This window comes from Ralstonia sp. PBBBR1, assembly GCF_002256165.1.
Lineage (GTDB): Bacteria > Pseudomonadota > Gammaproteobacteria > Burkholderiales > Burkholderiaceae > Ralstonia > Ralstonia thomasii.
Map to the genome: position 1 here is coordinate 1 of NZ_NKIL01000007.1, position 114,197 is coordinate 114,197.

Below are 114,197 nucleotides of genomic sequence, written 5' to 3' on the forward strand. Positions count from 1 at the left end.
ACCTGCTCAACCACTGCCAACTTAAAAGCCAGCGTGTAGTCCCTCTGCGTTCGCTTCTTCTGCCCTTCCATCTTGACCCTCACTCCCTGGCGGGGAAAAAGTGTCAACCTTATTCAGGACGGGTCACGGGCAACAAAAAAGCGCACCGAAGTGCGCTTTTTTTCATGGTTCGGCCGGCGGCTTACTTGCCTTCGCTGTTCGGCGTCTGGGCGGGCCCGCCTTGTTCGCTCATCGCTTCCTTGCGCTTGGCGCGAGCTTCCTTCTTCTCGGCCTTGCGGTTAGCCTTGGCAGCCTTCTTTTCTTCCTTGTAGGCAGCCTTGGCGTCGGACTTGCGAGCCTTGTATTCGTCGCTCGCGGCCTTGTCGTCAATGCGCTTCTGAACCAGCGGGTCAGACGACGAAGTGGCCGGCCCGTCTTGCGGGGCGGTCTGCACGGTGCCGGTGGTCTGCGGTGAAGTCTGCGGTGCCGGCGTCATCTGTGCGAAAGCAGCCGACGCAGCAAACGTGGCGGCAACGGCAAGGGCGGTTTTCAGGCGCAGTTCAATCATGGTTGAGCTCCTTCTTTTACAAAAACACGGAATGGACGGACCACATAAGCGGCGCGCGAAGCACCCGAAGTGATCTCGGCGTACATCAACGGCGCACGCCGGGCGTTGCAAATCACAACACCCATCCCTTCGCAAGAAGCGCTCCCGGCCCATCGACTACACTGCGCGCTCTCTCTTCCCTCACTACGCCGTGTCCGATTACGCCCCCGATTTCGTCCTGCTCGATCCACCCGCCGACGCCCTGCCGTTGGACGCGGACGCCGCCGCCCTTCATGTCGCGACCGTGCAGCGCTGGCTGGAAGACGCCGTCATCGGCCTGAACCTCTGCCCGTTCGCCAAGGCCGTCCACGTCAAGCGGCAGGTCCGATACGCCGTCAGCCGCGCCACGATGGACGGCGACGTGCTCGACCACCTGCGTGCCGAAGCCGATCTGCTGCACACCACCCCCGCCGCACAGATCGACACCACGCTGCTGATCGTCCCCGCCCTGGCCGATTTCCTCGATTTCCACTCGCTTACGGAGCGCGCCGAATCGCTGCTCGCCAAGGCCGGCTACGAAGGCGAGCTGCAACTGGCCAGCTTCCACCCCGATTTCGTCTTCGCCGACGCCGAGCCGGACGACATCGCCAACGCCACCAACCGCGCGCCGGCCCCGATCCTGCACCTGCTGCGCGAAGACAGCATCGCCCGCGCCGCCGCAGCCGTCCCCGACGCAGCGGACATCTACGAGCGAAATATCGAGACGATGGAAAAGCTGGGCCCCGAAGGCTGGGCAGAAATGGCAAAGAAGTTCGGCAAGACACCGCCCCGCGATTAGCCAACAGCAGCGACGGTGTGGCCGTCCCCTGCCCTAGATGGCGCCTTGAATTTCTGTTGCAGGGAGGAAAAAGAAGGGAGGCCTGTCTGAGCGCAGCGAGTTTGCCTCCCTTCCCTCCCTGCGACATAAATTCAAGGAATCTTTCGTCATCTCGGGCGCGCCTTCTTTGCTTACTTTCTTTGGCAAGACAAAGAAAGTGAGTCGCCCCCGGCAGGGGGTGAAACAAGAGATGCACCACCCGCATCAATCAAGCAAGCCAAAGAATCAAACCGCCCGATCCACCGGCGGCGTCCACTGATACGCCCAAGTCTCAGAAAGCAACCGCTCCCCCGACTGCAACGTCAGCAACAACTCAATCGGCGCATTGCCCGCGTCCGGGACCACATCAAACATCGCCCGGACACCATCGATGCTCGCCAGCGGCCGCGCCGACGCAATCTCCACCCGCCCGCGCGAGGCGCGTATGACAGGCTCCACAGTCGACCCCGCCGTGCTGCGCCCCAGCCGCGACAGCTCACCGCCGGCAAAGTCCACGACAAACCGCCACGAGAAGTATTTGCGCGGCTGCCCCACCACGCCGCCAATGCCCGTACGCGTCGCCACCACCCGCGCCAGTGGCGAGGCCGCTGCGGGCTGCGCGCCCCACGTCAGCCGATAACCGAACGCCAGTTCCTGCCCGGCATGCGGCGCAACGGCGGGCCGCCAGAAGGCGACGATGTTGTCGAAGGTTTCATCGTTGGCCGACAGCTCCACCAATTCGACCGCGCCCTCGCCCCAGTCATGCGTGGGCTCGACCCACACGCTCGGGCGCTTCTCGTAGAACACGCCGTCATCCTGGTAATGATCGGAATTGCGGTCACGCTGCAGCAGGCCGAAGCCACGCGGGCTGTCGTCGGCAAAGCGCTGGCTGCGCAGCACAGGCGGATTGGCCAGCGGCCGCCAGATCCACTCGCCCGAGCCACGCCAGATGGCCAGGCCATCGGAATCATGGATTTCCGGGCGCCAGTCCGATGCGCGCCAGCGACGTGCGGCGCTATGGCGATCGCCGGCGCGGTCGGTGCGGTCGTTCTCGCCGTAGAGGAACATGCTGGTCAGCGGCGCGATGCCCAGACGCTCGATCGGCTTGCGCACGTAGAGCGTGGCGGCCACGTCCATCACGAGCGTGTCGCCGGGGCGGATGTCGAAGCGGTAGATGCCGGCCACGCTCGGAGAATCGAGCAGCGCATAGACGCGCGCCGTATCGGCATCGGCGGCCGGGCGCACCAGCCAGAATTCAGTGAAGTCCGGAAACTCTTCTGCGCGAGGCAACCCCGTATCAATCGCCAGGCCGCGCGCCGACATGCCGTATTGCCACTGCCCGCCGACGGCGCGAAAGTAGCTGGCACCCAGGAAGGCCGTCACATCGCGCGTCGGGTCCGCCTTGGTCGTCAGCCGAAAACCGGCGAAACCGAGATCGGCCGGCAGCGCCTGGTGATCCAGTCCGCTCTTGCCGTAATCGAACATGGCCGGGTCGTAGGCAATCAGGCGGGCATGGCCGTCCACCACCTCGTGCATCTGGACAGCCGACTTGAAGAACAGCCCGAGGTGGAAGAACTTGGCCTCGAACGGCAAGTGCTGGCCGGCCCACAATGCGTGATCGGGGCGATAGCCAATCGATTGATAGCCGTCCCAGCCAAGCGTGACCAGCGGCTTGGGCAACTGCGTGCTGCGGGGCCGGTATGGCCTTGTGGCCAAGGCCCGGGCACGCGCCAGCAGGCGGGCTTCGTCAAACGGTTCGGGGGCGCCAGCGGCGGTGCCGGGCGTGGCGCTGCGGGACAAACCAGGAGCCAGGGCAAGCAGCCCGGCGGCCAACTGCTTGAGCAGGTCGCGACGGTGCATGGATCGGGGCAGGACCAGGGGGATGAGCCAAGGGTGATTCATCTTCGCACAACCCACGCCCAGGCAGCATCCGGTAAAAACCTTTCATTGGACCCACAACCCTGCGCCGTGACCGGGATTGCGCCAGTTGTGCGTGGCGCGGGGCCGCCAGTTGGAGCACAATCCCGGGTCTGTTCGCATGTACAACGCATATACGTCGCCTATGGTGAACAGAACAGATTCGAGCAATCGGCCTGGCTAAACGGGTCGACGCCCGCCACGATCATCACGGCGCCCATGCTTTCACAATCCTCCACGCCCCCGCTGCCCGATACGGCCTCGACCGAACCGTCCCCCGCCATTGCGGCTGCGCTGGAGTCATTCGGCCGCTACTACGACGCCGTCCTGCTGCCCATGTGGCTGGGGCCCGGCTGGAATGCACAGGCCGGCCTCTGCTATGAGGCGCTCGTCGTCGACAACGGCGCGCTGGTGCCGGCATCCACCGCGCGCTACCGGGCGATGGCGTGTGCGCGGCAGCTGTATACCTTCGCGCGTGCCACGCAGCTCTCCAGGCGCCACCGCGATCTCTGCGCCGAACGCGCCGCTGCCCTGTGCCACGCGCTGGACACGCGCTTTCGCGACACGATCCACGGCGGCTGGCTGTTTGCGATCGACAGTGCGCTGGCCCCGCACGACACCACCAAGGATCTGTACACGCACGCGTTCGTGCTGTTTGCCGCCGCACACTGGCTTGCCGTGAGCGGCGACCCACGTGCGGCCGCGCTGATGCATGACGCGCACGACGTGATCGCCCGCAGCTTTGCGCGGGCCGGGGTCAAACCGCTGCCGGTCGCGTCCATGGACGCCAGGTTCAGCACCACGCTGGCCGGCGTCGCGCAGAACCCCGTGATGCACCTGACCGAGGCCTACTTGGCCGCCGCCGCGCTCGACGAACCGCCCGCCTGGGCCGAGACCGGGGTGCGCACGCTGGCCGAGGGCATCCTCGCGCGCTTCATCGACACGCGCACGGGCAGCATCGCCGAGTTACCGATCGACGAGGCCAGCACCGACAACCGCATCGAACCCGGTCACCAGTTCGAATGGTTCTACCTCGTACGCGCGCACGCCGATGTCTTTACGCGCTCCGAAGCCGGCCTCCATCTGGCCGAGAGCCTTGCCCGCGCGGTGGACGCAGCCTGCGCCGACGGCGTGGATGCCGACACCCAGGGCGTGTGCCTGTCGCTCAATCTGGACGGCACGATGCGCGACGCCAGCCAGCGCATCTGGGCACAGACCGAATACGGCCGCGCCCTTGCGCTGTGCACCGAAACGCAGGGCGCCATGCTCGCGCGCCTGCTGCCGGTGTGGTCGGCGCGCTTCCTGCACGCACAAGGCTGGAACGAGGTCATCGACCCGGCCGGCCAGCGCCTGCGTGCCGACATGCCGTCGAGCACGCCATACCACATCACCACCTTTTACGAGGCGGCCCGCAGTTCGCTGTCCGGCTCGCCCGCACGTTGTACCCAAGCTGTTGAATGAAATCCACCATGCATACCACCAACCCCAATGAATCCAAGGCTCGCACCGTCTTCCGGGTGGTCAGCGGCAACTTCCTGGAGATGTACGACTTCATGGTCTACGGCTATTACGCCAAGGCCATTGCCGACACCTTCTTCCCCGCCGGCAACGAGTTCCTCTCGCTGATGCTGTCGCTGGTGACCTTTGGCGCCGGCTTCCTGATGCGGCCCCTGGGGGCAATCTTCCTGGGCGCGTACATCGACCGTCACGGCCGCCGCACAGGGCTGATCGTCACGCTGGCGCTCATGGCCTGCGGCACGCTGCTGATCGCGCTGGTGCCAAGCTACGCCACCATCGGGCTGGCGGCGCCGCTGCTGGTCCTGATCGGCCGTTTGCTGCAGGGCTTTTCGGCCGGCGTGGAGCTGGGCGGTGTGTCGGTCTACCTGGCCGAAATCGCCACCCCGGGCAAGAAGGGCTTCTTCGTGAGCTGGCAATCGGCCAGTCAGCAGGTGGCCGTCATGTTTGCCGCGCTGCTAGGCGTGCTGATGTCGTACCTGCTGCCGCCGTCTGAGATGAGCGCCTGGGGCTGGCGCGTGCCGTTCCTGATCGGCTGCCTGATCGTGCCGTTCCTGTTCATCATCCGCCGCTCGCTGCAAGAGACCGAAGAGTTCCAGAAGCGCAAGCACCGTCCGGACCTGCGCGCCGTGTTCCGCTCGATGGGCCAGAACTGGCGCCTGGTAGGCGCGGGCACGCTGATGGTCGTGATGACCACGGTGTCGTTCTACCTGATCACCGCCTACACGCCGACCTTCGGCAAGAGCGTGCTGCACCTGTCCGACATGGACAGCCTGATCGTCACGCTGTGCGTGGGCGCCTCGAACTTCTTCTGGCTGCCGATGATGGGCGCGGTGTCTGACCGCGTCGGCCGCCGCCCGCTGCTGATCCTCTTTACCGTGCTGATGCTGGTGACGGCCTACCCGGCCATGCAGTGGCTGGTTGCTGCACCGTCGTTCGCCCGCATGCTGACCGTGCTGCTATGGCTGTCGTTCCTGTACGGCAGCTACAACGGCGCGATGGTCGTCACGCTCACCGAGATCATGCCGCCGGAAGTGCGCACCACCGGGTTCTCGCTGGCGTACAGCCTCGCCACAGCCATCTTCGGTGGCTTCACCCCGGCGATTGCCACATGGCTGATCCACGAAACTGGCAACAAGGCGATGCCGGGCGTGTGGGTGTCGTTCGCCGCGCTGTGCGGGTTGATTGCCACGCTGGCGATCGTCAAGCCGGCGGGCAGGCATGAGCATGGGGCGGGCACGGCGCCTGTGGCCTGACGGGCATTTGGGATGAAGGAACGCCTCTTGGAGGGGAATCTCTCTGAGGGGCGTTTTGATTTTCGGCTTTTGTTTTCTTCTGGGATTTTTTTGTGGTCCACCCCCCTTTCGTTCCCTGCCGGGACCGACTCACTTTTCTTTGTCTTGCCAAAGAAAAGTAAGCAAAAGAAAGGCGCCATCAAGGGCTCAACGTCAAAAGAGAAAGGCCAACCCGTCGCGCGGTTGGCCTTGTCGTTTGGGCTGGCGCCCAGAGGGTGTGGCTTTTGTCTTTTGACTTTCCTGCCCTAGATGGCGCCTTGAATTTCTGTCGCAGGGAGGAAAAGGGAAGGGAAACTGTCTGAGCGCAGCGAGTTTTTCCCTTCCCCTCCCTGCGACAGAAATTCAAGGAGGGGGTCGCCATCTCGGGCGCGCATTTCTTTGCTTACTTTCTTTGGGCAAGACCAAAGAAAGTGAGTCAGCCCCGGCAGGGGATGAAACAAGGGATGCACCACCAACAAAGAACCCCCCGTTCCTCCTCACTCCCAACCCCGCCATTCAGCACAACAAGCTTCACGCGCCCAGCGTTACTGAATCACAAGCCCATTCGGCCCCACCACCCCCAGCTCCACATAGTGCGAGCCCGGACGCGTGCGGTCGGAAAAATCCACCACAAATCCGCCACCCACATCGAAGTTGCGCAGGTGGGCCAGCTCGCGGCGCACCTGGTCGCGCGTGGGCTTGGGGCCGGCGCGGCGCACGGCTTCGGCCAGCACCTTCGCGGCCACAAAGCCTTCCACCGCCCGGAATGAAAGTTCGACATCCTTGGCGCCCACGGCCGCGCGTGCGCGGTTGAATTCGCGGATGACGGGGTTCACGCCCTTGCCGGGGTTCGGCATCACGAGCGCCAGCGAATAGCCGCGCACCGCGTCGATGCCGGCCACCCGGAGCAGGATGCCCGGATCAATCGACGACAGGCCCAGCAGTTGCGCGCCGCCACCGCGCGCGCGGTATTGCTTGATGAACTGCGCGGCGGGTTCGGCCGTGGCGCCCAGGAAGATGGCCTGCACATCGGCGCCGAGCAGCTTGTCGACGGCGGCGCTCACCGAAGCCGTATTGCGCGGGTACGAAGCCATGCCGCCCATTGTGAGTTTGTACGGCTTGAGCGCGCGCTCCACGCCTGCCAGCACCTCCTTGCCGAGCGCATCGTCCTGATACAGCACGCCGATGCGCGTGACGCCAATGGTGACGAGCGCGATCACCATCTTGTCGATCTCTTGCCGGTAGCTGGCCTTGATGGGAAACACCAGCGGATCGCCGGTCATGCTGGCGGCCCCGGTGGCCGGGCCGACCAGCGGCAGGTTGGCTTCGGTCAGCACGCCGCTGCGCATGAGCGCTTCCACATTGGCGGTGCCGACCACGGTAAGCGCCGCCACCGGGTTGTCGATCTTGGCCATGTCGCGCACGTTGCGGAGGGTCTGCTCGACCTTCTGCTCGTCGTCGCGGGCCACCAGGCGGATGGTTTCGCCGTTGATACCGCCGTCCAGGTTGAGCCAGTCGAAATACAGCCGTGCGCCAGCGTTGAGCGCCCGCCCCGTCGCGGCTTGTGTGCCGGACAGCGGCAACGATTGGATGATGCTGATGTCGGCGTGGGCGGCTGGCGCTGTCAACGCGGCCATGCATGCCACACACGTGGCAAGCGCAGCCCACGGCCGCAACCACCCCATCGCTCCGCGCGCCCCCCGGCTGCGCGTGTGATTTCCCGTTTGCATTATTCGCACCCATTTCGCCGCGTGCCTCGTGGGCAACGGCGTTTTTGTCGAGACCGCTTCGGCAGTCCGCTTTCTAGTGTGGCGCCCCACATCATCGACGCCGGGCGATAGCCTGCCATCGACATCTGGCTTCCACAAGTCCTGCGGGCGCATTTACACTGGCTCGACCGTTTCTGTCGCAAACCCGCCATGCCACAGCGCCTCCTGCCTACCGATATCGAAGGCCGCACGCCGCCCTCCGCGGCGCACCCGGTGCGGCTCTACACGCGGCAGATGGAGGCCAATACGCGGTTTCCGCGCCACACGCATCCGTGGGCGCAGGTGGCGTATAGCCACAACAGCGTGCTGCGCGTGCAGGCGGGCGACACCGCCTGGGTGGTGCCGCCCTCGCGGGCGATCTGGATTCCGCCCGGCATCGAGCACGAGGTGTGGGTGGTCGAGGCCGCCTTCCTGCGCACGCTGTACGCCGACCCGTCCGTGGTGACGGGCGCGCTGGCGCAGTGCCGCGTGATGGAGGTGTCGCCGCTGCTGCGCGAGCTGATTGCCGCGATGGACGTCCGCCAGCCGCTGCCGGCCGCGCGCGAGCAGGCGCTGGCCATGCTGGTCCTGGATGAGCTGCGCCGCAGCGCCCCGCTGCCGCTGGATCTGCCCATGCCCGCCGACAAGCGCCTGCGCGCCCTGTGCGAACGCGTGATGGCCGACCCCGGCACCCCGCTCACCTTCGACGCGCTCGCCCGCGATGTGGGCGCCAGCGCACGCACGCTGGCGCGGCGCTTCCGAGACGAACTGGGTGTGAGCTTTTCGCAGTGGCGCCAGCAGGCCGTGCTCGCCAGCGCCATCCCGATGATGTCGCAGGGGATGCCGCTGTCGCGCGTGGCGCAGGAACTGGGCTACAACAGCCAGAGCGCGTTCTCTGCGATGTTCCGCCGGGCGTTCGGCAGCAGCCCGAGCGCGTTTCTGCATCGGCCAGGCGGCGACGAGACCTAGCTGCCCCGATCACCAACCGCGAGCGCGGCTGGTCGGGCCACATTGACGTGGCGGCGCCGGTCGTGAGCTAGGGCAGCGACACGATCACCGTGAGCCCGAGCCTGCATTTCGGCCCGAGCAAGTACATGCAGACGTACTTCGGGGTAACGCCGCAGCAGTCGTCCAACAATGGCTTTGCGCAATACAGCGCAAGCAGCGGCCTGCAAGGCGCCACGCTCACGGTGTGGCCTGGACGCATACCTTCTCGCGCCACCGGGCCGTGCAGACGGCGGTGGGCACCTCGCGCCTGCTGGGCAATGCGGCCAAGAGCCCGATCGTGCAGAACAAGCAGAGCTACTTCGGCGGCACGGGCCTCGTCTACACGTTCTGATCGGGCCGCCAATCAAGCGAGGGCATCGAGCCACGCCACGGTTTCGCGCCACCACGGCGCACCGGACGATGCGCGGAAGAAGCCCATGTGGCCGACGCCCTTGGCACCCAGCGCCGCGCCGCTCACCTGGCGGCGCGTGACGCGCGTGGCGGGCAACTTCGCGATGAGCGCGTCGATGGCCTTGGCGGGCGCCATCGGGTCATCGTCAAAACCCCAGGCGAGCAGCGGCACGGCGAGCCTCGGATAGCGTGAGGTATCCAACCCGGCACGCCGCGCGAAGAGGTAGCCGCGCCGCCGGGCAAAGCGCGCCCAATCGCCCAGGATGGCGGCCGGAATCGACATCGGCCCCATGCCGACGGCCGCCAGCGGCAGCATGCCGCCGCGCACGCGCGCCACCGCCAACGGAATCCGCACATGCAGCAGCCACGCGAGCTGCGGACGCGTCAACAGCCCGCGCCACGGCCAGAGCCGCGCATTCGCCAGCGACACCGCCACGTGCACCAGCGCATCGGCGTGCACGATGTGCGGCGCCAGCCCCGCCAATTGCCCGCCCGCGCTGTGGCCGAGCACCACCAGCCTGCGGCCGCTGCAGCCCTCGGGGACGAGCGTGTCGTGCACCCATTTCAGCACCGCGTCGATGTCGTGCCGGCCCCAGTCGGCAAAGCGCGGCGTGCCCGGGCCGGTCGCGGCCGCCTCACCAATGCCGCGGTAGTCGAACGTCACCACACGCCAGCCCGCCAGGCACAGGGCCCGCGCAAACGCCGCGTAGAACCGGCGCGGCACGCCCAGCGCCGAGCAGATCACCACGGTGCCGTGCGCGCCCAGCCCAGGGCTGGTGACCGTCACGGGCAGCGTCCAGCCGTCGGCCGTGCGAACGTGGTCATCGCGGGTGGGAAGGGCATCGGCGGGGTAGTCGATCGGTTCGCGCTGCATGGGAACTCCGCTCGGGGTGTCGGGATGGACCCAGTATTGGTGCCGCCGAAGACGGTCACAATTACGCGGCACGTAATCGCAGCAGCTACTCGACTCTGCTTCAATAGGCGACATGACGCCCACCAAGCCCGCCTCCGCCCCGTCCAGCGACGACGACACCCTCATGCTTGAAGACGCCAACACCGTCCAAGCGGCGATTCATCCGCCTGAAGCGGCGCTCTCGCGCTTCCCGCAGTTGCTGCGCTTCTGGCGTACGCGGCGCGGGTATAGCCAGCTGGCGCTGGCCCTGGCGGCGGGTGTGTCGCAACGGCATGTGAGCTTTCTGGAATCGGCCCGCGCGGCACCCAGCCGCAACATGATCCTGCAACTGGCCGAGGAGCTGAACGTGCCGCTGCGCCATCGCAACCAGATGCTGCTGGCGGCCGGTTTCGCTCCCGCCTATTCCGAACGGGGTCTCGCCACGCCGGCCGATGAGGCTTCGCCGATGATGCAGGCAGTGCGCCATGCGGTGAAGCTGATCCTCGACAAGCAGGCGCCGTATCCGGCCATCGTGCTGGACCGTTTCTGGCATGTGCTCGACGCCAATGCCGCGCATCGCCGCCTGATGCGCTGGGCCATCGGCGACGACCGGTCCGAAGGCGCGCCGGGTGCCGTCAACATGATGAAGCTGGTGTTCGACCCGACCGCGCTGTGGCCGGCCATTGCGAACCCCGATGTCGTCGGCCGCTACTTGGCCCGGCGCGTGCGGCAGGAGCTGGCCCTGCAAGCCATCGACCCCGCGACGCAACGGCTGCTGCACGACATCCGCGCGATGCAACCTGCGCTGTTCGATGCGGCTGATGCACCGGCACCCCCCGCCCCATCAGCCCAGGACGCCGCCGATCCGCCGCCGTTCCTGCCCGTCTCACTGCAGCGCGACGGCGTGACGATCTCGCTGTTCTCCACGCTCACCACGCTGGGCACGCCGCGCGATGCGGGGCTGCAGGAGATGCGTATCGAGTGCTTTTATCCGGCAGACGAGGCGTCGCGACGGGCGTTGGAGCGTATTACGCTGTAAGCTTCCGGCGATTGCAACGAGAATCATTCTCATCTATATTGGCCGGTCGATTTGTCTTCCTCCGGCGGCCCTTGCGCCGCCTTGTGCTTCATGACTGACCTGTCCCATCCCCCGCTTTCGGCTGAGCCGGCCGCCACCGCTCGCCTGACGAAGGCCAGATCCGAACACCCGGCCAACCGCCGCGCCACGATCGTCCGCTGGCTGCGCAAGACGCATGGCTGGTTCGGCCTGTGGGGCGCCGTGATGGGCCTGATCTTCGGCGTGTCGGGCATCTGGCTGAACCACCGCGCGGTGTTGAAGCTGCCCGTGACGCAACAGCGCATCAATACGCAGATCGCCCTGCCCGACCCCGTGCCGGCCACGCCCGAAGCAATGGGCGCCTGGCTGCAGCAGACGCTGAACACGCCCGACCCCGCCACCCGCACGCGCGTGGAAAAGGCCAAGCCGGTGGCATGGGCCGAGCGCCCGGCCAAGGGCGAAGGCGCCAAGGACGACAAGAACGCCGACGCACCGCGCGAACCCGCCGCCAAGCCGCTGATGCAGCCCGAGCAATGGACCTTCAACTTCGGCAGCGCGACCACCCAGATCCAAGCCGAATACTGGGCAGGCAACCGCTCGGTAGCGATCCGCCAGACCGATAACGGCTTCCTCGGCACGCTGATGAACCTGCACAAGGGCGTCGGCATGACCGTGCCGTGGATTCTGCTGGTGGATACGCTGGCCGGCTGCCTGATCTTCCTGTCGATCTCGGGCCTGTGGCTGTGGGTGATGACCACCAAGCGCCGCACGGTCGGCTGGACGATCTTCGGGTTGGGGAGCCTGCTGGCGATCGGGCTGGCGATCTCGCGGCTTTGAGTGCCGCATGTGTTGTGGATGGCGCCCGCGTGGCGCCATTTTTTTCGCCTTCGACGCGTCGTCGCGGTCGATTACGGGCGATCGACGCTGCGCTCGGTCAGCAGCCGCTGGATTGCCCGCATGCGCGAACGCACCATCTCGTCGCGGCGCTGCGCCACGCAGGTCATCAGGATTTCGATAACGGTCAGATGCACGAGGTACGCCTCGGTGCCGACCCGCATCACCGCATCTTCCGGCACGTCCACCGTCAGCGCGATCTGCGCGCGCTCGGCCAGTGGCGTGCCCGCTTGAGTGATGGCGATCACGCACGCACCCTGCTCGGCCGCATACGCGATCGACTCCAGCAGATACGGCATGCGCCCCACGTGCGAGAACGCCACCACGACGTCGGACGCGCCGAGCATGGCGGCTGACACGAGCTGCAGATGCGCATCGAAGTAGGCGTTGGACGCCAGCCCTAACCGCATGAGCCGCGCCTGCATGTCGTTCGCCATGAACGATGAGGCCGCACCGGCCGCATAGCAATCGACGCGGCGCGCGCGGGCAATGCGCTCGGCGGCGGCGTCGACCTGCGTGGTGGACAGCGATTCACGCAGCTTGGCCAGCGCCCGCGTAGCGCCGTCAATGACCTTGCTGGCGACCAGCGCAGGCGGGTCCGCCCGGCCGACATGGCCCGGCAGCGTCGGCTGCGCGTGCGCCAGCTCGGCGGCCAGCGTGGCCTTGAACTCGCGCAAGCCTTCAAATCCGAGCGCCTGGCACATCCGCACGATGGTCGGCATCGACACGCCGGCGCGCACGGCCAGCGTCTCCACCGATTGTTCGAGCGACAGCTCCGGCGCGTCCAGGATCAACCGCGCCACGCCCTGCTGCGCCGGCGAAAGCGCGGGCAGCTGGGCGCGCAAGGCGTTGAGCAGGGGAACGGAGAACGAAGGCATGGGCGATACGTGGGCGGCGAACAGAAATGAGCGTCGCCAGTGTAGCGGCAGCCCCGCCCCACGCCGCCTGCCCGAGGGAAAACCCCCAAGAATCTGTAAGCCGGCGGTTTACGCACAGAGCCCCTTCAGAGGGCAACGCCCCGGCCAGCGCGACGTGTGCGGCGCTTTGCCGGTGCATGCGTAACTTCAACCCTTACAGCGCAGACTTGCCTGAGAGTCGGCCCCCGAGCCAGGCCGGAAAACCCGTTCCGGCCGACACAACAGTCGTTACGACAATAAGGGAGCCACATGACCACTTCGATCCGTTCCATTCCGCTATCGGCCGTTGCACTGTCGGCGCTGCTTGCCTGCGGCGCGGCGCACGCGCAATCGAGCGTCACGCTGTACGGCGTGATGGAAACCGGCCTGCGCTACAGCACCAACAACGACGCCGACGGCCACGGCAAGGCCGAGATGGCGGGCGGCTACTACAGCGGCAGCCGCTTCGGTATTCGCGGCTCGGAAGACCTGGGCAACGGCCTGAAGGCCGTGTTTCATCTGGTCAGCGGTTTCGCCCCGGACACCGGCGTGGGCTCCACCAACGACATGGGCCTGGGCGGCTACAAACCCACCACGCCCGCCACCTCGCGCCTGTTCGGGCGCCAGGCGTATGTCGGCTTGGAAGGCGGGTTCGGCTCGCTCACGTTCGGCCGGCAGGAGAACCTCGTCTTCAACACGGCCGGCCAATACGACGCGCTCTCCATCGGCAACCTCGGCGCAACGGCGTGGCACGTCACCGCCACCGGCGTGCGCATCGACAACTCGGTCAAGTACGTGGGCGATTTCAACGGCTGGCGCCCCGGCGTGATGGTCGGCATGGGCGAGCAGGCGGGCGCGTTCTCCGCAGGCAACTACAGCGCGCTGTCGCTCAACTACGCCAGCGGCCCGTTCGCGTTCGGCGGCGCGTGGGAGCAGCAGAAAGACCTGCAATCGGTCGGCACCCGCACCTGGACCACCGGCGGCAGCGTGCAGGTCGGCCCCGCCAAACTGATGCTCGGCTACATCAACTACCGCGACGGCACGCCCACCAAGAACGACCTCATCCTCGGCGGCGTGAAGTACGACTTCAGCGGTCAGTACAACCTCGTGGTGGGCGGCATGGCCACGCGCCAGCGCGACCCCGACGGCCTGCGCTACACCGCCTACGCGATCATGAATTACGTGGTCAGCAAACGCACGTGGCTGTACGTCGGCATGGACTACACCCACCAGAAAGACGCCGGCACCGTCCTGGCAGCCGCACTGCCGAAAGCCTCGCAGACCGGCGTCATGGTCGGCATGCGCCACGGCTTCTAAAACGAAGACACGGCCTGGGCGCCAAGACGTGCGCCCAGACGGTTTGGCCTTTGACTTTCCCTGCCCTAGATGGCGCCTTGAATTTCTGTTGCAGAGAGGAAAAAGGAAGGGAAACTGTCTGAGCGAAGCGAGTTTTTCCCTTCCCCTCTCTGCGACATAAATTCAAGGAATCTTTCGCCATCTCGGGCGCGCCTTTCTTTGCTTACTTTCTTTGGCAAGACAAAGAAAGTGAGTCGGCCCCGGCAGGGGACGATACGCGGGATGGACCAGCAACACACCTTTAAGCCGGCGCCCCCGCAGCGGGTGGCTCGGCCGTAGGCGGCACCTTCCGCTCATCCGGCCCACCAACCCGCGCCATCCACTCCTCCAACGCCGCAGAAGTCCGCAACACCGTCCCCGGCGCCGCCAGCGGCACGCCCGCATTGTCGAACGCATCCTTAAGCACAACGTTGAACGCCCGCAGTACATCCGCCTGCTTCTGCGGACGCGTCTTGAACCGCCCCTTGACGATCATCGCGCCCCCTTCAAAGCGATCCAGCCCGAAGATTTCCGCACCGCCGAGCAACGTGTAGCCAAAGCGCGGCTCACCCGCAATCTGGTCAGCCGCCGCGCGCACGAGGTCGATCGCCTGCTGCGGCTCGGCCTCCATCGCCACGCGCACTTCAAAGTCGGCAAACGAGTAATCGCGCGAGAGGTTGCGCACGGTCTTGATCTGGCTGAACGGAATCGACAGCACCGCGCCCGTGCCATCGCGCAGCCGCACCGTCCGGATAGTCAGGTTGATGACGGAGCCCGTGGCCACCCCCACGTCCACCACATCGCCTACGCTGATCGTGTCTTCCATCAGGATGAAGATGCCGGTAATGAAGTCCTGCGCCAGCGACTGCGCCCCAAACCCCACCGCCAGGCCGATTACGCCGGCGCCGGCCACCAGCGGCGTCACGTTCACGCCCAGATTGGCCAGCACGCCAATGCTGGCCGTCACCACCAGCATCACCTTCAGGCCATTGCGCAGCAGCGGGAGGATGGTCAGTGCACGCGTGCTGGGCTGCGCCCGTGCCGAGGCCGGCGACAGCGCCCGCAGGATCGCCGTGTCGAGCAGGATCCAGACGAGCCAGGTGGCAAACACGGTGCCGATCAGGCCCACCAAGGCATCGGCGATGCGCTTGCCGTTGACCGAACTGTGTGTGACCTCCACCAGCGTATGGCCCCACACGCGCAGCACCAGCTCCAGGAAGGCGATCCAGATGACGAGCTTGATCAGCGCGCCAACAAAATGCTTGAGCCGCTCGAGATAAGGCGAGCTGCGCGTCAGACGCAGGTGCGCGCGCCAATTCGCGCGGGGGCGGACCAGCGCCGACAGGAAGAAGGCGGCCACCAGCAGCAGCGACGTCATCACCGCGCGGCGCGCCACGACGTCAACGTTGTCGGGCATCGTCAGCGTGGCCATGACGGTGGCGCCCGCCAGCACCACCACCGGCACTGGCCAGAACGCCGCCAGCAGGCGACGGATCTGATTGCCCGTGTGTTCGCCGCTGCGCAGCTCCAGCGGACGATTGGCGATCAACTGGCCGATGGGCCGCCGCGCCCACAACGCGCCCACCGCCAGCATCAATGAAGACACCACATTGCACACCGTGGCCAGCAGCAGACTGAGCGAACCGCCCAGCACCAACGCGACGCGCGGGTCCACCAGCGCATCGCCGCAGGCGCCCAGACTGGCCGTCAGAAAGATCGGCCACATGCCATGCTTGAACAGGTATTCCACTGCCACGCGCCGATGCGCGCTGCCGGAAAACAGCGAGAACAGCATCGCCACGCCCGCCGTGATGATCGCGCCCCATACGATGGCGTAGGCCAGCACCAGCGCCAGGACGAAGCCCGGCGAGGCGTCGTGGTCGAGCCGCATGATGACGGCAAAGGAAATCGCCCACGGGCCGATCTTGCGCAGCGCGTCGATCAATAGCGCGCGCGTCGTCGGGTGCGGCCCGAGGCCCACGGTGAGGCCAAACACGCGGCGGATCAACCAGCCCAGGCCCAGCAGGCCAGCGGCGATGGCGGCCCAGATGCCAACGGTGCTCGCAAAGTCGGCAAGCAGCGGCATGCGCTTCTCGGGCGCGACGAGCAGGCTCGCGTTCCCGCTGGCGGCCTCGATGCGGCGCAGCCAGTAGCGCGGCGCACCGGCTTCCACATCGGCCTGCAACGAGCCGTTCTCGATGAGCGAAGCCACCGCGCCCAGCAGGCCCGGCGCCTGTTCGGCCTGCACCTTCTGCTGCGCGCTCATGCCGTCTCGCAACTGCTTCAGTTCATTGACGAGGGCGGTGCGTTGCTGGTCGTTGTTGAGCAGCGTGATGACGGTGTCGAGCGACTGGCGCGTCTGCGCAGGGTCCGCCGCGGGCGCCGATGCGCTGGCGGTGGAAGTCGGCAGCCCGGCCAGCTTGGCAAACGACACCGGCGCAGCGTCGGCCACACGGGCCACGCCGATCATGACCAGAAGCAGAAGCGATGCGAGCGGCCACAGTCGCCGCGTCCAGAAAAGAAAATGAGTGCGCATGACAGAAAAAGCGATCGTCCAGATGCAGACATCGATCACGGCACGATACGCGAATTCCCCGGGCGTACAACCTCAGCGCCTGGCACCCGGTGGCAGCGGGGCGCGCCGCCAGAGCCAGGCCGCCGTGCCCAGCGCACAGGCCACGCAGCCCATCACCAGCGCCACCACGCCAGGCCAGCCCCACGACGCATAGAGCTTGCCGCCTGTCGTGCCGATCAGGCTGGAGCCCAGGTAGTACGCCAGCAAATACAGCGCTGCCGCCTGCCCCTTGGCACGCTGCGCGCGGCGCCCGACCCAGCCGCTGGCCACCGCGTGCGCACCGAAAAAACCGAAGGTCAGCAGCGCGATGCCGCCAATCACCAGCAGCAGCGGCCCCGCCAAGGTCAGCAGCACACCCGCCGACATCAGCACCGTGCCCGCCAGCAGCATGCGGCCCCGGCCATGGCGATCCGCCAATCGGCCGAACCATGCAGAGGCACCAATGCCGAGCAGGTACACCATGAAGATGCCGCCCACCGCCGTCTGGCTGAGAGCATACGGCGCATCGAGCAAGTGAAAACTCGCGTAGTTGTAGATCGTGACGAAGCCGCCCATCAGCAAGAAGCCCATGGCGAACAGCGCGCGCAGACCCGGCTCGCGCAGATGGGCGCCCAGCGTGTCGAACAGATCGGCCAGCGCCACACCCTTGCGCGGCACAAAGCGGCGCGACGGCGGCAGCAGCCACAGGAAGGCCATTGCCGCCAGCAAACCCAGCGAGCCGGTAAAACCCATGGCGGCGCGCCAACCGAAGTGGTCGGCCACGGCGCCGGCCAGCACACGCCCCGCCATCCCGCCGAACGCCGTCCCGCCGACGTACAGGCCCATCGCCATGCCCAGCCCTTGCGGATGCACCTCCTCGGCCAGATACGCCATGGCCACCGCAGGCACGCCACCCAGCACCACGCCGAGCAACGCCCGCGTGGCCAGCAACCCGTGCCAGCCTGGCAACACCGCCGCCGCCAGCGTGAGCACCGACGACAGCACCAGTGACACGCCCATCAGCGTCTTGCGATGGATCGACTCCGACAGCAGCCCCGCAAACAGGATCGCAAACGCCAGCAGCAGCGTGGACACCGACAGCACCAAGCTCGTCTGCGCGGGGGTGAGGCCAAAGTCGTGCGCCAGCAGCGGCATCAGCGGCTGCACGCAATACAGCAGCGAGAACGTGGAAAATCCCGCCGCGAACAGCGCCAGATTGGCGCGCAGATAGCCAGGATGGCCCCGGACCAGCCAGCGGGAATGATCAGCGGGTTCGATGGCGGGTAGAGGGGACGGCGGCGGAGACGGCGAATGGGTCGGCGAAGGCGGAAGCGGAGCGTTCACGGCGGGCGGGTTGAAACAAGCGCAGGGGCGGGCGCCTATTATCGTTCGCAGGCACCGTTCCTGCTGCGATGCGACATCGACCTTGCTGCGCAGCCTCCATCTCGCTCATCTGCCCGATCATGGAAACCACGCTCTACTACTGGCCCGAAATCCAGGGCCGCGGCGAATTCGTCCGGCTCGCGCTGGAGCAGGCCGCCGCGCCCTATACCGACCTCGGCCGCGAAGATGCATCCACCATCGAAGCGTTTCTCGACGATGCCGGCATTCCGACACCGCCGTTCGCGCCACCGTTCCTGGTGTCCGGCCCGCTGGTGATCGCACAGACGGCCAACATCCTGCTTTACCTGGGCCAGCACTACGGCCTGGCCCCGCAGGACGAAGCCGGTGGCCTCTGGACGCACGGCCTGCAACTGACGATTGCCGATTTCGTGGTGGAAATTCACGACACGCACCATCCCATTGCGTCATGCGAGTACTACGAAGATCAGCGCGCCGAAGCCAAACGCCGCACACAGGATTTTTTGGATAATCGCGCGCCCAAGTTCCTGCACTACTTCGAGCGCGTGCTCGACCGCAACCCCGCCGGCCCGACATGGGCCGTGCGCGATGCGCTGACGTATGTGGACTTGTCGCTGTTCCAGATCGTGGCCGGGCTGCGCTACGCGTTTCCACGCCACATGCAGCGCTACGAGCGCGCGTTGCCGCATCTGGTGGCACTGCATGATCGCGTGGCGGCACAGCCGAACATCGCGGCCTATCTGGAATCGCCGCGTCGCATTCCGTTCAACACGATGGGCATCTTCCGCCACTATGCGGAACTCGATGCACTGAAATGACAAAACCCGACGCAAAGCCGGGTTCGCATGGAGGTTGAATCGCTCAGGCCGCCAGCGGCGTAGCGGGCAACCGGCGGCGGATGTCTTCCAGCGCGGCGGGCCAGCTTTCGATGGCCGCCAGATCATGGATGTCCTGCAGATCGATCAGCAGATCGACCACCTGATCGTCGTCGACATTCACGCCGGAGCAGCGCAGCGCACGCGCGAGCGGATCCTCGCTCGGCACACGCAGCAGGCTCACGCCCAAGCGCTCGATGGCGCTGCAATAGAACGCATCATCGATGAGAATCCCGACGCCGCATCGGCGGTTATCGAGTCCGCGGTAGCGCGGCTCGCCGTCGGCATCTTCGGAGCGGCATTGCTGCGCGAGCAGGTGCGCGCGCACGCGTTCAAAAATGTCCTCGATGGCGAGGAACGTCCCCTTCCCTTTCATGGCGTCACCTTCTATAGGGTGATCTGTGACCGGCCGGTCGGTCAGAATGTATCGACGAGTGCGCCGTTCAGGCCGAATTGGCGCGCAATCGACTGCAGGCGTTCCTTCCACTCCCACGTGCCAAACACGTCGTGCGCGTTCTGCAGCTTGGAGAGCAACTCGACGGTGTCGCGGTCATCCACATCGATGCGCGCACGCTTGAGCGCGCGGCGCAATGCGATGACGCCGGCGTCCATGTAACGCGGAATCTCGTTGGTCGGCTTGAGGATGTAACGCACCGGCACGCTTTCCATCGACGTGGTGTAGTCGCGCACGCCGATCAGGTTGCCGATCGGGCAGCAGCGGCCGCCCTGGCCATGGTACGCAGCGCCGCCGCGCGGCAGGATGGCAGCGCCGCCCTGACCGAACAGATGACGGACTGCGCCGTCGTAGATTTCTTGTTTGCTGAGATATTGCGTCTTCATGTTCTTTCCCCTGACCCCAGATTGCAGGCGTCGCCGATTCGATTCACTGCCGACTTCCGGCCTGACGTTGCGCCCGACGTCGCACATCTGCCATCCGTGCGATCTATCTTGGTTCAGGATGCACCAGAACCATGGGCCGAAAAAGGACCGGAATGTAAGTCATTTTTACCATTTGCTTTTTGGCAACGAATTGCCCGCAAAGGTGCGCCAGTCAACGCTTTATAGGTGCCTTTCACACCACGCGATCACACTGTTTTTGGATGTCGTGATGCACGTTCGCAACAGCGTGTGCGCAAGGCTGCGCGCACGTGGCGCATGGGTCGTAGGCGCGGCGCTTACATCCCGATGATCTGGTCTGCGTGGCCGAGGCAAAAACCACGTCGGTCATGGTGCCCGCAGGTGGGCATCACCTCGTAGCCGGCGGCGCGCAGCAATACCGCACGCGCGGCAACTTCCACCGGAGGCAGGGGCTGCCCCGAGTGCTCATCGCGCACCAGCCGGCCGAGGTGGGCAAACGGCTGGTGCAGCAGATGGTCCAGATCCAGCGAACCGCAGTACCGCATCACATCACCTTCTTGAAAACAGCGGCGGCACCGGGGCACGCCGTTACATCGATTCGTCTGCCAGCTCAGGACACGGAACCAGCGTCTGGCGCACACGCGCATACGCGCCACGCTGTGCCCAGATCGCGTCGGTCAGAGCGGCGATCAGCGCGTCGCGCGGCAGGCTTTGTGGTGCCACGCCGAACTGCGCCTCCACGGTACGTAGAGCCTCCGTCACTTCGCTTCGCCATCGGGCGTCGAGTCGCTGGGTCATGTGGTTCTCGCTGGGTCGGTTCTGGCGCGGTGGGCGGCGGGCTGGTGCCCACTCTGGCCGCGCTGGGACGGGATTGGCGGAATGGGTTCCGCTCTTGTTTGTGAAGAACGGCACACGGGGCCGAAACTTGATTGCCGCAGCGGGGGGTAACCGGTGCTCCGTCGTGCTTGGCAACACCCGGCGCCACTCCGCCAAACGGGTTCCCCCATTCGCGCAGCAACTTCGGCGCGCTACCGTGGCCCAATCGGTTCCGAAACCGCCCACCCCCTACCCACCGATGAAGATGGAGCGTCACGTGTCCCGACTGTCTTTCCTGCGCCGTACCGTCCTCGCCCTTGCGTGCGTGCTGGCCGTGCCCGCCGTTGCTACGGCCGGCGCGCCCGATCCGCGTCAATACATGCACGGCATCAGCGCGGTGCCTGGCGCAACGGCCAACACCTTCAACGTATTCTTCAGTAGCTCGGGCCTGCCCCCGCGCGGTGCCGATCGCAGTGGCAGCTGGCCGCACGATGTCTATGTCGCGCAATGGCATGCCGACACGGGCGTGCTCGATGCCCCGCGCATCTTCATCCAGAAGCCGGAAGCGCAGGAGCCCGTGACGGTGGCGCGCAACCGTGCTGGCCAGGTGATGGTGTCGTTTGAAGACGGCTGGAATGCGCCGGAAAACGTCAACCAGCGCTTCGGGATCTACGACACCGCGCTGCGGCCCATCAAGCCGTATCCGCAACTGGTGGAATCCGGTAGCCATTCGGGCCATATCACCGCCGTGGGCGAGCGCTTCGTGGTGTTCTATTCCGACGGCTGGATCACCGGCGGCGGCGTCGACAACCTCGGCAGCGGGAACGGCGTCTACCTGAAGGTCTACGACGGGCGCGGCCGTCGCCTGCACAACGTCGATGTTGCCGATGGCCGGCGCGAATGGTGGCCCATGGTGGCGGGCAGCAGCACCAATGCGCTGCTGGCCTGGCAGCAGTTCGTACCAGGGCAGACCGAAGCCAATCTGAAGATCGCCGTCTTTGATCCGGTCAGCGGACGCGTGACGGGCGAGCAGCTTCTGCACAAGCATCTGCAGTACTACACCTACAACGTCACGTGGATGCCTGCGATCGAGCGGTACCTGCTGGTCGGCGTGGCCAAGGGTAACGGCTTTGCCGATCTGATCGACACCACGGGCAAGGTGCGCGCGTCCATTTCATGCATGCCGGCAACGGTGCGCGAGGCAGGCATCACCGTCAACCAGAGCACCGCCTATACGCCCGCCGCCGATGGCCGCCTGCTGCAACTGCAGGCGGGGCCGGATTCGCTCACGCTATCTGCCACGCTGCTGAACACCGACGGCAAGCGCGTGCAATGGCGCCCGGTCGGCAGCACCGGTTTGCTGCGCACGTCGGGCGCAATCGACTGGATGTCGCTGACGGAAAAAGGGTTGGAGCAGCTGCATTTCGACCCCGCCAAGACGCAGCCGGCCAACGCGGTCGATCAATGCCGCTAGCGCGACAGGCTTAGGCTAGGCGTCTGTGACGAGCACGCGCAGGCGCACGAGACCATCCCACCGCGCGTGGACTGCATCGGCAATGCGCGCGAGTTCGCCAGCCAGCGCGGGCGGCAAGACCAGGTCAACTTCCACCGCCCCATCAACGTAATGCAGCATGCAGTGGCGCGCGTCGAGCGGCGTGCCGGGCGGCAGCAGTTGTGCCAGCACGGCGCGCAGCGCCTCGCGGTCGGGCAGCGGCACGGGGTCGGTCGCGATATGCTCGCGGGGGTCGACGTGAATTTGCACGTCGAGCACCGCCATCGCCGTATGCGCCGTCAGCACGTTGGTGCGGGCCCGGACAGCAATCGCATGGCCCTCGCTCACGGAGACGCGCGGATCCACCTCGATATGCGCGTCGACCAATGCCTGGTCTCCTGTCACACGCGTACGCAGGTCGTGCACGTTGATCACGCCCGGCGTGGCTTCCAGGCTGGCACGAATCGCCTCCACCTGGGGGGGCGGCAAGGCCCGGTCCATCAGGTCATTGAGCGCTTCCCAACCAAAGCGCACGCCCACCCGGCCAATCATCAACCCGACAACGCAGGCGGCCACCGGGTCAAGCCAGTGATAGCCCATCAGGTTGCCCGCCACGCCGACGGCCGCCACCAACGACGACACCGCGTCGGAACGCGCATGCCACGCATTTGCAATCAGCATGCGTGAGTTGATGCGCTTGGCCATGGCCAGCATGTAGCGAAAGAGCCCCTCCTTGGCCGCCAGCGCGATCAGCGCCACCACTAGCGCCGGACCATGCACCGGCGCCGGCCCCTGCGGCGAGCGCAGGCTCTCCACCGCAGCCCAGATCATGCCCGCACCCGCCCCGACCAGCAGCAACCCCAGCCCCAGCGACGCGGCGTTCTCGTAGCGCGCGTGGCCGTACTGGTGGTCTTCGTCCGGTCCCTTGTGGCTGTTGCGGTTGGCAATGAAGACGATGCCATCGGCGATCAAGTCGGACAACGTATGCAGCCCGTCGGCCACCAAGCCCTGCGAGTGCGACCACAGCCCCGCCGCAATCTGCCCCGCCGAGAGCACGCAATTGACGCCCGCACTCACCAGGGTGGAGCGTTCGGCGCTCTGCTGGCGCGCGGCCGCGGAAGGTGCTGTCGAGGATGTCGGCGTCATGGGAAATCGGTGCAATTGAAGCGTGCGAAGCAATCGCGAGCATTGTGCCACGCACCAACGCGCCGCCTGAGTCAGATCTCATCGCCGCAATCACAACACGTTGCGACAAATTTGCACCAGAAGGGCGCGGATCGGGGGGCACGAATAGGACTTTTCCGATGTTCCACGCTGGCGGCTTCGGCGATTCTCAGCAATGCGGCAAACACGTTGCCGCACGTTACACGCTCGGAGATACGTCGACATGCAGCCTCCCATCCAACTCGTCATTGCAGATGACCACCCCGGCGTGGTGGCGGCCGTGCGGCGCCTCGTGTCCGGCGTCCACGGCTTCGAGGGTGGGCGAAGCCAGCAACGCCGATGAACTGCTCGCCGTGCTTGCGCGCGTGCGCTGCGACCTCGCCATCACCGACTACGCCATGCCCGGCAGCCGCTATGGCGACGGCATCATCCTGCTCGAATTTCTCATGCGTCGCCACCCGGACCTGCGCGTGATGGTGCTCACCATGCTTGAGACCCGCGCGCTGATGAGCAACATTCTGCGCGCGGGCATCAAGGTCATCGTCAGCAAATCCGACGAGCCGCAGCACATCCTCGAAGGCATGCAGGCGGCGGTGGATGGTCGCATCTATCTCTCGCCGCTGCTCAATGCCAAGCTGCTCTGCCGCAACGGCGAGCCGCAGCCCGCCCACGACGACCCGGTCGCCAAGCTCGGCAAGCGCGAGCTGGAAGTGCTGCGCATGTACGTAACCGGCAAGACGGTCAGCGAGATCGCCCAGCAGCTCAACCGCAGCGTCAAGACCATCAGTTCGCAGAAGCAGACGGCCATGCGCAAGCTCGAGCTTGGTAACGAAGCGGCGCTGTTCGACTTTGCCGTGCGTCACGGCCTGCTTGGCAGCGGCGAGGGCTGAGCCGATGCGGCGTTCCCTCTTCGCGGTTTCCGCCGTCGTCTGTGCGGCCATCCTCGTTTGGTGGGGCGGGGACGGCGCATGGCAAGCCGATACCGGCGACGCTGGGCAGGGGCCGGTGTATCGATTAGCCCGCTTTCCGCCGACGCTCATCGTGGGCGTCATCGGCAACGCGATGATGCCGCTGGAGGGCATTGAGGCGGACCGGCTCAGCGGTTTCTCCGGGGATCTCCTCATGCAACTGATCCCGCACGATCAAGTGCGCGTGGTACCGCGCGTATTCGCACGGCGCGACGAACTGCTCAAGGCAGCATGTCGCGGCGATGTCGACATCATCATGAGCGTGGCGCCACGCTCCCAATACGACCACTGCCTGGAGTATTCGGCACCGTATCTCGAACGCCCCACAGCGGTGGTCGCGCGCACGGAAAACGTCGAAATAGCGCAGAACCCGTTCGGCGCGGGCGTTCGCGTCGCGGTCGAGCAAGGCTCTTCACTGGAGGAGGAGCTGGCCCATGAATATCCGAACATCGCGCTGTTGAGCACGCCCACAGCAGCCGACGCTTTGGACGCCGTGCTCGACAAGACGGTCGACGTCTACGCTGGCGTCACCTACCCGACACGGGAATTGATAGCGCGGCCGCGCTACCGGGAACTATCGATCGTGCAGCTTGCAAACCAGCAGGTCGATGCGCTCCATTTCGCCGCGCCCCGGGATCGCGCGACGCTGATTCGCCATCTGGATCGCCATCTCGCGCAGTTGCCGGACACCACGATGAGCCAACTTCGCGCGCGCTGGATCGCTCAGGGCGGTACGTCGACCGTGGCGCTGCAATTGTCGGACGATGAGCGCGCTCTGCTGGCATCGCTGCCCCCGTTGCGGTATGCAGCCGACCCGGATTACATGCCGTACACATTTGACGACACTGGCGGCGGCCTGCTCGGCATCTTCCCGGAGTACCAGAATTTCCTTTCGCGAACGCTGGGCCTGCAGTTCGAGCGCGTCGCCGTGCGTGACTGGGCCGACGCGCTCGACAAGGCGGGCAATGGCGAGATCGACATCTTGCTCGGCATGTCAGATCAGGATGCTCGCCCAGCTGGATTTGCGCTCACGCAGCCCATCGACGCCACGCCGCTGGTTATCGTCGGGCGCAACGATGCGTTGACTGTGGCGGCGTTGTCCGAGCTTTCCGGCAAGACTGTCGCACTGCCTGCCAGCGATACGCTGACCGCGATCTTGCGCCAAAACGTGCCGAAAATCCGCCTCGTGTCGGCGGGTTCGGTCGACAACGCGCTGTCCATGGTGGCAAGCGGCAAAGCCGATTTCACCATTGTCAATCTGCCGGTGGCCGACGCGTTGATCCGCCACCATTTTCCGGGCGAACTGAAGGTCACAGGCTCGGCCAACACGATTGAGAGCATCGGCGTGGGCGTGACGGCGCGGTACGCCGCGCTGGTGCCGCTTATCAACCGCGCGCTTTTTGCCATGCCTGAAGGCGAGCAGGTCAGCATCCGCAACAAGTGGCTGTCGGTCAGCTATCAGCTCGGTCCTTCGGCGTCGGCCGTGCTTGGCAAGTTTGGGCCGGTGGCCGCGCTGGTGCTGGCGGCACTGGTGGCGCTCTTCATCAAGCAGATGCAGTTGCGCCGTGAAAATCATCAGCGCCGCTGCGCCGAAGAAACCCTCGCGCGTCAACTGAGCTTTCAGCGCGCGCTGATGGAGGCCGTGCCGTTCCCGCTCGTCGCCAAAGACGCCGCGCAGCGTTACGTTGCCGTGAATGCTGCGTTCTGCAACATGTTTGGCCAACCACGCGCTTCTTTGCTGGGGCGCACGCCGCAGGAGCTCGGGCTGTATTCGGTCAGCAACACGTCGCCGCTGTCCGACATCAACCAGCGCGCTGCGCAGATCAGCGAAAGCACGCGCGAAGAACTCATCATCGACACGCCGGACGGGCAATCGCGCAACGTGTTGTACTGGATCGAGCCGTTCCATCTGCCGGACGGGCAACCCGCGGGCACCGTCGCCTCGCTGGTCGACATCAGTGAGATCCGCGAGGCGCAAGCGCGAGCCGAACGCCTTGAACAGCGCCTGCGCGAGGTCACCGAATCGCTGCCCGCGCTGGTCTATCAGTTCGAGCTGCCACCGGGTCAGGTCCAGGGGCGCATCACCTACGTCGCGGGCAAAGCGTACGAGACGCTGGGCGTGCAGCCTCAGGATCTGCTGGACTACCTGTCGACCCCGGAGCTACTCATTCACGAAGACGACCGGCAGCGCATGCTCGACACGGTGCTGGTCTCGGCGCAGCAGCTGACGCCCCTGGACCAGCAGTTTCGCCATGTCAGCGCAGACGGCGTGGTCCGCTGGCTTCATGCGCGCTCGATTCCGCACCGCGAGGCGGACGGCCGCACGGTCTGGAACGGCTACCTGAGCGACGTCACCGCAGAGCGCGAGCAGGCCGACGCACTGGAAGCGGCCAAGAACGCGGCGGAATCGGCATTGCATGCGAAAGACCGCTTCCTGGCCATGATGAGCCACGAAATCCGCACGCCCATGAACGGCGTGCTGGGCCTGGTCGAACTGCTGCAGCAGACGAAGCTCGAGGGCGAGCAGAAGCAGATGGTCTCGCTGGTGCAGGATTCGGGGCGCGCGTTGCTGCATATCCTCGATGACATCCTGGACTACGCAAAGATCGAGGCCGGTCGCTTGGATATTTCTCCGGCGGCCACGGACCTGCGCGAGGTCTTTGATGGCACGGTCGGCTTGCTGGCGAGCCGCGCACACGAAAAATCGCTGGCGGTGCATGTGACTGTGGCTGCCGACGTGCCGGCCAGCGTCTCGGTCGACAGCATTCGTCTACGCCAGATCCTGTTCAACCTGCTCTCGAACGCCATCAAGTTCACCGACACCGGAAGCGTGCGCCTTTCAGCGGAATGCGCGCGCGTCACCGACGACACGGCGCATCTCATCATCTCCGTCACGGATACGGGCATCGGGATCTCGCCGGCGGTACAGGCCACGCTGTTCGCGCCGTTCGTGCAGGCCGAGCGCTCGACCACGCGGCGCTACGGCGGCACCGGCCTGGGCCTGGCCATCTCCCGCCAGCTCGCGGGTCTGATGGGCGGCAAGCTCGTCATGGAAAGTGCCCAAGGGCAAGGCACCGCCGTGACGCTGGAACTGACCGTGCCAATGCTCAAGGCGCGGTATGCGCTGCCGCAACTGGAAGGCCGCAGCGTTGCCATTACCGTGGATGACGCGGCCGTGCGGCACGGCCTCACGCAGTTGGCGGTCGCGGCCGGGCTCCGGCCTGTGGTTGCTGCAGACGCCGACATCCTCCTGACCACCACGGCGCCGGCACACGAGCACGCCATCCGCATCACCTCCGAAGCCAGCTATGCCGAACCGGGCAACGCGCTGAGCATCAATCCGCTGAACTGGCACGCTTTCGTGCAGGCGTGCGAGCACGCGCTGCGTCGAGCCGGGCACGCGCACGTGGCGAGCGTGGCGGCCCACACACCGCCGGCCGCCGCGCCTTTAGAAGCGCCCGGTGCACATATCCTCGTGGCGGAAGACCATCCGATCAACCGCGAACTGATCGCCAAACAACTCCGGCTGCTGGGTTATCGGGTCACGCTGGCCGAAGATGGCGTGGTCGCGCTCGAACGTCTGCACGAACACCGTTTCGACGCGTTGCTCACCGATTGCCACATGCCGCGCATGGACGGCTTCGATCTGGCGCGGCATATCCGCGAGGAAGAAGGCGACGGCCCTCGCCTGCCTATCATCGCCATCACGGCAACAACGCTGTCCGAGGAGCATGCGCGCTGCCGCGCCGTGGGCATGGACGCGAGCCTGCTGAAACCGACCACGCTCGCCACGCTGCAGGAAGCGCTGTCTGCGCTGTGGATCGGCGACGTTCCCGCAGGCGCCGGCGGGGCCGCGGAGGAGCCGCCCACCCTCTCGCTCGACGACCTGCACGTCGCGCTCGGGACGGACCCCGCAGCCATCGGTTTGGCGCAGGTCTTCCTCTCGTCGCTGGCCGATGACGCGCAGCGCCTCCAGCCGCTGCTGGACGCGATGGACCGTGCAGCGCTGCGCCGTTGGGCCCATCGCACCGGTGGTGCCCTCGCGCTGTTGCACAACCCGGGCGTGGATGCCGTAGCGGAAGCGTTCCGCCATGCCGTGCATAACGCCAGTGCGAACGACATCCGTGCTGCCGGGGCGCGCACGATGAGGCTTTTGACGCATATCAACGGACTACTCAGCGCCTTCGGATCCCCCGCCGCCGACGTTGTGCACCGCACGCAAGTGACGGATTCATAAGGGAAAACCGTTTCAAGCGGTGCATGCACCGCTTTTAGATGAATCGTTCCAATCGGCCGATTGACTCGGTCGGGGCAGCCTCCTACGATGACATCGATCAATGTCACATTAAGAGGCGCCCATGTGGTGCCCACGGAGACACCACGTGAACGCACGGACCGACTTTCCGCGCGCCGACGCCTTTGCGTCGGCCCCGCACAGCGCTGACGCCCCGCCCCTGATCGATGCCGCCATCATCGGGACGGGCTTTGCCGGCCTGGGCATGGCGATCCAGCTCAAGCAGCACGGCATCGACAATTTCCTCGTTTTTGAAAAGGCGGGCTCCGTCGGGGGCACGTGGCGCGACAACCATTACCCCGGCTGCGCGTGCGATGTGCAATCGCACCTGTATTCGTTTTCGTTCGCGCCCAATCCGGACTGGTCGCGTATGTATTCGCCGCAGCCGGAAATCCGCGCGTATCTGGAGCGCTGCACCGATGAATTTGGCGTGCGCCCGCATGTGCGCTTTCATCACGAGCTGGCGCGTGCGGCCTTCGACGACGCTGCAGGCGTGTGGAACCTGGAGATGGCCGACGGCCGCCGGTATCGTGCCCGCACGCTGATCTCCGGCATGGGCGGCCTGAGCCGTCCGGCCTGGCCGAACATTCCCGGCATCGAGACCTTCCAGGGCAAGGCCTTCCATTCGCAGCTCTGGGAACACGATTACGACCTGCGCGGCAAGCGCGTCGCTGTGATCGGCACGGGCGCGTCGGCCATCCAGTTCGTGCCGCAGATTGCGCCGAAGGTCGGCCGGCTCGACCTGTATCAGCGCACGCCGCCGTGGATCCTGCCCAAGCCCGACCGCAAGGTGTCGCGCGCAGAGCACTGGCTGTTCCGCCACCTGCCGTTCACGCAAAAGCTGATGCGCACCGGCATCTACTGGATGCTGGAGTCGCGCGTGCTGGGCTTTGTGATCCATCCGAAGCTGATGAAGGCGGTGGAGCGCATGGCGCGCGGCCACATCAAGCGCCGCATTGCCGATCCCGTGCTGCGCGAGAAGGTCACGCCGGACTACACCATCGGCTGCAAGCGCATCCTGATCTCGAACGACTATTACCCGGCGCTCACGCGCGAGAACGTCGACGTCATCACCTCCGGCATCGCACGCGTCGAGCCCAACGCCATCGTCACCACCGACGGCACGCGGCGCGAGGTCGATTGCCTGATCTTCGGCACGGGCTTTCATGCAACGGACCCGTTCCCGCGCGGCGTGCTGCTTGGCAGCCAGGGCGTGGACATTGTCGATGCGTGGGACAAGCACGGCGCCGAGGCCTATCTGGGCACCACCGTGTCGGGTTTCCCGAATTTCTTCATGGTGGTGGGCCCGAACACGGGGCTCGGCCACTCGTCGATGGTGTTCATGATCGAGTCGCAGGTGGCGTACATCGTCGACGCGCTCAAGTCGATGCGTGCGCACAACGTGGCGGCCATCGACGTACGCCCCGACGTGCAGCGCCGCTTCAACGACGGCATCCAGAAGCGGCTGTCGCATGCAATCTGGTCTGCCGGCGGCTGCGTGAGCTGGTACCTCGATCCGAAGACCGGCAAGAACACGACGCTGTGGCCGGGATTCACGTGGCAGTTCCGTCGCGCCACCGCGCATTTCCGGCTGGCCGATTACCGCACGCGCCCGATGGCGGTGCCCAAGGGTGTGCCGCTGCGCGTACCCGCCCGCACAGTGCCGGCCGCTCAAAACACCCCCAACGAAGAAGCGCTCGACCGCGTCTGATGCGCGTCAGCCCCACGGAGACCCCGCCATGAAGTCATTCAACAACCAGGTTGCCGCCATCACCGGTGCTGCGTCGGGCATGGGCCGCTCGCTGGCGCTGCGGCTGGCACGCGAAGGCTGCCACCTTGCGCTGGCCGATCGCAATGAAGCGGCGCTCGCGCAGACGCTGCAACTGGTGCGCGCGCACGAGGGCGACCGCATCCGCGTGACCACGCATGCCGTCGACGTGGCCGACCGCGCCGCGGTGTACCGCTGGGCCGAAGAAGCGGCCGCCGCGCACGGCAAGGTCAACCTGATCTTCAACAACGCGGGTGTGGCGCTGTCCAGCACGATCGAAGGCATGGAAGACGACGAGCTGGCCTGGATCATGAACATCAACTTCTGGGGCGTCGTACACGGTACCAAGGCGTTCCTGCCGCTGCTCAAGGCAACGGGCAACGGCCACATCATCAATACGTCGAGCATCTTCGGCATCTTCGCGCAGCCGGGTATGGGCGCCTACAACGCCAGCAAGTACGCCGTGCGCGGCTACACCGAAGCGCTGCGCCAGGAACTCGATCTGATGGACTGTGGCGTGTCGGCCACGTGTGTCCACCCGGGCGGCATCAAGACCAACATTGCCAAGTCGAGCCGCGTCTCGCCGAGCATGAACGGCTTCCTGGTGCGCGACGAACAGCAAGGCAAGGCGGAGTTCGAGAAGTTCTTCATCACCTCGGCAGACAAGGCCGCGGAGGTGATCCTGGACGGCGTGCGCAAGAACAAGCGCCGCGTGCTGATCGGCCCCGACGCGCACGCTGCAGACGTGATGGCCCGCGTGCTGCCTGCCGCGTATCAGGCGCTGGTCGTGCGCGAAGCGCGCCGCACGCGCAAGAAGGCACTGCGCGACGATGCGGCGCCGGCCACCGCGCGCGCCAAGTAGGAGGTGCCGATGACCACGGCCACCACCGGCGAACTGTTTGCCAGCCCCCCGCGCGCGAACCTGCTCAACGTTGCACGCGCCATGCTGCGCCCGGGCCGCATCGGCTTGCGCAGCATCGGCCGCGATGTGCTGATCGCGCGCTACGCCAAGCCGCAATCGCGCTACCTGCCACTGATGGGCACGCGCGTCCATTACACCGATGAAGGTGCCGCCAATTCCGAAGGCACGTTGCTGCTGATCCACGGCTTTGGCGCATCGCTGCACACGTGGGATGGCGTGCTGCCGCAGCTCACGCGGCGCTACCGCGTGATCCGGCTCGACCTGCCGCCCTTCGGCATCACCGGCCCCCTGCGTGATGCGCAAGGCCGCCCGCGCGCAATGGAGCTGCCGCTGTACCGCGACTTCATCGACGCGTTTGTCGACACACTCGGCCTGTCGAAACTCACGCTGATCGGCAACTCGCTCGGCGGCATGGTGTCGTGGGACTTTGCCGTGCGGCACCCGGGCCGCGTCGAAAAGCTCGTGCTGATCGATTCGGCAGGCTTTCCGATGAAGCTGCCGATCTACATCGATCTGTTCAATCACCTGGGCGTGCGGATGACGTCGCCGTGGATGCTGCCCGAGGGGATCATCCGCGCCGCCACGCGTGATGTATATGGCGACCCGTCGCGTGTGTCGGAACCGACGCTGCGTCGCTACGCCGATTTCTTCTATGCCGACGGTGCACGACAGGCCATCGGCAAGATGGTGCCGAAGTTCCGCTTTGACGATGTCGATACCAGCGGGCTGGCCTCGATCCGAGTGCCCACGCTCATCCTCTGGGGCCAGCGCGACCGGTGGATCCCGCCCGCGCACGCCGGCGAATTCGCCCGCCGCATTCCCGGTGCCACGCTGCGCATGTATCCGGCGCTCGGCCATATCCCGATGGAGGAAGACCCAGTACGCGTAGGGACCGACCTCTGTGCATTCCTCGATCAAGGGCGCGCATCGACGCGCCTCGCCGCAACCACATTCCAGGAGAACCGCCCATGATGCCAGTCCGCCGCGACGTGCATCCTCACCTGCCGGCTGATCGCATCAGCAACTGGCACGAGCGAGGCACGCACGTCACCCACTTCCTGAACGCGCTGTCGATCTTCTTCCCGACCGGCGAGCGCTTCTTCATGGACAGCGTGCGCAACTACCGTCATCTGGTGACCGACCCCGAGCTCAAGCAGGCCGTGGCCGGCTTCATCGGCCAGGAAGCCATGCATACGCGCGAGCACGTGCTGTACAACGACCTCCTCGATCGCGCCGGCCTGCCCGCCACGCGCATCGACCGCTTTGTCGGCAAGTTCCTGAACGTGCTGCGCAAGTGGACCCCGAAGTCGCACCAACTGGCCGTGACCGTGGCGCTGGAACACTACACCGCCATGCTGGCCGGCCAGGTGCTTTCACATGAAGATGGCCTGGGCCGCAACTCGGAGCCCGGCTACCGCCAGGTCTGGCTGTGGCACGCCATGGAAGAGACCGAACACAAGGCCGTCAGCTACGACGTGTGGAATCTCGCCATCAAGCCGGGCCTGCGCCGCTACATCCTGCGCACATCGACGATGCTGCTGACCACGCTGCTGTTCTGGTCGATGGTGTTCTACGTGCATCTGCGGCTGATCTTTGCCGATCGCACCTGCAAGAACAAGTTCTTCGGTCTGGGCAAGGCATTCCACTTCCTGTGGATTCACCCGGCGCCGCTGCGCAAGATCATCCCGGAGTTCTTCGACTTCTTCCGGCCCTCATTCCACCCGTGGGATGAAGACAACCGTGACGCGCTTGAACGCCTGCCCAAGCTGATCTCGGAAATCGAAGCCTATGCCGCTGCCAATGGCGAAGCGCCGTCGCCGTCGATCCGCCGCAAGCTGTCGACGGCGGGCGCAGCCGGATCTTGAGCAGGCATTCAAAACGCCTGCAGCACCCGTCGTATCGGGATCAAACTAGAAATAGATCAGGCGCGCCCCACGCATGGGCGCGCCGCAGACACTAGCCTTTGTCCGGCCCGGGCGCGCTGCCCGGCGGTTCGTGCATGTGCTCGATGACCTGCGCCACGCGGTCGCCCAGGTATTTGTTGGCGGCCGTCTCGAGCGCACGCATCAGCTCGGCCTCGACCGCTACCAGCGCCAGCGGACGGATGCGCCAGATCACGTCGACCAGACGCGGCACGTCTTCGACCGGCGGCAGGTCGCTGCCGTACTTGTCGAGTTCGCGCACGACCATGGCGACAAGATCGTCGGCCACCGCCTGCGTATGCGGCCGGGCACGCTCGATGATATCGAGCACTTCGACGAGCGGGAAACCGGCTTTTGCCATCTGTGCGCCGGCCAGCAGTGCTTTCGGGCTGCGCGCCAGATAGCCCAGGCCATCGGGTTCCAGCAGGCCGAGCGAGATGGCCCGCGCCAGCGCCTGACGCGACATGGCACGGCCGAACAACTTGGCAAGCGCCAGGAGCGAGTAGTGCTTGGGCGACTCGTCCGACCAGGGGCTCGCGATGGCCGATTCGAGCCCGAGGATGGAGCGCAGGTCATGGCCTTCGACGATGGCCTTGAGCAGCTCCTGGATGTTGGAGAGCGTGTAGCCGCGCCCGAGCAGGTGATTGATGAGCTTGAGCCGCCCCAGATGCGCCTGCGTGTAGATGCCCACGCGTCCGCGCCGCTCGGGCGGATCGATCAGGCCGCGGTCCTGATACGAACGGACGTTGCGGACAGTGGTTTCGGCCGCGCGCGCCAGTTCGTCGATGGTGAACTCGCGGGCGGGCGGAATGGCAGGCGGACCGGCGTCGCCGGTTGGTTTGCGGGCGGGCATGCAAAAAATTCTACACGAGCGCGGCGACAGACCGCGTCGGTTGCCGGAACGTTTCCGGTGCGTTTCTCACGACGAGGAGACCGTCGATGTGGGACTTGACCTTGCGTCATCGAAATAGCGCGCTGCGAGCTGCGGGCGCAGTGGTGGCGGCGCTGCTGCTGCAAAGCTGCGCCACCGCCGGCGACGGATACGGCGCCATCGAAGCCGACAAAGCCAAACAGCTTGAAGATGCACGGGCCCAGGCGCGCGCGCCGTTCCAGGTGGGCAATCTCGCCACGCGCGAGGTGCGGCCCGCCACGCTGCGCGATTCGGGCCAGCCCGATGCGATCTCGTATCTGCGGCATGTCGATTTTCGTTTCGATGGCGGCGTCGGCTTCCTGGTCGACCAGCTCGCGCTGCGCATGGTGCCGCGTGCACCGGGCGATCCGGTGTGGCTCGACGATGTGTCGTCGTACACGCTGCAGCCGGTGAGCGGTTCGGTGCGCGTTACGGCCGAGAGCATGGCCGCGCTCTTCAACACCGTGGTGTTTGCGCGCGGGCCGGGCCAAGATCCGCCGCTGCGCGGCTTCAGCTTCGCGCTCGACGACGGCACGCTCGACATGCGCGCCGAGATGCACCGGCGCGGCGCCTGGGTGCCGATCGAGCTGCGCGGCCCGCTGGTGTTGCGCGATCCGCAGACCATCGTGTTCCACCCCAACGTGGTCAAGGTGCGCGGGCAGGACGCCGGCGCGCTGATGGGCGCGGCGCATATCGAACTGGCCGATCTGTTGCCGGTATCGACGCCTGCCGTGCAGCTGACTGGCAGCGAAATCGTCATGCAGGTGCCCAAGCTGTTTCCGCCGCCCGCGCTGGAGTTGAAGCTCTCCGCCATTCGCGTCACGCGCGACGGGCTGCTCATGCAGATCGGCGATGGCAACCCGCAAATGCCGCCGCTGGCCAACGCCGCCGACGCGCAGCGCCCGTACATCCTCTTCCGCGGCGGTGACATCCGCTTCATGCGCTCGATGCCGATGAACGCGCGCATCGATATCGTCGTGGCCGACCCGGCCAAACCCTTCGTGTTCAACCTGTACCGCTATCGCGACCAGCTTGTCGCGGGGTCGCTGCGCTTCTCGCCGGATGGCGGCATTCGCGTGCTGATGCCGTCGTTCGACACCCTCGCCGCTGCCAAAGCCGCCAAGGCAACAGCAATTGCCAAAGCAGGCAAGCCGGCCCTGCAACTCGCCAAGAGGACCGCGCCATGATCGCCCCCGCCTTCGCTCTCGCCGCTGTGATGTTGCGCCTGGCGCTGGTGACGCTTGGCTTGGCCGGGCTGCTCGCCAGCGCACTCGCCCGCGCCGCCGAGCCGCCGATGGCCAACGCCCAACGCAAGGAGTTGACGACGGTACGCCAGCAATGGGCGCAGCGCTGCGATCCGTCCTCCGGCGCGCCCAATGCCAGCGGCCCCGCCGTCGCGCGCGACTCCGGCACCGCACCGCCCGTCGTGCAGATGCGGGATGTGGATTTCCGCATCACCGGCGACATCGGTTTCCACGTGCATCAACTGACCGCGCAGCTCGTGCCGCACAAGCCGGGGCAGCCCGTCGACATGGACGACCCGGGGCAGTTCGACATCCGCATCCTCGGCGGGGAAGTGACGGTGCCCAAGGATTCGCTCGACGCGCTGTTCAACCGGTATCTGCTCGACTATTCACCGCGCTCACTCAATGCGCTGTCGCTGACACCCGGCGACGGCGTGCTCGACGTGTCGGGGGGGCTGAAGCTGCGCAATCATTTTCCCGGCGTGTGGCTGCCGTTCGGCATGCGCGGCACATTGGCGCTCAAGGAATCGCGCTATCTCGTCTACACGCCCACCGAGGCACGCGTGATGGGCATCCAGACGCTGGCGCTGCTCAAAGGGATGGGGCTGGAGCTGTCGCAGCTTGCGCCGCTCAATCGCACCGGCGCCAAGCTGGATGGCAACGACATGGTGCTGGACCAATACACGGTCTTCCCGCCGCCGCGCCTGGTCGGTCAGATGAAGACGGCGCGTGTCACGCCGGACGGGCTGGTGCTCGGGTTCGGCCCCGCGCCCGCCATGTGTGCGCCGGCGCCAACCGACGCCGCGAGCCGCATCTGGATCCAGTCCGGCGACCTGAAGATGTACAACGTGCTGGTGGCCAACAGCCGCGTGCTCGTGACCGATACATCAACGCGCGGGCCGCTGCGCTTCGACCTGTACCACTATCGCGAGGCCGCCGCGCGCGGCACCACGCGCATGGATGCCGATGGCACGCTGCGTGTGGACCTCGCGCCGGCAGGGGCCGCTCAATAGCGCCATCGTCACAGCGCATTACTTCTGGCAGACGGCATGCAGGATCGCCTCGCCCTCTGAGCGCGGCACGACGGCCTCCCAGCGCGGGCCGTCGATGGTCTTGGTGAGCACCGTGCCGTGCTGGCTGTCCTGAATCAGCGCGCTGACCGGCAGGATGCGCCCCTCCTTGCAGTCGTAGACGGACGTGCGCGTATCGTATTGATACGCCTTGCCGTCCGAGAGCTTGCGCGGCGCGTCATAGGCGTCGCGCGTCGTGGCGCGCACAGTGCCATCCTTGTTGCGCTCGATGGAGTCTTTGTCCAGATAGAGCGAGCCGCCGTTGTCGGCCAGCGGGGCCAGCTTGACCCAGTTGTCGGCCGCCGTGGCCGTCGAGCTACCGATTGCCAGCGCAGCAGCTACCCAGTAGATCAGCGTCGTTCGTTCCGTTCGCATCGCAACCTCCGTTTGCCTCATTGCACAGACGTATGCGGGGCGCAGCAGCATGGCTGCATCGTTCTCCGCACATCAAAAAATGCGTAGCAAACGGCATGCCCCGCGCGTGACACTGCCGCGGCAGGCAACAAAAAAAAGCCCGCTCGGGGCGGGCTTCTTCGGGAATGCAAGGGCGGCTTACTTGGCAGCAGCGGCCATGTAGTCGACGGCGGCTTTCACGTCGTCATCGGAGCCGGCATAGGTGCCCTTGGGCGGCATCGCGCCCTTGCCGTGCAGCGCGGAGTCATACAACTTGGCCTTGCCTTGGGCAATGCGCGGCGCCCAGGCGGCCTTGTCGCCAAACTTCGGCGCACCGGCCACACCGGCGGCGTGGCACATCTGGCAAGTCGACTCATAAACCTTCTTGCCAACTTCCCCCGCCGAGGCTTGCGGTGCGGCGGCTGCGGCCGCCGCGGCCGGTGCTGCAGCGGGTACCGGTGCAGCACCGGCCGGAGCGGGGGCGGTCGCCGGAGCCGATGCTTCCGATGCCGATGCCGCAGCCGGGACTGCACCCGCGCCCGCCGGTGCAGCCGGTTCCTGCAGCTTGCCGCCAGCGGAGTTGGCCATGTAGACGATGGCGCGCTCGATTTCGTAGTCGCTCACATCATCGGGCGACGTGCCGCCGCGTGCGGGCATGCCCCCCTTGCCGGCCAGTGCCACCTTCGTCAGGCCATCCAGGCCCTGCGGCAGGCGCGGACCCCAGCTTGCCGCATCGCCAAATTTCGGCGCGCCGGCCACGCCTGCAGCGTGGCAGGTCGCGCAGACTTCCTTGTAGAGCTGCTCGCCGGTCTTGAAAACGCGCGGTGCGTTCGGGTCTTTCAGTTCGAGCTGCGCAACGGGCTTGATGCGATCGTTGACGGCCTCTTCCGACATGCCGGAACCGCCTGCGCCTTCCCGGGCGCCCAGGCCAACGTAATTGGCCAGCAGGATGATGATGAGGATGGGAACGGCAAAGGCGGCGATGACCGCGATGATCAGCTGCTTGGGGGTCTTGATCAGAGGCTCGTGTTCGTCGTGTTGCGCGTCGCTCATGCTCAACTCTCAGGATGGTGGAACCGCTCTTGGAGCCCTCGGAGCGCCGCCGGCAAGGTCACGAGCATCGCCGGCAGTGCGTGGGGGCCGCATTGGATCGCGATGAGGGCAGGAAGACCATGGCGATTGAATCGCCGCGTCGGCCCAGACAGACCTGTCCCCGTCTTTCTTTTGGCAAATAACGCGCGATTATATCCGCAATGCTTGGGCCTTTGACACGCGGGACAGCCCTAGGCGCCGCTTTTCGACCTGCGTCAAAAACCCAACGAAACGTTGCAGCAGCCCGCCTCGTACCGGGCCGTTCACGGGTCTGCGATGGACGCTTGCGCCCAAATGCGCTATCCTGCGGGGCTTCTCTTTCGGTGCGTTCTGTGCCGATATGCGCCCGTAGCTCAATGGATAGAGTACTGCCCTCCGAAGGCAGGGGTTGCTGGTTCGATCCCAGCCGGGCGCGCCAAAAATCAAAGATTTACGCAACTTGTACGGTTTTCCGACGCCAGAACCGCGCTTCTGCGCTTCTGCCGCAACGTGCAGGCCTGCCTATTCCCGAACCTTATTCAGCTTCCCAGCCTTTTTCGATTCATCGATCGCGCTGCGGGCACGCTTAGAAAATAGTCACCTCATCAGGAGTCGAGTCGTGAGCCGTTACTGGAGCGATATCGTTCAGCAACTTGTGCCCTATGTCCCGGGCGAACAGCCGGCCATCGCGCGGCCCATCAAGCTGAACACCAACGAGAACCCGTACCCGCCGTCGCCGCGCGTGGTGGCCGCGATCGCTGCAGAGCTGGGAGAGACGGGCGAGAATCTGCGCCGCTATCCCGATCCGCTCTCGCGCCGGCTGCGCGAGACGGTCGCCGCGCATGTCGGCCTCAAGCCGGAAAAGGTTTTTGCCGGCAACGGGTCGGACGAAGTGTTGGCGCACGTCTTCCAGGCGCTGCTCAAGCACGACAAGCCGCTGCGCTTTCCGGACATCTCGTACAGCTTCTATCCGACCTACGCGCGGCTTTACGGCGTGCAGTGCGAGGTGGTACCGCTGGCGGACGACTTCTCCATCCGCGCCGATGACTATCTTGGCGACGCAGGCGGCGTGCTGTTCCCGAATCCGAACGCGCCGACCGGCCACGCGCTGCCGCTGGCAGAGATCGAACGGATCGTCGCTGCGAACCCGTCGTCGGTCGTCGTGGTGGATGAGGCCTATGTGGATTTCGGCGCGGAGTCTGCCATTGCGCTCATCGACCGCTATCCGAATCTGCTGGTTGTGCACACGACGTCGAAGTCGCGCTCGCTGGCCGGCATGCGCGTGGGCTTCGCGTTCGGGCACGCGGCGCTCGTCGAAGCGCTCAATCGCGTGAAGGACAGCTTCAACTCGTATCCGCTGGATCGCCTCGCGCAGGCTGCCGCCCAAGCGGCTTACGAAGACGAAGCGTACTTCCGCGCCACGTGTGCGCGCGTGGTGGCAAGCCGCGCGCGGCTGACGCAATCGCTGCAATCGCTGGGGTTCGAGGTCGTGCCGTCGATGGCGAACTTCCTGTTCGCACGGCATCCGCACCACGATGCCGCAACGCTGGCAGCACGGCTGAAAGAGCGCGCCATCTTCGTGCGCCACTTCAAGCTCGCACGCATCGACCAGCATCTGCGCATCACCGTCGGCACCGACGATGAATGCGACGCATTCTTAAACGCGTTGCAGGGTCTGCTGAAGTAAGTACACACACGCGTGCGGCAAATTGCCACCGGGGTCAGCCAGCCATTTGGGGGGCGGCGCCCCGCGCTGACGGCTGCACGCCCCGATCGCACGGTGCATGTGGGTACTTGCGCGGCATGGCACGGCGCCAATCGAAGGCCACGAACATCCGCGATTGCTGCGCTCAGGTATGGGGAACATTGACCGGACGCAGATGCCGCCGCCCGATTGCTGTGCCAGAATGCACAAGCGGGTAAACGGCGCGCCGACGCCGTCCGCTGTCCCCTAGGGCGAGCCTGAGCACTGCGCGGGCGGCACGGGACGCCACACAACACACTCCCACAAAAGGAATCAGCATGTCCAATCGTCGTCAATTCCTGAAGAGCATCCCCATCGTGGCCGCCGCGGGCGCCGTCATGTCGATGTCGGACCTCGCACTGGCTGCACCGATGGTGGCGGAAACCGATCCGCAAGCCAAGGCACTGGGCTACGTGGCTGACACCACCAAGGCCGACAAGGCCAAGTTCCCGAAGCACACGCCGGATCAGCACTGCGGCAACTGCGCCCTGTACCAAGGCGGTACGGCTGCGCAAGGCGGTTGCCCGCTGTTCGCCGGCAAGGACGTCGCCAACAAGGGTTGGTGCAGCGCCTGGGCAAAGAAGGCCTGAGCGAAGCGGTATCGCATGCAAGCAAGACGGACCCTGCGGGGTCCGTTTTTTTATGGGCGCGCTCTACAATGCGTGCCATGCCGTTCACATTCACACCCACCGTCCTCGTCATCGACGACGAGCCGCACATCCGACGCTTCGTCCGCGCTGCACTGGAGGAGGAAGGCTGCGAAGTCCACGAAGCCGACCGCGTCGAGCGCGGCCTGATCGAAGCGGGCACGCGTCAGCCGGATGCGGTGATTCTCGATCTCGGCCTGCCCGATGGCGACGGCATGCAGTTGATTCGCGAGTTGCGCACCTGGACGGAAGTGCCGGTGCTCGTGCTTTCGGCCCGCGTGGATGAGCGCGACAAGATCGAAGCGCTCGATGCGGGCGCGGATGATTACCTGACCAAACCCTTCGGCGTGGGCGAACTGGTTGCGCGCCTGCGCGTGCTGTTGCGGCGACATGCCAAGCGCGGCGAAGACGGCGGCAGCGTCATCCGCTTCGGCGAGGTGGAAGTCGACCTGGCGCGCCGCCTGGTCAGCCGCAACGGCGAGGCGGTGCATCTCACCCCGATCGAATACCGGCTGCTGGCGGTGCTGCTCGGCCGCCGCGGCACCGTGATGACGCACCGCGAGCTGCTGCGCGAAGTCTGGGGCCCGGCGCATTCCGACAGCAGCCACTACCTGCGCATCTACATGGGCCATCTGCGCCACAAGCTGGAACGCGATCCGGCGCGGCCCGAACACCTGCTGACCGAAGTCGGCGTGGGGTACCGGTTTACGGCGTAAGTCGGCTTACTGTTCCTTGATGCCGGCGGCGCGCACGATGCGGCCGTTGCTGTCGTATTCCGCGCGGATGGCCGCGGCAAATTGCTCGGCGGTGCCGCCGGCCGGCACCACGGCGGCCTGCGTAAGACGCTCGCGCAGATCGGGCGCAGCCAGCGCCTTGTTGATCTCTGCATTCAACCGGGCAATCACGGGGGCTGGCGTCTTGGCCGGCGCGAACACGCCAAAGGTCGACGCCATATTCGCCTTGGCGTAACCCAGCTCGGTGAAGGTCGGCACATTCGGCAGCGCATCGAGCCGGTGCGGCGCCCCCACCGCCAGCGGGCGCAGCTTGCCGCTGGTGATGTGTTGCATCAAGGTCGGACCGACGTTGGTCGACATGACTTCCACTTGGCCGCCCAGCGTATCCGTCAATTGCTGGCCACCGCCCTTGTACGGGATGAGCGTGATATCGACGTGCGCCTGCGACTTGATCTGCTCCAGCGCGAGATGCCCCACCGTACCGAGGCCCGATGTCGACCAGCGGATCGAACCTGGCTTGGCCCGCGACTGGCTCAGCATGTCGGCAAAGCTCTTGCCGGTGAACGACGGCGTGCCCAGCAGGATCATCGGCGCATACATGACATTGGCCACGGGCGCGATGTCTTTCTGCGGGTCATACGGCAGCTTGCTGAAATGCGGGTTGAGCGTGAGCGGGCTGACCGATGAGAAGCCCAACGTGTAGCCATCGGGGGCCGACTTGGCCACGGCATCCATGCCGATGCTGCCGCCGGCACCGGCGCGGTTTTCCACCACCACCGGCTGGCCCAGTTGCGCCGACAGCTTTTCACCCAGTGCACGCGCCACGTTGTCGGAAATGCCACCAGTCGGATAGGCGACGATGATGCGGATCGGCTTAGCCGGATAGTCCTGCGCTTGCACCGGCGCAGCGACAAGCAACGGCAGACCGGCGCCCAGTAGCGCAGCAGAAGCAATCAGACGACGACGGGCACTACGTGCAGAAGTCATGGCGCAATGTCGGGGGAAAGAAACGGAAAGAAACATTGTAGGCCGATGCCCAGGCAAGCTCGCCCCGGCGAAGCACAAAAACGGCAGACAAAAGAAAAGGCGCCCGAAGGCGCCTTTTCCGTTCCCAATCGCGTGACAGCGTCGATTAGAAGATGTGGCGGATACCCACGCCAACGCTCGTCTGGTTCGACTTTCCAACGCCGGTTGCGTTGCCGCCACCCGACAGTTCCGGCAGAGCTGCGTCCTTGACCTTGTTGTAGTCGACCGTGCCATACACTTGCGTGCGCTTGGACAGGGCGTACTCGGCCAGCAGCACGCCGGTGTAGCGCTTGCCGTCGTTGCCGGCGGTCAGGGCAGCGTTGTTGATGCTGTCGTAGTAGAACGCGCCCGTCAGAGCCAGGGCCGGGGTGATGTTGTACGTCACGCCCAGGATGCCGACGTGGTCACGACGCTTCGTGGCGCCCGGGGTCAGGCCAGCGCCCGAGGTGGCGTTGCCGTAGATGTTCAGGCCGAAGGCGCTGCCGCCGACGCAGTTAGCCGAGCTGTTCACGCAACCCGTGGCGTCGCTGCTGTCGATGTAGCCTGCGAACAGCTTGGCTGCAGCGATGGTGTAGTTACCACCGATACCCCAAACGGTTTGCTTGTTGCCAGCAATATCCTTGTGCTGCTGTGCGAATGCGCCGATGTAGGCCGGGCCGAATTCATAGGCCACCGTGCCGCCAACGTACGAGTTCTGGCTTGCTGCACCCGGAACTTCGCCAAAGCCGTAGGCCAGGCCGACCGACAGGCCGTTCCACTTGCCTTCGTACTTCAGCATGTTCGATTCACGCAGACCGGTCAGGCCGTAGTACATCCACGAGTTGCCGTCATAGTTACCCACGCCCAGCGGGTCGAAGTTGCCGCCCGTCGTGAAGCCGAAGTTGTATTGACGGCCCAGGGTGATGGTGCCCAGGTCCTTGTTCGACAGACCCACGAACGACTGACGGTTGAACAACGTACCAGCGCTGCTCATCTTGCCAGTGGCCGAGTTGAAGCCGCTTTCCAGCACGAACAGAGCCTTGGTGCCGCCGCCCAGGTCTTCCGAGCCCTTCAGGCCCCAGCGGCTGTTCGACACAGCGCCGCTTTCCATCTGGGTCACGCTGTTGCCAGCTTGGTTGGCGTTGTTGATGTAGTGAATGCTGGTATCGACAATACCGTACAGCGTCACGCTCGATTGGGCGTAGGCAGAACCTGCGAACAGGGCGCCAACTGCAACCAGAATGGCAGACTTTTTCATGTGGGCTCGTAATAAAAGAGTTGTCTCAAACCGCCCGACCCCGTGTGCATGAGGTTGGGCTCCTCCGTTTCCTTAACTTCCGTGTCGGAAGTGCCGCGCAAATTTAACAAAAGCCCATATGCGCGGCAAAGCAATTCACGGAATCGTTCTACCAAGTGTGGTAAGCGCGCATCGCTCTTAATGCGCTGCACCAAATCGGCCTATGGCAAGGCTTGCCGGCTCGTGACGCCCTGCTGTGGTGCATCAACGCCGAGCGCTGGCTTTCACCCCATCTCTTGATTAGACAAAAAGGTTGGGAGATCGCCGGCGGCGTTACGCCATTGGCGCGCTTTTCAGCGCCGTTCACGCTGACTTGCATCATTTCGGCGCCGACAACAAACCGTTCGTCGCACCACCGTGGATGCGGCATGCCTCCTGACCTAGGCTGTAGACCGTGGCAGGACATCAAATGACCACGCCTAAAACAGCACCGAAAATCAGTTGAAGAAGGAGTTCGCCATGCGACTCAAGCAAATGGGGTTGGCCGCCATGTTGGCGGTCGGGGCCCTCGCGGCGGGCAGCGCTTGGGCGCAGGCCAGCCGCGTGGAAGTGTTCGGCCAGAATGCTCGCGCCGAACGGTTTGACGTCTATAGCGACGGTGCCCGCACCGGCCGCTTCGACACGTATACAGAAGGCGCGCGGGCAGGCCGCTTCGATCCCTATTCGGAAGGCATGCGCAGCGACCCGGCCGGCCGCTCCCGCGAGGGCGGCGGCACGGTCTACGGGTATCCGGTTCCGAATTGATGCGCTGAACGGCATTCACCGCGTTCGTCACGCAGCCGTCACGCATTGATCAGTTACGGGCCTGTCTCCAGGCATCCTCCGTTTTCCGCCTCTTGGCCCACTCTGGCCCCGCTGGTGATGCGCCGGCGGGGCTTTTTCATGCGCGCTCAGATGAGCTTGTCGAGCGTGATCGGCAATTCGCGCACGCGCCGGCCGGTGGCGTGATAGACGGCGTTGGCGATGGCCGCCGGCACGCCGGTGATGCCGATCTCGCCGATGCCCTTGGCGCCCAGCGGGTTGATGTGCGGGTCCGCCTCGTCGAGTACGAGGATGTCGATGTCGGGCACATCGGCGTTGACGGGCACGTGGTACTCCGCCAGGTTGTTGTTGACGATGCGACCATAACGCGGGTCCAGCAGGCTCTCTTCGAACAGCGCCATGCCCATGCCCCAGACGATGCCGCCCATGAGCTGGCTACGGCCCGTCTTGGCGTTGAGCAACCGCCCGACGCCGTAGCTCCCCACTATGCGCGAGACGCGGATCACGCCCAGGTCCGCGTCGACATGGACCTCGGCAAACACCGCGCCGAACGAGTGCATTGAGAACTTCTGCTTCTCTTCGCCCGGCTGCACCTTGGCGGTCACCTCGATGGGGCGACCATAGCGGGCGACTACGGCAGCCGCCGGTTCCCGCGCACCGCTGTGTGCGCTCAGAACACCATCGGCCACCGTGATGGCGCCCGCGGCCAGCCCATGCAGCGGCGAACTGGCGTCGGCAATGGCCGCGGCAATCAATGCATCGCGTGCCTGCTGGCCGGCGGCCTGCACCGCGGGCGATACGCTGGCCACGCTCTGCGAGCCGCCCGACACCGGCGCTTCGGGCATGCGCGTATCGCCCAGACTGAAGAGCACGCGGTCGACGGGCATGCCCATGGCATCGGCCGCCACCTGCGTCATCACCGTGTAAGTGCCGGTGCCCAGATCCTGCGATCCCGATTCGACCTGCGCCGTACCGTCGGGCAGATAGCGCGCCGTGGCAGCAGCCGCGCTGCGATTGGCTGGGTACGTGGCCGTGGCCATGCCCCAGCCGACGCGCGTAGTGCCCTCGCGCATGCTGCCCGGCTGCGGGTTGCGGCGCGCCCAGCCGAAGCGCTCGGCGCCCGTCCGGTAGCAGGCAGCCAGGGATTTGCTCGACCACGGGATGCGTTTTTCCGGGTCTTGCGCGGCATCGTTGCGCAGACGCAGCTCCACGGGGTCGATGCCAAGCGCGTAGGCCATCTCATCCAGCGCGACTTCCAGCGCGAACGTGCCGGTGGCTTCGCCGGGGGCGCGCTGGAACGTAGGCGTACCGACGTTCAGACGCGCCAGCCGATGCGTCGTCCGCTGGTTGGGCGTGTCGTAAAGCATGCGCGTGACGATGGCGCAGGGTTCGGTCCAATCCTCGATCATCGACGTGGTGGTCAGCGAGTCGTGAGAGATGGCGGTGAAGCGGCCATCGCTGGCGGCGCCCATGGCGATGCGCTGCTCGGTACGCGGGCGCCCGCCGACGGGGCCGAACATCTGCGCCCGCTCCAGAACAAGCTTGACGGGCCGCCCCGCCTGGCGCGCGGCCATCGCCGCCAGCACCACGTGCGACCACACCGAGCCTTTGCAGCCGAACCCGCCGCCCACGAACGGGCACACCACACGCAGCTTGTCAGGCGACAGACCTAGCGTCCTAGCGACGGTGCGGCGCACACCCGAGACGTACTGCGTGCTGTCGTACAACGTGAGCGAATCGCCCTCCCACACGGCGATGGTGGCGTGCGGCTCCATCGGGTTGTGCGCTTCCATGGGCGTCCCGTAGATGGCCTCGATGCGCTGCGCCGCCTGCGCCATGCCGGAGGCCATATCGCCGCGCATGGTATCGGCCGATTGCGTCTGCACCTTGCCGGGCGAGTGCGCATCGGCGCGAGCGGTTTCGAAGTCGAGCCGCGCCGGCTGCTGGGCAACCTCTACGCGCACCATGCGCGCTGCGGCCTGCGCGTGTTCCAGAGTGTCGCCCACGACGACCGCCACGGGCTGGCCGTTGTAGTGCACCTGATCGTCCTGCAGCAACGAGAGCACGCGTCCGGCCGGCGGTTCCAGCGCGGGCTTGCCATCGTTAGGCAAGCGCGGCGCGTTCTCGTGCGTCATCACCAGCAGCACGCCGGGCATGGCCTGCGCGACGTGCGTATCGACCCGGGTGATTCGGCCGGCGGGCACCGTGCTTTGCACCAGCACCGCATGCACCAGACGCGGCACCTGAAACTCGGCCGAGTAGCGTGCCTGGCCCGTGACTTTAAGCAGACCGTCAGTGCGGTCCAGCGGTTGGCCGACGTTGCTCATGCCACACCTCCAGTCGGGTCGGAAGCCACGGTTAGCGCGCGCGCCACCGCACGCTGTGCGAGCGGCACCTTGAAGCCGTTGTCGCGCAGTGGCTGTGCGCCCTGCACGGCCAACGCGCCGGCCTGGGCAAACAAGTGCGCGTCCAGCACCTGCCCCGCCAGCATCTGCTCCGCCGCATGCGCACGCCACGGCTTGTGCGCGACGCCGCCCAGCACGATGCGCGCCTCCCGGATCGTCCGCCCATCCGCTTGCAACGCCAGCGCCGCAGCCACCGACACCAGCGCAAACGCATAACTGGCACGGTCGCGCACCTTCAGGTAATGCACGTGCGAGCCGAACACGGGCGGCGGCAGATCGATGGCGACGATCAACTCGCCGGGCCCGAGTGTCGTGTCGATTTCGGGGTGCGCTTCCGGCAGCCGATGGAACGCGTCGATCGGGATACGCCGCTCCGCGTGCGCGCCGTGCACCACCACCGTGGCGTCGAGCGCGGCCAAGGCGACAGCCATGTCGGACGGATGCGTCGCCACGCATGCCTCGCTCGCACCCAGAATGGCATGCATGCGATTGAAACCCTCGCGCGCGGCACAGCCGGAGCCGGGCTGCCGCTTGTTGCACGCCGGGTACGCCGTGTCGTAGAAGTAATGGCAGCGCGTGCGCTGCATCAGGTTGCCGCCGTTGGTGGCCATGTTGCGCAGCTGCCCCGACGCACCCGAGACAATCGCCTCGCTCAGGAGCGGATAGCGCGAGCGCACCAGCGGATGCGCCGCCGTGTCGGCATTGCGCGCCATCGCGCCCAGTCGCAGGCCGCCGTCGGGCAACGCGCGAATCTGCGCCAGCGGCAGGCGGCTCACGTCCACGAGGCGCTGCGGCTGCTCGATCCCGCCCTTCATCAGGTCCAGCAGATTCGTCCCGCCGCCGATATAGCGCGCGCCCGGCTCGTTGCCCAGGCGCACGGCAGCCTCGACGGAAGATGCACGGTCATAAGCAATCGATTGCATGAGGCTCCTCAGGCACCGTTGCCGGACTTGGCAGCCACCACGCGAATCGCCGCCACGATGTTGGGGTACGCGCCGCAGCGGCAGAGGTTGCCGCTCATGCGCTCGCGTATTTCGTCTTCGGTCAGCGCAACGGCGCCGTCATTACCGAGCGCCGCGGGCGACGTGACGGTGCTCGGCATGCCGCGGCGCGCCTCTTCCAGCACCGCCACCGCCGAGCAGATCTGGCCCGGCGTGCAATATCCGCACTGAAACGCGTCGTGTTCAAGAAACGCGGCCTGCACCGGGTGCAACGCCGCGCGGTCGACCACGCCGTCATGCGGGTGCGCCAGCCCCTCGACCGTGGTGATGGTCTCGCCCTCGTGCATGATCGCCAGCGTCAGGCAGCTGTTGATGCGCCGGCCATTCACGAGGACGGTGCACGCGCCGCACTGACCGCGGTCGCAGCCTTTCTTGGTGCTGGTCAGGCCGAGCACCTCGCGCAGCGCATCGAGCAATGTGACACGCGGCTCTAGCGACAACGCATACGGCTTGCCGTTGATATTGAGCGACACCGGCCGCGGCGGTGCCAACGCGGCAGGACGTGCCGGGGCCGACGCATCAGTGCGCGCGCCAGCCGACTCCTGCGGCAACGCAAGCGCCGACGCCGCGGCAGCCGCGCTCTGCAAAAAGCCACGCCGGCTGGGGCGGGCGGGTGATCCATCCGTTGCCTGGGAAGGGTCGCTCGATGCTGCGGAGGGATGTTCTGACATGACGCACGCTCCACCGGCCGGGCGGGCCGTAGCTGGGGACATGCGTCAGGGGAAAGCAAGCGGAATACCCGGCACCCGGGCGGTGGGAAGCCGCAGGGCAGCGGCTTCGCGCAAGAGAGCTGCTGCGGCGCGTGTAAGGCTTACGCGCCGCGTTGCAGTGCGGTTACTTGGCCGGGCCGACGCGGTCGCGCGACACGTCCATGACCATGCGCGTCAGCAGGTACAGGCGCGGCACGATGGAGTTCAGGTCGACGTATTCGGCGTCATTCGAGTGCGCGCCAAAGCTCGCCAGGCCAAAACGCTCGATCACGGGCGCCTTCGTCTTCGACGCGGCAAACGCGGCATCGGTGCCGCCGCCTTCGGCCTTGTCGTCAATCTCCAGCGTCTTGCCGAGTTCGCCATAGATCTTCTGAGCGTGTTCGGCCAGCGCGCGCGACGCCGGCGTGGCTTCCAGCGGCGGGCGACGGCGCTCGAACTTGGCTGTGACCTGCGTATCCGGGATCAGTTTGTTCTTGATGCGTTCGTTGACGGTTTCTTCCAACTTGTCGGCGTCGGCTGCGCGCAGCAGGCGCACATCGGCCTGAGCGCTGGCCGCGGCCGGGATCACGTTGCGATTCGTGCCTGCCTGCGCCACTGTCCAGTTCACCTTCAGGCCCGTTTCGGGCTTGGACAGATCGCGCATCTGCAGCACCTGGTGCGACAGTTCGTACAGCGCGTTGCGGCCCTGCTCCGGCGCGCCGCCGGCGTGCGAAGCCTTGCCCTTCACATCCAGCAGGATCGCGCCGATGCCGCTGGTGGCCACCGACAGCTTGTCCGACGTCACGCGCGTGCCTTCGCACGAGAACACGGCGTCCTGCTCGGCGCCCAGCTTGGCCTGCATGGCCCGCGCGCCCGGCGAGCTGATTTCTTCATCGCCGTTGATCAGCACCGTGAGCGTGCCGTATTGCTTGAAATTGACGGCCTGCAGGATCGACACCGTGTGGAGGATGACCGCGACGCCGTTCTTGTCGTCGGCAATGCCCAGACCGTAGGCGCGTTCACCGTCGATGCGGAATGGCTGCTGCGCGAGCATGCCCTTGAGATACACGGTATCCATGTGCGCAATTAGCATGATGTTGCGCTTGCCATCGCCCTTGAAGCGCGCGAGCACCATCTTGCCGATCTTCTCGGGGGTATCGGCCATGCGGTAAGCGTGGTCGCTGGGGTCGATGAGCTTGACGTCGCCGCCCATGCCGCGCAGGCGCTCGGCAATCACGCCGGCAATCTTGTCCAGGCCTTCGATGTCCTTGCTGCCCGATTCGATCGAGACCAAAGTCTTCATGGTGTCGATCAGCGCGGGTTTTTCCTGCTGGGCGCGCTTGTAGATTTCAGCGGGCGGCACAGCGGTGGCCTGGCCGGCAGCCAGCGCACCCGCCAATGCGACGGCGGCCAGCACTGCAGGGCGCAAACCCTTGGGCAACAACGGGGCTCTCATGGATGTTTCCTCACCTGTTCTTAGTTATGGTCTGCAACAAAACCGCGATTTTCTCACGCCCGCCTGAGGATTGCCCGAGGGCCATCCCCCCTTTGGATAGGCGCATGACGTCGCGCAAAGGAATACTGATAGAGATGCGTAAAACGAAAGCGCGGGGCTAACACTCTCGCTACAATTGCTGCCATGCAATACATCCATGTCGTCAACGGCGAAGTTGCCGGCGCCACACTCAAGCAGGCGCTCGCACAGGCTGGCCGCCCCGATTCCGTAGTCGTGCTGCGCGACGATCTCGCCGTCGGGCCGCTGGTCGACGTCGACAGCGTCGCCATGGCGCGCTCCGGCTTCTGGCAGCGCGTGGCGCCCAACAGCAACATCGATTTCGCCGCCGAGATGCGGGACGCACTTGCGTCACTCGCCGACCTGCGCGATGCCACCACGGAAGTCGCCATCTGGCACGGCCAGAGCGCGTCGGACCAGCTCATGCTGCGCCGCGTGGCGTTTCACCTGCATCAATCGCCCCAGCGCATCAATGAAGTCGGCATGGATGTGCGCGAACTTGAGGCGCCCAACGGTCAGGGCCCGCTAACCACCATCGGCATGTATTCAGGCGCCCGGCTGGCGCGGCGGTTTTCGACCATCGCGCCGGTGTCGGTGCTGCGCATCGGCCGCCTGGCCTACGAATGGCAACAGACCGTGCGCGAGAACGCCGATACGCGGCTATGGAAGGGCAACACGCTGGTACCGGTGTCGTACGGCACGGTGGATGAAGTGATCCTGGAGCACGTTCCCACCGACTGGGCCAGCGCACGGGACGTGGTCGGCAGCATCATGGGCGCCATCGACGGGCTGCTCGCCAGCGACTGGTTTGTCTTCTGGCGCTGCCGCGAACTGGTCGGCAACGGCCAGTTGCTGTTGCGCGGCGAGGCCGATTCGCTCAGCACCTGCGAACTGCGGCGCAATGTGAGCGTGGCCGTGTAAGCGCCGCGCAATCCTGCCAGTCTGCCCCGAGGAGCGCCCAAAAGCGCTCCTTTTTGTTTGTTCACGCTGCTTGCGCCTAGAACTGGGTTCATCACCAGCGCGGGTCAGCCGTCGCGTCGGATGCCCGCGCGCGCGGGGCAATCAATCGGAGCGTCGGCGTCGCCACCGTCGCCTTCGTTGGCCAGGTCGCTGTCGGGCTGCATGCCTTCCACGTCGCTGTGGTCGTCGCCCTCGCCCCAGGGCATGCCGGATTCGCGCAGGCGCTTGCGCTGCATGCGGTCGCGCTGGAACATTTCGGTCAGTTCGTCACGCCCTTGCTGTGCAAGGGAAACGAGCTTCTTCTGATCGCGGTAAACCGGGTAGACCTGCTCCATTGAGTTGAGCGTGTGGCGGCGGAACGTCTGCGCGATGCGGTGCGCTTCGTAGGGCTCCTTGCCCAGGCCCTCCAGCACCCGGCGGCTAAGCATGAGCGAGCCCTCGAACATCTCGCGCTCGATCACTTCCACGCCGCGGTCGCGCAGTTGGTACACGTGCGACACGTTGCGCGCCCGCACGTACAGCTTCAGGTGGGGAAAGCGCTCGCGCACGCGGTCGACCACCTCCAGGTTGGTTTCCATGTCGTCGATGGCGACAACCATCATGCTGGCCTTGTCGGCGCCGGCGGTCTCCAGCAGGTCCATGCGCGTGGCATCGCCGTAGAAGACCTTGAAGCCGAAGCGGCGCAGCATGTCAATCTGGTCGGGGTCGTGATCGAGCACGGTGGCGCTGTAGCCCTGGCTATAGAGCATGCGACCGACAATCTGCCCAAATCGGCCGAAGCCCGCGATGATGACTTCGTTCTCCTGCGGCTCGATCGTGTCGGGCGCGCGCTTCTTGCCATCCATGAACCGCGGCACCAGCACCTTGTCGTGCAGGAGCAGCAGCAACGGCGTCGCGGCCATCGAGAGCGCCACCACGAGGTTGAGCGCAGCAGCCGTCTCCGCACCGAGCACGTTGCCCGCCACGCCGGGGCCGAACACCACGAATGCAAATTCACCACCCTGCGAGAGCAGGAATGCAAACAGCCACGCCTGCCCGCGCGCAATGCCAAAGCGGTTGGCGAGCAGGCGCAGCGCGCCAATCTTGACCGCCAGGAACACCGCAACCAGCCCGATCACAGCCCACGGCTGGCGCATCAGCACGCCAAAGTCGATCGACATGCCGACGGCCAGGAAAAACAGGCCGAGCAGCAGGCCCTTGAACGGCTCGATGTCGGTTTCGAGCGCGTGACGGTATTCGGAATCGGCGAGCAGCACGCCGGCAATGAAGGCGCCCAGCGCCATCGACAGGCCCACGCCGTGCATCAGCAGCGCAATGCCCACCACCAGCAGCAGCGAGAACGAGGTGAACATCTCGCGCATGTTGGTGCGGGCAATTGCGCGCAGCACGGGCCGCAGCAGGGTGCGTCCGCCAAAGATCACGGCTGCCACCACGCCCACTGCCTTGGCCGCCACCACCCAGCTATGGCCGCCGGACGCGTCGCTTGCGTCCGTCGCCAACAGTGGCAGCAGCGCGATCATCGGGATGGCCGCAATGTCCTGGAACAGCAGAATGCCGAAGCTGGCCGTGCCAGCGGGCGTGCGCATGAGGTTGCGCTCGGAAAGCGTGGCCAGCGCAATCGCCGTGGATGACAGCGCCAGGCCCAGCCCCGCCACCACAGCTGAGCGCCACGGATGGCCCACCGCCATGACCGCCAGCCCGACGGCCAGCGCACACACCACAATCTGCAGCCCGCCGTAGCCGAAGATGCTCCGCCGCAGCGACCACAGCCGCGCCGGCTCCAGCTCCAGGCCAATCACAAACATCATCAGTACGACGCCGAATTCAGAGAAATCCAGAATCGACTGCACATTGGTGATGAGCCGCAGGCCCCACGGCCCGACGATCACCCCGGCCAGCAGATAGCCGAGCACCGAGCCCAGCCCCAGCCGACGCGCCAGCGGCACCGCTGCCACAGCCGCAGCCAGGTAGATGACGAAATTGACGAGCAGATCGTGCGATTGCATGGGCAGGGAAGAGATCGGAAACGTCAGGCGACGGAGTTGGCGTCGGCATCGGCCCGGAGCCAGGGCTGCAGTGCGGCGCGGACCTGCGCGATATGGGCGTCGATGACGTCAGCAGACGCATCGTCGGCGTCGTGCAGCACATGCGGCGGCTGCCATTGCATGCCGCACAGCGCGGCGGTCTGCTGCAGCGGCAGCAGGAACATGTCGAACGTGTGGCCGTGAACGCCATCCGGGTTGTAGGAATGCGCGCGGCCGCCAGTGGTGGCCAGCACCATTAGATGCTTGCCGCGCAACGCCGTGCCGCCCGGCCCGTAGGCCCAGCCCATCTCCAGCACCACGTCGATCCACTCCTTGAGCAGCGATGGCGTGGCGTACCACTGCACCGGAAACTGGAAGACGATCAGCTCCGCCGCCTCCACCGCTTCCTGCTCGGCACGCACGTCGATGTCGAAATCGGGGTAATGCCAGTACAGGTCGTGCATGGCCACGCCGGGCAAGCTGGCCAGCGCACGCGCGAGTGGCTTGTTGGCGCGCGACCGGCGCGGCGCAGGATGCGCGTAGATCACAAGAATGCGCGAGGGCGTCATGGAAAATCAGGAGGCTGGGGCGGCTTGATGGCGCATCTTCGCACGGCTATTGTTGAGCGGCGTTACAGGCGGCGATCGTACTGCGGGTAGTGATGTAACGCGTGCGGCACCTGGAAAGCGCACGCCCCATCTCTTTTGCGCGACGCAGCATTTACGTTGTTGCTGCACCACACCGCTGGAGACCTTGCTCAGATGCGCTAAATCAATGATTTATCGGGAAATCCTGTGGAAAGTCTGACACCAGACTTACGGGGAAACCCTGATTGCACTACAATAGCATGGTGCATTGCACAACACTCAGTTGCACCCCACTGAGTGCCCCGGAGGTGTCATCCGCGCCTCCAACTCATCACTTGCCGCCCTCCACTGAAGGGCGCGATCAGAACAGGAACCGTGTCGTGAACCCGCTCGAACTGAGCAAGGCCATCGGCGTCGTCACCCAGGACGACATCGACAAAACGGAAGCCGCGCAAGGTGCGCCGCGTTCCACCGTACTGGTGCGCGAGCTTGCTGCGCACCACCGGTCGCGCCTGCTCAAACACCTGCTCGCCCTGGGCGAGGAAGACCGCCTGCTGCGTTTCGGCCAGGTGGTGCGGGATCACGTCATCGAGGCGTACGTCGACAGCATCGATTTCGACCACGACAAGGTCTTCGGGGTCTATAACGAGCGCCTGGAGCTGACCGGCGTGGGCCACCTCGCCTACCTGCGCGACAACCCGCAAGGGCGCGTGGCGGAGTTCGGCGTGTCGGTGTCGGAATCGGCGCGCGGCAAGGGCGTAGGCAGTGCGCTGTTCCAGCGTGCCGCCATGCACGGCCAGAACACCAAGGTTCGTACGCTGTACATGCACTGCCTGTCGCGCAACGCGGCCATGATGCACATCGCCAAGAAGGCTGGCATGCGCGTGCAATACGCCTATGGCGAGGCCGATGCCTACCTCGAATTGCCGCCCGCCGACACGATGAGCCTGTTGACCGAAGCCATCGACGAACAGGTCGCCGATCTCGACTACATGCTCAAGCGCAACCTGCGCGATGTGCGCCGTTTCGGCCAGCGCTTCTGGCGCTCGCTGGTGCCGCAAAAGCGCGCTGTGTAAGCGCATCGCTATGCAACAAACGCCCGGCTCACCACCGGGCGTTTTTGTTTGGTGTTGGGCGTTGCTCGCCATCTCCCGCCTAGGGCAATTGCGCGCTTGTCAGCCGCGCGGGTGCTTTCCCTACGATGAGGATGCGGCACCTCTCGCTCTCCAGCGGCGGCCATCAGCGTCGCCCGCGAGCCGATGCCGAGGCAAGAAGGAGACGACGATGAAGACACCATCCGCGCAATCGATACTGCTGCCAGCGGCCATGCTGCTGTGCCTGGGCGCCGCGCCCGCTGCCGCCCAAGACGCCGCCATGGGCGACATGACCATGATCAACCCATCCGCCCTGAAGTGGGTCGACGCGCCGCCCGGCTTGCCCAAAGGCGCCAAGCTTGCCGTGCTCTACGGCGACCCCGGCAAGGACGGCCCCTACGTCGTACGCCTGAAAACGCCAGGCGGCTACAAGGTGCCGCCGCACTGGCACACCGAGACCGAGAACCTCACGGTGATCTCGGGCACGCTGTACCTGGGCAGCGGTGACACCATGGACATGGGCGCCGCGCATGCGCTCAAGACCGGCGGTTTTCACAACCTGCCCGGAGGCATGCACCACTACGCCTTCACCAGGGCGGCGACGGTGGTGCAGATTCATGGCACGGGGCCGCTCGATATCAAATACGTCAACCCGCAGGACGATCCCTCGCCCAAGCAGTGAAGCCTGGCACGCCACCGATGCCAATTGCCAGCCACCGGCAAGGTACATCAACAGCCGTTAACACGCCGCCGACGGGCGCTGGCTACCATGCCCCTCCACAGGTCAAGCAACCACGGAGGGGCAGATGGTCACCAAGGCCCAGGCCAGACCGAAAACCGATTTCGAGCGCTGGCAGGACCACGGCGACGCCGCGTACATCCGGAAACTCGATTACGTGCTCACGCTCATCCCGAAGATCGGAACCGCCGCATGCAAGTAGGACGCCCCCTCGTCGCCGTATCGCTGCTGACCGCACAATCGACCATGGCCGCAGATGCGCTGACCGGAACCTTCCGCGGTGACGGCCGTGCCTGCTACGGCGCCTTGTTCCTGCGCTCGAACACCATCGAATGGAATGCCAGCTTCTTCAAGTGCGGCCCCACGCGCTACAAGGTAATCGAGCAGGACTTGTCCGGCGACCACCCGCACGCGGCCTTCAAGATTGAAGACCATCGCAAGCGCTGCGGCCTGGCCGTCATCGAGGTCTCGCGCTACAGCGAGTTCTCCTGGAGCGTAAAGGGCTACCAAACAATGGAGGCGTACCAGAAGCGCGAAGAACCCGACTGGAAGGATTCCGCCGATCCTGCACGCCAGGTCGCCGTGTGCGGCATGCGCAAGGAATAGCGCAGCCAACGCGCCGCCGCCATGCAGCCGCTCCAACGCTTCGCCCTGGAGAAACACAGGGGCCCGTATGAGCAATGGCCCATGCGCACGCGCGTGATTGTCGACGGCGTGCCGCACCCGACGCTCACCATCCCCGGCTACGAACTGCTGCGGCAATACCAGACCGATCTCGGCTTCGTCCTCATCACCAATTACGACTGCCCGTTTGAAGAAGCCGTCTCCATCACGCTCGTCGCGCCCGACCTTTCACGCGCGATCAGCACCGGCACCATCGGTGCGGCGTACTACACGTTCTGGCTGGATGAGGTGGAGTGGATCGATGTGGACCACTTTCGCCTCACCTGCGAAGACGCCGTGGGCGATTGGCTGGTCACGCTGCGCGCCCGGCATATCCCGGTGTTATCCCCGGCGGTTTTCATCAAGCGCCGCGTGGCGCCACCGACCCAGCCTGCGGCGTAGAGTGGAACGCCGCCCTATGCTGCTCGCGGCTACCCAATAGACCGCCGAGCGCCGCAGTTTTGGCCTCATGCGTCGCGCTCAAACACCTGAATTCGCTTGCATGAGCGCGACACCTCGCCGTCAAACTGCGGCGCGCGGGGCTCAAAGGTCCGCACTCTGCCCAAAAACATCCCACCCATCGGCCCTCCGAAGCCCACGCTTCGCCATCAAAGATACGAAGTCATCGAGTCGAGGCTGGCGTTCCGCCGTCAGAGGGTCGAAGCCGTCTGTCAGAGGTCGAAAGTTTCGACCTCTGACTGCGGAATGCGAGTATTTGAGACTCGCGTGCCGCCCGCAGCGATTCAGGCTCGAACAAGGAAGGCCCACGATCGGACCGCGGAGGTGCGTCATCGGCGGTTTAGGCCTCTATGGCGCAACTAGCCAATCCCTCAAACCACCACCGGCAACGCCGTCGTATCCTTGATCCGCTCCAGCGCAAAACTGCTCTTCACATCGATCACCGCCGGGTGGGCGAGCAACTGATCGCGGATGAAGCGCGCGAAGTGCTCCATGTCTTCCACGAACACCTTGAGCAGGTAATCCATCTCGCCGGTCATGGCGTAGCAGGTGACCACCTCGGGCCATGTCGCCACGGCGGCGCGGAAGATATCGGACGGGCCTTTCCCTTTGGGCGCGCCGCCCTGCTTTTCCAGGCGCACGTTGATGTACGCCGACAGCCCCAGCCCGATCTTGGACGGGTCGAGCAGCGCGGCGTATTGGCGGATGACGCCGGACTCTTCCAGGCGCCGGATGCGTCGCAAACACGGGCTGGGCGACAGATTCACCCGCTCGGCGACTTCCAGGTTGGTGAGGCGGCCGTTGTTCTGCAGGACTTCCAGGATCTTCCGGTCGATCTTGTCGAGTTCCACTTTATTCATTTTGTTGCTCCGCACCAATTAATTCGGCAATTTTCTTGCGCAAATTTAGCAAGGTGGGCACAACTTCGCAATTTTTGCTTGGATGGACACACCTACACTGCGAGGATCGTCAAAGACCTGTGCGCTCCAGAGCGCGCCCCCACAGGAGACTCACCATGCAATTCACGCCTTGGGAAAACCCGATGGGCACCGCCGGCTTCGAGTTCATCGAATACGCCGCGCCGGACCCCGTTGCCATGGGCAAGCTGTTCGAGAACATGGGCTTTACCGCCATCGCGAAACACCGTCACAAGAACGTGACGCTATACCGCCAGGGCGAAATCAACTTCATCATCAACGCCGAGCCGGATTCGTTCGCGCAGCGCTTTGCGCGCCTGCACGGCCCGTCGATCTGCGCGATTGCGTTTCGCGTGCAGGACGCCGCGTTTGCCTACAAGCGTGCGCTGGAGCTGGGCGCCTGGGGCTTCGACACCCACAGCGGCCCGATGGAGCTGAACATTCCGGCCATCAAGGGCATCGGCGATTCGCTGATCTACCTGGTGGACCGCTGGACCGGCAAGAACGACGCCAAGGCCGGCGATATCGGCAACATCAGCATCTACGACGTCGATTTCGTGCCCATCGCGGGCGCCAATCCGAACCCCACCGGGCACGGCCTGACCTACATCGACCACCTGACGCACAACGTCTACCGTGGCCGGATGAAAGAATGGGCCGAGTTTTACGAACGCTTCTTCAACTTCCGTGAAGTGCGCTACTTCGACATCGAAGGCCAGGTCACCGGTGTGAAGAGCAAGGCGATGACGAGCCCGTGCGGCAACATCCGCATCCCCATCAACGAGGAAGGGACGGAGAAGGCTGGTCAGATTCAGGAGTATCTGGACATGTACCACGGCGAGGGCATCCAGCACATCGCGCTCGGCTCGACCAACCTTTTCAACACGGTGGACGCACTGCGCAGCAACGGCATCAAGCTGCTCGACACGATCGACACGTATTACGAACTGGTCGACAAGCGCATCCCCGGCCATGGCGAAGACGTGGCGGAACTGAAGAAGCGCAAGATCCTCATCGACGGCGCCCCGGGCGACCTGCTGCTGCAGATCTTTTCGGAAAACCAGCTGGGCCCGATCTTCTTCGAGTTCATCCAGCGCAAGGGCAACCAAGGCTTTGGCGAGGGCAACTTCAAGGCACTGTTCGAGTCCATCGAACTCGACCAGATGCGCCGCGGCGTGCTCAAGGCCGACGACCAGCCGGCCTGAAGACCCTCAAGCTTCAGGCGTGCTGTACCCGCACCCCGATGGTTCGCCATCGGGGTGTTTTTCATGGGCGTTACGGCATGCGCGCATGCGGCACTGACACGGCCCCGTAGCCAAACCAACCCGCACCGGTCTTACAATGCATTGAGGATCGGAGGGGCGCAGGCAATAAAAAACGGCGCCCGAAGGCGCCGCTTGCGTGCGGAGATTCAGACGAGGCGTCACTCGCCCTTCGTCGCCGACGGGCCACCCGGCATGGCCGCGGCCGCCGGGGTGTTCTTCTGCGCCTTGCGGGCGTCGTGGCGGGCCTTCATGTAAGCGCGGATCTCGTCTTCGGTGATCTTGCCGTCGTGGTTGGCGTCGATCTGGTCGAAGTTCTTGGCCAGACGCGGCATGCCGCCCTGCACTTCGTCCTTGGTCAGGCTGCCATCGTTGTCCTTGTCGGCCGCCTTGAACTTGGCGTCCAAGCGCTGCGCCATCTTTTCGTGCATCTCGCCCTTGTGGGCCTTGTGCCAAGCGGCCAGCTCGTCCTTGCTCAGTTGGCCGTCGTGGTTGGTATCGATCTGGTCGAAGTTCTTTTCAAGCCACGCGTGGCCCTTGGCCTCGTCGCGCGAGACCTGGCCGTCGCCGTTGGTGTCGATGGCCTTGAAGCCGCCGTGGTGGCCGGGCTTGCCTGCGCGGGCGTCAGGTTGCGGCGCGGCCGGTACCGTGGCGGTGGCCGGCGCCTGTGCGCTGGCGGCGGGGGCACTGGCATCCTGAGCGCGGGCGTTCATGCCCGACATGGCCAGGAACAGGGCCGAGGTGGCGAGGAAGGCTTGGACAGCACGTTTGTTGGTCATGGTCAGCTCCTTTTCACATGGACTGTGTAGCGGATTAGAACCCGACAATGCCGGCGCGTTGCCCGCTTTTACACGCTGTTACCCCAATGACACCCGCTGTAATATGCGCCCGCCAACGCCTGGCGAGCCGCATCAGACGCGACATGCCTATTGGTCGGCGCCCGGCTGGGGGGTGTCGCCCTTGCGTGCGGCGGCCGCTGCGCGGTGGCGAGGGCCGACAATGCCGCCGCCCTGGCTGGTAGGCTCCTCACCCGTGTTGATCTGCGCTGGTGCAATGGGCAGCATGGCGCCCGGCATGGAGGTATTGGCCGGATTGTTGGCAACCGGCGGCGCTGGTGGCATGGCGGGCGTCGATAGCGGAGCTGCGGCGCCTGCAGGCGGCAGCGGCATCGCCGGTGCATTGCGATTGGCCGGCGACCCCCCCCCCAAGGCGCTCGCCGGCAGCGGAATCTCCTGGCGCGCGCCGTTGCGCTCGATCACCACCGAGCGTGCCTTGATTTCCACCAGCTTGATATTGGACGACAACGACTTGCCGGCGCGCACGGCCTGCGGTGCGCCACCGTCCACCGACACGATGGCTGCCCCGGAACCATCTGCCAGATCGGCCACCACGCCCATTACCTGCACATCGCGCGGACCGTTCTGCGGGCCACCGCCGAAGAGCGTGACGGCGGCGCCGGTCTCCAGGGCATCGGTCTGCGCCACGCGCGCCTCACGCGGCGCGCCCAGCGAGCGCAGCGACGACAGCGTGAGCACCCAGTGCGTCAGCAGCGCACACAGGGCAGCAAACAGTACAAAGCTGAGCAGGCGGGACGACTGTCGAGCGTTCATGAAATGGGCGAGGCACCGTAGGAATACGCCGATTCTATCCGCCCTTCATGCCGGTTCGGTGAACAGCTTGGAGGGGCGGCTCTAGCGCCAACGCAGCATGACCCCGCCACGCAATATATGGTCATATGTCACGGATATACTGTGTCTCTCACCCTAATTGCCAACTCTGTCGCCATGATGCAAGGCCAACTTCGCTCCTCCTTCCACCAGCGCGCCCTCGCCCGACACGCAGCGCGTGGCTTCACCCTGATCGAAATCATGGTGGTGGTGGTGATCCTGGGCATCCTCGCCGCGCTGGTGGTGCCGAAGATCATGAGCCGCCCCGACGAGGCGCGCATCATCGCCGCCAAGCAGGACATCGCTTCCATTTCGCAGGCGCTCAAGCTCTATCGCCTGGACAACGGCCGCTACCCGACGACCGAGCAGGGCATCAGCGCGCTGGTCACCAAGCCGACCACTGAGCCGATCCCCAACAACTGGAAAGGCGGCGGCTATCTGGAACGCCTGCCCAAAGACCCGTGGGGCCATCCGTACCAATATCTGAACCCAGGCGTGCGCGGTGAAGTGGACGTCTTCAGCTTCGGCGCCGACGGCCAGGCCGGCGGCACGGGCAATGACGCCGATATCGGCAACTGGGACAACTGAGCCGCCGCAGTCGCCTCAGCCACCCTCGCACCATGTTCGGCCAATCACGCCGCCACCAGCACCCTCGCGGCTTTACGCTGCTGGAGTTGCTGGTGGTGGTGGTCATCATCGGCATCGTGCTGGCCGTGGTGGCCGTGAACGCCACGCCCAACCCGCGCTCGCAACTGGTCGATGACGCGCAAAAGCTCGCCCGCCTGATCGAACTGGCTCAGGAAGAGGCGCAGCTCACGTCGCGCCCTGTGGCGTGGGAAGGCGATGCGCAGGGCTGGCGCTTCTACGAATCGACCCCCAACCGCTGGCGCCTGCTCACGCGCGACGTGCTCGCGCCGGGCCACTGGCGCCAAGGCATGGACAACGTACAGATCGTCGCCGGTGCCGCTGCGGTCCCGGGCGCACCGCAGCGCCTCGTGTTCGGCCGCGAGGCGATCGGCTTGCCGTGGCGCGTGGCGCTGACCTCGCAAGGATCGCGCGTCGACGTGGTATCCGACGGCGGCCCCCGCGTGCTGACGGAGATGCAAACGCAATGACGCGCAGCCATCGTCCCACGCGCACGCGCGGCTTCACCTTGCTCGAAGTGCTGGTGGCGCTGACCATCGTGGCCGTGGCGCTCACCGCCACCATGCGCGCCATGGGCAGCATGACCACCGCCAGCGATTCGCTGCAGACGCGCATGATCGCCACCTGGAGCGCCGAGAACCACCTGGCAAACCTGCGCCTCGCACGCGTCTTCCCAGACCCCGGCGCGCGCGGCTTCGCCTGCCCGCAGGGCGATACCCAACTGTGGTGCGAAGAGACCATCGCAACCACGCCCAATCCAGTGTTTCGTCGGGTGGAGGTCGCCGTCTATCCGGATGCGTCCAAATCCGTGCGACTGGCGTGGCTCGTGACTCTGTTGCCGAACGATGCGCGCAATGTCTTCTAATCGTTCCGCGAACATCGGCACGCGCGGCTTCACCCTGCTCGAACTGCTGGTGGCGATCACGCTGCTGGCCATTCTGGCCGTGATCGCCTGGCGCGGGCTCGACAGCATGACCCGCACGCACGAGGCGCTGGCCCAACGCGATGAACGCATCGAAGCACTCAAGACCGCCTACGCCCAGTTCGATGCCGATTGCACCCAACTGGCCGATCCGAACACGCTGTCGCGCTCACCGGTGGAGGTGGACGCCAACCGCGTGCTGATGGTGCGCGACCGACGCGGGGAGAGCGACAGCGGCCAGCCGCCCGCGTGGCAGGTGGTGCTCTACCGCATCGTCGACGGCCGGCTCGAACGCCTCCAGACTCAACCGATCACCAACCGCGGCGACCTGCGCAATGCGATGGACAACCTGCGCCAGGGCGGTGTGGGTGCCGCGCGCTACCTGCTCGCCGCCAACGTTGACAGCATCAGCGCCCGCGCCTGGATCGAACCCGGCGGCTGGATGGACAGCACGGGCGCGCTGTCGGCGGCACTGTTCCCGGCCGGCAGCAACACCACCACCCTCACCGGCTTGCCGTCGGCTTCCACGCCCAGCGCGTCGGCGCCCTCGGCCAACAGCCCCGGCGTGGTGGTGCCGGCCGCCTCGGTGCGCGCGGTGGAACTGGCATTGCTCGTGCGCATGACGCCGCAGGGCGCGCCGCAGCGCTTCACGCGCATCTGCATGACGGGGCTTTGACATGGCGCGATGCTCCCGTCGATTGTCTCAACGTCATCCGCAGCCCGGGCGCCAGCGCGGCGCGGCCATCATTACAGCGCTGCTCGTCGTCACGCTGGCCGTGGTGATCGTGTCGGGCATGCTGTGGCGCCAGCAGGTGGAGATCCGCGCGGTGGAAAACCAGCGCCTGAAAGCACAGGCCACGTGGATCGCGCGGGCGGGCATCGACTGGGCGCGCCTCATCCTGCGCGACGACCAGCGCCGCACCGGGGCGGTAGACCACCTGGGCGAAATCTGGGCCGTGCCGATCCAGGAAACCAAGCTGTCGGACTTTCTCGGCAGCTCGCTGCGCACGGACACGGCCGGCGAAGAGTCCTACCTGTCGGGCCGGATCTTCGATGCCCAGGCGCGCTTCAACCTGATGAACCTGCTGATAGCGCGGACGCTGGGCGGCCGCATGATCATTACCGGCCGCGACAAGAACGCCATCAAGGCCTACGGCCTGCTGCTGCAGTCGCTCAACATCGACCCGAGCCTGGCCAATGTCACGGCGACGTACCTCGCGCAAATGTTGGGCGGCTTCCAGTCGATCGAGGGCATGCAGGGCGGTCAGCAAGGCGGCGAAGACAGCGGCGGGGGCGGGAGCGGCGGCAGCAACAGCAACGGCCCGCGACCGCTCGACGACGTGGCCAGCCTGCTGACGATCCCGGGCTACACGGCGGACATGGTCGCCAAGCTGCGCCCCTACGTGATCGTGCTCCCCACCCGCACGCAGATCAACGCCAACACGGCCAGCGCCGAAGTGCTGGCCGCCGTCATCCCGAACCTGAGCCTGGACCGCGCCCGCTCGCTGGTGCAGGCGCGCGACCGCGCGTACTTCCGCAACATCGGCGACGTCACCAACCAGTTGCGCGGCATCGCGCCGGGGGTTGACACCACCGCAGCGGCCAACCTGCTGGACGTGCAGACCCACTATTTCCTCGTCTACGGCATGGCCCGCCACGAGCGCGCCCGGATCGGGGAAGTGGCGCTTGTTTCACGTGGCGATCCCATCAACAATAACGCGACCCGCATCGTGTGGGTCCGCCGCATTGACGAGATTCCGTCATGACGGCGGCGCAACACCCCTCCGCGTGCGTACGCGCCGCCTGTAGACAGACCCTGGCCTTCGCCGTATTGTCATCCGCATCGTTCAGCATCGCGGGTCTTGCGCAATCCGGCGCTTCCGTTGGCAGTTCGCATTCACACTCTCAAGATCAATAGAGGAGCGGTTTGACGACCTCCCTGTACGTGCGCCTGCCGCACCGGCCCATTCAATCGCCCGAACGCTGGTCGACGGGCGCGCTTGCCTCCGTGCCGTTCGCGCTGGTGCGTGAAGAAGGCGCGCTTGGGACCCAACGCGTTCAGCGCGAAGGCACGTCGCGCACCGACGAACTGCCCGCGGCCGATCGGCTGGTCCTCCTGCTGCCCGCCGCCGATGTGTTGCTGGTGCCGGCCAACGTGCCGCCGCTGGCGCTGCCCAAACTGCGTCTGGCCCTGCCAAACCTGGTGGAAGAACGCCTCGTGCAGGACGCGCAGCAATGCCATATCGCCCTCGGCCCGCGCCTGGGGGATGCCCCGGCCCGTGGCTGGCGTGCACCCCGCGAGCCACAATCGCGCGCATTGATGATTGCCGACCGCGCGTGGGTCCGCTTCATCCTCGATACCTTTGCCGGCCACAAGCACCGCACCTGCCATCTGCTGCCTGCGCAGCTTTGCCTGCCGTTTGAAACGCCTGCCGCAGCCGCAGCGCTGGCTGCAGAACCGACAAACGCGGTCGAACGTGCGGAGCCGTCGCTCGATGCTTCTGCTGAACCTGTTGTCGAAATGCCCGTGGCTGAAGCCGTTGCGGCGGTCGCCCCAGCAACCATCGCGCTCGACGCAGCGCCACCGTCCGACCCGGACGCGCCTGTCGCCATCGACATCACCGTACGCACCGGCCGCGCCGAGGGCTACGGCCTGCGCGTGCTGCCGGCCAACGTCGGCAACTGGCTGGGGATTGCACCCACGCCGGCCACGCTGATGGTGTCGCCCGCGCTGCGCGAGTTGGCGCCCGGCCTGTCGACCGACCCCGCCACCGCCACGCTGGACTGGTCCACCTGGGCGGCCGGCGCACGCGACGCCCTCGCTTCAGGCGAAGCCGATCTTTGTCAGTTTGACTTTGCACGCGGCGGCGTGGCCGGCATGGACTGGAGCCTCTGGCGCCTGCCGATCGCACTGGCCGTGCTGCTGGTGGTCGTGCAGCTCATCGGCATGAACGCGCGCTGGCTCACGCTGCGCGCCGAGCAGAAGCGGCTCGATACCGCCATGCGCACGCAGTTGCAGACAGCCTTCCCGAATACGCCGGTGATCCTCGATCCGCCCGCGCAGATGCGCCGCCAGGTCGAGCAGCTACGCCTGGCCGCCGGCAAGTCGGCTCCGGAAGACTTCCTGCCGCTGGCCGATCGCTTTGCCCAGGCCGCCACCGGTCTCGCGCCCGATGCGCTTCTCGCGCTCGATTACCACGGCCGCGCGCTCACGGTCACACTCAAGGACGGCACCGACACCGCCAGCCTGCGCACCGCGGCCCGCAATGTCGGCCTGAACATGGACACCGCCGAGGCCCCGCGCGGTGCCGAGGCGACCGTACCGGGCTCGCGCTGGACGGTCTCCATCGCCCAATAACGATTCCTCCATGGCGACTTCCTCCCCCTCTTCTTCCCGACCGGCATCCCGCCGCCTGCCGCGCATAGGCGTGCCGGACTCGGTGCGCGACGCGGCCACGACGTTCTGGATGCAGCGCGAACCGCGCGAACGCCGCATCCTGGCCGGTGGCGGCGTGGTGCTGCTGTTGGTGATCGTCTACCTCGTGCTGTGGGAGCCGGCCTTCGAAGGCCAGCGCCGCATCGAGAAAGCCCTGCCGCAAATGCGCAGCCAACTCGCCGAGATGGAAACGCTGGGCCAGGAAGCGCGCGGCCTGTCTGCCATTGCCGCCGCGCCGGTGCCGCGCGGTGCGGAACTGCAGCAGGCACTCAACACGAGCCTCACCAACCACGGCCTGAAGGCCACGCGCATGGCGATGTCAGGCGAGAGCGTGCAGGTGCAACTGGACAAGGTGCCCTTTGGCGCTGTCGCCGAATGGCTGCAGGAGGTGCGGCAGGCCCAGCGCATGAAGGTGATCGACACGAACATCAAGTACGTGGGCGCGACGGCCCTGGTCAACGTGACGGCGACGCTGCAAGGCCCCGCCGCCACAGGCCGCTGACGGGTCCGATCGTGCCGATGGGGATTGAATCGCTGCCGCCGCTGCGCCTGCGCCGCCGTGCCGGGCCGGACCAGCGCACGGGCCTCTGCTGGCGTGTGCTGTGGTGTGGCGTGGCGCTGCTGGCCGTGGGCGTGACCGTGGTGGCACAGTATCCGGCCGCGTGGGCGGCGGAGCGCATCGCCGCAGCCACGGGCCACCGTGTTTTGCTGGCCGACAGCCAGGGCAGTATCTGGCACGGCAGTGCAACGCTTGCGCTGACCGCCGGCAACGGCGGCGCCGATGCGACCGTGCTGCCCGGCCGGCTGTCGTGGTCGATCGACGTGCTGCCGCTGCTGACCGGCACACTGCGCACGCACCTCGAGCACGATCGCGCGCTGGAAAAGCCGGTCACGCTGACGGTCTCGCCGGGGCATTGGGAAGCAGAGGCTGGCGCAGTCGCGCTGCCGGCATCGTTACTGGAAGGCGTAGGCGCGCCGTTCAACACGCTCAAGCTGGATGGCCGGCTGCGGGCGCAGTGGACGCCGCTCTCGGGCCAATTCGGCAGCGGAAAGGGCCAGCCAAACACCGCCCAGGGCGCGCTGACTGTCACGCTCGAGCAGGTATCATCCAGCCTCAGCCGGGTGCGGCCGCTGGGCAGTTACCAGGCGGTGGTGTCGTTTGGCGGCGTGAGCGGTGCGCCGATGCAGTTGTCGCTGTCGACACTGGCCGGGCCGCTCACTCTGCAGGGCCAGGGCACCCTTGGCCAGGGCGCGCATTTTGACGGGGTGGCGAGTGCTACCCCGGAGTCGGAACCGCAATTGATTGGCCTGTTGAGTCTGCTGGGCCCGCGCGACGGGTCGCACCATCGACTCCGCTTTTGATCCTCAAGCCGGCGCGCGAGCCAGCGTGCCGACAACCATGAACGAGACCATGTACAACGCCTCTTCCCGACTCACCGTTCGCGCCATCGTCCTGGCATGCTGCGCAACAATGGTGGCCGGCTCGATGCCAGTCTTTGCCGCCCCACCGGGCGCGGCATCCTCCCAGAACGGGGCCGCCGGCAACCCGGGGGAGGAGGTCTCGCTGAATTTCGTCAACGCGGATCTGGAATCGGTGGTCAGGGCCGTCGGCCAGGCCACCGGCAAGAACTTCATCGTCGACCCGCGCGTGAAGGGCACCGTCAACCTCGTCACCGAAAAGCCAGTGACGCGCTCGCAGGCGCTCGAATCGCTGGGCTCGATCCTGCGCATGCAGGGCTACGCGATTGTCGAGGGCAACGGTTTCACCAAGGTCGTGCCGGAAGCCGACGCCAAGCTGCAAGGCTCGCCCACCAGCGTGGGCGCGGCAGGCGCGCGCGGCGGCGAGCAGGTCGTCACGCAGGTCTTCCGCCTGCAGCACGAATCGGCCAACAACCTGGTGCCGGTGCTGCGTCCAATGATCGCGCCCAACAACACGATCACCGCGTACCCGGCCAACAACACGCTCGTCATTACCGATTACGCCGACAACCTGCGCCGCATCGGCCGCATCATCGCGTCGATCGACACGCCCGTGGCCGGCGAGACCGAACTGATTCCGCTGAAGAACGCCGTGGCCATCGACGTGGCGGCCACGCTGCAAAAGCTGCTCGATCCGTCGGCCGGTGGTGCAGGCGGCGCGGCCGGTGCCGGCGCGGCGCTGTCGGACCCAAGCCTGCGTACGTCGGTCGTGGCAGAGCCGCGTTCGAATAGCGTGATGGTGCGCGCGTCGAGTGCGGCACGTCTGGCACAGGCCAAACAACTGATCGCCAAGCTCGATGTGCCGAATGCACGGCCGGGCAACATCTGGGTGGTGCCGCTCAAGAATGCCAACGCGGTGCAGCTGGCGACGACGCTGCGCGCGATCGTGGCGGCCGATGCCACGCTGTCGGCCTCCGCATCGACCGGGCCGGGCGGCCAGAGCGCCGCGCAAGGCGCGACTTCGCAGCCGGCCGGCGGCGTGAGCAACCTGCAGAACCAGAACACGCAGAACACCAACTACGGCAGCAGCTCGGGTTCGGGCAGCGGCTCGGGCAGCGGCAGCTCGTCGTTCCGCGCCTCGTTCGGGCAGAACAACACGCCGACCACCGGCGGCATCATCCAGGCCGATCCGGCCACCAATGCGCTCATCATCACCGCCAGCGAGCCGGTCTATCGCAACCTGCGCGCCGTGATCGACGACCTCGACGCGCGCCGCGCGCAGGTCTATATCGAATCGATGATCGTGGAAGTGACGGCCACCAAGGCTTCGCAGTTGGGCATCCAATGGATGGCCGGCGCGGGCGGGCCGACCACCTTTTTTGGCGGTGGCACCAACTTCGGCTCCGGCGCCAATAACCTGATCAACCTCGCGGGCACGATTGCCACCATCACCAGCGGCGGCATCGGCAGTACGGCCGCGCAGACTGCCATCGGCACGCTCTCAAACAGCGTTGGCCAGCTCAACGGCGGCAACTTCGGGGTGTTCAACAGGGGCAGCGGTTTGGGCGCCATCCTCAGCGCGCTGGGTTCGGACGGTTCGGTCAACGTGCTGTCCACGCCCAACCTGATTACGCTCGACAACGAAGAGGCCAAGATCCTGATCGGCCAGAACGTGCCGATCACGACCGGCTCATATGCGCAGACCGGCGGCGCGGCTTCGGTCACGCCGTTCCAGACCTTTGACCGCAAGGACGTCGGCATCACGCTGCGCGTCAAGCCGCAGATCACCGATGGCGGGCTGGTGAAGATGCAGATCTTCCAGGAGTCGTCGGCCGTGGTGCCGGGCACGCAGAATGCCACGCAGGGCCCGACCACCAACGTGCGCTCGATCGAGACCAACGTGCTGGCCAACGACGGCCAGGTCGTCGTGCTGGGCGGACTGCTGGAAGACAACTACCAGGACGGCGAGCAGAAGGTGCCGGGCCTGGGCGACATCCCCATCCTGGGTGCGCTGTTCCGCTCGGAGAACAAGACGCGTGTGAAGACCAACCTGCTGGTGTTCCTGCGTCCGATCATCCTGCGTACGGCCGATGCGACCGGCACGCTGTCGGACAACCGCTACAACTACATGCGCGACACGCAGCAGGGCTTTGTCTCGCCAAACATGCTGCCGACCACGTCGGACAAGGACACACCGGTGCTGCCCGCGCCCAACGCCATGCGCCCGGCTGAAAACTACGGCGACGTGTCGATCGTGCCGAAGGGCCCGGCCGGTACGCAGGTGCCCCCGGGCGCCCCGATGCCGATGCCGCAAGGCACCACGCGCAGCCAGCCGCGCCTGCAGAACTTCGCCGCGCCCACCTCGGGCGGCTACGACGGCAACGCGCCGCGTAATGGCGGCTGACAACGGACAACGAACCATGGCAACACACGCTTCCACCACCGACGTCAGCACGCTCGAGCCGCCCTCGCAGTCGGCCGTGCGGCTGGTGCCGTATGCGTTTGCGCGCGACGCCAGGTTGCTCGTCGCCCGCCAGGACGTCGACACGCTGGAGGTGTGGGTCTGCCCCGAAACCTCGCGCACGGCGCTGGCCGAACTCGGCCGCGTGTTCGGGTCGCTGCATCTGGTGACGCTCGACGCGGCGGCGCTATCCACGGCCACGCAGACGGCCTACAACGCGCAAGACGGCAGCGCGGCCCAGGTCGTGGGTGAAGTGGAGGGCGAAGTCGACCTCTCGCGCCTGATGCAGGACATTCCGGCCGTGGAAGACCTGCTCGAATCCGAAGACGACGCGCCGATCATCCGCATGATCAACGCGCTGCTCACGCAGGCCGCGCGCGAAGGCGCCTCGGATATCCACATCGAGCCGTTCGAGAATGCATCCGTCGTGCGCTTTCGCGTCGATGGGACGCTGCGCGACGTGGTGCGCCCGAAGAAAGCGCTGCACGGCGCGCTGATTTCGCGCATCAAGATCATGGCGCAGCTCGACATTGCCGAGAAACGCCTGCCGCAGGACGGCCGCATCACGCTGCGCGTGGGCGGTCGCCCGGTGGACGTGCGTGTGAGCACCCTGCCCACCGGCCACGGCGAGCGCGCCGTGCTGCGTCTGCTCGACAAGGAAGCCGGCCGGCTCGACCTCGGCAAGCTCGGCATGGGCGCCGGCACCCTGGCGCGCTTCGACCACCTGATCAACCAGCCGCACGGCATCGTGCTCGTCACCGGCCCCACGGGTTCGGGCAAGACGACCACGCTGTATGCGGCGCTGTCGCGGCTCGACGCGGCGTCCACCAACATCATGACGGTGGAAGATCCGATCGAATACGACCTCGACGGCATTGGCCAGACGCAGGTCAACCCAAAGATCGACATGACGTTCGCCAAGGCCCTGCGCGCCATCCTGCGCCAGGACCCGGACGTGGTGATGATCGGGGAAATCCGCGACCTGGAAACCGCGCAGATCGCCGTGCAGGCCTCGTTGACGGGCCACCTGGTGCTGGCGACGCTGCACACGAATGATTCCGCATCCGCCGTGACGCGCTTGATCGACATGGGGATCGAGCCGTTCCTGCTGTCTTCATCGCTGCTGGGTGTGCTGGCGCAGCGGCTGGTACGCCGCCTGTGCGTGCATTGCCGCCGCGAAGAAGTGCTCGAACTCACGCCTGCGGAAGTGGAAGCCGTGGCCGGCACGCCCGTGGCCGATGGTGTGGCACCGGCCACGCCGGCACGCAAATCGGTGTGGCATCACGTCGGTTGCGAGCGTTGCAGCAACTCTGGCTACCAGGGCCGGACCGGCGTGTACGAACTGCTGACCGTCACGCCCGAAATCCAGACGATGATCCACCGCCAGGCCGCTGAATCCGAGATCAAGGCGTTCGCCATCGGCCAGGGCATGCAGACGATGCGCTTGGATGCACAGCGCTGGATCGACACCGGCGCCACGTCGCTGGAAGAAGTGCTGCGTGTCACACGCGACTAAGGCGCGAATAAACGAATAGCGCATGCCAGCCTTCCGCTACGAAGCCGCCGACGCCACCGGCAAGACCGACAAGGGTGTCATCGAAGCCGACAGCGCACGCCAGGCGCGCACGCTGCTGCGCGCACGCGGGCTGACGCCGCTGCTGGTCGACGCGCTGGGCGCGCAGGCCACGAAGCGCAGCGGGTCCACCTTCGGCAAGCGGCTATCGGCGCAGGAAAACGCGCTCGTCACGCGCCAGCTCGCCAGCCTGCTGGTGGCGGGCCTGCCGCTCGATGAGGCGCTGGCCGCGCTGGCTGATCAGGCCGAACGCGCGTACGTCGGTGAACTGCTCGCCGCCATCCGCGCGGAAGTGCTGGGCGGCAGCTCGTTGTCGGTGGCGCTGGCGCAGCATCCGAAGGATTTTCCCGACATCTACCGTGCCCTCGTATCAGCGGGGGAGCACTCGGGCAACCTCGGGCTCGTGCTGTCACGCCTGGCCGACTACATCGAAAGCCGCAACGCGCTCACCTCCAAGATCAAGCTGGCCTTCACGTACCCGGCCATCGTCACGGTGGTGGCGTTTGCGATTGTGATCTTTCTGCTGTCGTACGTGGTGCCGCAGGTGGTCAGCGTATTTGCCAACACCAAGCAGAAGCTGCCGACGCTCACGATCATCATGCTGTGGCTGTCGGACTTTGTGCGGAACTGGGGCTGGCTGGCGGCGATCGTGCTGGTGGCGATCGGCGTGCTAATCCGCAATCTGCTCAAACAGCCGGCGTTGCGGTTGTCGTGGCACAAGTGGCTGCTGACTGCGCCGCTGTTCGGCAAGCTCGTTCGCGGCTACAACACCGCGCGGTTTGCGAGCACGCTGGCGATTCTGACCAGTGCCGGTGTGCCGATTCTGCGTGGGTTGCAGGCTGCGGGTGAAACGTTGAACAACGTTGCGCTCAAGACCAACGTGGAAGATGCGTCCACGCGCGTGCGCGAAGGGACTTCGCTGGCGCGGGCGTTGGCGGCGCAGAACCAGTTTCCGCCTGTGCTGGTGCACCTGATCCGCTCGGGTGAGGCGACGGGGAATCTGCCTGCGATGTTGGAGCGGGCTGCGCAAGGAGAAGCGCAAGAACTGGAGCGTCGGACGTTGTTCCTTACTGGCTTGCTGGAGCCGGCGCTGATTTTGACGATGGGTGTGGTGGTGTTGCTGATTGTGTTGGCGGTGTTGATGCCGATTATTGAGATTAATCAGTTGGTGCACTGAGGTTTTTTGTTTTTGGGCTTTGGTGCATCTCCTGTTTCATCCCCTGCCGGGGCTGACTCACTTTCTTTGGTCTTGCCCAAAGAAAAGTAAGCAAAGGAAAGGCGCGCCCGAGATGGCGACCCATCCCTTGAATTTGTGTGACCGTGCGGGGAAGGAGGCAAACTCGCTGCGCTCAGACAGGCCTCCTTCCTTGATCCGCCCGCTCACAAAAATTCAAGGCGCCATCAAGGGCTCAACGTCAAAAGAGAAAGGCCAACCCCATCGTGAGGTTGGCCTTGTCGTTTGGGCTTGTGCCCAGAGGGTGTGGCTTTTGTCCTTTGACTTTCCTGCCCTAGATGGCGCCTTCAATTTTCGTAAGCGGGCGGGAAAAAGGCGGGGAACTGTCTGAGCGCAGCGAGTTTTCCCCGCCTCCACCCGGTTACGGAAATTGAAGGAGTCTTTCGCCATCTCGGGCGCGCCTTTCTTTTGCTTACTTTTCTTTGGGCAAGACCAAAGAAAGTGAGTCAGCCCCGGCAGGGGATGAAACAAGGGATGCACCACCAAGACCAAACCAAAACCAAAACCAAAACCAACGACTACCCCGCCCCCTCACGACATCACGACATCACCACATCCCCCACCGGCACCCGCGTACTATCCCTCCACTCCTGCACATAGTCAGGCGTACCCGCCGGCGCGGCCTCCACCACCGGCGGCAACGGCAACAGCGCCATCGGCAGCACCCCAGCCCACACAGGCAAGTCAAGGTCTTCAGCATCATCCTTCGGCCCGCCCGTGCGCACTTTGCACGCCGCTTCATCCAGCGGAATGCGCAGCACGGTCGTGGCAGCGAGTTCCTTGGCATTGCCGGGCCGCGCCTGTCGCGAACGGCCAGGCGCGAGCACTTCCATGAAGGTATCGAGCACCCCAGCTTTCTGCGCATCGGGCACAACTTCGAACGCACCGTAGATGACGGCCGAGCGGTAATTCATGGAATGGTTGAACGCCGAGCGCGCCAGCACCAGGCCGTCGATGTGCGTGATGGTCACGCAGACCTGCGCCCCGCTGCCTGCCAGCTTGAGCATGCGGCTGCCGTTGGAACCGTGGATGTAGAGATGACCGCCCTCGCGCCAGCACGCGGTCGGGATGCAGTGCACACCATGCTCGTCGGCGAAGGCGATGTGGCAGACGTAAGCCTCGTCGAGGATGGCGTGCAGCGTGGTGCGGTCGTAGTGGCCGCGGTGCGCGACGCGGCGCACGCGGGTGCGTGCAGTGGGCGATGTGGATTCCGTGGTGGACATGCGAGGCTCCGAATCTTGTATCGATGTGCCGACGATAGAAAAACCGTGGCACCATGAGTAGACCCATCAAAATGGAAAGTATTGGAGCCACGATGGACTACGGCGTCCTGCTGTCGAACTACGAACGCACCGCAATGCACCGCGAAGGCGTGGCACGCGCCTCGCAGCAGCATCGGCTGTATGCCTGCCTGCGGGCGGCCATCCTGAGCGGACAGATCGAGGAAGGCACGCGCCTCGCGCCATCGCGCACGCTGGCCGAAGAACTCGGTATCGCGCGCAACTCGGTGCTCTACGCCTACGAGCAGCTCGCCACGGAGGGCTTCGTACTGAGCCGGCGGCAAGGCACGGTGGTGGCGCGCGTTGGCCTGCAGCAGACGCCTGCGCAGGCGCCCGAAGCCGCGCCTGCGCTGTCGCACCGCGTAAAAGATCTGGAACGCCCGCGCGGCGACATGGACGACCTGCTGCCCTTCCTGCCCGGCACGCCTGCGCTGGATGAATTCCCGCTGGCGCAATGGCGCCGTTGCATGGAGCGCGGATGGCGCCGCATCGGTCCCGGGCAGATGGGCTACGGCCCGGTCGAAGGCAATGTCGCCCTGCGTCAGGCCGTGGCCGAATACCTGCGCGTTTCGCGCGGCGTGCGCTGCGACGCGACGCAGGTGTTCATTACCGATGGCACGCAGAACAGCCTCGACATGTGCGCCCGCACGCTCGCCGATGCGGGCGACACCGCATGGATCGAGAACCCCGGGTACTACGGAGCGCGCGCCGCCTTGCAGGCCGCCGACATGCGCCTGGTACCGATCAGCGTCGACGCCGATGGCCTCGCCCCGCGCGAGGAGGACTGGCGCGACACGCCGCCCAAGCTCATCTACATCACGCCGTCGCACCAATACCCGCTGGGCGCGGTGATGAGCCTGGAGCGCCGCCTTGCGCTGATCCAGCACGCGCGCGCTGCCGGCGCGTGGATCATCGAAGACGACTACGACAGCGAGTTCCGCCGCACGGGTGCGCCGCTATCCGCCGTGCAGGGCCTGACTGAGAATGCGCCGGTCATCTATCTCGGCACGTTCAGCAAGATGCTGTTCCCGGCGCTGCGCCTCGGCTATATGGTGGTGCCACCTGCGCTGGTGCCCGCGCTGAAGAAGACGGCCGGTGCGCTGATGCTGCGCGGGCGCGTGGCTGAGCAGCTCGCGCTGGCCGAGTTCATCGAGGCGGGACATTTCACGCGGCACCTTAGGCGCATGCGTCGCCTCTATGGCGAGCGCCGCGATGCGCTGCAGGCCGCGATCGAGCGTCACCTTGATGGCATCGTCACCGTATCGGGCGGCGCGGGCGGCATGCATCTTTCCGCGCGGCTCGACGCCCCGGTGCCCGACACCGAAGTCAGCCGCGCCGCCCGTGCGCACGGAATGGTGTTGCGGCCGCTGTCGCGCTTCTGCCTGCCGGGCACGCTGACCGCGCAATACAACGGCCTCGTGCTCGGCTACGGCAACGTGCCGGCCGAAGCGATGGACGGATTGGCCCTGCGCATACGCGACGTGATCGAGGGCGTAGCCGGCTGATTCACCAGCGCGGCTCTTGCCTGCATGGCTTTTTCGCAAACGTTGCATGCACCGCACAACCGGTGCAACCGCCCCGTGCGACGCGGCGCATGCGTGCATCGGACACCACAACCAAGGGAAAACCCACCCCCATTCTTGCTGCGTTGCACGGTGTCCGGAATGTCACGCGATGCTACGATGCCTCGACTTACGGCTGTCTGCCAGTTTCCACAAGAAGCGGCGCAGGCGGCACCAAAAGAGACCTGCTGTCGGTGATCCCGGCACACCCACACGGAGCACGCATGAATGCCCCTCTGAACGACGCGCTACGACGCGCGCTCGAAACCGTTTCCCTGGACGACAAGTACACGCTCGAGCGTGGCCGCATCTACATCAGCGGCACGCAGGCACTGGTGCGTCTGCCAATGCTGCAGCAGGAGCGTGACCGCGCCGCTGGGCTGAATACTGCGGGCTTCATTTCCGGCTACCGCGGCTCGCCGCTGGGGGCGCTGGACCAGGCGCTGTGGAAGGCCAAGAAGCATCTGGCCGGGCACAACATCGTCTTCCAGGCGGGGCTCAACGAAGACCTGGCCGCCACGGCGGTCTGGGGCTCGCAGCAGGTCAATCTGTATCCGAGCGCCAAGTTCAGCGGCGTGTTCGGCATGTGGTACGGCAAGGGGCCGGGCGTGGACCGCACGATCGACGTGTTCAAGCACGCCAACTCGGCCGGTTCGTCGGCGCATGGCGGGGTGCTGGTGCTGGCCGGTGACGATCACGCAGCCAAGTCCTCCACGCTGGCGCACCAGTCCGAGCACGTCTTCAAGGCGGCCGGCATTCCGGTGCTGTATCCGTCCAACGTGCAGGAATATCTCGACTACGGCCTGCACGGCTGGGCGATGAGCCGCTACTCCGGCCTGTGGGTGTCGATGAAGTGCGTGACGGACGTGGTGGAATCGTCCGCCTCGGTGGACGTCGATCCGCATCGCGCGCAGATCATCCTGCCCGAAGATTTCGCCATGCCGCAGGGCGGCCTGAACATCCGCTGGCCCGATCCGCCGCTGGTGCAGGAAGCCCGCCTGCTCGACTACAAGTGGTACGCCGGCCTGTCGTACGTGCGGGCCAACAAGCTCGACCGCGTGGTGCTCGATTCGCCGCAGGCGCGCTTCGGCATCATGACCGCCGGCAAGGCGTACCTCGACGTACGTCAAGCGCTGGTCGACCTCGGCCTTGATGAGGACACCTGCCGCCGCATCGGCATTCGCCTGTACAAGGTCGGCTGTGTATGGCCGCTGGAAGCACACGGCGCGCGCGCCTTTGCCGAGGGCCTGCAAGAGATCCTGGTGGTGGAAGAGAAGCGCCAGATCCTCGAATACCAACTCAAGGAAGAGCTGTACAACTACCGCGACGACGTGCGTCCGCGCGTGTACGGCAAGTTTGACGAAAAGGACAACGCCGGCGGCGAATGGTCGGTGCCGATGGCCAATTGGCTGCTGCCGGCGCACTACGAGCTGTCGCCTGCCCTGATCGCCCGCGCCATCGCCACGCGTCTGGAAAAGTTCGAGTTGCCGTCAGACGTGCGCGCGCGCATTGCCTCGCGCATCGCCATCATCGACGCCAAGGAGAAGGCGCTCGCCCGCCCGCGCGTCACCGCCGAGCGCAAGCCGTGGTTCTGCTCGGGTTGTCCGCACAACACGTCGACCAACGTGCCGGAAGGCTCGCGCGCGCTGGCCGGCATCGGCTGCCACTACATGACCGTGTGGATGGACCGCCGCACCGACACCTTCAGCCAGATGGGCGGCGAAGGTGTGGCGTGGATCGGCCAGATGCCGTTCTCGGGCGACCAGCACGTGTTCGCCAACCTGGGCGACGGCACGTATTACCACTCTGGCCTGCTGGCGATTCGCGCGTCGATTGCAGCCAAGGTGAACATCACCTACAAGATCCTCTACAACGACGCCGTGGCCATGACGGGCGGCCAGCCGGTCGACGGCCCGCTCTCCGTGCCGCAGATTGCCGCGCAGGTGCATGCCGAAGGGACGTCGCGCATCGTCATCGTCACGGACGAGCCCGAGAAGTACAACGCTGCCGTCAAGCTGCCCGAAGGTGTAACGGTGCATCACCGCGACCGTCTCGACGCCATCCAGCGCGAGCTGCGCGAGGTGCAAGGCACCAGCGTGCTGATCTACGACCAGACCTGCGCGACGGAAAAGCGCCGCCGCCGCAAGCGCGGCACGCTGGTCGATCCGGCACGCCGCGCGTTCATCAACGACGCGGTGTGCGAAGGCTGCGGCGATTGCTCGGTCAAGTCGAACTGCCTGTCGGTCGAGCCGCTGGAAACGGAGCTGGGCACCAAGCGCAAGATCAACCAGTCGTCCTGCAATAAGGACTTTTCTTGCGTGAACGGCTTCTGCCCGAGCTTCGTGACGGCCGAGGGCGCGCAGGTGCGCAAGCCGGAATCGCACGGCGTGTCGATGGAAGGCCTGCCGCTGCTGCCGCATCCTGAGCTGCCCGCCATCCAGCGCGCGTACGGCGTGCTGGTGACTGGCGTGGGCGGCACGGGCGTGGTGACGATCGGCGGCCTGCTCGGCATGGCCGCGCACATCGAAGGCAAGGGCGTGACCGTGCTCGACATGGCCGGCCTGGCGCAGAAAGGTGGAGCCGTGCTCTCGCACGTGCAGATCGGCGAGCGTCCGGATTCGATCCACGCCACGCGCATCGCCATGGGCGAGGCGGACCTGGTGATCGGCTGTGACGCGATTGTCTCGGCGTCGGACGAAGTGCTGTCGAAGGTGCAGCACGGCCAGACGCGCGCGATCGTCAACAGCACCGCATCGCCCACCGCCGACTTCATCAAGAACCCGAACTGGCGCTTCCCGGGCAGCTCGACCGAAGCGGACATCCGTGCGGCCATCGGCGATGCCTGCGCGTTTGAAGACGCCAGCACGCTGGCCGTGCGCCTGCTGGGCGACGCCATCTACACCAACCCCCTGGTGCTGGGTTTTGCGTGGCAGAAAGGCTGGCTTCCGCTGACACACGACGCGCTCGTCCGCGCGATCGAACTCAACGGCGTGGCCGTCGAGAAGAACAAGACCGCGTTCGAATGGGGCCGCCACCTCGCGCAAGACCGCGATGCGGTGCTCAAGCTCGCCGACGACGCCCCGCGCGCCAAAGCGGATGTGATTGCGCTGCCCTCGCTGGACACGCTGATCGCCCGCCGCGTCGATCTGCTGACCGCGTACCAGAACGCCGCGTATGCCGCCGAATTCCGCGCTGTGGTCGAACGCGTGCGCGCGGCGGAAGCAGCCGTGGTCGGTGCAGGCCAGCCGCTGGCGCTGACGGAAGCCGTGGTGCGCAATCTGTCGAAGCTGATGGCGTACAAGGACGAATACGAAGTCGCCCGCCTGTACACCGATCCGGCATTCCTCGACAAACTGCGCGCGCAGTTCGAAGGCGAACCGGGGCGCGACTACCAGCTCAACTTCTGGCTCGCGCCGCCCATGATGGCCAAGCGCGACGAGAAGGGGCACCTGGTCAAGCAGCGCTTTGGCCCCAACACGATGCGCATCTTCAAGGTGCTCGCCAAGCTCAAGGGCCTGCGCGGCACGGCGTTCGACATCTTCGGCAAGACTGAAGAGCGCCGCACCGAGCGCGCGCTGATCGGCGAATACCGTGCTCTGATCGATGAACTGGTGAAGAGCCTGACGGCGCAGAAGCTGGCGCAGGCCGTGGAACTGGCCCGCCTCCCGGAGGACATCCGCGGCTTCGGCCATGTGAAGGAGGCCAACCTGGCTGCGGCGCGCATCCGCTGGAACAAGCTGCTCGCGCAGTGGCGCGATCCGGCTGCGGCACAGCAGGCAGCCTGATCGGCGCCAAGCATTCAGCATCGCCATGAAAAAACGGAGGCTTCGGCCTCCGTTTTTCTTTGTGCGCGTCTGACTCGTCAGCCCGGCACGATCTGCTGTGCGTAGTCGTACAGGTCCTGCAGGATGGTCTGCGCACGCGTGTCGCCGTTCTCCGCGGCTTCGGCGCCCAATTGCTGAAGCCGCTCGCCGAAGGTCTCAAAGGTCATGTAGCCATCGCGGCCTTCGAACAGCCGCTCGGCGCGAAGCTGTTCCCACAGTTCGTATTCCTCTTCGTTCAACGTATCGGGAAAGTTGCGTGCGCGATAGCGGAACAGCAGCTCCGGCAGGCGCGCATCGGCAAATTCCGCATGCAGGCGCGCGAGTTGTTCGCCGCTGAGCGTGCGCAGCTCATTGAGCAGGCGGCGATCCTCGTTGCCGACGAATCCGCCGTAGAGATTCTGGTCGACGTCTTCAATCGGCTCCAGTTCTCGGGCGTACACCTGGCGCCACGTTTCCCGCATGTCGGGTGCGCCTTGGGCGATGGCGGCGTGGCGTTCGATCGTGGCGAAGTCGATGCCCCAGCGTTCTGCCTGCGCGGGTTGCAGCGTCTTCATGTTGCTGATGACGATGGGTGACTTGTTGATGTGGATCGACTTGATCGGCAGCCGCGTGGTGCCTTCGGCCAGATCGGCCGTGCGCGTGAACATGCGTTCGCGAATCGTGGCGACGTCCATGTGGAACAGCTCGGACGGGTCGAACGCCAGATCCCACACGATGAGTTCGTTCTTGTTGGTCGGATGACCACCCAGCGGCCACACCACGGCCATGCAGCCGCGCTCCACGCCGTACATCCCGGAGATGTGCAGCAACGGCCGCGGCGCATCGCCAATCTCGGCCACCACGCGGTCTTTCTTGCGCAGCGCCAGGCAGAAATCGAACAGGCGCGGCTGCGCATTGCGGATGAGGCGCGCCAGCGCGATCGTTGCGCGCACATCCGACACCGCATCGTGCGCCGCCTCATGCACCAGGCCGTTGGCCTTGGACAGATGCTCCAGTTTGAAGCTCGGCCGGCCGTCTTCATGGGTGGGCCATTGAATGCCCTCCGGGCGCAGGGCCCACGTGGTGCGCACCACGTCGAGCAGATCCCACCGCCCGCATTCGTTCTGCCACTCGCGGGCGTATGGGTCGATCAGGTTGCGCCAGAACAGGTGGCGCGTCACCTCATCGTCAAAGCGGATGGTGTTGTAGCCCACGCCGATGGTGCCGGGCGTGCCCAGTTCGCGCTCGATGGCCTGCGCGAAACGGTATTCCAGAATGCCTTGCCGGGCGCACTGCTGCGGCGTGATGCCGGTGATGAGGCACGACACCGGATCGGGCAGCCAGTCGTTGGAAGGCTGGCAGAACAGTTCGACCGGCTCGCCAATCTCGTTCAGCTCGGCATCGGTGCGGATGCCCGCAAACTGCGCCGGGCGATCACGGCGCGGCACGGCGCCGAAGGTTTCGTAGTCGTGCCAGAGAAAGGTGGGAGTGACAGGCAAGGCAGCGGCTCGCTGGAAAACACTGAAGATGCCGGCATGCTAACAGCCTGCCGCCAGGGCCGCGCAAACCCGGGGTGGCGCGAGAGTAAGCTAACGCCGTTGCCCACCTTCACTGACGCGCCGACGCGCCCGAGCCACCCCCATGCGCATCCTTTTCTTCAGCAGCCACCGTTACGACGAAGACAGCTTCCGCGCCTCACTCGCGCGCGGCGGCCACAGCTTCGACCTTGTCTTCCAGCGTGCGCACCTCGACGCGCAAACGGCGTCTCTTGCCGCCGGCTTTGAGGTGGTGTGCCCGTTCGTGAATGATTCCCTCAGCGCCGAAGTGCTCGAAGCGCTGGCTGCGGGCGGCACGCGGCTGATCGCGCTGCGCTCGGCGGGCTTCAACCACGTCGATCTGCCGACCGCCCAGCGTCTGGGGCTGACGGTGGTGCGCGTGCCGGCGTATTCGCCACACGCGGTGGCCGAGCATGCGGTCGGCATGATTCTCACGCTCAACCGGCGGCTGCACCGCGCCTGCAATCGCACGCGCGAAGGCGACTTCTCGCTGGATGGATTGCTCGGCTTCGACCTCGCGGGCAAGACCGTCGGCGTGATCGGCACCGGGCAGATTGGACAGGTGTTCGCGCGCATCATGGCCGGCTTCGGCTGCCAGTTGCTGGCATTCGATCCGTTTCCGCAAGCCTCGCTGGCGCCCCTGGGCGTGCGTTACGTACCGCTACCGGAATTGCTGGCGCAGGCCGATATCGTCAGCCTGCACTGTCCGCTCAACGCTGGCACACATCACCTGATCGACGCCAGCGCTCTGGCCAGCATGAAGCCGGGCGCGATGCTCATCAACACGAGCCGCGGCGGCCTGGTCGACAGCCCCGCGCTGATCGACGCCCTCAAGACCGGCCAGCTCGGCCACCTCGGGCTGGATGTCTACGAAGAAGAGGCCGATCTGTTCTTCGAAGACCGCTCCGCCGACGTGCTGCAGGACGACGTGCTGGCGCGCCTGCTGAGCTTTCCCAACGTCATCGTCACCGCGCATCAGGCGTTCTTCACGCGCGAGGCGCTGGCGGGCATTGCCGACACCACGCTCGCCAACGTGGCGGCGTGGGCGGCAGGCGCACCCGTCAATGTGGTGAAGGCTTAGGCCGGCCGATCAAGCTGCCGCGGCTTTCGGCTGCGACAGTTCGCTTTCGCCTTCCTTCACGTAGATGGAGTTGCGTGGCTTGGCCAGCACGCGTCGCACCATCGGCTCGAAGAACGAGAGCGGCAGGTTGTCGTAGTCGGGCATGAAGGCCGCGGCGTCGTACTTGGCGCAGAACTCGGCCGTGCGCTCGAACAGCTCGGGCTGGCTGTGGTACTGCTCGCGCAGGTTGCGGTCGAGCCCCAGATGGTGGAAGAAGTAGTAGCCCTGGAAGATGCCGTGTTTCTCGACCATCCACAGGTTCTCGGGGCTCACGAACGGCTTGAGGATGGCCGCGGCGATGTCCGGATGGTTGAAGCTGCCCAGCGTGTCGCCAATGTCGTGCAGCAGCGCGCAGACCACGTATTCCTCGTCGCGGCCATCGCGGTGGGCGAGCGTGGCGGTTTGCAGCGAGTGCGCGAGACGGTCGATCGGGAAGCCGCCGCAATCGCCGTCGAGCAGCTTCAGGTGCGCGAGCACGCGGTCGGGCAAGGCGCGGGCAAACGGCATGAATTCCGCCGAGATGGCGGCCCAGTCCTCGCGCGTGCCCTGCTCCATGTGGGAAAACGCCGCGCGCGGGGCGGTGTGCTTTGGATCGGTCATTGGGGGTGTCTCCTTCATCGCCGGAATGGTCGCGTTGGTGCCGCGTCGTAGTTCTTGAATGGCTGGATGCGCGGCTAGCCGACCATTCTCTGCCCGGCGCTTGCGTGCAGACTGTCAAGCGTTTGACAATGATCGGACTGCCCTCGCCGCATCCTGCCGCCATGCCCGCAGACGCCTCCCATACCGCCCCTGCTCCCACGCCCTCGCAACTCGCGCAGGGCTGGCTGCGCGACGCCCCCGCCGACCTGCTGGCCGAGATTGCGCCCACCGCGCGTGTGATCACCTACCCCGACGGCGAATGCGTCCACCCGCACGGCGGCCCCGCCCAGGGCATGTTCCTGATCATGCGCGGCAGCGTGCGCATCAGCCGGACAACCGACGGCGGCAGCGAACTCGTCTACGGCGTGCTGCGCGCGGGCGAATGGTTTGGCGAGATCGCGCTCATCGACGGCGGCGGCCGCACGCACAGCGCCCATGCGCAGGGGCCGACCACGCTCGTCCTGCTGGGCAGCGCGGCGTTTGCGCGTGTGGTGTCAGCCTACCCGGCCGGCATGTGGGCGCTGATGCAGCAGCTCTGCCAGCGCATCCGCCTGATCTTCGACGAGTTCGAGCACGCCAGCGAAATGCCCGCCGATGCGCGCCTTGCCCAACGCCTGCTGCAGCTCGCCCGCGCCGGTGATGGCCGCACCGTGGCCGCCAGCAATGAAGAACTGGGCCGCATGCTGGCACGCTCGCGACAGACGATCTCGAAGTACCTGCAGGCCTGGCAGCGTGCAGGCTGGATCCGCTGCCATTACCGGACAGTCGAGATCGTCGACGCGGCAGCTTTGCGGATGCTGATGGACGCGCACGCTTCCTGATCGTGCCTAACGCTGCGTCGCGTCCCGAGGTGACGCAATTGCCATGACGCATTCGGCACTTTGTGGACACAAGATTGCTTTTCGGAACCTTTGCAAGCGCACATCTGTCTTGAAAGATGGGACGTGATGTTTCATTCTCATAAGAGAGGCGGCCCGCTTTTTGCGAGATTGCCGACGGAGGAAACGCCTTGTCACAGGTTCGTCTGGAAACGCCATCTGCGAGCGAGCGCATGCCGTGGTCGATCCAAGAGATCGGCTACGACAGCATCGACGTTGCGCGCGTGCGCGAAAACCGCACCCTGTTCTACCTGGTTGCGAGTGCCTCGTTTGTCGAGAGCGGCTCCGACCTCTACGCCGGCAACCTCGCTCAGTACTACGCCGATCGGCCCGAAACCGCGCACTGGCTGACCCATCATTGGGAACGCGAAGAGCTGCAGCACGGCCGCGCGTTGCGCCGCTACGTTGAAACCGTCTGGCCCGAGTTCGACTGGGAGCGCGGCTACGCCCGCTTCTTCGACGAATACTCGGTCACCTGTTCGGTCGACCAGTTCGAGCCCACGCAGGCGCTGGAGATGGTCGCGCGCTGTGTCGTCGAAATGGGCACGGCGACCTTCTATCGCGCCATCGCGCAGGCAGCGGCTGAAGCCGATGAACCGGTGCTGCGTGACCTCGCCAGCCGCATCTCGGCCGATGAAGTCCGGCATTACAAACACTTCCTGCGCTTCTTCAACGAGTGCAACGTGAACGAAGGTGTGGGCCGCGCGCGCGTGCTCAAGGCGCTCGCGTCGCGCCTGCGTGAAATCAAGAATGAAGATTCGATGATCGCGCTGCGCAATGTGCTGCGCATTGAGCGCGGCCAGGAAGATGTGCCTGACGCCGATGTGCGCGCCCTGAACTCGCGCGTCAGCGCGCTGGTGCGCTCCTATCTGCCGCTCGACATGGCCGCCAAGATGCTGCTCAAGCCGCTGCACCTGCGCCCGGGGTTCGAGCGCTCGATCCGCCCCCCCCTGGTGGCCGTGGTGCGACGCGTGATGCTGCACTAGATCGCCGCGCACGAAGGAGGCGCCAACAAAAAACCCGGGTTGAAGCCCGGGTTTTTTATATCTAGCCGACAGAATGCCGATTAGAACTTGTGGCGGATACCGACCACGGCGCCCAGTTGGTTGCCATCGAACACTTGGTTCTGGTTCGATTGCAGCGTCGAAAGATTCGACGAGGTGCCATTGATGCCCGCGACGCCCAGAATCGAGCTGCGGCTGTTCTTGGCATAGGCCACGTTCATGTACGCATCGGTGCGCTTGGACAAGGCATAGTCAGCCCCGACCACGAACAGCCAAGGATTGCCGACGTTGGTATTCGCATCGTTGCTCGCCAGAGCACCCAGCAATTCGCCGCTCTTGAATGTCTGGTAGTAGGCGGTACCGGTCAGCGTCAGCGCGGGCGTCGCTTGATAGCCGGCGCCAAGCCAGTACAGGTTCGAACGCAGGTCGCCATTGACACCGGTCGAGCCCAGGTCATGGCTCATCTTGTACCAGCGGTAGCCTGCATAAAACTTGGCAGGGCCGACAGCGTAGGTTCCACCGATGGTGGCACGCTGCTCCTTCAGGTCCGCCATGAAACCGTTGGTGAAGAAGGCATTGCTAGCGCCATTCGACTGGTCATACACCGCACCGACCGCGAACGGGCCGGTGGCATAGTTCAGGCCGGCGCTCCACTCACGGCCCAATTTCGTCATGCCAGCTTGCTCGTTGCCGTCACGATTGAACGCGTATAGCGCCGATGCCGTCAGGCCGCCGAAGGTACCGACGTACTTGACCGCGTTATCAGCACGGCCAGCCAAGTAGGCATCTTGCGAAGCGATTGAATAGCGCGAGGCGATCGCCATCGGGTCGTATTGCAGCGCGAAGTCGTACAGCAGGTTCTGCTGGCGGCCCAAGGTCAGTTGGCCCCACTGGCCCTGCAGTCCGACGTAGGCAGCGCGACCGAACAGGCGGTTACCTTGCGCCGAACGGCCGTCGTCGATGTCGAAGCCGCTTTCCAGGTTGAAGACGCCCTTCAGGCCACCGCCCAGGTCTTCAACGCCGCGCAGACCCCAACGCGAGCCGGACATGTTGCCCGACTGCATGCCGACGCGGGAGTTGCCTTCCGTGCGAGCAGCATTCGGCACCTTGTTGACCCACTCAACGCCGGCATCGACCACACCGTACATCGTCACGCTCGATTGAGCAAAGGCGCCAGCCGAAACCAGGGCGGCAGCAGCGGCCGCAAACAGCTTGATCTTCATATCGTCTTCCTTGAAAAACACTATCGCGAGGATTTGCGATCGGCGGCCATTATGTATTCCGGTTTCTCATCTTCACCAATTTCAAAAACAGCCTGTGGTAAATATGAAACCCAAGCATTTGCAGCGAAATTAATCATATAAATCAACACTTTGCTATCACAGTTCGAGAACCGTAAGCATGGCTTACGAGAAGGCAATCCCATGGCTTACGCGACGTAATCCATTGGATCAGAAAAATCATCCAAGCGATGATAAAAATTAAAGTATTAGCACGTGCGGATTTTCGATTATGATTCGGCCCGAAGCTTGAATGACAGTTTCACAGCTTCACATCGACTTTAAGAGACCGCCTTAAACAGCGGTCTCTTTTTTTGCCTGTCAATTGCGCCGATGGGTCAGGCGGGAAGTCCGACCTTCCTCAAGATGCGATGCTTGAACGTGGACACCGTCTTGGGCGAGATGCCGAGGCGCTTGGCGATCTCTGTGTTCCGATGGCCTTCGGCCAGCAGTTGGTTCACACGCATTTCGCGCTGGGTAAGCGTGGCAAGCCCAGCGCCTTCCGATGGCCCCATCGCAGAGGCGGGAAACGAGAGATAGCCGCGTGCCGCCAGCAACAGTGCCGCCGTCAGCACAGAGGTCGCTTCCGATTTCGGCACGTAGGCGTTGGCGCCCGCCAGGAAAGCGAGCCGTGCCTCGTTGCCGGTGGTCTGGGCAGACGTGACGACTAGGCCAATATCGCGGCGCTGCGCGCGCACGCGACGCACGAGTTCCAGCCCGTCCAGATTTGGCAGATTGATATCAACGATGGCGAGCTTAGGGCGCGCGGAGCGGATCAACTGCAGCCCCTGCGCGCCATCGGCCGCTGTGGCGACAAGCTGGAGATGCGGCGATCCGGCAAGCAAGGCTTGAATGGATTCGAGGACGATCGGGTGGTCGTCGATGGCAACGACCGAATGGAAGGTTGGTTCTGTGGCGGACATGGCGGGCGGTGACTGAGCGGGGTTCCATGTTGCGAGTCACCGGTGCGGATCAGGTTCCGCGCGGTACAAGTTTGCACGATTGCCAGTCAATCCTTGTACCGATTGCAACACCACATCATTAGTTCATGACATCTTGCCGCTTCAGGCGAGCCGGAACACGTCCACCGCGCCGCGCAGTTCCTGGGCTTGCTGGCGCAGGCTTTCGGCCGCAGCGGCAGCTTCCTCGACCAGCGCTGCGTTCTGCTGCGTCACCTCGTCCATCGACGTGACCGCGTGGTTGACCTCTTCGATGCCTTGCGACTGCTCGCGCGACGCGTGGCTGATCTCGCCCATCAGGCCGGCGATGCGCTCCACGCGCGTCACGATGTCCTGCATGGCGTCACCGGCGCCGCGGGCGGCTTCGTTGCCGGCCTGCACTTCTTCGACCGAGCGACTGATCAGTTCCTTGATCTCCTTGGCGGCGGCTGCACTGCGCTGGGCGAGGCTGCGCACCTCGCCGGCGACGACAGCGAAGCCGCGGCCCTGTTCGCCTGCGCGGGCGGCTTCCACGGCGGCGTTCAGCGCCAGGATGTTCGTCTGGAACGCGATGCCGTCGATGATGCCGGTGATGTCGGCGATCTTCTGCGCCGTGGCATGGATGCCCGACATGGTGCCAACGAGCCGCTCGACCGTCTGCCCGCCGGCATTGGCCGCCTCGCTGGCGGATTGCACCATGTCGTGCGCGTGGTGGGCACTCTCGGCGTTTTGGCGCACGGTGGCGGCCAGTTGCTCGATGCTGGATGCGGTGCGCTCGAGGTTGCCGGCCTGCGCTTCGGTGCGTGCGGAAAGATCGGCGTTGCCGGCGGCGATCTGGCCGGTGCTCGACGCGATGGTGGAGGCACTGGCGCGCACCTTGTCGACGATGCCCGAAAGGCCGTCGCCGACGCCGTTGACGGCACGCATGACCTGGCCGATTTCATCGCGGCGCGTGGTGGGCAGGCGGTGCGTGAGATCGCCCGCAGCCACACGCTGCGCGACGTTCACCACCTCGGCCAGCGGCGTGCTCACGGTACGGCGCAGCATCCAGTACAGGCCGCCGGCCAGCAGCGCGCCGAGCGCCAGCCCCAGCAACAGGAACCGGTTGCGGGCGGCCACCAGATCGGCGTTGAGTTCATCCACGTAGGCCGTGCCGGCAATCACGAACTGCCAGTCGGGGTATTGCGTGAAGACGGTCAGACGCTCGCGTGCGGTGCCGCCTTCCGTGTCGGCCAGCACGTGACGCAGCGTGCCATCCTTGCGCGCGATCATCTCGCGCACCCAAGCCAAGCCGCCGGCGTCCTTGGCGTCGAGCAGGTTCTTGCCTTCGCGGTCTTGCGCATGGTCGATCAGCACCTTGCCCTGGTCTGCGCCGGGCTTGCCGTCGATAACGAAATAGCCGCCCGTCTTGCCGATGCCGTGCGAGCGGATTTTGTCCTTGAGCAGCGCCAGTTCCGAGCGCACGTCCACACCTACGTAGAGCGCGCCGATGACCTTGCCCGAGGCATCGCGCACGGGTTCGTACTTGCTCATGTAGGGCGCGCCAAACAGCCAGGCCAGGCCGCGGAACGGCTCGCCGGCCATCAGCGCCTTGTAGCTCGGGTGGGCGCGATCAAGCAGCGTGCCGATCGCGCGTTCGCCGTTTTCCTTCTTGAGCGAAGTGGTCACGCGCACGAAATCGTCGCCGGTCCGGGCAAACACGGTGGCGATCGTGCCGCCGGTGCGCGCGAAGAACTGGTCCGGCACGGTGAAGTTGAGGTTCAGCACCGTGTCACCGCTCTTGAACGTGGGCGTCGGCTTGCCGGCCACTTCAACGGTCTGCGCCGGATCTACGCTGTACGGCCCGGGCGCGGCGTCGGCAAAAGCGGTCAGGAAGCGGTCGGCCTCGGTGCGCATGGTGCCGTCGAACAGGCCGATCATGTCGCGCATGGCGGCCTCCTGGTTATGCATGGCCGATTGTGTATTGGCCTCCAGCATGCGCAGGCTCGATTGCGAGTTCGCCAAGGCAAACATGCCGAACACGAGCACCAGGGCGATCAGGCCAATCACCGCCAGCCTGGTACCGAGGCTTGTTGGAGGTTGTAAAACCTCAGAAAGGGGCGCAGACGCTCTCATGCTTTTTTCCTGGGGGTCGTCAGTCAAGTTAACAACGGATCAACCCAGAAAAGCTTGAGCGCAAAGGTTTTGCAGCCCCTTATGTCTGGCAGACCAGACGAGTTTCCGCAATCTCGGACGTCATCTGTCGCAGGTCAGCTCGACGTGCTGAGGCGTGAGCCTGGCGGGGTTGCCCGCCCCCAGTTCGATGCGCAAGTCAGCCCCGTGCGAGGCGGCCACGTCGCGGCCGTCCACGGTCGCCCGGCAACGGGTTGCATTGGCAAAGCGGATGAACGGTCGCGTATAGCCGGCAACATCGACCGACAGCGAGCGGCCATCCGCGCTGCGCCGCCAGTTCGACAACCGGCCGCTGGCCTCGCGCACGTAGGGCTGCGTTGGCGTGGTGTTCTCCAGCGCGAAGCGCGCCGAACCACTGGCCAGATGGATATAGGTTCCCCCCGGGCCCGCAGCGTAGCCGGCCACGTCGCGTGCATCGGCAAGGCGTGGCACGCCGGGTCCGGCCCAGCGCACGGTCCGCAGGTCGCCATTGCCGCGCACGACCCAGGCATCGCCGTCACGCGCCACGGCCAGGGTGCGGAAGTCGAGCACCTTGCGGATGTAGTCCGACGCGTAGACCGGCATGACCGGCTGCGCGACCGCCCAGTCATACACCTGCCGCAGAGCCGTAACCGAGGCCAGCTTGGTGCCCGAATACATGTGGTAGTAAATGCCGATTGGTTTGAAGCGGTAAGGCTTTTCGGTCAGCTCGAACGTTTCGATGGCCCGCGAGAAACCGTAATACGGGCCGTGCCAGAGGTTGGTGTAGATGTTCTCGTTCTGGTCGGGCGCAAATACCTGGAAGAGGCCATCGCCTTTGTCTACGCCCAGCGGCGCCACGGCGGTCCAGCTCGGGTTGGAGCGCGTGATGTAGGTGTCGCCGCCGTTCATGTTCAGCACACCGGCCTCGACGGTCTTTTGCACGGCAATCGGCGGCACCTGGCCGTTGCCGCTCCACAGCAGCACCTTCACCTGCTTGCCTGCCGGGGCGAGCTTGGTGTTGATGTAGTGGATGGAGCCCGCGATCTCGCGATCGAAGCTGAAGCGGTAATTGGGAATGTTCAACGAGAAGGCGGTGTCGGTGCCTTCGGCCGTGGCGGCGGAGGCCGGATCGGGCGGGTTGGTGGTGCGCAGCCAGTTGAACGGGTGCGAGAACGTATGGCTGGCCAGCTCCACGTAGGGCTGCGCAAAGAGGGTGCGCGCGATCGGCTCGAGCTGCGGCGTGAGCTTCGGGTACACGCCGTCGACCGCCACCTCGCCCTCGATGATCGACACGGTGGTCGGCACCTTGTAGCGATCGAGGATCTCGCGCAGCAATGCCTGGCCGGAGAACTCGCTCGGTGGAAACTCAGTGCGGGAGGCGAATCCGTCGCCGTCGATATGAACGGTCATCAATCGGCGGCCGTTCTCCGTCGTGGTGTCAGGCACCGGCATGGCGGGCAGTTGAAGCGCGCGGCGCAGAAAGTCGAGCGGCTGGATCACCCAGCGCGCCTGGTCGACATCGGGCATGCGGAATACGCCAAACGGCTGCAGCACATAACCGCCCCACGGCATGATGGCCGCCGCATCGTAGGCGTAACTGCCGGCGGAGAGCCGCAGCAGCGACTGCGCCCCCGCGACGCTGGGGTCGACCTTCACCCCCACGGCCATGCGCCGGTCGGGATGAGGCTGCAACTCGAAGCCCACCATGGGATCGCGCAAAACAATGTCAAGCGGCCCCGCCGGCGTGCCGGGCACGGTCTGTAGATCCAGCATCCGCGCCGTGGTGGCATCCATGTTCAGCCCGAACTGGTTGAACATCGCCACGCGAACACCGGCGCCCATCGTGCGCCTGAGCCACGATGACCACGTGCCCGGTCGCGATGCGTTGCCGTCGAACCAGGTGACGACGCCGGCATAGCGGTCGGGCGTCACGGCCGGCAACGGCTTGTTGGCGTCGGCAAATTCGGTGCGATAGCCGAGATAGTTGATGGGCATGGCCAGATAGAGCACCGATGGCGCGGTGTTGCGGCTGGTGCCGGGCTCCTGGGGTTCGACCAGCAGGACACGGCGCGGCATCACTTCCAGCCGGCCGATGCCGATGAAGTCGGCGCCGGGCGTGGTGGCGTAGCTGGTCACGCCTGCAGCGCGCGCCATATTGGCGGTCTCACGCAGACAGGTACGGTTGTAGTTGGGGCAGTAATCAAGTGCGACGGCGGGTATGCGGTACTGCGCACCGATCTTGCGCAGCGTGGCAACGCGTGCGGCGCGGTCGGCATCGGTCACCTCTTGCAAGCCTTCCCCGCCGGTGCGCTCGCGCACCAGCCCGGCCGTCACCACGCCGGACAACTGCGGCGCGAGCGTCTCAAGCCACGCCGTGCCGCCGGCCAGCAGCCTGGTCTGCGGTGCACGCGCATGCAACGCCTGGACCAGGGCCGCAACGGCATTGGCGGCATCGGGCGCGCCGCGCTGGAGCGCGTCCAGCCCATCCAGCAGGAAGCCCGCGTAGCCCTGCGCGAGCAGCGGCGCAAAGACCTGGTCGATCACGTTGGCAGGCCAGGCGCTTGTGCGCATTGCGTCGGTCTGCTGCGTCAGGTCCACGCGAGCGAACCAGAGCGTGGGCGATGGTTGCTTCGGATCGAAGCTGCCGGCCGTGGCCGGCTCCAGCACGACCCAGTCGAAGGCTTGCAGTTCAGCGACGGGGACATCGCGGCCGTAGTAGAAGGCGATCTGCGGCTCTGCCGAAGCGGACGTCGTCGGCTGCTGTGCACGAACGTTCGCAACGCCGAGCGCCAACGCCACGGCACCCAGCCACATCGGCCACATCGGCCACATCGGCCACCGCCACGATAACTTGCTGCCCTTTGCCTGCGTGTCCTGCATCCCGGTCCTCGAAAAGTCTGTCCGACATGCATTGTGCCGGGCGGCCATCCGATTGCAATGTTTGTGGGCCGGGGCGTGCCCGCCGCGATGCCCCTTGGGGGCACATGGCGGGAACCCGGCTCAGTAACCGACCACCGTGTAGTGCGGGAATTCCGCTTCGAACGCCTTCTCCAGGTCGTCGACGCTGGCGACAGCCGACGTGTAGACAACCGTTGTCGAGCCGCTGTCGTAGGCCAGCGTGACAGCCCAGGTGCCATGCGCCTGGTTGACGCGATCGCGTGCGGCCTGGGCCGCCAGTTGACCCGGGCCGTTATCAGGTTTGGTTCCGTAGACTTTGCAGTGGGACATGGCAATCACTCCGAAGATGTGGAAGGAATGCCGCCGGCGCACGGGCAAGGACACGCGCGGTCTGCCTGGTCTGCGTTCTCAACGATACGGGCGAACAGACGCACTGCCGGCGGGTCCCGCCGGCATGCACCAGCGACACGGCCAGCGTAAAAGCCGGGGCCGCGCGCCGGAATGGTGCGTTCGTCAGGGCTGACGTTCTAGAACGCCGACTTCACCACGCCGCCGTCCACACGCAGCGCAGCGCCCGTGGTGGCCGACGACAGCGGGCTGGCCACGTAGGCAACCAGGTTGGCGACTTCCTGCGTGGTGGCAAATCGCTTGATGAGCGAGGTCGGACGTGCCGTCTCGAAGAAGGTCTTCTCGAACGCTTCGAAGCTCTGGCCGCCGGAGAGCTTCTCGACAAACGCGTCTACGCCTTCGGAACGCGTCGGCCCCGGCAGCACGGCATTCACCGTGATGGCCGTGCCCGCGGTCAACTCGGCCAATCCGCGCGAGAGGCCCAGCAGCGCGGTCTTTGTGACACCGTAGTGGATCATCTCCACCGGAATCTGCACGCCGCTCTCGCTGCTGATGAACACGATGCGTCCCCAGTTCTGCGCACGCATGCCGGGCAGGTATGCGCGCGACAGCCGCGCGCCGCTCAGCACGTTCACGTTGAAGAAGTGCTGCCACTCGGCGTCGTCGATTTCCTCGAACGGCTTGGGGTCGAAGATGCCGAGGTTGTTGATGAGGATGTCGACCTTGGGAAAGCGGCCGAGCAGCGCGTCGACCTGTCCCGCATTGGACAGATCACCAGCGAAGCCCTCGACCTGGGCGTCGGGCACTTCGGTGCGCAGGCGTGCAATCGCGTCGTCCATGGACGCTTGGGTACGGCCATTGACGATCACGCGGGCGCCTTCGGCGGCCAGTGCTACAGCAATGGCATGCCCGATGCCCTTGGTCGAGCCGGTCACGAGAGCGAGCTTGTTCTGAAGGTGGAGGTTCATGGCATTCAAAAAAGGAAAATGGAGGAGGACGAGCACGCCGCGCCACATGGTGCAAGTTGGTCACGGCGTCGACGTTTCAACCATGATACGAACCGCCTCGCCCCTTGGCAGCCGCAATCGTTTTGCAGCGGTATCCAACGAGATTTGACGATCGGCGTTGGTATCGATCCCGGCTTGACGGCCTGGGCAAGCGACGATTAGTGTGCAATGAAGTACGCCCAGCGTTACGGGAACGCGGCGCGCCTTACAAGCCGGATCACCGGCAGAACGGGGAGCACGACCATGAGCATCGACGTACAGACACCTGAGGCCGCCGACACCAGCACCAGTGAAGGCGCCTACCAGCTTGACACCATGGACCGCGATACCAACATCGGTCGGCTCGTGCACCGGGTCCGACACGCGTTGGTGACGCATATCGACAGTGCCCTGGCATCGCTGGACTTGACAGCCGCGCAGTGGACGGTCGTCATCTACCTGGCCGAAGACCTGGCCACCACGCCGGCCGAACTCTCGCGCCTGCTGCACTACGATCCGGGCGCGATGACGCGGCTGATCGATCGGCTGGAGAAGAAGAACATCGTCAAGCGCGCGCCCAGCGATGCGGACCGCCGCTCGGTGGTGGTCTCGCTCACCGAGCAGGGCCGCGCGCTGTATCCGGAGATCCGGCCGCTGATCATCGACGTGCTGAACCACCTGCTGCGCGGGTTTTCGCAAACCGAGGTCAAGCAGTTGGAAAACCTGCTGTTGCGCGTGCTGCACAACGCCTGATCGGATCAGGCGTTTTCGGTTGGGCAGTCTAATCCGTCAGCGTTGCCGGTGCGCTGGGGCTCGGGCGGGTGCCGCTTAGCGCTCACTGCCCCTCAAGCTCGTGCTTGATCTTGAACAGCTCGGTATCGGTGCGGATACCCAGCTTGCGATAGGCCGATTGCTTTTGCGAGCTGATCGTCTTGATGCTGCGCGCAAATTTCTCGGCAATGTCCGTGACCGACATGCCGTCCAGGCAGCAGCGCAATACCTCGCGCTCGCGCGGGCTGAGTTCGGAGCGGTCGATCAGGGCGGACAGCTTGGTGCCATTGGTGACGGGCGCGGGCGCATCGGCGGAAAGCGCATCGCGCTCCATCTCGGCAGCCAGCGCAGCATTCAGGCGCTTGCCGCCCGCGGCCACCGTGCGGATGGCGCGTACCAATTCCGACAGATCCTCTTCCTTGCCGACAAAACCGCGTGCGCCGGCATGCATGACCATGCCCACCGTCGCCATGTTGTGATGCGCCGACGCCACCAGGATCTTCAAGTCCGGATAGCGCACGCGGATCAGGCGGATCAGGTTCAGCCCGTCAATCTCGGTGGGTCCGAGCGAGTAGTCCATCAGCAGGACATCCACCTCAAGGCTTTTGTCTTTGAGTGCCTGCACGATTTCGCGACCCGAGGCGAACATGCCGGAAACCTCGATGTCGGCCTCCTGTTTCAGGCGCGCAGCCAGACCATGGCGGACAACCGCATGGTCATCGAGCACGATCACGCGGATCGGCCGGGTCGCGGTCCAATTCATGTTGGCAGGTTCCTATTCGACGGGGATTACTCGCAGCACAAGAGCGCCCCAAGATGCCGCAGAGGCCGACATCTTAATAGCATTCCGGCGTAGCAACGGTGGTCACTTGGCCTCGACGATGGTGTCGTCTCGGGCGTAGACGCGGCAATTGACCCATCGCTCGGTACAGAAAGCCATCGCCCGAAATTCTGCGTTCTGGCCTACGGCCCAGGAGTAGTGATCGCCGTCGGAGGCGACAAAAATCTTCGGCCACGTTTTCTTCAGATACATATCGAAGCCGGCCTGTTGGTTTCGCCCGAGTTCGCCGGAGCGGCGTGGTGGCGCCGCCTGCGCGCTAGATGCGTAAGCGGCCGGTGCAGCCGTCGCCTGAGCCAGCGATTTCTGCCCGCGCGCAGGGACATCGGCAATCCAGTCCGCAGGAATCGCGAAGTTCAGGTTCTGCCCCATGGTGAGCACGACTTGATGGTCTGTTATGCCAATCAATCGGCCGTCTGCATCGAACAGGCCGCCCCCGCTGGACCCTTGTGAGATTGGGGCAGACGTCTGGATGCTCCTGAGACGTCCTTCGTCATCGGTACGCAATGACGAGATCAAACCCTCACTGATCGTCAGCTCCAGCCCCAGCGGATTGCCGACTGCGTACACCTTCTCCCCCGTCACGAGCGCGCTACCCGGAGCAAGCGTCACTGCAGGCGCGTGGAAATCCGCGACCCGCAGTTGACAGAGGTCGCGCTCCACGTCGGGATACTGCAAGCGAGCACCGTAGCTTGCGTTGCCGCGTTTGAGCCAGACTTGCTTGCCGCCGCGCAGCACATGGCAGTTCGTAATCGCCACACCATCGGCAATGACCACTGCGCTGCCAATGGACAGCGGCCGCCCGTCCGAACCCGCAACGCGGACCTCCCAGACGCTAGGCGAGACCTTGGCAAAGACCGCTGCGGGCTCAAGCGCGACCGCGCGCTCTGCAACGCCGGCGCAGACCACGGCAGCAGCCAGCAGTGAAACCAGTCGAACGATATGCATGTTAGTCAGGCGGGCCGCCTCATTGGGGCACCAGCAAATCTTTGAGGTCGCTCAGCGTGGTCGATCCATCTTCCGAACGGGTGCGATCACGCATGTGCGCGATATCGGCGTCGGTCAAGGGCTGGCAAGCAGATTGCGTTGCCCATTGCCGATAGCGCGCAGCCACCGGGCGCCATGACAGCCCATTGCTGGATTCGATGAGTGCCGCCCGACAGCCCCGCTCGCTTTCGGAGTAAGTCGAACGCAACTGGTAACGGTGCCCCGTCAGCGGAACGAAACTCACCGCAACCGAGCAGAAATAGGTCAGGTTCCCCGCCGGACGCACGAAGTTCACGGCCATGGTCGTCGGCACGTCGGTCAGCACACGCACGGAGCGCGCTGGCTGGTTCGTGGCAATTGCCACGCGTTGCCCCGTGCATGTGCGGGCGTCGTCGAAGACCAGCAATGCGGCGGCCGCGCCGCTGGCGGGCCGTATAAACTCAACCGGCACGGTCCGGGCACCCGCGGGCGGTTCTACATACGGCTGTGCGCAGCCCGCAAGCCACAAAGCGCCTCCCAACAAAGAGGCGGTCATTCTGAGCGTCATGCGCTCCCCCCCAAAGGCAACCTTTTCTGAGATCGGCATTTCCTTCTTCGAGCGCAGTGGCACGCACGCTCGATGCCGCTGAAGTGTAACCAAAGGTGAAGGAGAGGGACTGACCTGAGTACCAGCGTTGTGCGCGCGCGTCGGCCGCTGGTCAGCCGCGCTCAGGCCAGCGCCGCGTCGATGCGCGCCTGCGTGCTGCGGCGCGCGCGCTCGAACACCGCCATGTCGCCCATCAGAAACGCCACGTTGGCGTTGGAGCGAAACGATTCGATCTCGAAGACGAGCTGATCGACGTCGACATCCGCGCGCAATTCACCGGCCGCCTGCGCCGCGGCAATCGTCTCGCGAAACCGCGCGCGCACCGCCTCGCGGTGTCCGCGCACACGATCCTGGATCGCGCCCGGGCGGGCCCGGTATTCGTAGCTGGCCGCGCAGACAAAGCAGCCGCCTGGCGATGCGCCGCTGGCCACGTAGTCGAACCAGCCGTCGGTCAGCGCCCGCAGGCGGGCAAGCGGGCTCTCCAGCGCCAGCGCGGGCTCGACCACCGTCGCGCGGTAATGCACGACCCCAGCGTCGAGGGTGGCGAGCTGCAGCGTTTCCTTGTCGCCGAAGAGCACCTGGATATTGCCTTTGCCCACGCCCGCGTCGGTCGCCACCCGGCCGATGGTGAGGCCCTCCAACCCGTCGGTGGACGCGATGGCGGTGGCGTGCTCGAGCACCTGGGCGCGTGCACGTTCGCCACGCTGGCGGCGGCCGTCGGTTTCGTTCATGGCAATGCCCTATCGATGAGTGGGGTCAACACAATCGGCCCTTGACGTGGGCTAATCGCTCTCTAGTATACGTACGACCGTATATTAATGAACCGAGATCCCCATGTCAACGGAATCCCTTTCTGCTAGTAGCGTCGCCTCGTCAGCCAAACGACATTGGCCGGCGCTGGCGGCGCTGCTGACCGGCAACTTCGTCACCATTCTCGACCTGTTCATCGTCAATGTGGCGATTCCGGATATCCGGGCCGGCCTGCATGCAAGTTTTGCGGAAATCCAGCTCGTGATGGTCGGCTACAGCGCGGCGTATGCGGTGTTCCTGCTCAACGGCGCCCGCCTGGGGGACCTGTTTGGGCGCAGGCGCATGTTTCTGGCAGGCATGGCGCTGTTCACGCTCGCATCTGCGCTGTGCGGGCTGGCCACCACGCCGTGGATGCTGATCGCCATGCGTGTCGGCCAGGGCCTGGGCGCGGCCATCCTCATGCCCCAGGTGATGGCCTCGCTGCGCGTACTGTTTGACGGCGATGCGCGACGCCGCGCATTCGGCACCATGGGCGCCGTGCAGGGCGTGGCGGCGTCGGTCTCGCAAATCATCGGCGGCTGGCTGATCGCGCATCCGCTGGCGGCCAACGTGTCGGGCTGGCGCGCGGTATTCCTGGTGAACGTGCCGATCGGCATTGCGGCGCTGCTGGCGGCGCGGGCCTTCGTGGCGGAATCGCGTGCGCCGGTGGCCGCGCGATTGGACGTGCACGGCGCCGTGGCCGGCGCGGTGGCGCTGGCAATGCTGCTGGTGCCGATCATGCAGGGACGCGAATCCGGCTGGCCGTGGTGGTCGTGGGTGCTGCCGCTGGCCTCGCTGCTGGTGCTCCGCCACTTTGTGCGGGTGGAGCAAGCGCTGTCGGCGGCGGGCCGCGTCCCCATCATCGAGATGGCGCTGTTCCGCAACCGCAGCTTTGTGCTGGGCGTGCTGGCGATCTTCCTGTTCTACACGGCCATCAGTTCGTACTTCCTGGCGCTGACGATCCTGCTGCAGTCCGGGCGCGGCTTGTCGGCGTTGGCAGCGGGGCTGGTGTTCACGCCGGCGGCCGTCGCCTTCTTTACGGGCTCGCTGACGGCGCCCCGCCTGGCCGAACGCATCGGGCAGCGCGCCTTGTTGCTGGGCGTAGCGATCTTCGCCGTGGGCATGGTTGTCCTGGCCACCATGGCGCAACTGGGCGCGGGCACTGCGTGGCTGATCCTGCCGCTGATGCTCAACGGCTTCGGGCAAGGCATGGTGATTCCGCTGTCGCTCAACACCATCCTGAGCGGCGTGGAAACAGCCCAGGCCGGCATGGGCACCGGTACCGTTACGACCATGCAGGCCGTGGGCAATGCGGTGGGCGTGACGGTGGTGGGCGTGCTGCTGTTCTCGCTGCTCGGTCAGGTGGAGGGGGCAGATGGCACAGTGTCGGCGGACGCTGCCGCCCATGCCGCCCACGCAGCGCACTATGGCCACGCGTTCGCGCTGGCCACGCTCTACAACGTGGCGGCGACGGTGCTGTCGTTCGTGCTGTTCTGGCGCGCGTGGCGCCGTCACGCCTGAGCGGGCTTACTTGCGCACCCAGCCGCGCCGCACGCAGGGCGCCAGCACCACGCCATGCAAGGCCAGCCCCAGCCGGTGCAGCGGCTCCGACAGCGTATACGCCACACGCCCGCTGCAAAGCCATGCGCACAGGGCCGACACAGCCGCCGCGCCCAGCATGTCGAACGGATAGTGCACGCCCAGGTAGATGCGCGCCCACGCCATGGGCAAGCCCAAAAGCGCCAGCAACACGCCCACGCGGCGCAGGCGTGCGTTCCACATCAGGCTGAATGCCACGGTCCACAGCGCCGTCAGGTGGTCGCTGGGGAACGACGAATCCGGCGCGTGCGGCAGCAGATTCGTGCCCAGTTCAATCGCAAACGGCCTGGGGTGATACCACGCGAGGCCGAAGCCGACGTTGATCGACAACGCCAGCGCTGCAGCCACGCCGGTCTGCACTGCCTGCCTGCGCGTGGTGGGCTCACCCCACAGCCAGCCGGCGACGAGCGTGAGCGGCACCAGCCAGATCGCGTATTCGGCAAAGGCCATCGCCAGCCAGACGGTGGCAGCCGATGCGTCGGCCGGCGCGTTGATCCAAAGAAACAGCGTGTGATTGAGTGATTCCATACAGCGTTGGCCAAGGGCCCGGGGGGTTCAACAACCGTGAGATGCCGGACCCACACTACTAAAGATTCCCTTCAATTCCCTTGGAACCGGCCTGTGGGCAAGCCTAGGCCACCCGACTTAGGCCAGCCGTAGCGATCTCCTTTTTGCCCGGATCATTGCCTAGGCTTTTCCCACCGCCTGACGCTCCCTAGGATGTAGGCACACCGACACGCGGGCAGGTCGGACACGCACAGTCCCGAACTCCGGGGATGAATGGAAAGTTTTCTGATTCAGCGGGACACACGCCGGCAGGCGACGTTTGCCGGTGCGATTGCGCTGCTGATCTTGTTGACGCTGGGCGTCGCTGCACCACGCGCCGGCTTGCAATGGCCAGCGACCAACCCCTTCATGCCGATGTGCGCGCTGACTGCGTTCACCACGGCCAGCATCGCCGCGTTTCTGCTGGGCGCGCTCACGTAACGCACATCAAACATCAAGCACCCGTGAGCGTTTGCCCTGCCCGTCTTTGCTGTCTTCTTTATTTCTTCTGTATATAAAAATAGTAGTAGTAGATAACGGTGGACCGTTTCTGTGGATAGCTGCAGAAAACGCTTTTGCGTCAACGGCTTGCGAATTGCACAACCCATCGGACAGTGTGTGCCGTTGCGTGGATGACTCGTGCAGGGCACGCCCCACCCTCTCGGCAACCACCAAAGTTATGCCCGTGCTGCGGACAACCTGACCCCGGGCAGCCAACACAGTTGTCCCTGAAGTTCTTCACGCGCTTATCCACATATCCACAGCGGCAATCGCGACCATGTCCATGCGCGCAAGCGCGCTTCCAGGTCGGTGCCTTTGATTGCCATCCTCCAGCAGCATATTCTTGGGTAGATGCTCGGAAAACGGCTTCCAACTGGCGTGCCTTAGACGCCCGAACCCGCTGCGACGGGGCTTGATATGGATACCAACGCAGACAGATTGCGAAAACCGGCAAGCGATGCAGCCATCGCCCACGTGCCCGTGGAGGAGCGTTATCGCACCTTGGTCGACGCGATACAGGACTATGCAATCTTCCTCCTGGATCCCACAGGTCACATCGCAAGTTGGAATGCCGGTGCCCAACGCATCAAGGGCTATCACGCCGACGAAATCCTCGGCCAACACTTCTCGGTCTTCTATCCTGCCGAGGCAATTGCGCAGAACTATCCGGGCGAAGAACTCAAACGTGCCGCCGCCCTTGGCCGCTGGGAAGACGAAGGATGGCGCATCCGCAAGGACGGCTCGCGCTTCTGGGCCAACGTGGTGATCACTGCCCTGCGGGATGAAGACGGCGACCTGATCGGCTTTGCCAAGGTCACCCGGGACCTGACCGAGCGCGAGCGGCTCAAGCAGCTCGAGTACGCGAGCGAGTTGGCATCCCGGGTCGAAGCCACTCGCGAAGAAGAAAAGAAGCGTATTGCGCGCGAGCTTCATGATGACCTCGGGCAGCAATTGACTGCGCTGAAGATGATCATCACCGGCCTGCTTGCAGATGACAGCACCACGCCGGAAGCCCTGGCATACGCGCGCGAAAGAACACTGGCGATGAGCCATGCTATTGACCACGCGCTCGCGTCGGTCCGGCGTCTTGCAGCGGGCCTGCGGCCGACCATGCTCGACGACCTGGGGCTGCTGCCCGCGCTCGACTGGCTCGTCACCGATTTCGGACAACATACCGGCCTGCGGGTCGCACTGAACTGCAATACGCATACGGTGGCGTTCAACGACGCCGCCTCCACCGCGCTGTTCAGGATCGTGCAGGAAGGTCTGACCAACGTTGCCCGGCATGCGACGTCGGCAACGAAAGTCGTGGTCGATCTCCGATGCGACCGGGCAAATTGCGAGCTGGCGATTCACAACGATGGCGCCGTCGTCACGCACTCCACCAAACCCGCAGCCGGGCGGCCGCCGTCATCGGGGATTGCCGGCATCCGCGAGCGCGTGCGCCGCCTGGGAGGGACTTTCGCTGCGGGGCCGCTCCCGCAAGGCGGATACCGCATCCAGCTTGCGATTCCGCGGACAGCGATCGCGCTCGATTTGCCATCCGGTCGGTAGGCGTCTTCCACTCGACCGAATGGAAAGCCCACCCGTTACGTGTGGCGCATCAAGTGGGGCATTTTCGAAACGTCAATGAACGGTCGTTCTTCAACACGACCGGAGAACAGCGACGGATTCGCATATACGAACCCCATGGGCAGTGCGACGCAGAATGCCCGCGCCGCCCGCACAGCGTACAATAGTCGTCCATGGCAATGACCTTTATCGAGAGCCGGATGTCACCGACTTCAGTATCTGTGTGACGCCCAGTTGTCGCTATCAGCGGGCGCTCATTGTGTTGTCCGGGCGCGCCCTTGTTTCTGTAGGTGAATACGGCAGGCGCTGTCAGCGCAGCCTGACAGCATTCGGCGCCCCAGGTTGGCGCCGGGTGAATGGCAACGGGTGCATCGGACTGGCTCAGGCGGAGCGAGCCGACCAGATCTTTTTACGGTTCAGCAGCAGCGGAATGACACCGATGGCGATGCCGCCCATTCCCACCACATTGGTGACCCAGTCGAAGGTCGGGATGCTGTAGAGCGCAATGAAGAAGAGGAAGAGCCCACTTGCCACCGGCCAGATGACATGGGTGATGGCGACCCACGGCCCCTGCGTCAGCACCTTGCGGTAGTACCAGCCGCAAGCCAGCCCGGTGAGCCCGAGGTAGAAGCAGATCTGGAAGCCGATGGCGGTAATCGAATCCTGCAGGATGACGTTGATCGTCGGCAGATAAGATGACACGAACAGCAGTGCGAGCCCCGTCAGCCAGATGAAGAAGATGGCGATGTGCGGCGTGCGCCAAACCGGATGCAGGCGCGCATAGCGCGCGTGCAGTGCGCCGTCGCGGCTTTTGGCAAAGAGCGTGCGCGTGAACTGCAGCATCTGGGTTTCGACGGTTCCCACCGTGCTCAGCAAGACCGCAACGATCGCGACGTAGCCCCAGGTCGGCCCAAACAGCTTCTCTGCAATGGCGAAGATGATGTTCGTGTTGTAGTGCTGGATCTCGGCATCGGACAGCCCGAGCTGCGTGATGACGATGAAGACAAGGAAGAACACCATCAAGAACACCATCGACCAGAACGCGGCGCGGCCGGGCGTGCTGTTCGCGTCGCGCGTCTCTTCGCTGAGGTTCATCGTCACGTCCCAGCCGTAAAAGAAGAAGATCGCCACCAACGCGCCGTTGGCGAACAGCTTGGGTGTGAACGCGAAAGGCCAGAACCAGACCCACGAGAACGGGTGCTGCGGCGTACGCGGAAACACCATGAAACTCGCGACGATGATCCCCAGCAGGATGACACCCTCGACAATCGTCATCAGCACCTGCACGTAGCTGGTGAGCTTGATGCCCTTGACGACTACCACGCTGACAAACGTCAGCCATGCCGCCGCGATCAACGTCACGTAGTGCACGTTGTTCATCATGGGCCGATCAAAGATGAGCAGCGTGGCATTTGCCGCCGGAATCATGGCAGACACCATGAACACGCAGCACAGCACCAGCAGCGCCCAGCCGGCAAAGAAGCCGAGTGCGCGCCCGAATACCATGCTCACCCACGAATACGAGGTGCCGGCACTCGCCAGGGCACGGTTCATGTTGATGAACGCGTACGCAATGCCAAACATGATGAGCCCGCACACCAGGATGCTGGCCGGCGACTGCGTGCCGGCCGTCCCGATGATGGTGGAAGTCGTGATCTCGATGCTGTAGGCCGGGGCAGTACCGGCGATGCCCATGATCACCGATTCAACGATACCCAGGGAATCGGCATTGAGCTTGGCGGGTTGGTCCATGGGTGCGCGACTCCCAGTCGAGATTGGGGGGCAATAGACCGATTTTTACCCTGTGCCGGATAGGCGGGCAATAGGGGCGTCTCTGGGCTGGAGCGGTGTCGTGGACGTGGGTTCTGGCAAGCCTTTGCTCTGTATGGCCAAGACGCTCGGAAAGAGCCAAGCCTGAAAATATCGACCGGGCAGCACATGCGCGCGCCCCTATCCCCTTTTGAGCTGGGTCGATACGGGACCAGGAATGCCGTCATGGTTGGGCGTGCAGCGGCGTTCTCGCGCTCTACATGGCCTCGTTGGCAGGCGTGACGTCTTCCGGGCCGGAGCTGGTAAGTCGAGCACTAATCCATCATGAGATGACGCATCAACAGTGCCGGGTCCGCGATCTCGAGAATGAGACGACGTAGCACGCGTTTGCGCATGTGCTCTTCGTCCAGCACCCACGGAGCGCTGACCTCGCTGAGATGCCGCGCGATCGCATCGCGGTGGTCGGCTCCTTCCGGAAGGCCCAGGCGTGCAGCCAGCAAGCCGGCAACGACGTCATCGATCTCTACGTCCAGGTGCTTCGCGTCAATGGTGAGTTGCAGCTTCATGGGCGTGATCGAACCTCAAAAAGCCGGCACCGCAACGGGAACTCGCGGCGCCGGAATGCAGTTGCACCGGCCGGCGAACCGGCCAGTCGATGGCAGCACAACTGCGTGGTTCAGTAGTCCAGCTCAGGGGCCGGCACTTGCGCGGGCTTATCCTCTTTCGGTGCCTCCGCGATGGTCGCATCCGTGGTCAGGATCAACCCGGCGACAGACGCAGCGTTCTGCAACGCGGTGCGCGTTACCTTGGTCGGGTCGACGACACCCGCTTCCACGAGGTCGCCGTACTCTCCGGTGGCCGCGTTGTAGCCGTAGTTGCCCTTGCCTTCGGCGACCTTCGCAATCACGACGGACGGCTCTTCACCGGCGTTGGCGACGATGGCGCGCAACGGTGCTTCCAGCGCGTGCTGCACGATGCGGATGCCGGCATCCTGATCGCTGTTCGCGCCCTTGAGGTTGAGCACTGCAGAGCGGGCGCGCAGCAAGGCCACGCCACCGCCCGGAACGATGCCCTCTTCGACGGCCGCACGGGTGGCGTGCAGCGCATCGTCGACACGGTCCTTCTTCTCCTTCATCTCGACTTCGGTGGCCGCGCCCACCTTGATGACTGCAACGCCGCCGGCAAGCTTCGCCACGCGTTCCTGCAGCTTCTCGCGGTCGTAGTCGCCCGTGGCCTCGTCGATCTGCACGCGGATGGACTTGACGCGGGCATCGATGCTGGCCTGGTCGCCGGCACCGTCGATGATGATGGTGTCGTCCTTGCGAACCTCCACGCGCTTGGCCCGGCCGAGGTCCTCCAACGTAGCCTTCTGGAGCTGCTTACCGGTTTCTTCGGAGATGACCGTTGCGCCGGTCAGCACGGCGATGTCTTCAAGCATGGCCTTGCGGCGATCGCCAAAGCCGGGGGCCTTGACCGCAGCGACCTTCAGGATGCCGCGCATGGCGTTGACCACCAGGGTGGCCAGCGCTTCGCTCTCCACATCCTCCGCCACGATCAGCAGCGGCTTGCCGGCCTTCGATGCCGCTTCCAGGATCGGCAGGAGGTCGCGGATATTCGAGATCTTCTTGTCGTGCAGCAGGATGAGCGCATCGTCCAGATATGCGGCCTGCTTTTCTGGGTCGTTGATGAAGTACGGGCTCACGTAGCCGCGGTCGAACTGCATCCCTTCGACCACGTCCAGCTCGTTGTCGAGCGACTTGCCATCCTCGACCGTAATGACACCTTCCTTGCCGACCTTCTCCATGGCATCGGCAATGATCTTGCCGATGGCCTCGTCCGAGTTGGCCGAAATGGAGCCCACCTGGGCGATTTCGCGGTTGGTCGAAATCGGCTTCGACAGATTGCGAAGCTCCTCGAGCACGGCGGCCACGGCCTTGTCGATACCGCGCTTGAGATCCATCGGGTTCATGCCGGCGGCCACGTGCTTCATGCCTTCCTGCACGATGGCCTGGGCCAGCACGGTGGCCGTGGTGGTGCCGTCACCGGCAATGTCCGCAGTCTTGGACGCGACCTGCTTGACCATCTGCGCGCCCATGTTTTCGAAGCGATCCTTCAGCTCGATTTCCTTGGCGACAGACACGCCGTCCTTGGTGATGGTCGGGGCGCCAAAGCTGCGCTCGATGACCACGTTGCGGCCCTTGGGCCCGAGCGTCACCTTCACGGCATCGGCAAGAACATTCACGCCCTTGACGATACGGACGCGCGCGCTGTCGTGGAACTTGACGTCTTTTGCACTCATGTTTGTTGCTCCGGATAAGTCGTTGACTCAACACGTCGCGAACAACCGGCCTATTTGCGGTGTCCTGTCCGGCAGTGTCCGCGAGCGGCTCGAGGCTTCAGGCGGCCTTGGCAACCGCCTCGGCGTGGGTTTCGATGACGCCCATGACGTCTTCTTCACGCATGACGAGGAGTTCCTCGCCATCGACCTTGACGGTCTGCCCGGCGTACTTGCCGAACAGCACTTGGTCACCGACCTTCAATTGGAGTTCGCGCTGCGTGCCGTCCTGAAGCAGGCGGCCCGTGCCGACCGCAATGACTTCACCCTGCTCGGGTTTTTCTGCTGCGGAATCAGGAATCACGATGCCCGAGGCCGTCGTCCGTTGCTGTTCGATTCGCTTGACGATAACCCGGTCGTAGAGGGGACGAATCTTCATTTCCATCTCCTGAGCGATAGATCACCAAAAAAGGGAATCCGGCTTGCGCGCCGTTCAAGCATGGCGCCTGAACGGGGCTGACAAGCCGTGCCAAATGCTTGGCGGATTGCAAAATAGAAGCGCTCCGCGGCGACTTCAAGAGGCTCGCGAACGGCGTGTTTGTAACAAAATGTTTCACGGCAACAGGATGCGCCGGACAGCTCCAAGGCGGTAGACCGTACGGCTGCGTACCGGCCGGTGGCGCGGTAGTTGGCGGGGGATTGGAAGGACAGGACAGGGCGGCTCGCGTCCACCATCCGGGCCGAGCGTATCGTCCGGCTCCTCAAGCGCCTGCCACACGCCACCCTTGACGGGCCGGAACAGCCAGCGCAGGTAGCCTTCGTTCGCTGCAATCTGCATCAACTCGGCACGATCGGGGGCGCCATCGATGAGTGCCTCGTCCGCCGATGCACCTTCGTAATCGCCGAATGCCTGGCGGCATGCCAGCGCTTCACCTGCGGATGCGCCCACCACGTTGCAACCGCGTCGCTCGACGCGCTCAAGATCCCATGCGCCAAGCTGCCAGGCGGCATCGAGCAGCGCCTCGTCAACGGCTTCGACGCTCTGCCAGGCGTGCGTTAGTTGAATGGCCGAGCCCGGTACGGAGCGCGGTGGAATGTCGACTCCCGGCAACACGAGCGGGCTGGCGCGGCGAAATCCATGCCAATGCAGGATCGCCACGAGCGGCGTATTCGGGCGCCGGGCCGCTGTCACGGTCACCGCGACCAACGGCAGACGCACCGCGTCCATCTGTTCATGCACTGTGCTGAAAAGGTCCATGAAGCCTCCGAATGATGTGTCCAATGGCCTCTTGAAATTTCTGCCTGCTTCCCTATTTTAGGTTTCGTCAATGCAGTCGCGGTTCTCGCGCTGCGTGTTTCGATTTGTTTGTCAGTGGCCCGCCACGGACGGATGAACTGGAGCGCGTAGTTCGGTTCAGTCTCCGTGCGGGCCCTTCAGGAGCCAGCCATGAGCGATCTGTTTTTTGGCACCGATCTGCTGGGCGAATTTGATCGCCTGCAACGGCAGATGGCCACTCTCTTTGCGGGGGCACCCGCCAGCCTGCGCGCCACGCGCCTGGGCACCTTTCCACCCGTCAACATTGGCAGCACCGATGACTCGGTCGAGATCGTCGCGTTCGCCCCGGGGCTGGACCCCGCGCAGATCGACGTCTCGATCGACAAGGGGCTGCTCACGATCAGCGGCGAGCGCAAGCGCCCGGATTTCGAGATGACCGACGACACGCGCGTATATGCCGACGAGCGTTTCACCGGCGCGTTCCGCCGCGTGATTGAGTTGCCACAGGACGTCGACCCCGACAAGGTCAATGCACGGTACATCAACGGTTGCCTGACCATCAGCGTCGGCAAGTCGGAGGCATCGAAGCCGCGTCAGATCACAGTGCAAGGCTGAGCCACAGCTTGCCCAAGCATGAAGGAGCCCATCATGAACGACACCGCACAATTGGCGACCCAGGCGCAGCCGGGTCGTGCCACGGTCGCAAAGCAGCCGGCGGAGCAACCCGCCGCACGCCAGACGCACCTGGCGCCGCCTGTCGACATCTTCGAAAACCGCCAGGGCATCACGCTGTTTGCCGACCTGCCGGGCGTGCCGCGCGAGAAGCTCGATATTCGCGTGCAGGATGGCACCCTCACGGTCGATGCCGAACTGATGGTGCCCACCCCGTCAGGTCTGCGTCTGCAGCATGGCGAAGTTCGGCACCCGCATTTCTCGCGCACCTTTGTGCTGAGCCCGGACTTTGACGCTTCGCGCATCGATGCGCAGTTGCGCGACGGCGTTCTCAAGCTGACCATCCCGCGCCGCGACGAGGCGAAGCCGCGGCGTATCGAAGTCCACGCCGGCTGAGCGCATCACCGGCCGTCGTTTGCCTTGCAAGCGGGCGCGCTCCTTGCGCGCCTGCATTTGGCACCGTGCCCCCTGGTTAAGGTTGTTGGTTACCAGCTCCGAGCATCGGCGTGCCGTCGCTGGCGGGCACCCTGATCGACGGGGGCTTGGCGCAGCAGGTGGTAGGCGCGAGCGCATACGCATTCTGGCAGCGCCACGTCTACGCAGAACTGGGCGCCTATCGGACCGCCGATCAGGCCTTCTCCGTGTTCCGTGCTGGGCAGGACACGGCAACCCCGGGCGGCGTTGCGCGCTTGAGTGGCGCGAATCCGTACTGGCGTCTGGCATACAACCAGGAGTGGGGCTCGCATTCGCTCATGTTTGGCACGTTCGGGTTGCTGGCCAACCGGTATCCCGACAACACCATGCCGGGCACACCAACCGATCGCTTCAAAGACTATGCGCTCGACGCGCAGTATCAGTACTTGACCATGACCCATGCGTTCACGGCGCAGATGGCATGGATACACGAGCAACAGAACTGGCGCGCCAGCTTCCCGAGCGGCGGCATCGGCGCGGGCCCCACCCCGGCCAACCCCAACGATCATCTCGATACCTTCAAAGCCAAGGCGTCGTACTACTACCAGCGCAAGTACGGGGGTTCGGTCGCGTACTTTTCAACAACAGGCAACGCAGACCCCGGCCTTTATGCCCCAGCGCCTGTAACGGGCAGCGCCAACGGCCGACCAGACACGCGGGGCGTGATCCTGGAGCTGGACTATTTACCGCATCCGCAGATCAGGCTCGCGCTGCAGTACACGTGGTACCTGAAGTTCAACGGCGCCCATGCAAATTACGACGGCAACGGAAGAAACGCGGTCGACAACAACACGATTTACCTGCTGGGCTGGTTCGTGTTCTAGCCGAAGTTCACGCGCGAAGATGCGACGGGGGGAGAACGCCATGAATGGATTCCATCAGGCCAGGCGAATCTGGCTGGCCGGGTTGGCTGCGTTGGCGATGATCGGCTGGTCGAACATGGCGGGTGCGCAAGATGGCGAGAAGCTTGCCGCGCAGCTGTGTTCTTCGTGCCATGGGGTGCGCGGCAAGAGCGAAGCGCCGATGTTTCCGCGCCTGGACGCACAGGTGCCGCAATACCTGGAAGCGCAGCTGAGAGGCTTCCGCAACCGTGGCCGCGGTGAGACCGATGCACAGGCATTTATGTGGGGTATTGCGTCGCAACTCGATGACGCAACCATTGCGTCTCTGGCCGAATACTATGCGCGACAGCCTGCCCCTGCCGGCCCTTCGGGTGACCCGGCCCTGATGGCACGCGGCAAAGAGATTTTCGAGCACGGCCTGCCTGCGGAAGGCGTACCAGCGTGCGCGTCCTGTCATGGGGCTCAGGCACAGGGCAACGGTACCTTCCCGAGGCTGGCGGGCCAGCATGACGCCTATCTCTTGCGGCAGATTGCGGTGTTCAAGAACGGCACGCGCGCCAACGCTCCCGTGATGAGCGCCGTCGCACACACGCTGACAGACGAGCAGGCGAAAGCGGTTGCTGCGTTTTTGCAGGCCCTGTAGGGGCGTGCCAAACGCAAATCTGCATCCCCGCCCGTCACGGGAATACGTCAATCCATTGTTATTGGTTGCAGCCCCCCCAGGGCGTTCAACGATCCGACCGCTCGACCACGACCTCGCTGACCTGGAGCACCGGCGCGATGTCGGTGTAGTTGGCGATGTCGCCCAGGATCTCCGCGCCGTGCTCTTGCATGGCGCCCTGGAAGCCCTCGGCCGAATCACAGATCAACGCGCACATCGCCACGAAGGCGGGCGGCGTACCGGGCGCGCCACCGGCCAAGCCTTTTTCGACGGTGTAGTACGCGCAGGCACTGCCCAGCCTCGCCTTCACCATCGGCATGTGCCGGTCGCGGTAGTAAGCGTGGTCGAAGCGTGCGCCCTCGGTGTACGGGTACATCACAGTGACTTTGATCATGCGGTTCTCCTTGTCGTGATCTAGGGCTTGAAAGATAGAGTGATTGCAGCCAGGCAGAATCGAGCGCCACCTTGGCTACGTCGGGCGTTGGCTGGCCTTCGACGCGAAGGGAACGGAACGCTCGGGCCGAAGCCGAAACAGCAACTTGCACGTAGCTTCTCCGTTTCCGGTGTAGAGGTACATCCCTCCCGCGATTCTGATTCTTCTCGCCCCGCCCGCTTCAGAGTCAATGCGATAGTTGATGCCAACGATGCGAAACCAGAAACGTAGGCCCTTGTCGGGTATCAGACGGCCGGAACTTCGTCTGTCACCGCCGCAAGAAACTAGATAGTGACCGATCCGTAGTAGACCGGTTCGACAGGACCCGTCAAGAAAACGCTACCGACCCCATCCCAGTGGACCTTGACGGGCCCACCGTCGCACTGCACTTCAACGGTATCGTCCAGAAGGCCGCGCCGAATTCCTCCGACAACCGCTGCACACGAACAGGAACCCGATCCGAGCGGAATACCGCCGCCGCGTTCCCAGATGCGCAAGCGAATATGACTGCGGTCGACAATCTGGACGAAGTGCACGTTCGTTTTATCGCGGAAGAGCGGATGGTTTTCGATCTTGGGGCCAATCTCCGCTACGTCCACGGATGCCAGATCCTCGACGAAGAACGTGCAATGCGGATTGCCCATGCTGCAAGCAGTAGGGCTGCCTGGAAGAGGCAACGCGTTCGTGTCCGCCCCCTCGGTAAGAGGGATATCTTGCCAATGGAGGCGGGGTTTTCCCATTTCAACCGACACACGCTGCTCCGCGTCCCGCACGCAAGTCAGCAAGCCCCAATCGGTTCTCAGCACGATCGTGGATGCATTCACTTCGCGCATGAGCATGTCCGCAACGCCACGGGTGGCGCTCCCGCAAGTGTTGAGCACGGAGCCGTCTGGATTCCAGAACCGAAGGCGTGCTGCTGCGTCATCACAGTCCAATATGACAGCAAGCTGGTTAAACCCAATGCCTCGATTCCGATCACCGAGCCGATGGGCGACCTCGCTTGTTATCGGGTTGATCTTGCCGCGCGTGTCGATGACGACGAAATCATCGCCATGTGCATGCATCTTTATGAAATGGGTCGTCATAAGCTTGGCAGGATTAGCACGTCGAGTGACCGCTGCTGACTGCGGATTCAACCGGTAGGTAAGTGTGCCGGCAACCAGCGGCTGCCGTCGACATGGATAGGTCGCTGCACCGAGTGCCATGCCGCCGCGATCCGTCGCACAAAGCCACTACAATAGCGCGCCTTCGCCGGTGGCGCCCGCTCCAGACACCCCGTGCAGGCGCATGCCTCCCGCTGCACTCCAGAAGCCACAATCCTATGATGTCAAACGCCTGCGGCGTCGATTTCGGCACGTCCAACTCCACCGTCGGCTGGCTGAGACCGGACGCGCCCACCCTGCTGCCGCTCGAAGACGGCAAGGCTACGCTGCCTTCCGTCATCTTCTTTCATGCCGAAGACCCGACGGTCAGCTACGGGCGGGCCGCGCTGGCCGACTATCTTGCCGGCTACGAGGGCCGCCTGATGCGCTCGCTCAAGAGCCTGCTCGGCACATCGATGATGGACGACAGCACCGAGGTCATGGGCCAGGCCATGCCCTTCCGCAAGCTGCTGGCGCATTTCATCGGCGAACTGAAGCGGCGGGCCGAGCACGCCGCCGGCCATGAATTCCGCCGCGCCGTGCTTGGCCGCCCGGTGTTCTTCATCGACGAAGACCCCGAGGCCGACCAGCTTGCCGAAGACACGCTGGCGGACATCGCGCGCGATGCCGGCTTTGACGAGATCGCCTTCCAGTACGAGCCCATCGCCGCCGCGTTCGACTACGAGGCCGGCATCAGCGGTGAAGAACTTGTGCTGGTGGCGGACATTGGCGGCGGCACGTCGGACTTCTCGCTGGTGCGCCTGTCGCCCGACCGCGCGAAACGCCTTGACCGCCGCGAAGACATCCTCGCCAACGGCGGCGTTCACATCGGTGGCACCGACCTCGACCGCGCCCTGAGCCTGGCCAGCGTGATGCCGCTACTGGGCCTGAACAGTTCACTGCGCAACGGAAAGGCAATGCCGTCCGGCCAGTATTTCGACCTGGCGAGCTGGCACACCATCAACCACGTGTACACGCGCAAGGCGTGGGCGGTGGTGATGGACAACTACCGAGATGCCGCCGACACCAACAAACTCGACCGCCTCATCCGCCTGATCCGCGAGCGCGCGGGCCACTGGCTCGCCATCCAGGTGGAAGCCGCGAAGATCGCGCTGTCGGACGCCCCGGTGGCGGAGATCGACCTGCACCGCATCGCGCCCGAGTTAAAGCAGCCCGTCACGCGCGAAGACTTCGACCAGTCGATTGGGAAGCTGGTCGGCAAGACGGTCTCGACGGTGCAGGCCATGCTGAAGACGGCGGGCGTTGCAGCGGAAGCGGTCGATACCATTCTCTTTGCCGGCGGCTCCAGCGGGGTGCCGTTGCTGCGGGAGCAACTGGCGCAAGTGCTGCCGTCGGCGCGGCGCGTCGAGGGCGACCTGTTTGGCGGAATCGGTTCTGGCTTGGCGCGCGATGCGGCGCGCAAGTTTGGCTGACGGGTTGAGAGGCTGAGGGGTAGCGGGACGTTTCAAGCGTATCGAACCATCCGGGCTGGGAACTTGATGTAGTCGGAGACGAGGCGCACTCCATGCTAGAGGCGATCCAACTCAAAGCGACGGACTCAGTTCGCAGGCTAAGCTCAATGCCGTCGCCAGACGGCTCACCGAACATCCGCGCAAGATTCTAGGCTGCGATATGCCGGCGGAACGATTCCATCAATGCGTTGTATTGACCGCCAATCTACTGTGCGCCCTGCAAGGCTTTCTTCCATGCAGGGGCATCCTCGGCAAGTTCGCGATAGCAATCAAGATTCGCCAGTTGTCGGCCACTGGCGATATCGACTAGCACGCACGCCATGTTGAAGTGCAACGATCCAGTCTGATAGGCGACTTGGTTTCCGTTTTCCCAAAACATCCATTTCCACACCAATGGATCTCCTTGGATTCGACGGATAACGTGCCCCCACTGGGCGATAACCAAGGTGGTGGGGTAGCCCCGACCGTCCGGAGACGGATAGATCACCGTCCAACCTTCAAGACCATTCGGCCCCGCCCGATGCGCTGATTCGCTGGGCTTGGCTGGGATTTCAAGCAATACGTGCTTGGGACGTTGTTCTACCGCTTCATCAGCGAGAACTTCGTCGATTACATTACCGGCGGAGAGCAGGATGCCATCGGCGACATTCAGGACGAGAGTTTTGATGTTTCTGCCATGAACAGTAGCGCCAAAGAGTTTTTGAGCGCGGCCATCGCAGACTACAACGCATTGTTCAAAGCCAACTTCAGCGTTGATAGCAATGGCTTCCAGAACTATTACCGTGATCTGGCCAAGCAAGTCAAAGCCAAGGAGATCGACCTGCTGATCGTGGTCGGCATGTTCCTGACGGGCTTTGACGCGCCCACGCTGAACACCCTGTTTGTGGACAAGAACCTGCGGTACCACGGCCTGATGCAGGCCTACTCCCGCACCAACCGCATCTTCGATGCCACCAAAACCTTCGGCAATATCGTCACCTTCCGCGACCTAGAGCAGGCGACCATCGACGCCATCACCCTGTTCGGTGATAAGAACACCAAGAACGTGGTTTTGGAGAAGAGCTACAGGGAATACATGGAAGGCTTCACGGATGTGACCACCGGTGAAGCGCGGCGTGGCTTTGTGGACGTGGTGAAGGAGCTAGAAGCGCGCTTCCCCGACCCCGCGGCCATTGAAAAGGAGGCTGACAAGAAGGCTTTCGCCAAGCTGTTCGGCGAATATTTGCGCGTAGAGAACGTGCTGCAGAACTATGACGAGTTCGCCAGCCTGAAGGAATTGCAAAGCGTCGATATGACCGACCCGGCAGCGGTGGGTGCGTTCAAGGCCAAACACTATCTGAACGACGAGGATCTGGCCGAACTGCAAGCTATCAAGCTCCCCACAGAGCGAAAAATTCAGGATTACCGCTCCACCTACAACGATGTGCGCGACTGGCTGCGCCGCGAAAAGGCGGGTGCTGAGAAGGAAAAATCGACCATCGACTGGGATGACGTGGTCTTTGAAGTGGACCTGCTCAAATCGCAGGAGATCAACCTGGACTACATCCTGGAGCTGATCTTCGAGCACAACAAGAAGGTGAAGAGCAAGTCGGAGCTGGTGGACGAAGTGCGCCGCGTAATTCGCGCAAGCCTGGGCAACCGAGCCAAAGAGAGCTTGCTGGTGGACTTCATTAATCAGACCGATCTCGACCAGATTGGCGATAAAGCCAGTGTGATTGATGCCTTCTTCACCTTTGCCCAAGGGGAACAACAGCGGGAGGCGCAAGAGTTGATCACCGACGAAAGCCTGAATGCCGAAGCAGCGAGACGCTATATCGCCACCTCGCTCAAGCGGGAATTTGCCAGTGACAATGGGACCGAACTCAATGCCCTCTTGCCCAAGATGAGTCCGCTGAATCCGCAATACCTGTCCAAAAAGCAAAGCGTATTTCGGAAGATCGCCGCTTTCGTCGAAAAGTTTAAGGGCGTCGGCGGAACGGTCTAATCAACCTTTCACGCGGGCTAGGTAGCCGAACCTCCACCAACACTGGAGAGAACGGGCAAACAAAAAAACCAACCGGAAACGGTTGGTTTTTTCTTATCTGGTGGACCGAAGGAGGATCGAACTCCCGACCTCCGCATTGCGAACGCGGCGCTCTCCCAGCTGAGCTATCGGCCCGTGGAAAATGAGTCTACCCGAACTTCCGGGGCGCTTTCAATCGGGGTTCAACCCGCGTTTTCCATGCCCGGATTGCCTTCCATGCCGACAATGCGCGGCGTGTTCAGCGGCCTTGCGGTCACTTCGCGCTGGTCGCGCAGCCAGTCGGCCAGCACGTCCCACACGGGGCGGCCGCCGGCCTTGCGGGATTCGGGCGATACGGCGGCCCAGCCGGCCACTTTGTAGCGGCGGTCGGCGTCGATGGGCTTGCCGTCACCCGGCCCTAAGCGCATGTCGGTAATGCGCTGGCCCATGGGCTTCATCGGGTCGATGGTGTAGCGCAGGCCGCCGGTGCGCACCATGTCGCCGCCCTGCTGGTAGTACGGGTCTGGGTTGAACAGGTTGTCGGCCACGTCTTCCAGCACGGTCTTGATGGTGGCACCGGTCATCTCGGTGAGCGTGGTGGCCGGGTAGGTGATGGCGGTCTGGGCCATCAGCGCTTCCATGGTCAGTGCTTCGCCGGGCAGCAGCGTGGTGCCCCAGCGGAAGCCGGGCGAGAAGGCAATCTCGGCGCCCTGC

The 114,197-nt window shown here is 65.1% G+C and carries 102 protein-coding genes, 2 tRNA genes and 2 pseudogenes (1 of these 106 running past the window's edge); 56 read left to right on the forward strand and 50 right to left on the reverse strand.

Annotation, left to right across the window (positions count from 1 at the left end):
• Positions 1-181 precede the first annotated feature (181 nt).
• Positions 182-547, reverse strand: a complete 366-nt coding sequence (locus tag CFE42_RS13445; protein WP_004628944.1) for a hypothetical protein — start codon at positions 545-547, stop codon at positions 182-184.
• 190 nt (positions 548-737) lie between these two features.
• On the opposite strand from CFE42_RS13445, the gene CFE42_RS13450 reads away from it, so the two are divergent.
• The gene (locus CFE42_RS13450; protein WP_004628943.1) at positions 738-1,364 is read left to right on the forward strand and encodes a DUF1415 family protein; all 627 of its coding nucleotides are present in this window, start codon (positions 738-740) and stop codon (positions 1,362-1,364) included.
• Positions 1,365-1,628: 264 nt separating this feature from the next.
• Here CFE42_RS13450 and CFE42_RS13455 read toward each other — a convergent pair whose 3' ends face one another.
• A complete protein-coding gene (locus CFE42_RS13455) occupies positions 1,629-3,242 on the reverse strand; it encodes a glucan biosynthesis protein D (RefSeq protein ID WP_004628942.1) in 1,614 nt (537 codons plus the stop codon).
• 276 nt (positions 3,243-3,518) lie between these two features.
• Between CFE42_RS13455 and CFE42_RS13460 the strand changes: the two genes are divergently transcribed.
• Positions 3,519-4,760, forward strand: coding sequence for an AGE family epimerase/isomerase (locus CFE42_RS13460; protein WP_004628940.1), 1,242 nt, complete (start codon positions 3,519-3,521; stop codon positions 4,758-4,760).
• A gap of 8 nt (positions 4,761-4,768) precedes the next feature.
• Positions 4,769-6,070 (forward strand): MFS transporter, encoded by a 1,302-nt coding sequence (locus tag CFE42_RS13465; protein ID WP_024542591.1) that lies wholly within the window; start codon positions 4,769-4,771, stop codon positions 6,068-6,070.
• 563 nt (positions 6,071-6,633) lie between these two features.
• On the opposite strand, the gene CFE42_RS13470 is transcribed toward CFE42_RS13465, so the two are convergent.
• Positions 6,634-7,725 (reverse strand): ABC transporter substrate-binding protein, encoded by a 1,092-nt coding sequence (locus tag CFE42_RS13470; protein ID WP_004628937.1) that lies wholly within the window; start codon positions 7,723-7,725, stop codon positions 6,634-6,636.
• Between the two features lie 282 nt (positions 7,726-8,007).
• Here CFE42_RS13470 and CFE42_RS13475 point away from each other — a divergent pair, with 282 nt between their 5' ends.
• Positions 8,008-8,805, forward strand: coding sequence for a helix-turn-helix transcriptional regulator (locus CFE42_RS13475; protein ID WP_004628935.1), 798 nt, complete (start codon positions 8,008-8,010; stop codon positions 8,803-8,805).
• A gap of 223 nt (positions 8,806-9,028) precedes the next feature.
• The gene (locus CFE42_RS13480) at positions 9,029-9,175 is read left to right on the forward strand and encodes a MipA/OmpV family protein (protein WP_235202073.1); all 147 of its coding nucleotides are present in this window, start codon (positions 9,029-9,031) and stop codon (positions 9,173-9,175) included.
• Positions 9,176-9,187: 12 nt separating this feature from the next.
• Here CFE42_RS13480 and CFE42_RS13485 read toward each other — a convergent pair whose 3' ends face one another.
• Entirely contained in the window at positions 9,188-10,108 is a 921-nt protein-coding gene (locus tag CFE42_RS13485; protein WP_004628933.1) for an alpha/beta hydrolase, read from the reverse strand.
• A 112-nt stretch (positions 10,109-10,220) separates the two neighbouring features.
• Here CFE42_RS13485 and CFE42_RS13490 point away from each other — a divergent pair, with 112 nt between their 5' ends.
• A complete protein-coding gene (locus tag CFE42_RS13490) occupies positions 10,221-11,165 on the forward strand; it encodes a helix-turn-helix transcriptional regulator (RefSeq protein ID WP_004628931.1) in 945 nt (314 codons plus the stop codon).
• Between the two features lie 90 nt (positions 11,166-11,255).
• Positions 11,256-12,020 carry a PepSY-associated TM helix domain-containing protein gene (locus CFE42_RS13495; protein ID WP_004628929.1) on the forward strand — a complete coding sequence of 255 codons (765 nt, stop codon included), beginning with the start codon at positions 11,256-11,258 and terminating at the stop codon, positions 12,018-12,020.
• A gap of 71 nt (positions 12,021-12,091) precedes the next feature.
• Here CFE42_RS13495 and CFE42_RS13500 read toward each other — a convergent pair whose 3' ends face one another.
• Positions 12,092-12,955: a MurR/RpiR family transcriptional regulator gene (locus CFE42_RS13500; RefSeq protein ID WP_004628926.1), complete on the reverse strand. Its 864-nt coding sequence runs from the start codon at positions 12,953-12,955 to the stop codon at positions 12,092-12,094.
• 288 nt (positions 12,956-13,243) lie between these two features.
• On the opposite strand from CFE42_RS13500, the gene CFE42_RS13505 reads away from it, so the two are divergent.
• Positions 13,244-14,290 carry a porin gene (locus CFE42_RS13505; RefSeq protein ID WP_004628924.1) on the forward strand — a complete coding sequence of 349 codons (1,047 nt, stop codon included), beginning with the start codon at positions 13,244-13,246 and terminating at the stop codon, positions 14,288-14,290.
• A 280-nt stretch (positions 14,291-14,570) separates the two neighbouring features.
• Here CFE42_RS13505 and CFE42_RS13510 read toward each other — a convergent pair whose 3' ends face one another.
• A complete protein-coding gene (locus CFE42_RS13510) occupies positions 14,571-16,844 on the reverse strand; it encodes a mechanosensitive ion channel family protein (protein ID WP_037043844.1) in 2,274 nt (757 codons plus the stop codon).
• 72 nt (positions 16,845-16,916) lie between these two features.
• Positions 16,917-18,206, reverse strand: a complete 1,290-nt coding sequence (locus tag CFE42_RS13515) for an MFS transporter (protein WP_004628920.1) — start codon at positions 18,204-18,206, stop codon at positions 16,917-16,919.
• Positions 18,207-18,325: 119 nt separating this feature from the next.
• Here CFE42_RS13515 and CFE42_RS13520 point away from each other — a divergent pair, with 119 nt between their 5' ends.
• On the forward strand, positions 18,326-19,042 hold the full coding sequence (locus CFE42_RS13520; RefSeq protein ID WP_004628919.1) for a glutathione S-transferase: 717 nt from the start codon (positions 18,326-18,328) through the stop codon (positions 19,040-19,042).
• A 43-nt stretch (positions 19,043-19,085) separates the two neighbouring features.
• Here CFE42_RS13520 and CFE42_RS13525 read toward each other — a convergent pair whose 3' ends face one another.
• The 4 genes from CFE42_RS13525 to CFE42_RS13540 form a co-directional block, all read right to left on the reverse strand.
• Entirely contained in the window at positions 19,086-19,475 is a 390-nt protein-coding gene (locus CFE42_RS13525; protein WP_004628916.1) for a hypothetical protein, read from the reverse strand.
• Positions 19,476-19,516: 41 nt separating this feature from the next.
• Positions 19,517-19,939: a hypothetical protein gene (locus tag CFE42_RS13530; protein ID WP_015855792.1), complete on the reverse strand. Its 423-nt coding sequence runs from the start codon at positions 19,937-19,939 to the stop codon at positions 19,517-19,519.
• A 335-nt stretch (positions 19,940-20,274) separates the two neighbouring features.
• Positions 20,275-20,502, reverse strand: coding sequence for a hypothetical protein (locus CFE42_RS13535; protein ID WP_004628913.1), 228 nt, complete (start codon positions 20,500-20,502; stop codon positions 20,275-20,277).
• 43 nt (positions 20,503-20,545) lie between these two features.
• Positions 20,546-20,755, reverse strand: a complete 210-nt coding sequence (locus tag CFE42_RS13540; RefSeq protein WP_004628910.1) for a hypothetical protein — start codon at positions 20,753-20,755, stop codon at positions 20,546-20,548.
• Between the two features lie 277 nt (positions 20,756-21,032).
• Here CFE42_RS13540 and CFE42_RS13545 point away from each other — a divergent pair, with 277 nt between their 5' ends.
• On the forward strand, positions 21,033-22,247 hold the full coding sequence (locus CFE42_RS13545) for a hypothetical protein (RefSeq protein ID WP_004628908.1): 1,215 nt from the start codon (positions 21,033-21,035) through the stop codon (positions 22,245-22,247).
• A gap of 15 nt (positions 22,248-22,262) precedes the next feature.
• Here the strand turns inward: CFE42_RS13545 and CFE42_RS13550 are convergent, their stop codons facing one another.
• Positions 22,263-23,411 (reverse strand): cation diffusion facilitator family transporter, encoded by a 1,149-nt coding sequence (locus CFE42_RS13550; RefSeq protein ID WP_004628906.1) that lies wholly within the window; start codon positions 23,409-23,411, stop codon positions 22,263-22,265.
• Positions 23,412-23,746: 335 nt separating this feature from the next.
• Between CFE42_RS13550 and CFE42_RS13555 the strand changes: the two genes are divergently transcribed.
• From CFE42_RS13555 to CFE42_RS13580, 6 genes are all read left to right on the forward strand, one after another.
• Positions 23,747-24,319, forward strand: coding sequence for a response regulator transcription factor (locus tag CFE42_RS13555; RefSeq protein ID WP_238563731.1), 573 nt, complete (start codon positions 23,747-23,749; stop codon positions 24,317-24,319).
• A 4-nt stretch (positions 24,320-24,323) separates the two neighbouring features.
• Positions 24,324-28,634 (forward strand): transporter substrate-binding domain-containing protein, encoded by a 4,311-nt coding sequence (locus CFE42_RS13560; protein WP_004628901.1) that lies wholly within the window; start codon positions 24,324-24,326, stop codon positions 28,632-28,634.
• A gap of 145 nt (positions 28,635-28,779) precedes the next feature.
• Positions 28,780-30,402, forward strand: coding sequence for an NAD(P)/FAD-dependent oxidoreductase (locus tag CFE42_RS13565; RefSeq protein ID WP_024974067.1), 1,623 nt, complete (start codon positions 28,780-28,782; stop codon positions 30,400-30,402).
• A 28-nt stretch (positions 30,403-30,430) separates the two neighbouring features.
• Positions 30,431-31,321, forward strand: a complete 891-nt coding sequence (locus CFE42_RS13570) for an SDR family NAD(P)-dependent oxidoreductase (protein WP_004628897.1) — start codon at positions 30,431-30,433, stop codon at positions 31,319-31,321.
• Positions 31,322-31,330: 9 nt separating this feature from the next.
• On the forward strand, positions 31,331-32,353 hold the full coding sequence (locus tag CFE42_RS13575) for an alpha/beta fold hydrolase (protein ID WP_004628895.1): 1,023 nt from the start codon (positions 31,331-31,333) through the stop codon (positions 32,351-32,353).
• Positions 32,350-33,246 carry a metal-dependent hydrolase gene (locus CFE42_RS13580; RefSeq protein WP_004628894.1) on the forward strand — a complete coding sequence of 299 codons (897 nt, stop codon included), beginning with the start codon at positions 32,350-32,352 and terminating at the stop codon, positions 33,244-33,246. The genes CFE42_RS13575 and CFE42_RS13580 overlap by 4 nt, the downstream gene beginning before the upstream one ends.
• 91 nt (positions 33,247-33,337) lie before the next feature.
• On the opposite strand, the gene CFE42_RS13585 is transcribed toward CFE42_RS13580, so the two are convergent.
• Positions 33,338-34,156, reverse strand: coding sequence for a MerR family transcriptional regulator (locus CFE42_RS13585; protein ID WP_004628891.1), 819 nt, complete (start codon positions 34,154-34,156; stop codon positions 33,338-33,340).
• Positions 34,157-34,242: 86 nt separating this feature from the next.
• Here CFE42_RS13585 and CFE42_RS13590 point away from each other — a divergent pair, with 86 nt between their 5' ends.
• Positions 34,243-35,400, forward strand: a complete 1,158-nt coding sequence (locus CFE42_RS13590; protein WP_004628888.1) for a hypothetical protein — start codon at positions 34,243-34,245, stop codon at positions 35,398-35,400.
• Positions 35,397-36,470 (forward strand): LmeA family phospholipid-binding protein, encoded by a 1,074-nt coding sequence (locus CFE42_RS13595; RefSeq protein WP_004628886.1) that lies wholly within the window; start codon positions 35,397-35,399, stop codon positions 36,468-36,470. Before CFE42_RS13590 ends, CFE42_RS13595 begins: the two co-directional genes overlap by 4 nt.
• A gap of 18 nt (positions 36,471-36,488) precedes the next feature.
• On the opposite strand, the gene CFE42_RS13600 is transcribed toward CFE42_RS13595, so the two are convergent.
• On the reverse strand, positions 36,489-36,902 hold the full coding sequence (locus CFE42_RS13600) for a surface-adhesin E family protein (RefSeq protein ID WP_004628885.1): 414 nt from the start codon (positions 36,900-36,902) through the stop codon (positions 36,489-36,491).
• A gap of 177 nt (positions 36,903-37,079) precedes the next feature.
• Positions 37,080-37,973: a c-type cytochrome gene (locus CFE42_RS13605; protein ID WP_004628882.1), complete on the reverse strand. Its 894-nt coding sequence runs from the start codon at positions 37,971-37,973 to the stop codon at positions 37,080-37,082.
• 381 nt (positions 37,974-38,354) lie between these two features.
• Here CFE42_RS13605 and CFE42_RS13610 point away from each other — a divergent pair.
• The 4 genes from CFE42_RS13610 (at position 38,355) to kdpE (ending at position 41,098) form a co-directional block, all read left to right on the forward strand.
• Positions 38,355-38,430 (forward strand) — tRNA-Arg (locus tag CFE42_RS13610).
• A 180-nt stretch (positions 38,431-38,610) separates the two neighbouring features.
• A complete protein-coding gene (gene hisC / locus CFE42_RS13615; RefSeq protein ID WP_004628880.1) occupies positions 38,611-39,678 on the forward strand; it encodes a histidinol-phosphate transaminase in 1,068 nt (355 codons plus the stop codon).
• 335 nt (positions 39,679-40,013) lie between these two features.
• Positions 40,014-40,325 (forward strand): high-potential iron-sulfur protein, encoded by a 312-nt coding sequence (locus tag CFE42_RS13620; RefSeq protein ID WP_004628878.1) that lies wholly within the window; start codon positions 40,014-40,016, stop codon positions 40,323-40,325.
• A gap of 68 nt (positions 40,326-40,393) precedes the next feature.
• The gene (gene kdpE / locus CFE42_RS13625) at positions 40,394-41,098 is read left to right on the forward strand and encodes a two-component system response regulator KdpE (RefSeq protein WP_004628876.1); all 705 of its coding nucleotides are present in this window, start codon (positions 40,394-40,396) and stop codon (positions 41,096-41,098) included.
• 6 nt (positions 41,099-41,104) lie between these two features.
• Here the strand turns inward: kdpE and CFE42_RS13630 are convergent, their stop codons facing one another.
• Both CFE42_RS13630 and CFE42_RS13635 read right to left on the reverse strand, forming a co-directional pair.
• Entirely contained in the window at positions 41,105-42,103 is a 999-nt protein-coding gene (locus tag CFE42_RS13630) for a tripartite tricarboxylate transporter substrate binding protein (RefSeq protein WP_004628874.1), read from the reverse strand.
• Between the two features lie 145 nt (positions 42,104-42,248).
• Complete coding sequence (locus tag CFE42_RS13635) at positions 42,249-43,379, reverse strand: porin (RefSeq protein ID WP_004628872.1); 1,131 nt, start codon at positions 43,377-43,379, stop codon at positions 42,249-42,251.
• 498 nt (positions 43,380-43,877) lie between these two features.
• On the opposite strand from CFE42_RS13635, the gene CFE42_RS13640 reads away from it, so the two are divergent.
• Complete coding sequence (locus CFE42_RS13640; protein WP_004628870.1) at positions 43,878-44,162, forward strand: hypothetical protein; 285 nt, start codon at positions 43,878-43,880, stop codon at positions 44,160-44,162.
• Between the two features lie 146 nt (positions 44,163-44,308).
• Here CFE42_RS13640 and CFE42_RS13645 read toward each other — a convergent pair whose 3' ends face one another.
• The 4 genes from CFE42_RS13645 to CFE42_RS13660 all read right to left on the reverse strand — a co-directional run bounded on the left by CFE42_RS13645 (position 44,309) and on the right by CFE42_RS13660 (position 49,731).
• The gene (locus tag CFE42_RS13645) at positions 44,309-46,507 is read right to left on the reverse strand and encodes a xanthine dehydrogenase family protein molybdopterin-binding subunit (RefSeq protein ID WP_004628867.1); all 2,199 of its coding nucleotides are present in this window, start codon (positions 46,505-46,507) and stop codon (positions 44,309-44,311) included.
• Positions 46,504-47,508 (reverse strand): xanthine dehydrogenase family protein subunit M, encoded by a 1,005-nt coding sequence (locus CFE42_RS13650; protein ID WP_004628866.1) that lies wholly within the window; start codon positions 47,506-47,508, stop codon positions 46,504-46,506. Before CFE42_RS13650 ends, CFE42_RS13645 begins: the two co-directional genes overlap by 4 nt.
• Before the next feature lie 8 nt (positions 47,509-47,516).
• Positions 47,517-48,257 (reverse strand): 2Fe-2S iron-sulfur cluster-binding protein, encoded by a 741-nt coding sequence (locus tag CFE42_RS13655; RefSeq protein WP_004628864.1) that lies wholly within the window; start codon positions 48,255-48,257, stop codon positions 47,517-47,519.
• Positions 48,258-48,420: 163 nt separating this feature from the next.
• Positions 48,421-49,731 carry a M20/M25/M40 family metallo-hydrolase gene (locus CFE42_RS13660; protein ID WP_004628862.1) on the reverse strand — a complete coding sequence of 437 codons (1,311 nt, stop codon included), beginning with the start codon at positions 49,729-49,731 and terminating at the stop codon, positions 48,421-48,423.
• Between the two features lie 183 nt (positions 49,732-49,914).
• Between CFE42_RS13660 and CFE42_RS13665 the strand changes: the two genes are divergently transcribed.
• Positions 49,915-50,709: a DUF1835 domain-containing protein gene (locus CFE42_RS13665; protein ID WP_004628859.1), complete on the forward strand. Its 795-nt coding sequence runs from the start codon at positions 49,915-49,917 to the stop codon at positions 50,707-50,709.
• A gap of 104 nt (positions 50,710-50,813) precedes the next feature.
• Here the strand turns inward: CFE42_RS13665 and kefC are convergent, their stop codons facing one another.
• Together kefC and CFE42_RS13675 are read right to left on the reverse strand one after the other, a co-directional pair.
• Positions 50,814-52,754, reverse strand: a complete 1,941-nt coding sequence (kefC, locus tag CFE42_RS13670; RefSeq protein ID WP_004628858.1) for a glutathione-regulated potassium-efflux system protein KefC — start codon at positions 52,752-52,754, stop codon at positions 50,814-50,816.
• A 23-nt stretch (positions 52,755-52,777) separates the two neighbouring features.
• Entirely contained in the window at positions 52,778-53,341 is a 564-nt protein-coding gene (locus tag CFE42_RS13675; RefSeq protein WP_004628856.1) for an NAD(P)H-dependent oxidoreductase, read from the reverse strand.
• Positions 53,342-53,739: 398 nt separating this feature from the next.
• On the opposite strand from CFE42_RS13675, the gene CFE42_RS13680 reads away from it, so the two are divergent.
• From CFE42_RS13680 to CFE42_RS13700, 5 genes are all read left to right on the forward strand, one after another.
• Positions 53,740-54,435: a GNAT family N-acetyltransferase gene (locus CFE42_RS13680; RefSeq protein ID WP_004628855.1), complete on the forward strand. Its 696-nt coding sequence runs from the start codon at positions 53,740-53,742 to the stop codon at positions 54,433-54,435.
• A gap of 208 nt (positions 54,436-54,643) precedes the next feature.
• Positions 54,644-55,135, forward strand: coding sequence for a cupin domain-containing protein (locus tag CFE42_RS13685; RefSeq protein WP_004628852.1), 492 nt, complete (start codon positions 54,644-54,646; stop codon positions 55,133-55,135).
• Positions 55,136-55,259: 124 nt separating this feature from the next.
• Complete coding sequence (locus CFE42_RS13690; protein WP_004628851.1) at positions 55,260-55,394, forward strand: hypothetical protein; 135 nt, start codon at positions 55,260-55,262, stop codon at positions 55,392-55,394.
• Entirely contained in the window at positions 55,385-55,798 is a 414-nt protein-coding gene (locus CFE42_RS13695; protein ID WP_004628850.1) for a hypothetical protein, read from the forward strand. The genes CFE42_RS13690 and CFE42_RS13695 overlap by 10 nt, the downstream gene beginning before the upstream one ends.
• 21 nt (positions 55,799-55,819) lie before the next feature.
• Positions 55,820-56,257, forward strand: coding sequence for a hypothetical protein (locus CFE42_RS13700; RefSeq protein WP_004628849.1), 438 nt, complete (start codon positions 55,820-55,822; stop codon positions 56,255-56,257).
• Positions 56,258-56,685: 428 nt separating this feature from the next.
• Here CFE42_RS13700 and CFE42_RS13705 read toward each other — a convergent pair whose 3' ends face one another.
• Positions 56,686-57,174, reverse strand: coding sequence for an Lrp/AsnC family transcriptional regulator (locus tag CFE42_RS13705; RefSeq protein ID WP_004628844.1), 489 nt, complete (start codon positions 57,172-57,174; stop codon positions 56,686-56,688).
• Between the two features lie 155 nt (positions 57,175-57,329).
• On the opposite strand from CFE42_RS13705, the gene hppD reads away from it, so the two are divergent.
• Entirely contained in the window at positions 57,330-58,436 is a 1,107-nt protein-coding gene (hppD, locus tag CFE42_RS13710) for a 4-hydroxyphenylpyruvate dioxygenase (protein ID WP_004628843.1), read from the forward strand.
• A 218-nt stretch (positions 58,437-58,654) separates the two neighbouring features.
• Here the strand turns inward: hppD and CFE42_RS13715 are convergent, their stop codons facing one another.
• Together CFE42_RS13715 and CFE42_RS13720 are read right to left on the reverse strand one after the other, a co-directional pair.
• Positions 58,655-59,272: an EF-hand domain-containing protein gene (locus tag CFE42_RS13715; RefSeq protein ID WP_004628840.1), complete on the reverse strand. Its 618-nt coding sequence runs from the start codon at positions 59,270-59,272 to the stop codon at positions 58,655-58,657.
• Between the two features lie 147 nt (positions 59,273-59,419).
• Positions 59,420-60,103 carry a type II secretion system protein N gene (locus CFE42_RS13720; RefSeq protein ID WP_004628838.1) on the reverse strand — a complete coding sequence of 228 codons (684 nt, stop codon included), beginning with the start codon at positions 60,101-60,103 and terminating at the stop codon, positions 59,420-59,422.
• 174 nt (positions 60,104-60,277) lie between these two features.
• Between CFE42_RS13720 and gspG the strand changes: the two genes are divergently transcribed.
• The 11 genes from gspG (at position 60,278) to gspF (ending at position 71,793) form a co-directional block, all read left to right on the forward strand.
• Entirely contained in the window at positions 60,278-60,748 is a 471-nt protein-coding gene (gene gspG, locus CFE42_RS13725) for a type II secretion system major pseudopilin GspG (RefSeq protein ID WP_037043803.1), read from the forward strand.
• Positions 60,749-60,780: 32 nt separating this feature from the next.
• Positions 60,781-61,275: a GspH/FimT family pseudopilin gene (locus CFE42_RS13730; protein WP_004628834.1), complete on the forward strand. Its 495-nt coding sequence runs from the start codon at positions 60,781-60,783 to the stop codon at positions 61,273-61,275.
• Entirely contained in the window at positions 61,272-61,670 is a 399-nt protein-coding gene (gene gspI / locus CFE42_RS13735) for a type II secretion system minor pseudopilin GspI (protein WP_004628832.1), read from the forward strand. Before CFE42_RS13730 ends, gspI begins: the two co-directional genes overlap by 4 nt.
• Entirely contained in the window at positions 61,651-62,403 is a 753-nt protein-coding gene (locus tag CFE42_RS13740) for a prepilin-type N-terminal cleavage/methylation domain-containing protein (protein WP_024542304.1), read from the forward strand. Before gspI ends, CFE42_RS13740 begins: the two co-directional genes overlap by 20 nt.
• A gap of 1 nt (position 62,404) precedes the next feature.
• Positions 62,405-63,493 (forward strand): type II secretion system minor pseudopilin GspK, encoded by a 1,089-nt coding sequence (gene gspK, locus CFE42_RS13745; protein ID WP_004628829.1) that lies wholly within the window; start codon positions 62,405-62,407, stop codon positions 63,491-63,493.
• Between the two features lie 161 nt (positions 63,494-63,654).
• Complete coding sequence (gspL, locus tag CFE42_RS13750; RefSeq protein ID WP_004628827.1) at positions 63,655-65,085, forward strand: type II secretion system protein GspL; 1,431 nt, start codon at positions 63,655-63,657, stop codon at positions 65,083-65,085.
• Between the two features lie 10 nt (positions 65,086-65,095).
• Positions 65,096-65,665 (forward strand): type II secretion system protein GspM, encoded by a 570-nt coding sequence (gspM, locus tag CFE42_RS13755; protein WP_004628825.1) that lies wholly within the window; start codon positions 65,096-65,098, stop codon positions 65,663-65,665.
• A 17-nt stretch (positions 65,666-65,682) separates the two neighbouring features.
• A complete protein-coding gene (locus tag CFE42_RS13760) occupies positions 65,683-66,525 on the forward strand; it encodes a type II secretion system protein N (protein WP_004628823.1) in 843 nt (280 codons plus the stop codon).
• A 37-nt stretch (positions 66,526-66,562) separates the two neighbouring features.
• Complete coding sequence (gene gspD, locus CFE42_RS13765) at positions 66,563-68,986, forward strand: type II secretion system secretin GspD (protein ID WP_004628822.1); 2,424 nt, start codon at positions 66,563-66,565, stop codon at positions 68,984-68,986.
• 16 nt (positions 68,987-69,002) lie between these two features.
• Positions 69,003-70,559 carry a type II secretion system ATPase GspE gene (gene gspE / locus CFE42_RS13770; RefSeq protein ID WP_004628819.1) on the forward strand — a complete coding sequence of 519 codons (1,557 nt, stop codon included), beginning with the start codon at positions 69,003-69,005 and terminating at the stop codon, positions 70,557-70,559.
• A gap of 22 nt (positions 70,560-70,581) precedes the next feature.
• Complete coding sequence (gene gspF, locus CFE42_RS13775; RefSeq protein WP_004628817.1) at positions 70,582-71,793, forward strand: type II secretion system inner membrane protein GspF; 1,212 nt, start codon at positions 70,582-70,584, stop codon at positions 71,791-71,793.
• Between the two features lie 596 nt (positions 71,794-72,389).
• On the opposite strand, the gene CFE42_RS13780 is transcribed toward gspF, so the two are convergent.
• Entirely contained in the window at positions 72,390-73,073 is a 684-nt protein-coding gene (locus CFE42_RS13780) for a pyridoxamine 5'-phosphate oxidase family protein (protein ID WP_004628815.1), read from the reverse strand.
• A gap of 92 nt (positions 73,074-73,165) precedes the next feature.
• On the opposite strand from CFE42_RS13780, the gene CFE42_RS13785 reads away from it, so the two are divergent.
• Together CFE42_RS13785 and CFE42_RS13790 are read left to right on the forward strand one after the other, a co-directional pair.
• The gene (locus CFE42_RS13785; RefSeq protein WP_004628813.1) at positions 73,166-74,635 is read left to right on the forward strand and encodes a PLP-dependent aminotransferase family protein; all 1,470 of its coding nucleotides are present in this window, start codon (positions 73,166-73,168) and stop codon (positions 74,633-74,635) included.
• Between the two features lie 281 nt (positions 74,636-74,916).
• Positions 74,917-78,477: an indolepyruvate ferredoxin oxidoreductase family protein gene (locus tag CFE42_RS13790; RefSeq protein ID WP_004628811.1), complete on the forward strand. Its 3,561-nt coding sequence runs from the start codon at positions 74,917-74,919 to the stop codon at positions 78,475-78,477.
• A gap of 77 nt (positions 78,478-78,554) precedes the next feature.
• Here the strand turns inward: CFE42_RS13790 and sbcB are convergent, their stop codons facing one another.
• Complete coding sequence (gene sbcB / locus CFE42_RS13795; protein ID WP_251471219.1) at positions 78,555-79,994, reverse strand: exodeoxyribonuclease I; 1,440 nt, start codon at positions 79,992-79,994, stop codon at positions 78,555-78,557.
• Between the two features lie 142 nt (positions 79,995-80,136).
• Between sbcB and CFE42_RS13800 the strand changes: the two genes are divergently transcribed.
• Positions 80,137-81,132, forward strand: a complete 996-nt coding sequence (locus CFE42_RS13800) for a 2-hydroxyacid dehydrogenase (protein WP_004628807.1) — start codon at positions 80,137-80,139, stop codon at positions 81,130-81,132.
• A gap of 9 nt (positions 81,133-81,141) precedes the next feature.
• On the opposite strand, the gene CFE42_RS13805 is transcribed toward CFE42_RS13800, so the two are convergent.
• On the reverse strand, positions 81,142-81,771 hold the full coding sequence (locus CFE42_RS13805) for an HD domain-containing protein (protein ID WP_004628805.1): 630 nt from the start codon (positions 81,769-81,771) through the stop codon (positions 81,142-81,144).
• 128 nt (positions 81,772-81,899) lie between these two features.
• Between CFE42_RS13805 and CFE42_RS13810 the strand changes: the two genes are divergently transcribed.
• Together CFE42_RS13810 and CFE42_RS13815 are read left to right on the forward strand one after the other, a co-directional pair.
• On the forward strand, positions 81,900-82,631 hold the full coding sequence (locus CFE42_RS13810) for a Crp/Fnr family transcriptional regulator (protein WP_004628804.1): 732 nt from the start codon (positions 81,900-81,902) through the stop codon (positions 82,629-82,631).
• Positions 82,632-82,861: 230 nt separating this feature from the next.
• Positions 82,862-83,674 carry a ferritin-like domain-containing protein gene (locus tag CFE42_RS13815; protein WP_004628802.1) on the forward strand — a complete coding sequence of 271 codons (813 nt, stop codon included), beginning with the start codon at positions 82,862-82,864 and terminating at the stop codon, positions 83,672-83,674.
• An 80-nt stretch (positions 83,675-83,754) separates the two neighbouring features.
• On the opposite strand, the gene CFE42_RS13820 is transcribed toward CFE42_RS13815, so the two are convergent.
• From CFE42_RS13820 to CFE42_RS13845, 6 genes are all read right to left on the reverse strand, one after another.
• Positions 83,755-84,915, reverse strand: a complete 1,161-nt coding sequence (locus tag CFE42_RS13820) for a porin (protein WP_004628800.1) — start codon at positions 84,913-84,915, stop codon at positions 83,755-83,757.
• 395 nt (positions 84,916-85,310) lie between these two features.
• Entirely contained in the window at positions 85,311-85,895 is a 585-nt protein-coding gene (locus CFE42_RS13825; protein ID WP_004628799.1) for a response regulator transcription factor, read from the reverse strand.
• Positions 85,896-86,036: 141 nt separating this feature from the next.
• Positions 86,037-88,025, reverse strand: coding sequence for a methyl-accepting chemotaxis protein (locus CFE42_RS13830; protein ID WP_004628797.1), 1,989 nt, complete (start codon positions 88,023-88,025; stop codon positions 86,037-86,039).
• Positions 88,026-88,145: 120 nt separating this feature from the next.
• Positions 88,146-90,923 (reverse strand): bifunctional glycoside hydrolase 114/ polysaccharide deacetylase family protein, encoded by a 2,778-nt coding sequence (locus CFE42_RS13835; RefSeq protein ID WP_004628796.1) that lies wholly within the window; start codon positions 90,921-90,923, stop codon positions 88,146-88,148.
• Positions 90,924-91,043: 120 nt separating this feature from the next.
• Positions 91,044-91,271 carry a hypothetical protein gene (locus CFE42_RS13840; protein WP_004628794.1) on the reverse strand — a complete coding sequence of 76 codons (228 nt, stop codon included), beginning with the start codon at positions 91,269-91,271 and terminating at the stop codon, positions 91,044-91,046.
• A 197-nt stretch (positions 91,272-91,468) separates the two neighbouring features.
• Complete coding sequence (locus CFE42_RS13845) at positions 91,469-92,257, reverse strand: SDR family oxidoreductase (RefSeq protein ID WP_037043841.1); 789 nt, start codon at positions 92,255-92,257, stop codon at positions 91,469-91,471.
• Between the two features lie 282 nt (positions 92,258-92,539).
• Between CFE42_RS13845 and CFE42_RS13850 the strand changes: the two genes are divergently transcribed.
• Positions 92,540-93,028, forward strand: coding sequence for a MarR family transcriptional regulator (locus CFE42_RS13850; RefSeq protein WP_004628789.1), 489 nt, complete (start codon positions 92,540-92,542; stop codon positions 93,026-93,028).
• 82 nt (positions 93,029-93,110) lie between these two features.
• Here the strand turns inward: CFE42_RS13850 and CFE42_RS13855 are convergent, their stop codons facing one another.
• The 4 genes from CFE42_RS13855 to CFE42_RS13870 all read right to left on the reverse strand — a co-directional run bounded on the left by CFE42_RS13855 (position 93,111) and on the right by CFE42_RS13870 (position 96,188).
• Entirely contained in the window at positions 93,111-93,809 is a 699-nt protein-coding gene (locus tag CFE42_RS13855) for a response regulator transcription factor (RefSeq protein WP_004628787.1), read from the reverse strand.
• Between the two features lie 102 nt (positions 93,810-93,911).
• On the reverse strand, positions 93,912-94,832 hold the full coding sequence (locus CFE42_RS13860; protein ID WP_004628786.1) for a S1C family serine protease: 921 nt from the start codon (positions 94,830-94,832) through the stop codon (positions 93,912-93,914).
• A gap of 19 nt (positions 94,833-94,851) precedes the next feature.
• Positions 94,852-95,481 carry a hypothetical protein gene (locus CFE42_RS13865; protein ID WP_004628784.1) on the reverse strand — a complete coding sequence of 210 codons (630 nt, stop codon included), beginning with the start codon at positions 95,479-95,481 and terminating at the stop codon, positions 94,852-94,854.
• Between the two features lie 98 nt (positions 95,482-95,579).
• The gene (locus tag CFE42_RS13870; protein ID WP_004628781.1) at positions 95,580-96,188 is read right to left on the reverse strand and encodes a TetR/AcrR family transcriptional regulator; all 609 of its coding nucleotides are present in this window, start codon (positions 96,186-96,188) and stop codon (positions 95,580-95,582) included.
• Between the two features lie 103 nt (positions 96,189-96,291).
• On the opposite strand from CFE42_RS13870, the gene CFE42_RS13875 reads away from it, so the two are divergent.
• Positions 96,292-97,767: an MFS transporter gene (locus CFE42_RS13875; protein ID WP_004628779.1), complete on the forward strand. Its 1,476-nt coding sequence runs from the start codon at positions 96,292-96,294 to the stop codon at positions 97,765-97,767.
• Between the two features lie 6 nt (positions 97,768-97,773).
• On the opposite strand, the gene CFE42_RS13880 is transcribed toward CFE42_RS13875, so the two are convergent.
• Positions 97,774-98,373, reverse strand: a complete 600-nt coding sequence (locus CFE42_RS13880) for an undecaprenyl-diphosphatase (protein ID WP_004628777.1) — start codon at positions 98,371-98,373, stop codon at positions 97,774-97,776.
• Between the two features lie 252 nt (positions 98,374-98,625).
• Between CFE42_RS13880 and CFE42_RS13885 the strand changes: the two are divergent.
• Together CFE42_RS13885 and CFE42_RS13890 are read left to right on the forward strand one after the other, a co-directional pair.
• Positions 98,626-98,823, forward strand: a pseudogene (locus CFE42_RS13885) (diguanylate cyclase); the annotation flags it as partial.
• 486 nt (positions 98,824-99,309) lie between these two features.
• Positions 99,310-100,446: a PAS domain-containing sensor histidine kinase gene (locus tag CFE42_RS13890; RefSeq protein WP_004628774.1), complete on the forward strand. Its 1,137-nt coding sequence runs from the start codon at positions 99,310-99,312 to the stop codon at positions 100,444-100,446.
• A gap of 399 nt (positions 100,447-100,845) precedes the next feature.
• Here the strand turns inward: CFE42_RS13890 and CFE42_RS13895 are convergent, their stop codons facing one another.
• The 5 genes from CFE42_RS13895 to CFE42_RS13915 form a co-directional block, all read right to left on the reverse strand.
• Positions 100,846-102,216, reverse strand: a complete 1,371-nt coding sequence (locus CFE42_RS13895; protein WP_004628771.1) for an APC family permease — start codon at positions 102,214-102,216, stop codon at positions 100,846-100,848.
• 332 nt (positions 102,217-102,548) lie between these two features.
• Complete coding sequence (locus tag CFE42_RS13900) at positions 102,549-102,800, reverse strand: hypothetical protein (protein WP_004628769.1); 252 nt, start codon at positions 102,798-102,800, stop codon at positions 102,549-102,551.
• Positions 102,801-102,910: 110 nt separating this feature from the next.
• Entirely contained in the window at positions 102,911-104,533 is a 1,623-nt protein-coding gene (groL, locus tag CFE42_RS13905) for a chaperonin GroEL (RefSeq protein WP_004628766.1), read from the reverse strand.
• A gap of 97 nt (positions 104,534-104,630) precedes the next feature.
• On the reverse strand, positions 104,631-104,948 hold the full coding sequence (locus CFE42_RS13910) for a co-chaperone GroES (RefSeq protein ID WP_004628765.1): 318 nt from the start codon (positions 104,946-104,948) through the stop codon (positions 104,631-104,633).
• A gap of 174 nt (positions 104,949-105,122) precedes the next feature.
• Entirely contained in the window at positions 105,123-105,767 is a 645-nt protein-coding gene (locus CFE42_RS13915; RefSeq protein ID WP_004628762.1) for a hypothetical protein, read from the reverse strand.
• A gap of 189 nt (positions 105,768-105,956) precedes the next feature.
• On the opposite strand from CFE42_RS13915, the gene CFE42_RS13920 reads away from it, so the two are divergent.
• From CFE42_RS13920 to CFE42_RS13935, 4 genes and pseudogenes are all read left to right on the forward strand, one after another.
• Entirely contained in the window at positions 105,957-106,400 is a 444-nt protein-coding gene (locus tag CFE42_RS13920) for an Hsp20/alpha crystallin family protein (RefSeq protein ID WP_004628761.1), read from the forward strand.
• A gap of 33 nt (positions 106,401-106,433) precedes the next feature.
• The gene (locus CFE42_RS13925; protein ID WP_004628759.1) at positions 106,434-106,853 is read left to right on the forward strand and encodes an Hsp20/alpha crystallin family protein; all 420 of its coding nucleotides are present in this window, start codon (positions 106,434-106,436) and stop codon (positions 106,851-106,853) included.
• Positions 106,854-106,975: 122 nt separating this feature from the next.
• Positions 106,976-107,755, forward strand: a pseudogene (locus tag CFE42_RS13930) (cytochrome C); the annotation flags it as partial.
• A 40-nt stretch (positions 107,756-107,795) separates the two neighbouring features.
• Positions 107,796-108,416 carry a c-type cytochrome gene (locus CFE42_RS13935; RefSeq protein WP_004628755.1) on the forward strand — a complete coding sequence of 207 codons (621 nt, stop codon included), beginning with the start codon at positions 107,796-107,798 and terminating at the stop codon, positions 108,414-108,416.
• An 85-nt stretch (positions 108,417-108,501) separates the two neighbouring features.
• Here CFE42_RS13935 and CFE42_RS13940 read toward each other — a convergent pair whose 3' ends face one another.
• The gene (locus CFE42_RS13940; protein ID WP_004628753.1) at positions 108,502-108,828 is read right to left on the reverse strand and encodes an EthD family reductase; all 327 of its coding nucleotides are present in this window, start codon (positions 108,826-108,828) and stop codon (positions 108,502-108,504) included.
• A 323-nt stretch (positions 108,829-109,151) separates the two neighbouring features.
• A complete protein-coding gene (gene dapF / locus CFE42_RS13945; protein ID WP_004628750.1) occupies positions 109,152-109,952 on the reverse strand; it encodes a diaminopimelate epimerase in 801 nt (266 codons plus the stop codon).
• 236 nt (positions 109,953-110,188) lie between these two features.
• Between dapF and CFE42_RS13950 the strand changes: the two genes are divergently transcribed.
• Complete coding sequence (locus CFE42_RS13950) at positions 110,189-111,442, forward strand: Hsp70 family protein (protein ID WP_004628749.1); 1,254 nt, start codon at positions 110,189-110,191, stop codon at positions 111,440-111,442.
• A gap of 244 nt (positions 111,443-111,686) precedes the next feature.
• Here CFE42_RS13950 and CFE42_RS13955 read toward each other — a convergent pair whose 3' ends face one another.
• Positions 111,687-112,040, reverse strand: coding sequence for a hypothetical protein (locus CFE42_RS13955; protein WP_152458790.1), 354 nt, complete (start codon positions 112,038-112,040; stop codon positions 111,687-111,689).
• A gap of 3 nt (positions 112,041-112,043) precedes the next feature.
• Here CFE42_RS13955 and CFE42_RS13960 point away from each other — a divergent pair, with 3 nt between their 5' ends.
• A complete protein-coding gene (locus CFE42_RS13960; protein WP_004628745.1) occupies positions 112,044-113,465 on the forward strand; it encodes a type I restriction endonuclease subunit R in 1,422 nt (473 codons plus the stop codon).
• Positions 113,466-113,563: 98 nt separating this feature from the next.
• On the opposite strand, the gene CFE42_RS13965 is transcribed toward CFE42_RS13960, so the two are convergent.
• Both CFE42_RS13965 and soxB read right to left on the reverse strand, forming a co-directional pair.
• Positions 113,564-113,639 (reverse strand) — tRNA-Ala (locus CFE42_RS13965).
• Positions 113,640-113,686: 47 nt separating this feature from the next.
• Positions 113,687-114,197, reverse strand: partial view of a thiosulfohydrolase SoxB gene (gene soxB, locus CFE42_RS13970; protein ID WP_004628744.1) — the 3' end only. The gene runs 1,211 nt beyond the window's last position; the window shows 511 of its 1,722 coding nt (coding positions 1,212-1,722); its start codon lies off the right edge, out of view; it ends in the stop codon at positions 113,687-113,689.

Excerpts from the sequence above, each read along its gene's own strand:
- CFE42_RS13925 (WP_004628759.1), top strand. The coding sequence starts at position 106,434 with ATGAACGACACCGCACAATTGGCGACCCAGGCGCAGCCGGGTCGTGCC.
- CFE42_RS13645 (WP_004628867.1), bottom strand. The coding sequence starts at position 46,507 with ATGAGCAACGTCGGCCAACCGCTGGACCGCACTGACGGTCTGCTTAAA.
- CFE42_RS13880 (WP_004628777.1), bottom strand. The coding sequence starts at position 98,373 with ATGGAATCACTCAATCACACGCTGTTTCTTTGGATCAACGCGCCGGCC.
- CFE42_RS13460 (WP_004628940.1), top strand. The coding sequence starts at position 3,519 with ATGCTTTCACAATCCTCCACGCCCCCGCTGCCCGATACGGCCTCGACC.
- CFE42_RS13570 (WP_004628897.1), top strand. The coding sequence starts at position 30,431 with ATGAAGTCATTCAACAACCAGGTTGCCGCCATCACCGGTGCTGCGTCG.
- CFE42_RS13800 (WP_004628807.1), top strand. The coding sequence starts at position 80,137 with ATGCGCATCCTTTTCTTCAGCAGCCACCGTTACGACGAAGACAGCTTC.
- CFE42_RS13605 (WP_004628882.1), bottom strand. The coding sequence starts at position 37,973 with ATGAGCGACGCGCAACACGACGAACACGAGCCTCTGATCAAGACCCCC.
- CFE42_RS13510 (WP_037043844.1), bottom strand. The coding sequence starts at position 16,844 with ATGCGCACTCATTTTCTTTTCTGGACGCGGCGACTGTGGCCGCTCGCA.
- CFE42_RS13505 (WP_004628924.1), top strand. The coding sequence starts at position 13,244 with ATGACCACTTCGATCCGTTCCATTCCGCTATCGGCCGTTGCACTGTCG.
- CFE42_RS13695 (WP_004628850.1), top strand. The coding sequence starts at position 55,385 with ATGCAAGTAGGACGCCCCCTCGTCGCCGTATCGCTGCTGACCGCACAA.
- CFE42_RS13560 (WP_004628901.1), top strand. The coding sequence starts at position 24,324 with ATGCGGCGTTCCCTCTTCGCGGTTTCCGCCGTCGTCTGTGCGGCCATC.
- CFE42_RS13495 (WP_004628929.1), top strand. The coding sequence starts at position 11,256 with ATGACTGACCTGTCCCATCCCCCGCTTTCGGCTGAGCCGGCCGCCACC.
- dapF (WP_004628750.1), bottom strand. The coding sequence starts at position 109,952 with ATGACGACCCATTTCATAAAGATGCATGCACATGGCGATGATTTCGTC.
- CFE42_RS13860 (WP_004628786.1), bottom strand. The coding sequence starts at position 94,832 with ATGCATATCGTTCGACTGGTTTCACTGCTGGCTGCTGCCGTGGTCTGC.
- CFE42_RS13665 (WP_004628859.1), top strand. The coding sequence starts at position 49,915 with ATGCAATACATCCATGTCGTCAACGGCGAAGTTGCCGGCGCCACACTC.
- kdpE (WP_004628876.1), top strand. The coding sequence starts at position 40,394 with ATGCGTGCCATGCCGTTCACATTCACACCCACCGTCCTCGTCATCGAC.
- CFE42_RS13730 (WP_004628834.1), top strand. The coding sequence starts at position 60,781 with ATGTTCGGCCAATCACGCCGCCACCAGCACCCTCGCGGCTTTACGCTG.
- kefC (WP_004628858.1), bottom strand. The coding sequence starts at position 52,754 with ATGCAATCGCACGATCTGCTCGTCAATTTCGTCATCTACCTGGCTGCG.
- CFE42_RS13585 (WP_004628891.1), bottom strand. The coding sequence starts at position 34,156 with ATGCCCGCCCGCAAACCAACCGGCGACGCCGGTCCGCCTGCCATTCCG.
- CFE42_RS13635 (WP_004628872.1), bottom strand. The coding sequence starts at position 43,379 with ATGAAAAAGTCTGCCATTCTGGTTGCAGTTGGCGCCCTGTTCGCAGGT.
- CFE42_RS13850 (WP_004628789.1), top strand. The coding sequence starts at position 92,540 with ATGAGCATCGACGTACAGACACCTGAGGCCGCCGACACCAGCACCAGT.
- CFE42_RS13700 (WP_004628849.1), top strand. The coding sequence starts at position 55,820 with ATGCAGCCGCTCCAACGCTTCGCCCTGGAGAAACACAGGGGCCCGTAT.
- CFE42_RS13940 (WP_004628753.1), bottom strand. The coding sequence starts at position 108,828 with ATGATCAAAGTCACTGTGATGTACCCGTACACCGAGGGCGCACGCTTC.
- CFE42_RS13720 (WP_004628838.1), bottom strand. The coding sequence starts at position 60,103 with ATGAACGCTCGACAGTCGTCCCGCCTGCTCAGCTTTGTACTGTTTGCT.
- gspE (WP_004628819.1), top strand. The coding sequence starts at position 69,003 with ATGGCAACACACGCTTCCACCACCGACGTCAGCACGCTCGAGCCGCCC.
- CFE42_RS13490 (WP_004628931.1), top strand. The coding sequence starts at position 10,221 with ATGACGCCCACCAAGCCCGCCTCCGCCCCGTCCAGCGACGACGACACC.
- CFE42_RS13620 (WP_004628878.1), top strand. The coding sequence starts at position 40,014 with ATGTCCAATCGTCGTCAATTCCTGAAGAGCATCCCCATCGTGGCCGCC.
- CFE42_RS13500 (WP_004628926.1), bottom strand. The coding sequence starts at position 12,955 with ATGCCTTCGTTCTCCGTTCCCCTGCTCAACGCCTTGCGCGCCCAGCTG.
- gspI (WP_004628832.1), top strand. The coding sequence starts at position 61,272 with ATGACGCGCAGCCATCGTCCCACGCGCACGCGCGGCTTCACCTTGCTC.
- CFE42_RS13465 (WP_024542591.1), top strand. The coding sequence starts at position 4,769 with ATGCATACCACCAACCCCAATGAATCCAAGGCTCGCACCGTCTTCCGG.
- CFE42_RS13910 (WP_004628765.1), bottom strand. The coding sequence starts at position 104,948 with ATGAAGATTCGTCCCCTCTACGACCGGGTTATCGTCAAGCGAATCGAA.
- CFE42_RS13935 (WP_004628755.1), top strand. The coding sequence starts at position 107,796 with ATGAATGGATTCCATCAGGCCAGGCGAATCTGGCTGGCCGGGTTGGCT.
- CFE42_RS13475 (WP_004628935.1), top strand. The coding sequence starts at position 8,008 with ATGCCACAGCGCCTCCTGCCTACCGATATCGAAGGCCGCACGCCGCCC.
- CFE42_RS13895 (WP_004628771.1), bottom strand. The coding sequence starts at position 102,216 with ATGGACCAACCCGCCAAGCTCAATGCCGATTCCCTGGGTATCGTTGAA.
- CFE42_RS13835 (WP_004628796.1), bottom strand. The coding sequence starts at position 90,923 with ATGCAGGACACGCAGGCAAAGGGCAGCAAGTTATCGTGGCGGTGGCCG.
- CFE42_RS13530 (WP_015855792.1), bottom strand. The coding sequence starts at position 19,939 with ATGAAGACGCAATATCTCAGCAAACAAGAAATCTACGACGGCGCAGTC.
- CFE42_RS13550 (WP_004628906.1), bottom strand. The coding sequence starts at position 23,411 with ATGACGCCGACATCCTCGACAGCACCTTCCGCGGCCGCGCGCCAGCAG.
- gspK (WP_004628829.1), top strand. The coding sequence starts at position 62,405 with ATGGCGCGATGCTCCCGTCGATTGTCTCAACGTCATCCGCAGCCCGGG.
- CFE42_RS13580 (WP_004628894.1), top strand. The coding sequence starts at position 32,350 with ATGATGCCAGTCCGCCGCGACGTGCATCCTCACCTGCCGGCTGATCGC.
- CFE42_RS13655 (WP_004628864.1), bottom strand. The coding sequence starts at position 48,257 with ATGTCAGAACATCCCTCCGCAGCATCGAGCGACCCTTCCCAGGCAACG.
- CFE42_RS13715 (WP_004628840.1), bottom strand. The coding sequence starts at position 59,272 with ATGACCAACAAACGTGCTGTCCAAGCCTTCCTCGCCACCTCGGCCCTG.
- CFE42_RS13470 (WP_004628937.1), bottom strand. The coding sequence starts at position 7,725 with ATGGCCGCGTTGACAGCGCCAGCCGCCCACGCCGACATCAGCATCATC.
- CFE42_RS13815 (WP_004628802.1), top strand. The coding sequence starts at position 82,862 with ATGCCGTGGTCGATCCAAGAGATCGGCTACGACAGCATCGACGTTGCG.
- CFE42_RS13690 (WP_004628851.1), top strand. The coding sequence starts at position 55,260 with ATGGTCACCAAGGCCCAGGCCAGACCGAAAACCGATTTCGAGCGCTGG.
- CFE42_RS13790 (WP_004628811.1), top strand. The coding sequence starts at position 74,917 with ATGAATGCCCCTCTGAACGACGCGCTACGACGCGCGCTCGAAACCGTT.
- CFE42_RS13535 (WP_004628913.1), bottom strand. The coding sequence starts at position 20,502 with ATGCGGTACTGCGGTTCGCTGGATCTGGACCATCTGCTGCACCAGCCG.
- CFE42_RS13525 (WP_004628916.1), bottom strand. The coding sequence starts at position 19,475 with ATGAAAGGGAAGGGGACGTTCCTCGCCATCGAGGACATTTTTGAACGC.
- CFE42_RS13485 (WP_004628933.1), bottom strand. The coding sequence starts at position 10,108 with ATGCAGCGCGAACCGATCGACTACCCCGCCGATGCCCTTCCCACCCGC.
- CFE42_RS13675 (WP_004628856.1), bottom strand. The coding sequence starts at position 53,341 with ATGACGCCCTCGCGCATTCTTGTGATCTACGCGCATCCTGCGCCGCGC.
- CFE42_RS13785 (WP_004628813.1), top strand. The coding sequence starts at position 73,166 with ATGGACTACGGCGTCCTGCTGTCGAACTACGAACGCACCGCAATGCAC.
- CFE42_RS13950 (WP_004628749.1), top strand. The coding sequence starts at position 110,189 with ATGATGTCAAACGCCTGCGGCGTCGATTTCGGCACGTCCAACTCCACC.
- CFE42_RS13780 (WP_004628815.1), bottom strand. The coding sequence starts at position 73,073 with ATGTCCACCACGGAATCCACATCGCCCACTGCACGCACCCGCGTGCGC.
- groL (WP_004628766.1), bottom strand. The coding sequence starts at position 104,533 with ATGAGTGCAAAAGACGTCAAGTTCCACGACAGCGCGCGCGTCCGTATC.
- CFE42_RS13760 (WP_004628823.1), top strand. The coding sequence starts at position 65,683 with ATGGGGATTGAATCGCTGCCGCCGCTGCGCCTGCGCCGCCGTGCCGGG.
- CFE42_RS13840 (WP_004628794.1), bottom strand. The coding sequence starts at position 91,271 with ATGTCCCACTGCAAAGTCTACGGAACCAAACCTGATAACGGCCCGGGT.
- CFE42_RS13640 (WP_004628870.1), top strand. The coding sequence starts at position 43,878 with ATGCGACTCAAGCAAATGGGGTTGGCCGCCATGTTGGCGGTCGGGGCC.
- CFE42_RS13830 (WP_004628797.1), bottom strand. The coding sequence starts at position 88,025 with ATGAGAGCGTCTGCGCCCCTTTCTGAGGTTTTACAACCTCCAACAAGC.
- CFE42_RS13900 (WP_004628769.1), bottom strand. The coding sequence starts at position 102,800 with ATGAAGCTGCAACTCACCATTGACGCGAAGCACCTGGACGTAGAGATC.
- CFE42_RS13660 (WP_004628862.1), bottom strand. The coding sequence starts at position 49,731 with ATGAGAGCCCCGTTGTTGCCCAAGGGTTTGCGCCCTGCAGTGCTGGCC.
- CFE42_RS13455 (WP_004628942.1), bottom strand. The coding sequence starts at position 3,242 with ATGCACCGTCGCGACCTGCTCAAGCAGTTGGCCGCCGGGCTGCTTGCC.
- CFE42_RS13740 (WP_024542304.1), top strand. The coding sequence starts at position 61,651 with ATGCGCGCAATGTCTTCTAATCGTTCCGCGAACATCGGCACGCGCGGC.
- CFE42_RS13545 (WP_004628908.1), top strand. The coding sequence starts at position 21,033 with ATGAAGATGGAGCGTCACGTGTCCCGACTGTCTTTCCTGCGCCGTACC.
- CFE42_RS13870 (WP_004628781.1), bottom strand. The coding sequence starts at position 96,188 with ATGAACGAAACCGACGGCCGCCGCCAGCGTGGCGAACGTGCACGCGCC.
- CFE42_RS13595 (WP_004628886.1), top strand. The coding sequence starts at position 35,397 with ATGATCGCCCCCGCCTTCGCTCTCGCCGCTGTGATGTTGCGCCTGGCG.
- CFE42_RS13520 (WP_004628919.1), top strand. The coding sequence starts at position 18,326 with ATGGAAACCACGCTCTACTACTGGCCCGAAATCCAGGGCCGCGGCGAA.
- gspD (WP_004628822.1), top strand. The coding sequence starts at position 66,563 with ATGAACGAGACCATGTACAACGCCTCTTCCCGACTCACCGTTCGCGCC.
- CFE42_RS13820 (WP_004628800.1), bottom strand. The coding sequence starts at position 84,915 with ATGAAGATCAAGCTGTTTGCGGCCGCTGCTGCCGCCCTGGTTTCGGCT.
- CFE42_RS13445 (WP_004628944.1), bottom strand. The coding sequence starts at position 547 with ATGATTGAACTGCGCCTGAAAACCGCCCTTGCCGTTGCCGCCACGTTT.
- CFE42_RS13685 (WP_004628852.1), top strand. The coding sequence starts at position 54,644 with ATGAAGACACCATCCGCGCAATCGATACTGCTGCCAGCGGCCATGCTG.
- hppD (WP_004628843.1), top strand. The coding sequence starts at position 57,330 with ATGCAATTCACGCCTTGGGAAAACCCGATGGGCACCGCCGGCTTCGAG.
- CFE42_RS13650 (WP_004628866.1), bottom strand. The coding sequence starts at position 47,508 with ATGCAATCGATTGCTTATGACCGTGCATCTTCCGTCGAGGCTGCCGTG.
- CFE42_RS13590 (WP_004628888.1), top strand. The coding sequence starts at position 34,243 with ATGTGGGACTTGACCTTGCGTCATCGAAATAGCGCGCTGCGAGCTGCG.
- gspF (WP_004628817.1), top strand. The coding sequence starts at position 70,582 with ATGCCAGCCTTCCGCTACGAAGCCGCCGACGCCACCGGCAAGACCGAC.
- CFE42_RS13855 (WP_004628787.1), bottom strand. The coding sequence starts at position 93,809 with ATGAATTGGACCGCGACCCGGCCGATCCGCGTGATCGTGCTCGATGAC.
- CFE42_RS13630 (WP_004628874.1), bottom strand. The coding sequence starts at position 42,103 with ATGACTTCTGCACGTAGTGCCCGTCGTCGTCTGATTGCTTCTGCTGCG.
- CFE42_RS13805 (WP_004628805.1), bottom strand. The coding sequence starts at position 81,771 with ATGACCGATCCAAAGCACACCGCCCCGCGCGCGGCGTTTTCCCACATG.
- CFE42_RS13845 (WP_037043841.1), bottom strand. The coding sequence starts at position 92,257 with ATGAACCTCCACCTTCAGAACAAGCTCGCTCTCGTGACCGGCTCGACC.
- CFE42_RS13890 (WP_004628774.1), top strand. The coding sequence starts at position 99,310 with ATGGATACCAACGCAGACAGATTGCGAAAACCGGCAAGCGATGCAGCC.
- gspM (WP_004628825.1), top strand. The coding sequence starts at position 65,096 with ATGGCGACTTCCTCCCCCTCTTCTTCCCGACCGGCATCCCGCCGCCTG.
- CFE42_RS13875 (WP_004628779.1), top strand. The coding sequence starts at position 96,292 with ATGTCAACGGAATCCCTTTCTGCTAGTAGCGTCGCCTCGTCAGCCAAA.
- CFE42_RS13705 (WP_004628844.1), bottom strand. The coding sequence starts at position 57,174 with ATGAATAAAGTGGAACTCGACAAGATCGACCGGAAGATCCTGGAAGTC.
- CFE42_RS13915 (WP_004628762.1), bottom strand. The coding sequence starts at position 105,767 with ATGGACCTTTTCAGCACAGTGCATGAACAGATGGACGCGGTGCGTCTG.
- CFE42_RS13575 (WP_004628895.1), top strand. The coding sequence starts at position 31,331 with ATGACCACGGCCACCACCGGCGAACTGTTTGCCAGCCCCCCGCGCGCG.
- CFE42_RS13600 (WP_004628885.1), bottom strand. The coding sequence starts at position 36,902 with ATGCGAACGGAACGAACGACGCTGATCTACTGGGTAGCTGCTGCGCTG.
- CFE42_RS13540 (WP_004628910.1), bottom strand. The coding sequence starts at position 20,755 with ATGACCCAGCGACTCGACGCCCGATGGCGAAGCGAAGTGACGGAGGCT.
- gspG (WP_037043803.1), top strand. The coding sequence starts at position 60,278 with ATGATGCAAGGCCAACTTCGCTCCTCCTTCCACCAGCGCGCCCTCGCC.
- CFE42_RS13810 (WP_004628804.1), top strand. The coding sequence starts at position 81,900 with ATGATCGGACTGCCCTCGCCGCATCCTGCCGCCATGCCCGCAGACGCC.
- CFE42_RS13825 (WP_004628799.1), bottom strand. The coding sequence starts at position 85,895 with ATGTCCGCCACAGAACCAACCTTCCATTCGGTCGTTGCCATCGACGAC.
- CFE42_RS13920 (WP_004628761.1), top strand. The coding sequence starts at position 105,957 with ATGAGCGATCTGTTTTTTGGCACCGATCTGCTGGGCGAATTTGATCGC.